The sequence below is a fragment of the Bradyrhizobium sp. 179 genome, assembly GCF_023073535.1.
In the GTDB taxonomy this organism is placed as follows: domain Bacteria; phylum Pseudomonadota; class Alphaproteobacteria; order Rhizobiales; family Xanthobacteraceae; genus Bradyrhizobium.
The window spans coordinates 1-97,932 of sequence record NZ_JADPJR010000073.1; the positions used below are offsets into that span (position 1 = coordinate 1).

Genomic DNA, 97,932 nt, shown 5'->3' on the forward strand with positions numbered 1-97,932 from the left:
TTCCGAGATCGCCTGGCCGCCGGTCAGGATCGCGATGTCCTGCAGCATGGCCTTGCGGCGATCGCCGAAGCCCGGAGCCTTGACGGCCGCGACCTTCAGACCACCGCGCAGGCGGTTCACGACCAGGGTCGCGAGGGCTTCACCTTCCACGTCCTCGGCGACGATGATCAGCGGCTTGCCGGTCTGCACCACGGCCTCGAGCAGCGGCAGCAGCTCGTTCAGCGAGGAGAGCTTCTTCTCGTTGATGAGGATATAGGCGTCGTCCATCTCAACGCGCATCTTGTCCGCGTTGGTGACGAAGTAGGGCGAGATGTAGCCGCGGTCGAACTGCATGCCCTCGACCACGTCGAGCTCGGTCTCGAGCGACTTGGCTTCCTCGACGGTGATCACGCCCTCGTTGCCGACCTTCTTCATGGCGTCGGAGAGGAACTTGCCGATCTCGGCGTCGCCGTTGGCGGAAATGGTGCCGACCTGGGCGATTTCGTCGTTCGAGGTAACCTTCTTGGAGTTCTTGACGAGGTCGGCGACCACGGCTTCCACGGCCAGGTCGATACCACGTTTCAGGTCCATCGGGTTCATGCCGGCGGCAACCGACTTGGCGCCTTCACGAACGATCGCAGCGGCAAGCACCGTTGCGGTGGTGGTGCCGTCGCCGGCCGCATCGGCGGACTTGGAGGCGACTTCGCGCACCATCTGCGCACCCATGTTCTCGAACTTGTCGTCGAGCTCGATCTCCTTGGCGACGGTGACGCCGTCCTTGGTGATGCGGGGAGCGCCGAACGACTTGTCGAGCACGACGTTGCGGCCCTTGGGGCCGAGCGTGACCTTTACCGCGTTGTTGAGAATTTCGACGCCGCGCAACATGCGGTCGCGGGCGTCTACGCCGAACTTGACTTCTTTGGCTGACATGTGGGTTTTCCTGAATGTTTTACTTGGTCTCACCCTTGGCGACGCCCAGCAGGCGCTCCTCAGGATGAGCGGTGCGAGCGATGGTTTAGGCGGCCTTCTTCTTGGCGGACGCGTCCGTGAGAACGCCCAGGATGTCGCTCTCCTTCATGATCAACAGCTCTTGGCCGTCGATCTTGACCTCGGTGCCTGACCACTTGCCGAACAGGACGCGGTCGCCGACCAGGACGTCGATCGGGATCAGCTTGCCACTCTCGTCGCGGCCTCCGGGGCCGACGGCGATGACTTCACCTTGCGAAGGCTTTTCCTTGGCAGTGTCCGGAATGATGATGCCGCCAGCGGTCTTTTCTTCTGCGTCGATGCGCTTGACCACGACCCGGTCGTGAAGCGGACGGAATTCCATACAGATCTCCTAAGCATTTACACCCGTTGAAAATTTCACGATTGCTAGCAATCGCTGCCTGCGAGTGCCAATGCAGGCCCAGCTGAAATAGGACCGATTTTTTGGGGAACAAGTGTTTGTAGCAGGAAAATCGGCTGGGCCCGCGGGATCTCTGTGGGGCTGCCCCAAATCACCTCTTCGAGTTTGCCGCCGAGCGTCGTTCTTCTTCTGAGTGAGTCGTATGGCTCTGTCTCTCGACCTAATGTCATCTACAGTTCAATTCCTCTGCCCTAAATTCGAGATGGTAAAGGCCCACCGATCTGGTGCCGGTTCAAATGAGAATCGTCGGCTGATTTCGTTCTAAGATTGCGATGCGTTTAGAACCTAACGCGGAGGTCGGGAATTGGAGGTATCGCTCCGCTTGATCGATGATCCGATACTCAGCAACTCGAGGCCAGGCAACGCTGGCTGCGAGAGCTAGCGCAGATCGTTCGGCACCTCGTCCAGTATCAGATCACCTTTGCGCGCCGAAGTCGCTGCTGGGCGGATCGCCCGTGCTCCAGACAGCGTGCGCGCCGATGCCCCGGTTTGCGCGAAAGGGCATGCCGGCATCGCGATAGGTCTATATGCGCAAACAGCTCGCCAAACTGTCCGGCGGCCATGACCTGGCCAAGGCGTTCAACTAAATCCTGAAGCGATGGGCGAGCTGTGAAGACGCCGGTGGCGGCGTGCTGATCAATACCGGAGTCAGCGTAGTTGTGATCTCGACAGGAACAAGAGCTGCACGGAATCTCCGCCCGGTCGCCCCTGGTGCACTTGTCGAAGCCTGGTGAACAGCAGGCTGTGAGCCACCCCGTACCGGCGCGCGACGCCGCAGACCGTCTCGCCAGCCTGCAAGGTCCATCCGACATGACGAACCTTCTCGTCGCAACTCCATCGCCGCCGACCTTCGGCGCCGAACACATCGACTTGCATTCGCCACGTGACCTTAAAGCTAGACTTAAGATGCTGCCTTGTGCTTTGGGCGCGTCTTTAGCTTTGGAGCTTGATAGGATTCATGTTGGACATCGTACACATACTGTGCGCCTCGGATTTACCTGCGACACAACCGAGTCGTCCGAAAAGTCTCACACGACAAGCTATCTAAGGCGCTTGAATCGCACCTTACGTCAAAATGTGACGTATCGAAATAGGCGGCGACAGGCTTCGGTACCCGAAGCCCGTCCGAACGAGTGACATAGAGTGCAAATGTCCCAAATCCTAGGCTCATGCAAGATGAGCCCGGTCATCAGCGACTGTCGTGAAGCTCGCTGTGGCTGGTTCATAGAAACGCGCGTCCGACAGATGCGCTTGGCTCACCGCCGGATGGTAAGACGCCGCTCACATTGGGCACAGGCGCGGATATGACGCGGGTTGTCCCCCGGAAGAGCGGGGCTGCGGGAAAGCCGGCTGCCCGGATCTGTCAGCGGAAAGTCAAATGGTCGCGCTACTCGAGCACGATCATAAGACTAGGGCACGTTGACTGGCGGCATGGACGCGGTCAGCCGCGGCACAAAGCCATCTTGGTGTCGGCCGCGTGCCGCCAACACTATTGTAAGCGCCACAAAAACGATCAGAAGTCCACGCATTCCAAAGAATCACCCACCAATTCCATCGCAATTATGAAACGGCTGACAGCTGATGCGCTTGCTCTAAGCTCGCCGCGAAAATGCCGCCGCGTTCAATGCAGGCTGTTAGGCTTGCAAAGTCGAAAAGATAGGCCCACTCAGTCGCCAAAATCAATATTCCTTGTATTTCCGAGTAAGTCTGCGAACCGGGTGGTCACGCTTGAAAAATGCGCCGCGTGCGTATGATGTCCTTGTGGCGGTAAGACGTGGTCCGCTACGATGCCGATCTCGCGATGCCAGCCCATGCACCGGTAAATTCCGGCATAGGGAGCCGTGGCTCCTCGCTCATGATTCTGGTCAAATGGCTCGCTGTTAGACTCGCGCAGATAACGCCCGTTCTTATAGACCGCGATTCGTCATCTCTCGATCGGCTAGCTTAACTTTGCCTAGATCGTTGCCTTCGTCCACCGATAGAGCGGATAACTTTGACGCCGTTTTCCTCTGCCGCGGCGACATACTCCGCAAAGGCGTCGAACTGACATTTCGGTGCCGCACCATGCGCCGTGAGTATATCGAATAGAGGCCTCAGTGCCGGATCGCGAAAATTTCGACGTATTGATTCCGCTACCGCAGTATCGCGGACATCAAACCTAACTTGATATTGCCACTGCGAGGTCACGAGGCCCTACCGCTTCGCCATGCACTGGCTCATTCTATGCCAGTTCGCTCTGGTTACAAAACGAGACATCGCCAACTTCTGCCACCACAAAGCCCACCAGACTTTATGTGGCAAACTTTAGAATTCACCTGATTAGTATGTTCATGAGCAACTACGCGGCGGGCAACACGGTAAGTTCATCCTGCCCTACAGCCACGATCTTATCGACCGAGAACCCGTTGAATCTCGCCATTTGCGTATAGGCGCCCACATTCTGGAATTCAATCCAATCGCCTTCGTGCAAATCGCGTGGCAGTGAATACGAGAATCCAAGCCTGTCCGTGCCGTCGCAAGTTGGGCCGAAGATGATGAAGTCCTGCCACTCCTCAGTCTGGATCGGCCGTCCCCCACGCCAAGCACGGGCGGGCAGCAGAAAATATTGCCGGGCAGGTGAGAGCCCGCTGAAGATGCCCGCGCCGCAGTAGAGCGCCCCGTCTTTTCTTAAGATCACCCGGCAAAACAAAGAGATGCTATCATGAACCAGTGCTCGTCCGGGCTCACACAAGAGTTCAACACGCTTCAGTGCATCCGTTTCGCGCACAAGTTTCGTGATGTCGGAGAGCATGCTCAAGGGAGAGTTATAGGGGACGTTCAGATAATGGCCGGGAAAGCCGCCACCAATATCGAGCGCTGTGGGAGCCGGAGAAACAGCTTCTATAATGTCGACGGCCGCCCGAATGCCATGCAGATACGGATCGACAACGATCGTTTGGGAACCTGGGTGAAAGGCCAAGCCCGTGGTCCAGCGCGATTGCGCGTTGACGAGACCCAGCAGACGGCTCGCTTCGGCGGGCGAGACACCAAACTTGCCGTTTAAGTCTAAGATGGCGCACGTCCCGCTACACTTGAACCGGACGTAGATTCGTATTTCCGGATCATGCGACGGCAGCACCTCAAGGAGCTTCCGCAGCTCGGCTTCGCAATCGATCACATAGTCGCGAACCCCCAGATCTCGGAACGTCCGTTCGATATCGCGACGAGATTTCACGGGATTCATGAACCATGAACAGGCCCGGGGAACAGTCGAATGGACAAGGCGAGCTTCGGCCAGCGACGCCACGTCGAATCCGGCCACTCCGGCGCGAGAGACCGCGTGAAGAATTTTGGGCAACGGATTCGCCTTCACCGCATACAGCACGCGTCCTGAGAAATGCTCGGTGAATTCGCGCGTGACGGATGCAAGACGCCCCTCATCGAACGTATAGAAGGCATCAACTTCCGCACTTTCCAATGATCTTACCAAGCTCATATTGCACCATTCCTCGCGCGCCAGAAGGGGAGTGGCCAGCGCCGTTGTTGCCGGCTGCGAGAGCAACGACCATGCCAGCGCTCCCCACGCGTTGAACCGCCTGATTACGCTTTGAAACAGCTCGCCATGCGCCACGGTGATGTCTTCTTTCGTACACGGCTGTGAAAAGCCAGACAAAGATCGAGGGGCCGCGCTGGGTCCCCGCAAACTTCAACGGGTTACCTCGCTCAGCGTCGATCCTCCGCAGCTTCTCGTCAACATCAACAGGCAAGCCTCCTCGTTTTCTCTAATTGCGCGCCACAGGACCTTTGGAGCGAATATCCTTGGCGCGGATCAACGCGACATTGCCGCACGCTTCAGTAATGGCCGATTCAAAGGCAAAGAGCGTTTCGACGGTTTCTCCTGGACGAGAGGTGCCAGTGGCGTGCCCTTGCTTGGCGAGGCATTGGCTGCACTCGAATGCGAAGTCGACGAGATCATCGAACGGTATTCGCACGGGATCGTCGTCGGACGCCTCGTCGACGTCGGACTGTCCCAGCGGCTGTCTGGCCTCGCATATTAAAACTCCGAGTATGTCGAGATCGGCTCTCGCCCGATTTCAACCTGATCGCTGCCGCAGGCTCTCCTGTTTGCTCCATGGCGGACCAGCAGGATTTAGATGGTGAAGCGCGCTAAAGCCATCCATTCAGGCGCAGAGTTGATCTGAGAAGCTGAGCCCGCCTTCTGCGAGCGTGCTTGTTTATCTTTCGATAGAGCGCCCGCAGATTGCGGCCTGTGCGGAGGAGCCCGCGCCACCGCGAGTGTACTTAGAGCTATGGCCGCGATCGTATCGTGCGTTTTTTCATTGCCTGTGCAGCGTTAATGCGCCGAGTGCCTGTTGGCGCGGTTAAACATCGATTTGTTGAACGAGATGGACGCTGAAGCGGCATGATCTTTCCCGATATCTTTGTGCGCATGCCAATTACTTTCACATGGACGCTCTTGACCGTCATCTATTATCTCGGCAACGAGAGCTATTATAGATCGAGAGAAAGAATGATGAATGTGATTGATCAAGCGAACGGTTCGGAGTTGCCGCCCGTCTTGCAGAAGTCATCAAGACGCCTTCCGTGGGTTTTTGGATTTATCGCCGTCTTCATCGGGCTATGCGTTGGGGGTGCATTTTACTGGCCCCATATCGACCGAATGATCAAGGCGTTAACGGCACGTGAAGTCGTCCCAATGCCGGCGTTGTCACCTGAAGACAAGGCAGCGCTTTCGGAGATCCGGTCGGGGCAACAGGAGGTGAGCGAGGAGATTTCAGCGCTTAACCGCAACATCGATGCGCAGCAAGCCGATTTGAAACGGATGTTAGATCAAATCGCAGCCCTGACCTCAAGAATTGAGTCTCTGCAGAACATTGCTGCGCCTCTTCCTGCAGATATTCGTCCGCCGGCAGCCCAGGCCGCATCAAAGCCGACTACAAGAGCCACTCGCCCGCCTAAACCAGAAGGGCCGGTTTCCGTCGGGGGCGCGCCGCTGGTTCCGGAGCCGGAGACGGACCGCCGATGATCTAATCATGAAGCCTCGAGCCTGCCAGACATGGCCTCACTGAGAGGATGCAAGTCGAACTAGGAGCGAAGATCGCGGTGCTCACGTTCGGTCCTCCCAGGCGCATTCGGTGAGGAGGACGAGAATGCGGCTCGACCGGTCGAGTCCGAGATCGCTTGTATGGCTCGGGTCTGCGAGCGCAGCCATAGCACCCGCCAGGCCCGCTGCACCGGACGGCGTGGTGGCGAGGCCATCATGGGCGGAGAGTACGCGAACAGCATCCACCAATTCCGCCTCGGGCACGGTGATGGCCCGAGCGCCGTGACGCCTGAGCACCGCAACGGCGGGCGCACTCGCCTGGCCGCAGGAGAGCATCTCCGCGGATGTTCGGAGATCGCCCATCACCCGAATCGGGTGACCGGCCGCGAGCGCGGGCGCAAGACACGCGGCGGTTTCCGGCTCGACCGTCACGATGCATCCCGGAGGTGCCAGCCAGCCCGAGAGGCCCTCGGCGATGGCAGCGGCGAGTCCGCCGACACCAGCTTGTATAAAGACGTGTGTCGGACGCCCATGGCCGGCGAAGTCTACTTGATCGCGGATTTCCGCCGCCGTAACGCCGTATCCCGCCATGACGTCGCAAACGATGGGATCGTTCGGATCGTCGGTCGTGTCGGCGACAAGAATGCCGGCGCCCTGGCAGGCCGCGGCTGCGGCCGCATCAACTGCATTGTCGTAGGTGCCCGGCACCCAGACGATCTCGGCACCCTGATTCTCGATGCGGCGCGCGCGCGCGTTCGGCACGCCCTCGTGCAGGAACACGCGGGCGGGCGCCCCGGCAAAGCGCGCGGCGGCAGCTACCGCGAGCCCGTGATTACCGTCACTGGCGCAGACCAGGGTCGGCTGCCCCTTAGGTCGGGCCGCGAGAAGGTCGGCCAACTGCATGCGCGAGGCCCGGGCGAGCGCGCGCAACCCGGCATAGGTGCCACCAAGCGACTTGAAGCTGCCGAGCATGCGGCGGCCCTCGTCTTTCGCTAGCACCTGCGCCACTCCGAGCCGCTCCGCAAGCGTCGGAAGGTTCAGGAGTGGCGTCGGCGCGTATGCGGGATCGAGGCGGCCAAGCTCGGCTGCGATCGCATTGACTGGTGAAGAGGTGCTGTTCATGCGTTGATCTTGCCCGCTACAGGTGACGGCTGCTGCCGGAGCGTTGCACAGCAACTCTTTCCGCCGATCATAACCAGCTGTACCTGCGAGCACCATCCTCGAGGACTTCGATCGCGCGCTTCTCCCAGGGGCCTTTTCGCGCTCGCGTCCGCCTACGCAAGTTTAAATTGCGGTTGGAGCGATCCCAGCGAAGCTCGACTAAAGGATTGCGGCGATGGCCCTCGCGGGTCCATCTCTGCGACGGAGCCCATCTACACCGACGCGAGCGCCATTGTGTGGGATGCTGCGGATCTTCGCGGATATCACGTCGCAAAACCAGCCGACGTTTCGAGCGAACAGTACTTAGGCTCTTGGGTAGTATTCGCCTGCGTGATCAAGGCGACCGTTTCCGTCACCAAAGTCTGGCCCTCCCTGCATGTGCACTCCGGTATTCGGCAAATGTGTGTTGTGTTCGATTCCGCGGTCGTGTTTCAATGCACGCTCATGTGTCGCGAAAACGACATTCCCGAAGCGAGGCAGTGGCGCTTTACAGATCGAAGGAAGTTCTGTCATATTTTATATGCGTTAAGTTTGGCCTCGGCGTGGGTGGCCGCTACTGGGTCACGCGGACGCTATGACATAGTGAACGAGTCTCCCATCACGTCAGCGAAAAGCGTATCGCCAACCGCGCTACTGTGACGCCAGAAAGCCCGGCCTTCCAGTTCAAATTAATCAATTCGCGCCTCGCGGGCTCCCCCGTGCGACTACCACCTTTCACATCCGTAACAGCCATGGCAGGATTTCTGCACTGTCAGCACGGCGAGACGAGTTAGGATCGTTGGATTGCTCTCGCCCCGCGCGGCCAGAGTTAGAACCTTCTCGGCGAGGCAAACCTTCAATGAAGACGTCCGCTTTGCTTCAGGCACCATCCGGACAGCATCCTCCAGAGCACCTTTCAGCACAGCATGCAGCTTGGTTTGAGGGGGTGGATATGACATGGCGCAAAATCCTGAAAACTTAGAATCAAACGATGAGGGCCCAGCATGTCCCAGCCTCCTGATGGTCCATCAAGACGGTAACGATGTTTAGTTTTGAGGTGGCGGTCAGTGGCTCAGCTGTGCCAAAACGAATACAATGACTAGGACCCGTTGAATGTGACAGTGGAGCTTCACCGACAGCTAAATTTTTGTTCTGGTCATTGCTGCGATCTCGACACTAACGCGACCGGAAAGTCGTGCGGCTTCGGCATTGCCGAAGGCATTCTGACGTGGTGACGTCCAGATCAAGCTGAAATGACGCTTGTGCTACGCGGCTTCGTCTTCGAGCCGGACGTGCAGTTGGTGTGTCCCGCGATTGAAGAGGAGTTCGGATCAGCCGAGGCCCGAACGGTCTCTACAGGCAAGCATTGATGGGGCAAGCCACGTCTCTGCATACTATACTCTGGGCTAAGCCGCGGCGATATGTGCCGGCGAGGGGGCGTTGAGGGTGCGCTAGACACTGCCCCGCGGCGACATAGTGCGTCGGTTCGCGAGGACGTTGCCGATAAAGCGGCTGCCGCAGATCACAAGATCTAGGCATTGACCCCGCTGAGGCCCAGGGCCGCGTTCCAACTTCTTAAGAGCATAAGGTGTCGCCCCTTTGGCCTAGTTATTCGTTAGCGCCCGCTCGAAAGCGGATCACCGCCTCTCGTATGTTGAGTATAGCCGCTGCGCTCTGTTCGCTCACTGAGGCGTCAGGACAGGGCTTGCGGACGGCAGCACGGGCGTGGAGTGCGAACCGGAGTCGCGCCGGCCCTCGCCCTGCTTGAAATTCATCCAAGTGGGCGATGAGCCATTCCAACGTTTGTCCACGTGTCTGTTCGGAGGCGCCTTCGCTTTGCGCAGTTGGAATTCAGGCGTGCTCGCCAGCGAAGCGAAAACTGCACATATCGGGCCGAAAAGCCAGCTCGGGCACGTGGCTCCGTTGAAGAAGATCTGTCGCGTCAAAAAGCAAGTCGAAGATTGATTGTCTTTCCAACATCGCGCGTAGGCACCAGATGTACCGAGGGAGGTCGCGCCGGAGCAAGTCGCTTCGCGTTTCACTGTGGAGAGAGACATCCGCAAAGCTTGCCGGCATTCCGGTCGGACTTCCGACCGACATGCCCAAGACCTCGTTCGTGGCGCTCGCGGCCCTGTCGAAGTCGGCGACGGCGCGGCGGGTGCGGCTGAATGCGACCGCTGTCGTGCTGCCCGGCCGCCCGACGGCCAAGCGCACGCCATGACGCGCTTCACGATGGTCCGCTCAACGCGTCGAGGGCGATCTCGAAGTTGGCCTCGATGTCGAGAGTGGGCGGGTCATGCGCGCGGAGGTGACGGCGCCGCTGTGTCGCGGCTTCGAGCAGATCCTGGAGGCGCGTCCGCCCATCGAAGCGCGGGCGCTGGCGCCGCGGATCTGCGGCATCTGCTCGGTCTCGCAGTCGGTCGCCGCGGCTGTCGCTCTTCGCGATGCGATGGCGGCCGAGGTCGCGCCGAACGGGATTCTCGCCACCAATCTCGCGCAGCGACGCGCGGCCTGCGGCACGTGATGTCTTGCCGGCGCGGGCGCGGCTGCTCGAACCTATGGGTATCTTCGCCGGGAAATGGCCGCATAGTCTGGCCTTCCAGCCGGCCGATGTCGGCGGCCCGCTGGAGCAGGCGCTGATCGGCACTGATGTCGGCGGCGCCGGCGCACGCTCGGTCGCCATCCAGCACGTCGTGCGCTCGTTCGATCCCTGGATGGCGTACACCGCGCATTGAGTGGTCTCTCGCGCGGGGACGGAAACTTCGTTGTCGCCTGAAATCGAATTGTTTCCGTTTTCTCGGTCGGGGCATGCGCGCGCACCGCAATTCGAGCAATTCAAATCTGCAACAATTTGGTATCACTCTACTTTCCTTACGCTCCCGGTGCTTGGCCTGCTTCTTGCTGTCCTTGGCGTCATAGAAAGTCAAAGCCGAGGCGGGACGATTCATGGGCGCGGCGACGGAAACGTTTTACAGCGTGATCAGGCGACAAGGTATCACGCGTCGGAGCTTTCACAAATTTTGCAGCCTGACTGCGACGAGTCTCGGCCTCGGGCCCCTGGGGGCGAGCCGCATCGCGAACGCGCTCGAGACCAAGCCGCGCGTGCCGGTGATCTGGATGCACGGGCTCGAATGCACCTGCTGTTCCGAGAGCTTCATTCGTTCCGCGCACCCGCTGGTGAAGGATGCCGTGCTCTCGATGATCTCGCTCGACTATGACGGCACCATCATGGCGGCCGCAGGCCACCAGGCGGAGGCGATCCTCGAAGAGACCCGCGCCAAGCACAAAGGGCAATACATTCTCGCGGTGGAAGGCAATCCGCCGCTGAACGAAGGCGGCATGTTCTGCATCGACGGCGGCAAGCCGTTCGTCGAGAAGCTGAAGATGGTGGCGGAGGATGCGATGGCGATCATCGCCTGGGGCGCTTGCGCCTCGTGGGGCTGCGTGCAGGCGGCCAAGCCCAATCCGACGCAGGCGACGCCCATCGACAAGGTCATCGCCAACAAGCCGATCATCAAGGTGCCGGGATGCCCCCCGATCGCTGAAGTGATGACCGGCGCCATCACCTTCATCACCACTTTCGGCAAATTGCCCGAGCTCGATCGTCAGGGCCGGCCGAAGATGTTTTACTCGCAGCGTATCCACGACAAGTGCTACCGGCGGTCGCATTTCGACGCCGGCCAATTCGTCGAGGAGTGGGACGACGAGGCGGCGCGCAAGGGCTATTGTCTCTACAAGATGGGCTGCAAGGGCCCGACCACCTACAACGCCTGCTCGACCGTGCGCTGGAATGGCGGCGTCTCCTTCCCGATCCAGTCGGGCCATGGCTGCATCGGCTGCTCGGAAGACGGATTCTGGGACAAGGGTTCGTTCTACGACCGTCTCACCAACATCAAGCAGTTCGGCATCGAGAAGAACGCCGACCAGATCGGCATGGTGGCGGCCGGAGCCGTCGGTGCGGCAGTCGCCGCGCATGCAGCGGTGACCGCGGTGAAGCGGCTCGCCGGCAAGCGCGAAGACGCGCACCACACCAGCTAAGCGCCAAAGAGATCCAACAGTAGCAAAATCATGGGTATCCAGACTCCCAACGGCTTCAATCGCGACAATTCCGGCAAGCGCATCGTCGTCGATCCGGTGACCCGTATCGAAGGTCACATGCGCGTCGAGGTCAATGTCGACGCCGATAACGTCATCCGAAACGCAGTCTCCAGCGGCACGATGTGGCGTGGGATCGAGGTGATCCTGAAGGATCGCGATCCCCGCGACGCCTGGGCGTTCACGGAACGGATCTGCGGCGTCTGCACCGGCACGCACGCGCTGACGTCGGTGCGCGCGGTCGAGAACGCGCTCGGGATCACCATTCCGGAGAACGCCAATTCGATCCGCAATCTGATGCAGCTTGCCTTGCAGGTGCACGACCACGTCGTTCACTTCTATCACCTGCACGCGCTGGATTGGGTCGATTTGGTCTGCGCGCTTTCGGCCGACCCGCGGGCAACCTCGACGCTCGCGCAGTCGATCTCGAGCTGGCCGTTGTCGTCGCCAGGTTACTTCAAGGACCTGCAAACCCGTCTCAAGAAGTTCTTCGAGTCGGGGCAGTTGGGGCCCTTCAAGAACGGCTATTGGGGCAGCAAGGCCTACAAGCTGCCGCCTGAGGCCAATCTGATGGCGGTCGCGCACTATCTGGAGGCGCTCGATTTCCAGAAGGAGATCGTCAAGATCCAAACCATCTTCGGCGGCAAGAATCCGCATCCGAACTGGCTCGTGGGCGGCGTGCCCTCTCCGATCAACGTCGACGGCACGGGCGCGGTCGGTGCCATCAACATCGAGCGCCTGAACCTGATCTCGTCGATCATCGATCGCCTGATCGAGTTCAACGAGCAGGTCTACCTGCCCGACGTGGCGGCGATCGGTTCGTTCTACAAGGACTGGCTCTACGGCGGCGGTCTTTCCGGCAAGAGCGTACTCTCTTATGGCGACGTGCCGGAACACGCCAACGACTACTCCTCCAAGAGCCTGAAGCTGCCGCGGGGCGCCATCATAAACGGCAATCTCTCGGAGGTGCTTCCCGTCGATCATGCCAACCCCGATGAGATCCAGGAGTTCGTGGTTCACTCCTGGTACAAATATCCCGACGAAACCAAGGGACTGCATCCCTGGGACGGCGTAACCGAGCCGAACTACGTGCTGGGGCCCAATGCGAAAGGCACCAAGACCGCGATCGAGCAGCTCGATGAGGGCGGAAAATATTCATGGATCAAGGCGCCGCGCTGGCGGGGTCACGCCATGGAGGTCGGCCCGCTGGCGCGTTGGGTGGTGGGCTATGCGCAGAACAAGGCCGAGTTCAAGGATCCTGTCGACAAGTTCCTGAAGGATATGGACCTTCCGCTATCGGCGCTGTTCTCGACGCTCGGTCGGACGGCGGCGCGCGCGCTGGAGTCGGTCTGGGCCGGACGACAAATGCGTTACTTCCAGGACAAGCTCGTCGCCAACATCAAGGCCGGCGACAGCTCGACCGCGAACGTCGACAAGTGGAAGCCAGAGAGCTGGCCGAAGGAGGCCAAGGGTTTTGGCTTCACCGAGGCGCCGCGCGGCGCACTCGCGCACTGGATCAAGATCAAGGAAACCAAGATCGACAATTACCAGTGCGTGGTGCCGACCACCTGGAACGGCTCACCGCGCGATCCGCAAGGGAACATCGGTGCATTCGAGGCCTCGCTGATGAACACCCCGATGGTCAATCCCGAGCAGCCTTTGGAGATTCTGCGCACGATCCATTCCTTCGATCCGTGCCTGGCCTGCTCCACGCATGTCATGAGTCCGGACGGCCAGGAAATGGCCAGCGTCAAGGTCAGGTGAAGCAGGGGAAACGCCATGATGGATGTAGCTGCACGTCCGGCGGAAGCCGAGCCGGACCTCTCCGCGATAGCGGCCGATGCGGCCGGCGAACATGGGGTCTGCCGTCCCGCCGTCTATGTCTACGAAGCGCCGGTGCGGATCTGCCATTGGGTGAACGCGTTCTCGATCATCGTGCTGATGGCGACCGGTTATCTGATCGGAACGCCATTGCCGTCGGTCGAGGGGGAGGCCTCGGCGAACTTCGTGATGGGCTATATCCGCTTTGCCCATTTCGCGGCGGGGCAGGTGCTGGCGGTGTTCTTCCTTGCCCGCATTCTGTGGGCCTTCGTCGGAAATCACTATTCCCGGCAGATTTTCTATCTGCCGGTGCATCGCAAGCACTTCTGGAAGGAAGTGCTGCATGAAATCCGCTGGTATGCGTTCCTGGAGCGCGAGCCGAAGATGTATGTCGGCCACAACCCGCTGGCGCGGACCGCGATGTTCACGGGCTTCACGCTGTTCGTGGCGTTCATGATCGTTACCGGCTTTGCGCTCTATTCGGAAGGTGCGGGTATCGACAGTTGGCAGCACAAGCTGTTCGGCTGGGTGTTCGCGATTTGGCCGAACAGCCAGGACGTTCACACCTGGCATCATCTCGGCATGTGGGCGCTGGTCGTGTTCGTGATGGTGCACATCTACGCCGCGGTCCGTGAGGACATCATGTCGCGCCAGAGCATCGTCTCCTCGATGATCTCCGGCGAGCGGCAATTCCGCGACTGAGAAACTGGAATGATACCGATGCCGACATCTTCGCAAGCAAACCGCATCCTGGTGCTCGGCATCGGCAACATCCTGTGGGCCGACGAAGGCTTTGGCGTGCGCGCGGTGGAGAAATTCCACCGCCGCTACGCCGTGCCCGACAACGTCACCATTCTCGACGGCGGCACGCAGGGGCTCTACCTCGTGAACTACCTGGAGGATGCGGATCGTTTGATCGTGTTCGACGCGATCGACTATGGGCTCGAGCCCGGGCAGTTGAAGCTCGTTCGCGACGACGAGGTGCCGCGTTTCACCGGCGCCAAGAAGATGAGCTTGCACCAGACCGGCTTCCAGGAGGTCATCAGCGCGGCCGACCTGCTTGGCCGTTGTCCGCGACATCTCGTATTGATCGGCTGCCAGCCCCGCGACCTCGAGGATTGGGGTGGCCCGCTGACACAGCCGGTGCGCGATCAGATCGCGCCGGCGCTCGAGCTTGGTTGCGAGATCCTGGCCGAATGGGGCGTCGAGGTGATGCCGCGCACCGCGCCGTTGGCAGAATCGGAGCGGCTGCTCGCCAACGACATCGATCATCAGCATTACGAGATGACGGGGCGGCCGGCCTGACCGGCTGCACCATCGGAGATCCGCCATGTGCCTCGGCTTGCCGATGACGATCGTTGAGACTGACGGGATATCGGCGCTGTGCGAGTTCCGAGGCGAGCAGCGGCGCGTTTCGATGCTGCTGCTCTCGGACCCGCCGGCCGGTGCCAGGGTGCTGGTCTTTATCGACACCGCGGTTCGGCTTCTGCATGAGGCCGAGGCGCGCCTGATCGGCGCCGCGATCGACGGTCTGTGCGCGGCGATCAATGGCGAGGATTGCGATCGCTTCTTCGCCGACCTCATTGACCGCGAGCCGCAACTGCCCGAGCATCTCCGGCTTGATTAGGGCGGCAGCCCGCTCCGCGAGAGCCCGCGTCCTCGCTGGAAGATAAATTTCTATCTGCTAGGTTCATTCATCCGATATGGAAATTAGCTTTCCGTCCTGGGATTGATGCATCTTCTGTCGTGGAAATATATGATTCAAATCAACTAGATAAATCAGGAAAGGTGATAACCGTCCTTGGCACGTACCTTGCTGATCCCTATTCCCAGCAGAATCATAAGCTTGTCAGGGGAGGTCTGATGAAATTGCAGCAGGGAAGGCAGGAACTGGCGCGGCGTGGCTTGCCGGAGGTGGATGCTGCGACGGTCGATCGTTTTCTGAATACGACCGACGAGGCCCGCGCCATCGCCGTGTTGCTGTCGGCAGGAGACCCCGCGCGTTTTCCGGAGGCGACCGACGTCGCGGTCGTGCTGCCGGAGCTGATCGAGGCATTCAAGGGGCGGTTGCGTGCCGCGATGATCGCCCGCGGTGCCGAGAGCGAACTCGGCCAGCGTTTTGGCGTACGCGTGCAGCCGACGCTGATCTTCGTCGCCAAGGGCGAGACACTCGGGCTGATCGCGAAGATCCAGGACTGGTCGATCTATGTCGACCGCATCACCAAGCTGATCGACCGTCCGCGCGGCACGCGCGCCGTTGTCATGACAACCGTCGTTCCCCAACACCGCCAAGGTGTCGAACTGTGAAAGCGGGTTTCTGGACTGCGCCCGAGGGCGCGGAGCAGCCGATCAACGTGTTTCCGATCGGCGATGAGAACCTGAACGCGGCCAGCGGCAGTCTGACCGCGGCCGGTGCCTTGGTCAAGCTTGCCAAGCTCGACAGCGCGGAACTCGCCAGGATCTGCTCGAACGCCATCGAGCTGTTGTCGAAGGTGGCCGCAGCGATCGCGAGCCAGAAGGCCGACATGCCGACGCAACTGTTCCGGCTTGGCAATCTCAACGATCTCGAGCGCAAGCTGATTGCCGACGTGATGGGCGAGGGCGAAGTGGCCGCCGTCGTTGCGCTGCCCGATGGATCATTGGCGCAGATCCAGGAATCTGTGCTGGCCGGGATCTGGCGCGTGCGGCTCGACGCCAATCACGAATATCTCGAGGTCGGGCCGATCCCGGAGATCGTGAAGCGCGCGGCTGCCGATCTCACGGCTGCGGATTTCGAGATCGGGCAGGCCCCCGAAGGTGCCATGAACGTGCTGCCGGTGCTTGCGGAAATCCGCGAGCGGGCGCTCGCATGGCGGCCGGGCATCCGCTCGCAGATCATCAATTTCACGCTGCTGCCGATGAGCCTGGTCGACATGAGTTTTCTCCAGGACACGATCAAGAACGGGCCGATCCAACTGGCTTCTCGCGGCTATGGTAGCTGCCGGGTGCTCTCCACGGGCATCCGCAATGTCTGGTCGGTGCAGTTCTTCAACGCCATGGACGCCATCATCCTCGATACGCTGGAGGTCGGCGGCGTGCCGACGGTGGCGATTGCGGCTGACGAGGATTTCGAGGACTCGGCTGAGCGGCTTCAGGAGATCATCGAGGCCTATTTCAAATGAGCGGGTTCGAGAAGCGCCAGGACGTCGCCGATGTCACGCGGCTGGAATGCGGCATCTGCTGGACGATCTATGACCCCACTGATGGCGACGGGGTGGCACAGATCGAACCCCGCACTCCGTTCGCGGCGTTGCCGGAAGACTGGCGCTGCCCGAACTGCGACTCTCCAAAATCCAAGTTCATGGCGATCGAGTCATGACGGCTGATGCGCAAATTCCTGCCAGCGCCGCCGACGCCGACGCGTGGGGCGAGCTCTTGGCAGGAAGCTATCGGGAGATCGGCGAGCGCGCGATGCGCGATCTGCCGATCTACAACGACGCGCTCGGCGTCGAAGCGGTCGGTTTCCGCTGGTTCAACGGCACGACCACCGGCATCATGGTCACGCCCTGGTTCATGAACGTGGTGATGCCGGCGAGCGCGATCGCGCGGGATACGTCGGGCCCGAGCCTGCGAATCCGCTTCCCTGCGGGCGATATCGAATTCACTCTCAGCGAGGTCGGACAAATGGGCCTGATCGCGAGCTGCTCGCTGTTCTCGCCGATGTTCCAGTTCGCGGACATGGTCGCCGCGCGGGCGACGGCCGAAGCGACCCTCGCCGAGCTGATGCTGCCGGCCGACAGCGAGGAGGCGGTCCGTCGTCGCGAGCCCGCAACAAGCCCGATCGATCGGCGTAACTTCCTGCGCGGTGTTCTGACGGAGCGGTGCGGATGAGTCTGGCCTTCCGCAACGAGATCGACATCACGGTGTGGCTCGCCGGCGGCACGATTGCCGACGTCGCGATCCGGCCGCGCAGCCGGCCGCCGTTGACGCGCTTGTTCGCGGGAAAGCCGGCCTCGTCACTGCCGTCGGTGCTGTCGCGTCTGTTCTCCCTGTGCTCAATGGCGCATCAGGTAGCTTTCCTGTCCGCGGTCGAGGCGGCGCGGGGCGAGCATGCCAGTCTCGAGATCGAGCACGGTCGCGTCGTCGCTGTCGTCGCCGAACGCCTGACCGAATTGTTGCGCGGCCTGTTCGTTGGCCGTCTCACGCTTGACGGCGCCGGCGCCGCAGCCGTTCGTGCCATGATGGAGGCCACGGCCGTTCTGGGTGGCAGCATCGCCGAGCGCGGGGAGGCGGTCTCGCGCCGTGAGGCGGTGGCGAAGATCAGGGCATCGCTCGCCGCGCTCGGGATCGCGAGCGAGGAGCAAACCCCCGGGGCCGGCAGCGCGCTGGCGGTACATCTTGCGAATTTCGATGGGCATGCCTTGCTGCCGCCGGTGGTCGAAGAGTCATCCCTGTCGGCAGCCGACGATCTCGAAATCGTTATGCGGCTGCTTGCCGATGGCGCGATATTCTCCGATGCGCCTGATCTCCATGGCCGGATTCCGGAGACCGGCGTCTGGGCACGGCGGGTTGGGCGTGAGCCGATCCTGCCGCCGGGCGCGGGGCCCGCCGAGCGTCTGAAGGCGCGGATCGCGGAAGTGGCGCGGCTCTGCGCCTTCCTAGAGGCGGACGATGGGACAGTCGAGGACGCCGTCCTCCAGAGCTACCGGCTGGGGACCGGCAGAGGCGCGGGTGCCGTCGAATGCGCGCGGGGCCGGCTGTATCATGCCGTCGAGCTCGACGATGAAGACCGCATCGTCCGCTTCGAATTCTTGGCCCCGACGGAGTGGAATTTCCATGCCCGCGGGCCGTTGGTTCGCAGCCTCCAGGGATCCGTTCTCGCCGGGGGCCGGCAGGGGCTGCATGCGGTCCGCACGCTCGTCAGCTCGTTCGATCCGTGCGTCGGCTTCAGCCTCAGCTTCCGCGAGATCGGCCATGCATGAGATAGCGCTGTGCGAAGGAATCATCGAGATTATCCAGGAGGAGTCGCGCAAGCGCGCCTTCGCTAGGGTGAACGTCGTGTGCCTGGAGATCGGTGCGCTCAGCCATGTTGCGCCTGAGGCGATGAAGTTCTGCTTCGAGGCCGTCGCCGCGCCCACCATTGCGCAAGGGGCAAGGCTCGAGATCGTCGAGACGCCGGGGGCGGCCTGGTGCATGGCCTGCTCCAAAGGCGTCGAGATCAAGCAGCGCTATGAGCCATGTCCGTCCTGCGGCAGCTATCAATTGCAGGCGACCGGCGGCGAAGAGATGCGCGTGAGGGAGCTGGAGGTCGATTGATGTGCACGGTATGCGGTTGCAGTGATGCCAAAGCATCCATCGAACACACCCATGATCATTCCCATGATCATTCCCATGATCATTCCCATGAGCACGATCATTCGCATCATCATGGGCACAGCCACGACCATCACCATCATCATGATCACGCGCCCGGTGATAGCGGGCTGGTCGATTGCAGCGCCAATCCGGCAGGCCAGCAGATCGCCGGCATGAGCAGCGACCGCATCATCCAGGTCGATCGCGACATTCTCTGCAAGAACAATCGGCTCGCCGCCGACAACCGCGCGCGCTTCCGAACCGACGACGTGCTCGTCTTCAACCTGGTCTCGAGCCCCGGCGCCGGAAAAACCTCGCTTCTGGTTCGTGCCGTGTCCGAGCTGAAGGACAGCTTTCCGATTGGCGTGATCGAAGGCGATCAACAGACCTCCAACGATGCCGAACGGATCCGCTCGACCGGCGTGCCGGCGATCCAAATCAATACCGGCAAGGGCTGCCATCTCGATGCCGCCATGGTCGGCGAAGCCTATGAGCGCTTGCCCTGGCTTAACGGCGGCATCCTCTTCATCGAGAACGTCGGTAATCTCGTCTGTCCCGCGGCGTTCGATCTCGGCGAGGCCTGCAAGATCGTGGTGTTCTCGACCACGGAAGGCGAGGACAAGCCGCTGAAATATCCGGACATGTTCGCAGCCTCCTCTCTGATGCTGATCAACAAGATCGATCTTGCGCCCGTACTCGACTTCGATCTTGCAAGGACGATCGAATATGCGCGCCGGGTCAGTCCGAAGATTGAGGTTTTGACGGTGTCGGCGTGCTCCGGTGAGGGTTTTGCGGCATTCTATGCCTGGATTCGCAAGCGGATTGCACAGATGAAGCCGACCGAGATGGCCGTGTCGGGATCAGCATGAGCGGCGAGGCCATGGCGCGAGACCGAACACGGCTGCGCCTGCAGGTGCGCGGCGCCGTGCAGGGCGTGGGCTTTCGTCCCTACATCTACGGCCTCGCCGCGCGCTATCGGCTCGGCGGCTTCGTTGCCAATGATCCCGGTGGCGTGGTGATCGAGGTCGAGGGCGACCGCGCCGCCGATTTTGTCGATGCGCTGCCGCTGGAAAAACCGCCACTGGCTCGGATAGACGAGATTTCCGTGCAACCGGTCGGCATCACCGAAAGCGACGAGTTCCACATCCGCGTCAGTGAGCAGGGCAAGGTCTCGACCCGGATCGCCGCCGATGCCGCGACCTGTCCGCAGTGTCTGAGCGAGCTGTTTGATCCGGCGAGCCGCTTCCATCTCTATCCTTTCGTCAATTGCACCCATTGCGGCCCGCGCTACACCATCGCCGAGCGGCTGCCCTATGACCGCCGTACCACCGCGATGAGACGCTTCGCGATGTGCACGGCCTGCGCAGCAGACTATGCCGATCCGGCGAGCCGTCGCTTCCACGCCGAAGCAATTGCCTGCCCGCGCTGTGGGCCAAGGATCAGTCATGATACCAAGCAGATCGCCACTGCGATCGCTGATGGAAGGATCGTCGCGATCAAGGGGCTCGGCGGATATCAATTGCTGTGCAATGCCCGTGAAGATGCGGCTGTGTGGCGTCTGCGGCGCCGGAAGCATCGCAATCAGAAGCCGTTCGCCGTGATGGTCGGTTCGACGGATGTGGTCGGCGAGATCGCTGAAATCGATGGGGTCGGGCTCGCGCTGCTGGAATCCTCGCCGCGGCCCATCGTGCTGATGAGATCCCGCGATATGCTCCCGCCCGCGATTGCGCCGGAGCTGTCGCGGATCGGCGTCATGCTGCCCGTCGCGCCGCTGCATCATCTTGTGCTGAAGGCGCTCAATTCGGCGCATCCGCGAGCGGACGGCGCAAGTTGGGCGATCGTGGCAACCAGCGCCAATCCTGGCGGCGAGCCGCTGGTGGTCGTCAATGACGAGGCCAAACGGCGGCTTGCCGGCATCGCCGACCTGATCGTCACGCATGACCGCGACATCGTCACCCGCGCGGACGACTCTGTCGTGTCGGTGGTCGCGGGCCGAGCGCAGTTCATCCGCCGCGCCCGCGGCTATATTCCCGAGCCGATTAGACTCGCGAAGTCCGTCCCGTCGGTGCTTGCGGTCGGCGGCGCGCTGAAGTCGACGGTCACCGTCATCCGCGGCAACGAAGCCTTCGTCTCCCAGCACATCGGCGATCTCGACACCGCGGAAGGCATTCGCTTTTTCGAGGAGACGGTGGATCACCTGCTCTCGACGCTGGACATCGAGCCGGTCGTCATCGCCCATGACCTGCATCCGAACATGGCCTCGACCCGTTTCGCCGAAGCCAGCGGGAGGCGGCTGATCGCGGTCCAGCATCACCATGCCCATGCGGCATCCGTGATGGCGGAACATGGCGTCGCAGGGCCAGCGTTGGCGCTGGTGCTCGACGGCTTCGGCTATGGCAGCGACGGTGGCAATTGGGGCGGCGAGTTGCTCTCGTGCGATGGTGCACGCTTCCGGCGGCTCGGACATCTGGCGCCGATGAAGATGCCCGGTGGCGATCGCGCGACGCGCGAGCCGTGGCGCATGGCCGCGAGCGTGCTGCACGCCTTGCGGCGCGGCGACGCGATTGCGAAGCGCTTTGCGATGCAGCCGCAGGCTGCGCGTCTCTGCGCTATGCTCGACCAGCCCGGCGTGGCGACGACGACCAGCGCCGGCCGGCTGTTTGACGCGGCGGCGGCGCTGCTTGGTCTGTGTCCGGTGCAGAGTTACGAGGGCGAAGCCGCAATGAAGCTGGAAGCGCGTGTCCGCACACCGCGCCTCGCGGAGGACGGCTGGACGATCGAGAATGGCGTGCTGTCTCTTTTCCCCTTGCTCGAGCGCCTTGCGGTCGATCCGGTCGATGGGGCCGACCTCTTCCATGGCACCTTCGCCGCCGCCTGCATCGACTGGATCGCGCGCGCGGCACTGGAGACCAGCGTAACGACCGTCATCCTGAGCGGTGGCTGCTTCCTCAACGCGATCCTCGCAAGCGAGATCGGGCGCGGCTGCGTCGCCGCCGGGCTCTCGCCGTTGCTGCCTCGCCAGGTGCCGTCCAATGACGGCGGCCTTAGCCTCGGGCAGGCCTGGGTCGCCGCGCTCCAACTCCTCGAACAGCAAGGCCCGGAAGGAAACGCCTGATGTGTCTCGCGATACCTGCTGAGGTCACAAAGCTCCTGCCCGACGACATGGCCGTCGTCTCGATCGATGGCGTCAGCAAGGAGATCTCGGTGGCGCTGATCGAAAACCTCGCCGTCGGCGACTACGTGATCATCCATGTGGGCTACGCCCTGACCAAGATCGATCCGGAGGAGGCGCAGCGGACGCTGGGGCTGTTGCGTGAAATCGGCGCCGAAAGCCGGGAGGCCGCGCAATGAAATATGCCGACGAGTTTCGCGACAAGGAGATCGCGCTGGGATTGGCGAAGGCGATTCGCTCGGAGGCCGATCCGGAAAAATCCTATCGTTTCATGGAATTTTGCGGCGGCCACACGCATGCAATCTCCCGCTACGGGCTGGAGGACATGCTGCCGAAGAACGTGCGGATGATCCACGGCCCCGGCTGCCCTGTCTGCGTCTTGCCAGCGGGACGCATCGACATGGCGATCCGGCTCGCCGAGCGGCCGGACGTGATCCTTTGCGTCTACGGCGACCTGATGCGGGTGCCGGGCTCGCAGGGTGGCTCGCTGCTGAAGGCGAAGGCGCGCGGCGGCGACGTCCGTATGGTTTATTCCACGATTGATGCAATCCGTGTTGCGGAAGAAATTCCCGGCCGCGCGGTCATGTTCTTCGCCATCGGCTTCGAGACCACGACGCCGCCGACCGCCGTGATGATCCGGCTCGCTGAGAAGAAGCAGCTCAAGAACTTCAGCGTGTTCTGCAATCATGTGCTGACGCCGCCGGCGATGCAGAACATCCTGGAAAGCCCCGATATCCGCAATATCGGCCGCGTCGAGATCGACGGCTTCGTCGGGCCGGGCCATGTCTCGACCATCATCGGCACCGAGCCTTACGAGTTCTTTGCCGAAGAATTCGGCAAGCCGGTGGTGATCGCGGGCTTCGAGCCGCTCGACATGATGCAGGCAATCCTGATGCTGGTGCGGCAGGTGAACGAGCACCGGCATGAGGTGGAGAACCAGTATAGCCGCGCAGTGACCCGTGACGGCAATCTGCGCGCCAAGGAGGAGGTCTGCGACATCTTCGAGCTGCGCGATCAGTTCGAGTGGCGCGGTCTCGGCCTAGTGCCTTATAGCGGGCTCAAGCTGAAGCGGGCGTACGCCAAATACGACGCCGAGGTCCGCTTCGACATGAACGAGCTTCGCGTTGCCGACAATCCGGCCTGTGAATGCGGCGCCATCCTGCGCGGCGTGAAGAAGCCGGTCGACTGCAAGCTGTTCGGCACGGTGTGCACGCCGGAGACGCCGATGGGGTCCTGCATGGTCTCGTCCGAGGGTGCATGTGCGGCACACTGGACTTACGGCCGCTTCCGCGATCATCAGCAACGGCGCGCGTCATGAAAGCCCATCAGCGCAAGCTCGACATAAGGAACGGCTGCGTCGACCTGTCCCACGGATCCGGTGGCCGCGCGATGTCGCAACTGATCTCGGGCCTGTTCCACGAGGCCTTCGGCAATGAATGGCTGGCGTGCGGCAACGACCAGTCTGCGTTCGATGTCGGCGCCGGGCGCATGGTGATGACGACCGACGGCTATGTGGTCTCGCCGCTGTTCTTTCCGGGCGGCAATATCGGCTCGCTCGCCGTGCATGGTACGGTCAACGACATCGCCATGGCCGGCGCGCGGCCCCTCTATCTCTCAGCGAGCTTTATCATCGAGGAAGGTTTTCGTTTCTCCGACCTGAAGATGATTGCGGATTCCATGGGCGAGGCTGCGCGAGCCGCGGGCGTCTACATCATCACCGGTGACACGAAGGTCGTCGAGCGCGGCAAGGCCGACGGCCTGTTCATCTCGACAGCCGGGGTCGGTGTCGTGCCTGCCGGGCTCGACCTCTCTGCTGGGAATGCCCGCGTCGGCGATCGTGTCCTGATCTCTGGAACGCTCGGGGACCATGGCGTCGCCATCATGTCCAAACGCCAGAACCTCGCTTTTGAGACCGAGATCGTCTCTGATTCCGCGTCGTTGCATGATTTCGTGGCGAGCATGCTGGCGGCCGGCGGCAAGGGCATCCGTTTGATGCGCGATCCCACCCGCGGTGGGCTCGCCGCGACGCTGAACGAGATCGCCCAGCAGTCCGGCCTCGGCTTCCGACTTCAGGAGGCGGCGATCCCGGTGAAGCCAGGTGTTGCTGCGGCCTGCGAACTGCTCGGGCTCGATCCGCTCTACGTCGCCAACGAAGGCAAGCTCGCAGCGATCGTGGCGCCCGAGGTTGCAGCAGCCGTGCTTGCGGCGATGCGGGTGCATCCGTTCGGCCGTGATGCCGCCGAGATCGGCGAGGCCGTGGCAGACGACCACCATTTCGTGCAGATGGCGACGAGCTTTGGCGGCGGAAGAATCGTCGACTGGCTGTCGGGCGAACAATTACCTCGGATCTGTTGAGGCTCAGGATGCGCATTCTGCTTTTGTCGCATTCCTTGAACAACCTGACGCAGCGGCTGCATGTCGAACTCTGCGAGCGTAACCATGAGATCTCGGTCGAGCTCGATATCCATCCCGACGTGACCCGCGAAGTGTTGCGCTGTATCCGCCGACCTCGTTATCGCGCCGTTCTTGAAAAGGCCGATCCCGGACGATGTCTGGCTGGCGTGCGTTGCCTCATCGTGCACCCCGGCCCGCCAGGTGACCGCGGTCCTGCGGCTCTCGACCGGGCCATTCTCGAGGGCGTCGCGGAGTGGGGTGTCACGGTGCTGCAGGCGGATGGCGAGTTCGACGCCGGTCCGATCTGGGTCTTGTCGGCTCGAGCGATTGCGCTGGCTTTCTTCCCTAACCACGGACACGCTGCAGACCGCGTTCAAAGCGTCATTCCGCTGCGATGATTTCAAACAATAATCGCCGTTGGCAATCTCGCCCATCTTGCCTCTGTCTCATCGAATGCAGGCGGGGGCTCCCAAGGCGGGATTCGATCTGCTCCGCATGCTTTTCTGACGAAGGCAGGCGCTTCGGCTTCGCCAAAGCAGCCTTCAAGTTTACATCTCACCGACCTCATAGCCAGGGGATATCGGATCTCGCCAGTTAAAAAGACTGGCGCACCCTGCGCCAGGCGATGCAGCTATACGCGCCCTACTGGCTCGATCTGTTGATTTGCGCCGAGAATGCGGGTCAGAGCGCAGGATTTCACAGTTAAGACCCTGTTTGTTGCATCAATTAAGATTCAGGTATCGTTAGGTTCAGCAGTCACGGCGAAGCACTCAAATTGAATGTTCCGGTCGCCAAGGAGGGCGCACTCAGACTCTTGCGCCAATCGTGCGCCGAGAGGCTTGGCATTGTCGTCCCGTAGGTCAGTGCTGCGGTGAAGAAGATGCAGGAGGCACCCACGTAACGCCGACAGGAGGCGAGAATGCACGATAGCTCTTATCGTTCCCAGCACGGTTCAGTAAAGTTCTGCGCAATGTGCGGTCGAAGGTTTGGGCTCGTACGCTACTACAGCTGGCGAACGGCACTTTGCTCCAAGAAATGCGTCGACCGGTTCAGGGAGCGGCGGGAAGCCGACCATAAATGGCTTCGTCGGTTGCGGACGGCTTGAGACTGGCGAGATCAGTCCACAAATCGATGATATGCAGTCGGCCGTAGGTTCCCTCGCAATCCAGAAGATCGGCGGGATCATAAGCCGGGTCTCGGAAATCTCATGGCGATCCCGTCTGCAGTTGAGAGCAGGGGGTAGCCAGCCACGCAAAGGCATTTCCCGAAACGTGCAGCAGGGAGCGTAAGGCGGCAATGGCATGCATTGCCGACGTCAAACGCGGCGCAACGGACGCCTGTTCGGCTTTAATCCAGCTGCTTGTCTTGGCACAGAGGCGGTCCAACGACAGCGGCGACTGAAGACCCGAGTCGAGAAGTTCCTGATGATGGTTCGCGTACCCTAAAGCTGCCTAGTAGGCGCTTCCACCGTCCTGAAGGAAGATCAACGGGCAGCACAATCCGAAATGAAGGAATCAAATGGATACAGCTGAGACTTCGTCCGAAGTTGCGAGCGCAAACATCATCACTGTTCCGTTCGAGGAGAGAAACCAGATCTCAGAGACCAGGAGACATTGTCAAACATTGCGACGGAGCATCGAGAGTTTGCGCGAATGTCTCAGGACCATTGAGAGCATGACTGGGAGCGTTGATGACCGGCGCGTGCGCGAGAACCTTCAATGCCAAATAAACTCGTTGAATGAACTGCTGCTGCTGAGGCTTAGTCAATTATCGACGATTGATCACGCGTTGCGGCAAACGCTTCGCTCTATCGGGTTGCGGAGCCCGTAGATCGAAACGGGTCCTCGCGTTCAATGCGAGGGCCTGTTTAGGGCCAGGACCTCCGCGAAGGCTGCTTGAGCGCAACTCGAGGAATTGATTTGCACGATCAACCCAACCCCTGACGAGCCTTGCGCTCAGTGCTCTTGAGCAGTTCAGTGGAAGTCATCATAGACGCTCGATCCGAACCGGCATACGCTGCGCGGCAAGCTGATCATCAGCCTGCCGTTTTGCATGCGCTGAATAAATGTGCAGCATCACTGCTTCCATGCCTCTAACTTCAATACCCGTCTGGCCCGGCGGAGCTTTCTCCCAATCCGCGATTCTGTGCTGAATCATCCACTTTTTGACCTTACCCAATTTTACCCAACCTGAGTTCGAAAAGCCGGTTACGACGGAAGAATGACCGCTAGCGTTCCCGCCACTGCGGCCTTTCGGATGAGGAGGGCGCGTGGTTTACGGGCCAAAGAGCCCATCGGAGGGGATCATGCCAAGGAAGCTCGCCGCTGGTTGCGGCCATTCTGCCGATTTTGTCAGAAAAGCTCTTATATGCTGCACGCTTTTGGCCGGGTCGGCCATGACGTCTACCCACGCCAAGGCGGACGACATCAACTGGCGGCAGTTCGAAGGTGCATCGATCGTCTGGGCCTACGACATTCATCCGTACGCCGACGCGGTCGCAGCCCAGCTGCCTGAGTTCGAGAAGCTCACCGGCATCAAGGTGACGCCGGAGCTTTATCCGGACGACGCATATTGGAATAAGCTGACGATCCAACTCAGCACGAAGTCACCAAGCTGGGACGTCGTGGGCACGGGGATTCAGCCCGCTTGGGATCTCGCGCCGGGCCAGTTGCTTGAGCCGCTCGATCGATATCTGAACGATCCAAAACTCACCGCTGCAGGCTATGATTACAAGGACTTCTTCCCTGCGCTGCGGGATGCCCTGACCTGGAAAGTCAAGGAGGGCCAGATCGAGCCCGGAAGCGGGCAGGTTTGGGCGATCCCGCATGGTTTTGAGAACATCCAGCTGTTCTACCGTAAGGACATCCTCGACAAGTACGGCCTCAAGGTTCCGACGACCCCGCCAGAGATGTCCGCGGCGTGCGAAAAGCTGAAGGCTGCGGACGGCGCGATTACGCCGTTGGGCGTGCGCGGCGTCCGCTTTTGGAGCAGCATCCACACCGCCGCCATCTCGATTGCCAAATCCTACGGCGTACATGATTTCCTCATCAAGGATGGCAAGCTCGAGACAGGTCTGGAGTCGCCAGAGTCGATCGCGTTCCACAAGGACTATGTCGACATGATCAGGAAATGTGCGGCTCCGTCCTTTGCCAACGACAACTGGTACCAAGTGGTCGATGGTATCAACTCAGGACGAACCGCGATGGCGATCGATTCCAACATGTTCGGGTTCTGGAACGACGTGGCCGGCAAGCCAGCCTCGGGGAAGATCGCCTTCGCACCCTCCTTGCGTGCTCCGAACAGCAAGAACTTCGAATCCAACATCTGGATCTGGTCGCTTGCGATGAACGCTTCTTCCCAGAAGAAGGGTGCGGCCTGGCTGTTCATCCAATGGGCAACGTCAAAGCAGGTCGAGCTGAATGGTGCCGTTGCCGGCAAGCTCGTCAACCCTCCGCGCGCCTCCACCTGGGCCGACAAGGCTTGGCTCGAATATGCGGCCAAGCCTGAATTCAACAACTTCGTCGTCACGTTCAAAAGCGTGCAGGAGAGGGCAGCATTGGCCTTTACGCCCCGGGTAGGCTTTGCCGAAGCAATGAATGCTTGGGCGGTTGCCATGCAGAAGATGGTCAATGGAGCCGATGTAAAGACAACCTTGGCTGACCTCGCATCAGAGATCCGTTCTTCTATGTGAAGCATAAGCAAGGGGCGGCAGTCGTAATTGCCGCCTCTTCACATGTTAAAGGTCAATGAGATGGACCTTCGAGGATCCGACGGGATCGCGACACTGCAGTCTTCGACCAGCCAACTTGCCCCATCAAAACATGAGGCGGCAAGGGGCATAGAGGAGGCGCGTCTCGACTGGCGGAGCATTGCTGCGATCGCTCCTGCTATCATCATATTGCTCGGATTTCTTTTCCTGTTCTTCTATGGCGTGTTTCAATCGTTGACTGACCTCAAGTTTGGGCGGCCGCTGGTCCGCTTCATCGGCCTCGACAATTACGCAGCCCTGATCAAGACAGCCGATTTGTGGAACAGCGTCCGCGCGACCGTTGTTTACGCCGGATCGGCGGTATTTGTGCAAGCCGCGCTCGGTCTCGCACTTGCCAAGCTGTTCGCCACGGAAGTCTTCCTTGCGCGCCTGATGAGGCCCGTCATTCTCCTGCCTCTCGTCCTACCCCCAATGAGCGTCGCGCTCATGTGGACGACGATGATGGACCCGCAAAGCGGGATCATGAACTATCTGCTGTCCCTTGCCGGCATCAGCCGTTTTGCTTGGATTTCAGACCCTGCGACCGCAATGTTCTCGCTCGTCCTGATCGACGTTTGGACCTATACGCCGTTCTTCGCGTTGATCATTTTTGCCGGCCTGCAGGGTATAAATGATGAGATCAGGGAGGCGGCGCGCGTCAATGGCGCGAAGGGATGGGCAATCTTCCTGCACATCGAGCTGCCGCTTATCGCTCCCTACATTCTGATCGCCGCGGTGTTTCGGTTGATCGAATCCCTCAATCAATTCGACATCATCTTCGGCACAACGCAAGGAGGGCCCGGCAACAGTACCGCCGTGCTTTCAGTGCGCGCCTACATTACAGCGTTCCAGAATCTCGCCTTCGGGCGTGGGGCCGCAGTTATGGTGGTCAATTGGATGATCGTGCTGGTCGGGACGTTCGCCATGGTTAAGCTGTGGCGCTTCGTTCGGCAGCGCGTCAGCTGAAAAGGCAACACATGCGCTTCAGACGTTCGACTGCCACCAATCTGGTCCTGAACCTGCTCGTCGGACTGTGCGCATTGATCCTGGCCTTTCCACTTGTCTGGATCGTGATGATGTCGTTGAAGCAGCAGGCCGAGGTCATGGCCTGGCCGCCGAGTTTCGTGTTCTCGCCGACATTGGACAACTTTCGTGTCTTGTTCGATGTGGCGAAGGCGGGGGCGACCAGCTACGGAACCATCAAAGTCGATTTCCTGACACCGATCACGAACAGTGTCGTGATAGCGCTCGGCTCCGTTCTCGTCTCCTTAGCTGTGGGAGTTCCTGCGGCGTACGTTCTGGCGAGGCGGGATATACCTTTCAAGGAAGATATCGCCTTCTTCATTCTTGGATTTCGCTTTGCCCCGGTGTTTCTGGTCGTCATCCCGCTCTTCAGCGTTTTCCAGACGGTCGGACTGTATGACACCTATCTCGGCATGATCTGGGTCTATCAGGTCGTCACACTGCCGATGATGGTTTGGCTGAGCCGCTCCTACATTGAAGACATCCCAAAGGATATCGAGGAGGCAGCCGCGATGGATGGCGCGAGACCTTTCCGGGTCATGTTGCATATCGTGCTGCCGCTCTTGAAGCCCGGCCTGATCGGTGCCTCGTTGCTCATCTTTCTGCTTGCCTGGCACAACTTCGCGCTCGGTCTCATCCTCAGCTCGACCAAGGCGCCGGTGACGGTGGCTCTTCTCAAGCTGCTCAACCCCGGCGTGCAGTTCTACCCTGTCATGGCCGCAGGGTTGGTCCTGACAATGATCATTCCCGTCATTTTGATCGTTATCGGCCAGCGTCACCTCGAACGTGGCCTCACCTTCGGTGCCGTAAAATGAGTGTCAGGCCATTGATGTTCTTTGGAACGACAAATATCGATCTCTGCTTCAGTGTCGAGCGACTGCCAACGCCGGGTGAAAGCCTAATGGGCACATTGACCCGCAACCCTGGAGGGAAGGCCGCCAATCAGGCCGTTGCCGCTGCCCGGCTCGGGCTCAAGCCACACTTCTACACGCGTCTTGGCGATGACGAAGCCGGGCACTCCCTGTTGCAGTCGCTGCGCGAGGCCGGTGTTCGCGCGGATGCCATCAAGATCTGTGCGGGCGAGATCTCTGGTTCGGCCATGGTTATGGTCGGTGACGACGGCTCCAATATGATTGTCATCGACCCTGGCGCCAATCTGAACGTGACGCCAGATATGATCGAGGGCGCGGCGCAATTCATAGAGCCCGATGCGATCGTGGTCGCCGAAATGGGCATGCCGATCGGAGCGCTCAATCGGCTCTTCGAAATGAAATGCGAGAAGGGATTTAAGCTCATCTTCAACCCGGCGCCGGTGCGGCCGGGGCTTTCATCGGCGGCCTGGCGAAGTGTTGATTTCGTGACGCCGAACCAGGCCGAAGCTTTTGAGCTGACGGGGATCGAGGTGTACGACTTCAACAGCGCCGCGCACGCAGCCATGAGGCTTGTTGATCTCGGGCCGAGTGCCGCGCTGATCACCCTGGGTGCACAAGGCGTATACTATGCCGATGCGGAAACGTCTTTTGCGCTTCGGGCCTTTCCCGTCAAGGTGATTGATACCACGGCCGCGGGAGATGCTTTCAACGGAGCGTTCGCCGCATCACTCGCCCAGCGGCTGCCGTTAAGGGAAGCAGTGAGGAAGGCGCTGGCCGTGGCCTCGCTTTGTGTGACACGGCGCGGCGCTCAAAGCTCCATGCCGAGCGCGGAGGCGGTTGACGAGTTTCTGAAGTCACAAACGATCTTGGAGTTGGAATGACTGAACAGTTCTCAGTTTTAGGTAGAACGGTGCTCGTGACCGGAGCCGGCGGCGGCATCGGGTCTGCCATTGTGAATGCATTTAGGGCAGGAGGGGCGAACGTCCTTGCCACTGACACCAACCTTGCAAACCTCAGAGACACTTTGGCAAGCTTGCGCTATGGCAACGGCGTCCTGCCCATGGCAATGGATGTCACTCGCGAGGAGGACGTCGCCCGGGTCCTCGATGAGATTGCCAAGAACTTTGGCCGGCTCGATGTGCTGGTCAACAACGCCGGCATCAAGTCTGCCCAGCCGCTCCTAAAAGGCAGTGCCGCGACGATCGAGCGCACCATCCAGATCAATTCGGTTGCTGTTCTGCGATGCTCGAAATTAGCGATCGAGCGCTTCATGCAAGCCAGGGGAGGCCGCATCGTCAACGTCGGTTCCTCACTGTCCTCACAGGGGGCAGTCTTCAACTACCAGGCCGGTGGCGCCGACTATTGCTTGTCGAAGGCAATCGTTCACGACGTTACCAAACTGCTTGCCTATGAATGCGCGCCCCTCAACATCAATGTGAACGCAATCGCGCCCGGAATCATCGATACGCCGATGCATGGACGTCCGCGTGAGGAGACCGAAGCTCGCCACAGCGGCCGGATTCCCTTGGGGCGGGTCGGGGTGCCGGAGGATATCGCAGGTCTTGCCGTCTTTCTGGCAAGTCCTGCAGCTTCCTATATGACCGGGCAGATCGTTCACGTGAATGGCGGGATGCTGATGAATGGCTAACACGGGCTTTCGCATCAACTGGCCGCCAATAGAAGGCATCATTTCGGATCTGGATGGCGTGGTCTATCGCGGGAGTGCTGCGATTGCCGATGCTATCCAGGTATTTGGACGATGGCAGGCGGCGGGACTGCCGTTCTGCTTCGTGACAAACAATTCAACGCACACGCCAGAGGACGTCGTCCGCAAACTGGAGGCGTTTGGCCTTGCCATCGCGCCGACAAACGTTGTTACGAGTGCTGTCACCGCCGCCGAACTCCTCCGCGCGAAATACCAGGACCTTGCGCGTGTATTTGTCATCGGCGCGCCATCCCTCGTGAAGGCTATCGCCGACATCGGGCTCGAGGTCACCGATCGGAAACCTGATGCCGTCGTCATGGGGCTGGACCGTCAGATCACGCATGAAAAGATGCGGATTGCGGTGGAAGCGATTTTGGACGGAGCGGTGTTCATCGGTACCAACCCCGATCTCCTCTTGCCGACCGCAGGAGGTTTCGAGCCCGGAGCTGGCGCGACGATCATGGCCGTGGCTGCTGCCACGAAAGTTGAGCCCCTGATCGTTGGTAAGCCCGAGCCGCACATGATTGAGACGGCACTTGCGCGCCTGGGCACCGCTCGCAGTGCCACATTGCTGATTGGCGACCAGATTCCGACGGATATTCAGGCCGGGAGCCGTGCAGGGTTGCTGACCGTGCTGGTGACCACCGGCGTTCCGCCCCGAGAGGATTCATCACTGATGCCGCCCGATTTCGTCGTATCCAGTCTGGCGGAGATCGAGGTGGCGCCGGCGCTGGTTGGAAGCTCGCGACAGAGGAGAGCGTGATGGCCGATGTTCGTTTGGAAGGCGTGAGTAAAGCGTTCGGGACCATCCAGATCCTGCGGAACATCGACCTGACCATCGATCATGGCGAATTCGCCGTCTTCGTTGGACCATCGGGCTCGGGCAAGTCGACGCTGCTACGAATGATCGGAGGGTTGGAGCGCATCAGCGGTGGTCGGCTCTTGATCGACAATGGGGTCGTCAACAATGTTGACGCGGCCGACCGTAACCTCGGCATGGTATTTCAGAGCTACGCTCTCTATCCGCACATGACGGTGCGAGAGAACCTCGCCTTTCCCCTAAGGATGGCCAAGGCTGCGAGGGCCGAGATTGATACCAAAGTCGTTGAGACGGCATCGCTGTTGCAGATCAATCATCTGTTAGATCGTAAACCTCGACAACTTTCAGGGGGACAGCGCCAGCGGGTGGCCATTGGGCGCGCGATTGTACGCGAACCCAAGGTGTTCCTGTTCGATGAGCCGCTGTCGAACCTTGACACGGAATTGCGGGTGCAGATGCGGGTCCAGATTGCCAAGCTGCACAGGCAGCTTGGAAACACCATGATCTATGTGACGCACGACCAGGTCGAGGCCATGACGATGGCCGACAAGATTGTCGTGCTCAAGGACGGCAATATTGAGCAAGTCGGAAGCCCGCATGATCTTTATCACAATCCTGCGTCCCGATTTGTGGCGGGATTCATTGGCTCGCCCAAGATGAATTTTCTCAACGGCCACATCGAGGCTGCACACGAGGCGGGCCTGGACGTCAAACTGGACGCGGGGACGACGGTCTCCGTGCCCGTCCAGCCGGATCAATTGCTCGTCGGCAAGCCGATCACGCTCGGAATTCGGCCTGATGATTTCTCTCCGTCTTCGGCGGTGAGGAAGGAGATCGCAATCGAACTCGACGTCGATTTTGTCGAGCATCTTGGCAGCGTCACATACATCTACGGCAACGCTGGAAATGAAACAGTGGTTGCAAAGGCGTCAAAGGCCGAGCCCCCCAGGGGGCTTGGCAAGGTTCGTCTTGCAGCCTCGCCTGTGGACTGCCATCTCTTCATGGCGAACGGAAAGGCGCTGCGACGGTTGCACGCGCCCGCAAATTGGGGCTAGTTATTGGACCTGCCGTGCAAAAAGCGGGGCCGGTATGCACACGCGGGCGGACCAGGTAAGGGGCGGCGGGATCAGGCAGTTCTTCCGGAACTCCCGTTCGTTTGTGCTGGGAGCGGGAATCGGATCGGGCATGACCGCAAGAGCGGCCGAACGCGCGGGCGCAGATTTCGTGCTCGCGCTTAATGCTGGTCGTTTTCGGGCGATGGGCGGATCGTCACCAGCCTCGATTCTTCCAATACGCAATTGCAATGAATTCGTGGCCGGCTTCGGCAGAACCGAGATCCTGCCTAGCACGAAATTGCCGGTGTTTTTTGGAGCCTGCACCTTCGATCCGCAGCTTGATATCGACCGGTGGCTTGAGCGCATCATCAGATGGGGCTTTTCGGGGGTCACCAACTTCCCATCTGTCATCCATATCGATGACTACAGGAGGTCACTGCTTGAGAAATGCGGCCTTGGCTACGAGCGGGAAATCGAGCTCTTGGTGAAGGCGGCAAAACGCGGCCTGATGACGATCGCCTATACGCGCACCCAATCCGAGGCAAGGCGCATGGTTGAAGCGGGCACTGAGGCCATCTGCATCAACTTCAATCTCAACCGGAGCATCGAAACCGGATCTGCCCCATCGATCAGCCTCGCGGAGCTTGCCGCGCGTGCCAGCGCCGTTGCGCGTGTGGCTCAATCGATTGACAGAAACGCTATCTGCCTGCTTGGCGGCGGGCCAATAACCAAGTCTGACGAACTCTTGGAGATCTGTCGCGAAACGGGTGTCCAGGGCTTTATCGGCGGCTCTTCGCTCGACCGTGTCCCACTGGAAATGTCAGTCCTCGAGGTGACGTCGGGGTTCAAGACCATTCACTTGTTGCGGGAGAAGGTCGATCTCCTGGAGCGTCAGCTTCAGTTAAGTGGGTTCAGACATGGGGTGATCGCACAGTCCTCAGTCATGAAGCGCACCCTGGAGACCGCAAGACGCCTTGGTGCTAGTCCCAACCCTGTGCTCGTTTGGGGCGAGACGGGATCAGGGAAGCGGAGAATAGCAAGCCTCGTTCATTCCTTTAGCGACCGGAAGCACGTGAACGCGGCGCTGTTTCATTGTCGTCGGGGCCTCGCAATCGATATGATCGGCGCGCTGTTCGGCGCCGAGGCCGATGAGAACAGGAGACGCCAATTGTCGCTCCTGGAAGGCGCAAGCGATTCTGCGCTCTTGCTGACGCATGTCGATCAGCTGTCGCGAGATGGGCAAGAACGTCTTGCCGACTATCTCGAGACAGGTACTTTCACGCCGCTGAACGGCGCATCTCTTGTAAGGTCAAACGCCCGGATCATCGCAACCGTAACGGTGGCTCGCGGAGCAAGCTTGGAAAGTGTTCTATGTCCCCGCCTTCTTGCCTTCTTTGCTGGGCTCGACATAGAACTACCCGCTTTGCCAAACCGGCTGGAGGACCTTCCGCAGCTCATCCAACATTTCACGGTGGAGGCGAAGGGAGTTTCGAACGCGCAAACGCTCGGGATAGAAAATTCTGCATTCCTGGCGCTCGCCGGCCATTATTGGCCGGGTAACTTGAGAGAATTACGCCAGATCGTCAACCAGCTGGTAATGCTGCCAGGTACCCATATTACAGCTGATGTCCTAAAGCCCCTTTTGAACGCGTCGTCACCCGCTAAGCCCATAAGTGCACTTTCCGAACGCGAGTGGATCATCGACGGTTTGAAACGCAACAGGCTTCACCGCGGAAAGACCGCCCGCTCGCTGGGGCTTTCAAGAAAAACCCTCTACAACAAGATCAAGAAGCTGCGGATATTGGAATAGGCTACTGCTCCTCACGTCCTTTCGGTCCTCACGTCTTTCGTCCCTGAGGCTTCGAACCGGTGCCCTCCAGGAGCGTGTACTTCGGCAACGACGATGCCTGGTCCTTAAAGCTTACCAGCTCCATCTCATCGCCAATTGCGTGGTTGAGAGCTTCTTCCGGCAAATGGATGATACCGAAAAGATGCGAGCCAAGTCGCCGCTCTGCCGCTGTGATCTGGGAATCATCACTGGCGGTGAACAAGGTCTTAAATCCGAGGCTCGCAAACCATTCCATCCGTCGAAGTTCGAGCTCCTGTCCGGTATCAACCGGCCTGCCTGCCGTCGACCGGTCAATGAGGGACGCAGGTGGGAAGTTTATGACCCCCGTGATCCCGGCAGCTTTCAACAAATCGGCAAGATCCTCCCAGCACGAGAAGGGATCGATCATGACGAGCCCCGCATAGACATCAGCGGATGCTTCTTTGTGGAGACTGCGCAGGTCTCGCGAAAGGCAGTCGTTCCAGTCAATGACAGGCAAGGTTGCCATGACGAGTTTGGAGCCTTCTGGAAGGCTGCGCAAAGAGGGCGCATAGATTTCCATGCAGGCGCCCTTGGCTGTACCCGAAAGGTGCGAAACAAGCTTGCCGATCGCTGTCGCCTTCACCGTTTCTACTCAATCTTACCCGTTTGAACGTTTCACTGATCTTATAGGTGATTTCAGCCCCTCTACACTACTGTTGTTGGCCATTCGGGAAGGGTGAAGTCCTTTTCAACGAACACGTGTCAATGCCGAAATATTTGGCAGGCTAGTTCCGAAGAGAACCGAAGCCCGACGGGACAACGTGGCGCCGAACGTTTAGCCGACTTCTTACCGAATGCGACGGGATCCGCTGGCAGACCGGTCGTCTGCTTTCTCCCTAGAACTTGAGCCGCTGTTGGAGAGATCCAGCAGCGGCATTTTTTAGCCGTTCGGCAGTGTCATCGGATCGGCGCGGTCACAATGTACCAGGATCTTTTCGCCTTCAAGGCCGTCAAGGACGTCGAAGCCATCGCAAGCCGCGCGGCGAATCATCCCGCCGGATCGCGACGTGATGCGGCAACTGATCGAACTTGCGGACGAGTGGTTTCGTGTGATCCTCATGTTTGCGGCGTCATCCGCGTGTAGGCAGGTGAGCGTTACGTCGCGGTTCCCTTGCGTTGGCGGCATATCATGTCGAGCGCCGGGAAGTCCTCGCGCCGAAACTCGCGTTGCTACGTTCTGCATAAAGAAGACATCCCCAAGTCCCCGCCGGGGCTCGCGGACCATCTCGCGGCGATGCGTGCTGCGGGGCCTTGCAAGGCTGGCGGCAGAGCGCGCGCTTTCCTCAGGAGTCATGCCACGGTCGACAACGCGCGCGTTCGCGCCATGATCGACATCGCGAGTGGCGACGCGGTCGAGCCCGGCGTGAAGGAGCCGATCTGCCGTTGCTCCTAGATTTTCCCGCACCCAAGCTGCGCTCCTACCTGAGAGACTGTTATAGCGAAAAAAAGCCCTCAACGCGCTAGGCTTCGCCAACAGCGCCTTGAAATACGTCTATGTCGTCCGGATCTTGATCCGCTTACATAAATTCGAGGAGGACTGCTGGCGCGCCAATCAAGGCGACTTTCGAACGGCGCAAGTCCGAGTGCCTCGATGCGCCCCGATGTGCCGGACCCCGGCTTCCACCGAGGACGCCGGCAAAGGATCAATGGGCAGCATTCACCACGGTCGCGGTCGATCCCGGACCGCTGGAGGATGTGGCCAATACCTTCGCCGAATTCTTGACGCCGCAGACAAAAGCCCATGCGCTGAAGGATGGGGCAGCGGTGTAGTCGGATCGATCATGGTTCTTCTCGATCATCACCATCGGCGGCAGTACATCGTCATCAACATGTCGGTCATGGTCATCACCGACGGGACTGGCTGCCCCGCGCGATCTTGAGCAGAAGCGCAGGCTGACAAGTGGGTGGCAAGCGCTTTCACCGCCTCTACCCAATCTTACCCAATTGCCCCTTTTACTCATCTTATGAGCGGTTTCAGCCCGGTCTAGACCACCTGTTGTTAAGAATGGTCCGGGAGGAAGATCGTGTCTCACCATTGCACGGACGACCAGGGGTCGATCCGGGACGGTAACCCGTCCGAGCTGGCGGGCGCGGTCGCGATCGTGGCGACCCTGGATACTAAGGGCGCCGAAGCGTCTTACCTTGCAGGTACCATCAAAGCGTGCGGCCGCAAGATCCTCCTGATCGACATCGGTACATCCAACTTGATTGCCGGGGACAAACAGGATGCTGACAGTGCTCGCGTCTCTTCGCCTGCCGAACTCTTGAAAGAGATAGCCGCAAGCACGCGCAAGAAGGTTGCTGGCCTCCTGCAATCAGGCGCGATCAGTGCGATCGTTGGCGTTGCAGGTGGAAAAGGTAGCGCGGCTTTCGGGGAGATCGTATCCGATTTGCCTTATGGCTTTCCCAAGTTGCTGGTCAGCAGCGCAAGGCCAGCCCTGCTCGCAGAATTGGCGATCCACAACGACATCATCCTCTATCCGACGCTCGTCGATCTTTTCGGAATCAATGCCTTTACCGATCGGGTGCTGCAGAATGCAGGGCGAGCCATTGCAGCCATGCACTATGCGCCCGCTCAAGGTGCGCACAAAAGAAAGATTGTCGCGATCACAGCCTTCGGCGTAACGACGCCCGCGGCAAATCAGTGCATGGCGCGCCTTGCCGAGGCCGGGGTAGACGCGATTGTCTTTCCTGCCAACGGGGCCGGCGGGCGCAAAATGGAGCAGCTGATCGCGGCCGGTGAATTCGACGCAGTCATTGATCTGACCACAACAGAGCTCGCTGACGAACTCTTTGGGGGGGCCGCCAGCGCTGGACCCGATCGGCTCAAAGCAGCGTCGCAGCAATTGATCCCGCAAGTGATCGCACCTGGCGCGGTCGATATGGTCAATTTTGGTCCGCGCTCGAGCATTCCTGATCAATTTCGCGGCCGCCAGTTCTACTCCCATACGGCCTACACAACGCTCATGCGCACAACGCCTTCCGAGAACGCGAGCATCGGCCGGCTCACGGCCGAGCGGCTGTCGCGGGCAGAGGGGCCTACCATCGTCCTTTGGCCCGCGAACGGCGTTTCCGATTACGACCGCGAAGGCGGCATTTTTTGCAATCCCGAGGCCGACAGGGCTTGGCTCGACGCGCTGAAGGACAATCTTGCGCCGAAGATCGCGGTCCGCGAACTGAACTGCCACATCAACGATCCCGAATTTGCCGAGGTCGCCGCGAGCTGGATCCTCAAACAATTGGGCACGGAGGCTGATTGTAATGCGAATGTTTGAGCGCAATGAAATCCTGTCCAGGATCGCAAGCCAGATCGAAGAACGAAAAGCGGTCCTTGCGGCCGGAAGCAGCTGCGGCCTGGTCGCGAAATGTGCCGTCCTCGGAGGGGCCGACATGCTGGTGGTCTACAGCACCGGGCTGTCGCGCCTTATGGGGCTTCCCACGAGCCGAATCGGCGATTCCAACGCGCGCACGCTCGAGCTTGCGGCCGAAATCCGCAATGTCGTCTCTTCCGTGCCTGTCGTGGGCGGCGTCGAGGCGTGGGATCCTCTCCGGCTCGACCTTGACGCGCTTCTCGACAAGTTCTGGGCGGCCGGCTTCTCCGGCGTCATCAACTATCCGACCATCTCCACCATGGGTGAAAAATGGCGTGAGCGCCGAGGCCGCGTTGGGCTCGGCTTCGAGCGAGAGGTCGAGATGATTGCGACTGCCCGCAAGAAGAACATCTTCTCGCTGGCCTATGTCGCACGCGCCGAAGACGCCAAAGCCATGACGAGTGCAGGTGCCGACTGCATCGTCCCCCATGTCGGGGCAACCCGTGGCGGGCTCATGGGCCATGAGGATGGGCAGTCAATTCAAGAGGCGATCAGGCGCATTAACGACATCAACACGGCGGCACGAACCGTTCGCTCCGATGTCATCCTGCTTTGTCATGGCGGGGCGATCGCCGAGCCGCAGGACACGATCGAGGTCTACCGGTCTACTCAGTGTATCGGCTTCGTTGGCGCCTCCTCCATCGAAAGAATTCCCATCGAACGGGCGGTGAAGGCCGCGGCAGGGGAATTCAAAGCTGTCCCGCTCCCGCGACATCACTGACGTTCATCGGAAATCTTGCAGCGAGGCTGGAATGGATAAGCCGATCGGCCGATCAGGCAACGATAAGACAATCACATTCCCCCGAGGGAACAGGCTGGATCATGATTGGGAGACCGATGTACTCGTGGTCGGTAGCGGTGCGGCCGGACTATCAGCGGCGCTCTATGCGGCAAAGGCCGGATTGCGAGTTACGGTATGTGAAAAATCTCCGCGAATCGGCGGCACCACGGCGCTGTCGAACGGCATGATCTGGGTTCCTTGTTCGCCCCACGCGCGGTCTGCTAAAATCGATGACTCGCTTGCGAAAGCAAGGACCTACCTGCAGCATGAACTTGGTATCCATTATCGGGCAGGCTTTGTTGATGCCTATCTTGAGGACGGTCCAAGTGCGCTCACAGCACTTGAGAACGGGACAGAGGTCAAGTTCACGCTGGCGTCTGCGCCCGATTATCACTCGAGCCAGGTCGGCGGGGTTGACAAGGGCCGGGCGCTCAGCCCTGCACCCTATGATGGACGGCTTCTAGGCAGCGATTTTGATCTGATAGGCGACCCTATTCGTGTTGTGCTCGGCGGGATGATGATCTCGTCCGGCGAGGTGAGAAGCTTTCTGAACCCGTTCCAATCGTTTGCTTCGCTCAAGCATGTCTTGCGTCGCCTCAGCCGCTACGTAAGGGACCGCCTAAGTTACAGGCGTGGCACCGAGCTCAGCGGAGGCAATGCCTTGATCGCGCGGTTGCTCGCGAGCCTGCGCAAATACGACGTAGAGATTTGGCCGGCGTCGCCTGTTATAGACCTCATCTTGGAAGAGGGGCGCGTCACGGGGGCAGTCGTCAAGCTGATCGATTCTGAGGTTCGCGTGTGCGCCTCGCATGCGGTGATCCTGGCAACGGGCGGTTTTGCTCATAACGCGCAATTGAGAGCCGAGCTAAGCGGCCCTCACCAGCATGACGACACGCTGGCCCATCCCGATGCCACGGGAGATGGCATTAGGCTTGCGACCAGGCGCGGAGCTGCAATTGACAATGATGTGGCCTCTGCCGGCTTCTGGACGCCCGTGTCGATCCTGAAGAGCGGCAGCTGCTCGCAAATTGTCCCGTACGGCTGGCTCGACCGTGGCCGCCCAGGCGTCATTGCAGTGGGGCCAAATGGCAAGCGCTTCGTCAATGAATCCAATTCGTACCACGACATCTGCCTGGCAATCTTCAAAGGTGGATATCCGGCAGACAAGCGATTCTACTTCATCTGCGATCACGACTTCGTCCGCTTAAGAGGCATGGGACATTTGCTCCCCTGGCCCTGGACCTTGAGCATCGACAAATATGCACGCCTCGGATACATCAAGGTGGGGAAAACGATTGAAGAGCTTGCGAACCGGTTGGGGCTAGACCCTGCTGAGCTTCAAAAGACGATCGAGGAACATAACGCCCACGCCGCCGAGGGGCGCGATCCGCTTTTCAAACGTGGAGAATCGGTTTTCAACCGCACGCAGGGCGATCCTGCCGTGGGAATGAAAAATCCAAATCTTGGAGCAATCAGAAACGCCCCATTTGTCGCGCTGCCGATCGTGCCGGCAACGCTCGGAACAGCGACTGGATTGGCAACTGATACTCACGGCAAGGTCCTGGACGAAAATGGCAGGCCGATCATGGGTCTCTATGCTTGCGGCAATGACATGACCTCGCCAATGCGTGGCATCTATCCGGGAGCAGGCATCACGATCGGTCCGGCCATCGTCTTCGCATACCGCGCCGTGAACAGCATCCTGCTGTCGGCTCATCAGGGGCAAAAGGCTGCGGCTTCTAGAGCTTGACGGTGAAGTTCAGGTGCGTGGCGGCATGTATTCGCTGGGGTCGCGAAAGACATGATCCAGACATCAGTGGCAAGCAGAGATCGCTCTGAACGACGCCTTCGGACGCCCCGTCATACAGAACTCATCTCTGAGCGAGGTGGCACTCTCGGCGTTAGAACAGACGCAACTCTTTGGGATATCCAAAGCTCGTCTGGGCTGCATATCATCTCGCGCTTTGTTATTCCGCAGTGAGCCACGATCTCTAACAACACCAAACTAAAACGCTTCAGCCGCCGCAGCAGTTGAGTAAGAACGTGGACGCGGCTACGAAAGCGGTGACGGCTGCCTAGGCTTCTGGTTCTTGCCGACGTTCACATCCTGGCCAGGGAGTCCGATCAGGATGTCGCTGTCTTGGGCGATGATCTTGTGACCCTTGGAAAGCGAGTCCCGCCTTTGAGCTGAAATGTGAAGCCAAGTTCGTCAAGCCCGTAAAGGCAGTGCATGATCCAGTAGTCCTTTTCAACCAGGGCCGGAGCAATGCCCTCCGTCCGCCACAATCCGAATTAGATCCGCCAACTGCGGATGTTTGTGGAGGAAATCACGCGGCATGTAGTTCGTTGCCCCTCAGCGAACCTTCAAAGAACTTCTTGGCGCGTTCACTTCCGTATGCGCTCACCGCACGACGCAAACGCTTCTGGTCGGACTCGGCGGCTCGCTCCGCCGCTGCGCTTGAGCACTTCATCCTAGGCCTCGGCAAGCTGATCGACGTTGTTGACGAGATCTACGAGCAGGAACTCCTTCGTCAGTGACTTCGGGAAGCGTTGCCTCATGCGAAAAGCAAACTCGCGCTTGCTGAGCTCAAACTCCCTGTGGCGCTTATGATTGTAGCTCTCGGTTTTGTCGTAGAGCTGCGTCGTGCCCACACCGAGACTGTTGTAGGCGGTTCGGCGAGGCCAGCACAAACGTGTTGTCTTCAGAAACGTCCTTGCGACTTTCTTGTCGTAGGCTGAGCCTGGGAGGCCATTTTCCGCTGTCTTTCAATCATTTTGGGGCAAGGACGGGCGCGCCTGCAACCCGAAGGTCACATGCTTGCGCTTGAGCTCGGCACCAAACAATGCAGCAGTCAGGCTCGGCGACCTTGCGGCGACCAGGCGTCGCACCCCGCGCAAAATTGCTCCAGCATCGGCACGTTGTCGACCACCTCAATGACTGAGCCATCTTGCAGCACGCACACTACGTAGGTGATATGGCGACAGTTGCTTGCTCGTCGAGAGCTCCGCTACCGCAAGCACAATGCCGCTTACCAATGCCGCATTACCCCACATTACTCAGATTGCGTTGCGTTCCTGCTAGGCGAACTCGCCCTGAATATCGTGAATAAAACGTCGATCGGCGAGCCATCTTAAGAAACGCACCATCGGCCGCACCTCCAGGTGCCGGGATGAAACCTTTCAGGAGCGCCTCGTGTCACCAGCCCTTTGCATGCCAACCGCAGCTCACGCCGTCGATCAATCTGGACCGGAGGATGCGCTCGCAAGTCCGAGGAATGTGACGTAGCGACATGGATACGCTGTTTATCGCCGCGTTCGAAGTCTTGAGCTTCGGCGCCATCGTGGTGCTGGTCGTGCTCGGTCTCGGAATCATTGCCAGCATGATGGGCATCTTCAACTTCGCACAGGGCGAGTTCGTCCTGCTCGGTGCCTACATCACCTATCTCGTGCACAGCATCGGTTTGCCGGTCGTGCTAGGCATGCTCGCCGCGCCTATTGCGGTCGGCGCGCTCGGGCTCGCATTGGAAAGACTCGTGGTGCGACGGTTCTACGCGGCGCCGATCGTCGCCATGCTCGGCACCTACGCGCTCGGGTTAATTATTCGCGAGATCGTGCGCGGCCTGACTGGCGGCCTATATCTCTCGGTGCCGGAGCCGGTCGGTGGGTCCATCACCATCGGCACGCTGCATTTCGCCATTTGGCGCTGCGTGATCGTTGTCATGACCGTGCTCGTGATGGCCGCCAGCTATGCGCTGATCGCCTACACCTCCTTAGGCCTGCGGGTCCGCGCCTCGCTGGAGAACCCGTCGCTGGCGCGGGCCTCAGGCATCTCCACCGGCATGATTTACAGCGTGACCTTTGCGTTTGGTGCGGCACTCGCGGGTCTGGCCGGCGCGCTGATCGTACCGGTCTTTTCGCTGTTCGCCGATCTAGGCATCCGCTTCCTTATTCAAGGGTTCGTCGCCGTGATGGTAGGCGGGGTCGGGTCCTTTGCCGGCCCTGTCGCCGGCGCCAGCGCAATCGGCACGTTCAGTGCCGCGCTGCCCTGGCTGATGTCGCCGGTGATCGCCGACGTTCTGGTTTTCGTGCTCGCCATCATTTTCATTAAGGTCCGGCCGCAAGGCCTGGTCTCGGGAAGAGGGGTTTAACTGATGATCAACGCCAGCCAACAACTCAGCCGCCGCCGGTTTCTTCGCAATTTCGCCTTCGCCTCTGCCGCTATTACAATCGGCCCGGGCAGCTGGGTGATCCGCCCGGCCTGGGCCAACGCCGCGGAAGGCCCGATCAGAGTCGGTATCGCCACTGATCTTACGGGTTCACTCGGCTTTGCCGGCAATACCGACGCTAATGTCGCTCGCATGATCGTCAAGGAGATCAATGACAAAGGCGGTCTACTGGGGCGTCCGATCGAGCTCCTTATCGAGGACACGGCCTCCAACGAGTCGGTCGCAGTCGGCAACGTCCGCAAGTTGATCCAGCGAGACAAGGTCGACCTGGTGCTGGGAGGCATTTCAAGCTCGATGCGCAATGCCATCAAGGACGTCATCATCTCTCGTGGCAAGACGCTCTACATCTATCCGGAGGGCTACGAGGGCAAAGAGTGCATGCCCAATCTGTTCTGCACCGGGCCGGTACCGGCTCAGAATTGCGACCAGTTCATTCCCTGGTTGATCAAGAATGGCGGCAAACGTTTCGCGATGCCGAGCTCCAACTATATCTGGCCGCAAACGATCAATGCCTATGCGCGCAAGGTGATCGAGAGCAATGGCGGCGAGGTGATCTTCGAGGAGTACTATCCGCTCGACCAGATCGATTTTTCCTCCACGGTGAGCCGCATCATCTCCAACAAGGTGGACGTGGTGTTCAACACCATCGTCCCTCCCGGCGTCAGCCCTTTCTTCAAGCAGCTCTATGGAGCGGGCTTCTCCAAGAACGGCGGGCGGCTGGGCTGCGTCTACTATGACGAGAACACACTTGTAATGAACCAGGCCAATGAGATTGAAGGTCTCGCAAGCAGCCTTGACTACTACAAGGCTTTGACATCCGAGGACCCGGTGAGCGCCAAGATTCAGGCGGCGTACGACGAACAGTTTCCTGCCAAGTTCCGGTTCTCGGCAGGCAGCGCCGCCACTGGCACTTATCGAGGACTGAAGCTGTGGGAAGCTGCGGTAAAGGAAGCTGGCACGATTGACCGTGTCGCGGTAGCTGCTGCCCTGGATCACGCCAAGATCGAGGAAGGTCCGGGCGGGCCGGCGGAGATGGTGCCCGGCAAGCGCCACTGCAAGATGAACATGTACATCGGTGTGGCGAAGGGCGGCCAATACGAGATCGTAGCCCGTAGCGCCGGCCTGGTCGACCCGAAGGAGTGCTGAATGTCTCAGGTATCGTCGACCAGCACCGGAACCCGTGCAGCGTCCTGCGTGATCGAAGCGTCGCAGACCCTCACTATCAGTGCGTCTGCAAGCGCCGGCCGCCAAGAGGTGCTTCCAGTTATCGAAGTGGCGGTGCTGATCATCGCAGCGGTCGCGCCGTTGCTGCTGCAGGACTACATCACGGTGTATGCGACGCGGGTGCTTATTCTGTGCCTCTTCGCATTGTCGTTCGACTTGGTGTGGGGCTATGCCGGGATCTTGAGCTTAGGGCAATCGTTGTTCTTCGGCATGGCCGGCTATGGCGTGGCACTGCTTTCACGGGATTTCAACGTGGCGTCGATCTTTGCCGTAATTCCGCTCGGTACTCTGATCGGCTTCGTTGCTGCGTTGCTGCTGGCCGGTTTCCTGCTGCTCGGCCGCCACGCCTCCAGCATCGTCTTCGTCTCGCTCGGCACCATGACCGGAGCTTACGCGGCCGACCGGCTGGCGCGCGGTTCATATTACCTTGGTGGTCAGAACGGAATCCCTTCGATCCAATCGATGAGCATCGGATCGTATGCACTGAGCGAGGGACCGGCTTTCTATTACTTGGCGCTGGTCATTCTGATACTGGTTTACCTATCGTCGCGCTTTCTGTTGCGCTCGCAGTTCGGGCTTGCGCTGGCGGGATTGCGGGAGAACGAACAGCGCATCGCATTCTTCGGCTACAAAGTTCAACACCTGAAGGCAATCATTTTCGCAATAGGTGGCGCGATCGCAGGCATTGCCGGAAGCCTTTATGCGTTCCATGAGGGCTTCGTCTGGACCACCATGCTGGGGGTCGTGATGTCGACCCAGGTCGTGCTCTACGTCCTGTTCGGCGGCTCTGGGACATTGATTGGTGCCGTGATCGGCACCGCAATCGTCGAGGGCCTCAGTTTCTGGCTCTCCGACAACTATCGCGACATCTGGCCGATCATTCTCGGCGTCTTGCTACTGCTCGTCATCCTGTTCCGGCCGCTCGGCCTGATCAGCCTGGTGCTCGGTGAGCGGGAGCGTGTCGGTAGCTTCGGCCCGAGCCCGAAAGAGATACGTAAAGAGATACGTAATGCCGCTTCTTGAAGCCGCCGGAATATCCAAGGTCTTCGGCAAGCTCATCGCGCTGGACGGTGCCGCGCTCACAGTTGACGAAAATGAGTTTCATGGCCTCATCGGACCGAACGGCTCCGGCAAAAGCACCTTGATGAAGTGCCTGGCCGGGGCGGAAGTACCGACACAAGGAAAGGTCAGTTTCGCCAACACCGACATCACCGCGTTCACACCGACAGAGCGTGCAAGGGCGGGTATGAGTCTGAAATTTCAGATCACCTCCGTACTACCGGCGCTGACGCTGTACGACAACATCCTGCTCGCGCTGCAGGCCCAATCCTCGCTGCTCGATCTGGTGTTCTCGCGTACTCGAGGACGACTGCACGATAAGGTCATGATGATGCTTGACCAATTCCGCCTTGCCGATCGAGCCTTTGATGCTGCGGCTGCGTTATCGCACGGCCAGCAGCAATGGCTGGAGATCGCGATGGCGCTCGCAGGCCATCCGCGCCTTCTGCTCTTGGACGAGCCGACCGGCGGCATGAGTCTCGAGGAGCGTCGCGTCACCGGCGAATTGCTGCAGCCGATTAAACAGCATTGCTCGCTTATCATCGTCGAACACGACCTGGATTTCATCCGCGACATTTGCGACCGCCTGACGGTGCTCGATCAGGGCAAGGTCCTGGCGTCAGGTACGGTTGCGCAAATCCAGGCCAACAAAAACGTCCAGGAGATTTATCTGCGCCGTGCCTGAATTCCTCGATATCAAGTATCTCGACGCTGGCTATAGACGCAGCCAGGTTCTGTTCGGCGTCAATATCGCCATTCCCTTGCGCGGTGGTGTGGCTATCCTCGGTCGCAACGGCGCCGGAAAAAGCACGCTCATGAAGGCCATCGTCGGCGAGCTGCCGATCTGGAAGGGCGAGGTGCAATTCGATGGCCGCGACATCAAGCGTTGCCGGACCGACGAGCGGGTGCGCGCCGGCATTGGCTACGTGCCGCAGGAGCATTCGGTGTTTGCGCGCCTCTCGGTCCGCGACAATCTCGCGGTCGGATCGGTTTTCCACCGCGATGCATCGGCCGTAGATCGGGTAATGGGAATGTTTCCGAAACTCGGCCAGCGCCTGGATCAGCCGGCCGGAACGCTGTCCGGCGGCGAGCGCAAGATGCTGGCGATCGCGCGCGCGATGCTGGGAAAGCCAAAGCTGCTGTTGCTGGATGAGCCGACCGAGGGCGTCTGGATCGGCGTTATCGAGGAGATCACCGAGCGCTTGAGCGAGCTTGCCAGGGACATCGCCGTCATCATCGTCGAGCAACACCTCGATCTCGCAATGCGCATAGCGGATCATGCGTATGTGCTCGATCGCGGCCGCGTCGCGCTTTCGGGGCCTTCGCAGCAGTTGCGCGGCGACCCCCGTCTTTTGTCGTATCTGGCGCCATAGGAGCATCGCCCCGGCTCTCATCGCGTGGGCGGAGAAGCGGCTTCATCGACTTCCATACAACGACTGTGCGGGACGGACAATGTCTGATGGAATTAACCAATTTGTTAATGCGTGCGAAGTCGTCGACGTGCATGAACATCACATGCCCGAGGTCGCCCTCAGCCGCGACGTAAACCTGCTGAAACTGTTTCAACAGAGCTATGCGGCTTGGACAAACTATGTCCTGCCATCCGAACCTAAGGCGACTAGCAGTATGATATCTGCTGCAACTGAGCCGACCACTTGGGAGGCCCTTGCGCCATTCTTGGAGAAGAGCGGCTCAAACGCATTCGTCCGTAACCTCGTGGGTGGAATTGCTGACCTTTATGGCGTTGGTGACAACGGAATTACGCGTGAAAACTGGGAGGCGGTAGACGCTTCAGTACGCTTACGCCACAAGGATCCGAAATGGCCAATCGAAGTCATTGGGCGCGCCGCCATCAAGAGGATCGTAACGGACCCCTTTCTCGACCCATTGCTCGACCCGCGCCCGGTCCTTGGCGAAAGATACGACGCCGTCCTGCGCATCAACGCATTTGCCTTAGGCTGGCATGCTGAATCTCGCGATCACAATGGAAATTCCGGACATACGTTGCTTGGACGTCTCGGCATGGAGGTGAAAACCTTCGACGATTATTGCGCCGCGATCCGCGAACTCGTAGCCGGATGCGCCGGGCGCAATCAGATTGCGCTCAAGAACGCGCTCGCCTATGACCGGGATCTAAGCTTTGACGAACCGAACGAAGAGCTGGCTCGGCAGGCGTGGGGGCAAATGTCGCCTTCCCCTGGAGCGCGCAAGGCTTTCAGCGACTTTGTTGTCGACTTGTTCTGTCAACTCGCGGCCGAGGCGGATCTACCCGTTCAAACTCACCTCGGGACCGCGATCATAAGCGGTTCACATCCCTTGCGGATTGCGCCCTTGATTGAGCGTCATCCTCGGACCCGCTTTCTGCTGATGCATTTGGCCTATCCCTGGAGCCGGGATTTATTGGGAATGGCGTTTGTGTACCGAAATGTTTGGTTAGATTTGTGTTGGTCTTTTCTGTTGAGCCCATCTCATTTCAAGCTCGCGCTGCACGAGGCCATTGAAGTCTTGCCGGATGAATCGCGATTGATGCTCGGAGGAGATTGCCTCCACGTTGAGGAGACGTTCGCGGCGATTCAAAGCGCGCGCCAATTGGTTGGCGAAGTTCTGGACGAGAAAATTGCGAGCGGTTACTTTCGATCCCGCAACGCCGAACGATTGGCGGTCAGGATCCTTTGCGAGAACGCGACCGAGTTTTTTGCCATGTCTTGATTATGGGGACGAGTAACAGGTTTTGACGCTGTTTGTCTTGGTTCGAATCTAGGTTCCCCAGCCAGTCTTCGTGCTTGCAGAAAATCCCTGTGATATCCGAGGCTTAATCGTGTCGCAGGACGGGCGTGCGTACCCAAACACGTACCCACGTCGCCTCACCGTAGTCCACTTCAATATTGTGCCTAGGGAAATAAAGAACGCAGCCGTAAGCAGTCGAAGCGACGCCGCGCGCCCAATTAGCGAATCCGCCGGAGCGGTTGTATCTTTACGCGAGAGAAGCTCACGCTCTCTTTGCATTTGAAGGACTAGACAAATCGTTCCCTTTCTGTTCTATTGCCTTTGAAGGCAAGGCTTTTCATGAGCGCGGATCAACGTGAGAGGTGCTCAATCGAGCACATTGGAAAGCAAAGGAATGGCAAGCCGCGGTACTGGTGTCGGACGCACCGGTCCAGCGCGACGGGCCATAACGGTGCGCGCCTGGCCGAGTGTCACGACGCGGCGAAACCTCATAAGCCCATAAAAGGGTTGGAGCTGGACGTTTCGGCCCATCCCGGCGGTGTCGCTTTGTGGGGAGCCGTCGAGGCCGTCTACGACACTTCTTCAATGCCCCCAGAAATCGGCATCCACGTCCACGCACGAGCTGCCGCGGAGGGACACAAAGAGGTGGATGATACTTTTGACCGCGTGGTGGTTATTCTGTCTTCAACTGAACGGGCGACCATCACCGGTGACACGGCTATTAGTTTCTATCTGAGCCAATTTCTGAAACGCGACGTCAAACTTCTCCACTGCCCGCACTGTCAGGAAGCGCATTTGGATGCTGGCTACTTTGCTGTCAATCCTCACCGCAGGCACATGTGCCAAGCTTGCGGACGACAGTTCAACGACTCGGAAAAATCTATATCAAACCCCGTGTCTCGCCTTCAGATCGCGCAGCAGAAAATTGAGCCGATCAGAGCCCCCCGAGTCTTAGACGTGAAGCAAGCCTCTTACCCGGGAGGAGTTCAAATCTGGGCATCTAATCCGGCACTCCTGTGGACTTCGCAGCGTCCCGAAGAAGCCGGCCTGCACGTTCACCTTTATGACGCTCATGGAGACATCGTCGTTGACGACACTTTCGACAGTGTCACGCTTGATGGTGTCGAGTTAAATGAAGATCACATCCAATATTTTATGGCTCAACAGGCTTTGCCTTATCTCTCGGATAAAGTGACCAGCCTAACTTGCCCGCGCTGTGAGATTGCGCACTTTGACACCGGTGATCTTGCGTTTTCTCCGCATCGTGAGCACACATGCGACCATTGCAACGAAAAGTTTGTTTCGAAGGAGCGGCGCAAGCTTGTTGTGAGCAATCCCTTCGAAGCTGTTCGAAAACGCCTAAGGGCGAATTGGCAATCCAATCGAATTTGACGCGCGGAGACGATTCGTGAAGGGTTACGTTTACATATCAGGCAGTGGCACTGATCCTAATGCACGCGGCAACATGAACGATCCAATCCTGTTCAGTAAAACTCCCACGTTGGGAGCGTGCATGCCTAACATACGACGGGTGGTGATGCCCGGTGACTTCATATTCGTAGTCAGCGGAAAGGTGCCCGCAATTCAGCAATATGTTGTCGGCGGAATGGAGGTCGCCGAAAGAATTGATGCGTTAGCTGCCTATCGGAGGTTTCCAGAAAATAGACTTCATACCGGCGCGAACGGTTTCGTAGAAGGTAACGTCATCATCGATGCAGAAGGCAATCAGCATCCGCTGGATACGCATAAGCCCGATACTTTTGAAGAGCGAGTCAAAAACTTCATTGTGGGCACCAATCCTGTTGCTCTTGAAAGCGATCGGGAAGTTGCAATGGGTCGCGACCAAACCCTTCCTAAGCTATCAGAGTTGATCGGCAAGAAAGGAAACCGAGTTTTCGACGTGATGGGTCGCTGTGCAAAGCTCAACCAAACGCAGGTTCAAGACATGCTTTCTTGGTTGCAGGGAATTAAGGCGTCTGCCGCCTTAACGCGATCATGAGCAGGGTCGCCACCTTTCTCAGGCAGTTGCCCCTGTCGCCCGACGAGATAGCGAGTAAATCGCGACTCTCAACTGACCGAATTCGCGCGTTTTTGGACGGTGATGAAGACCCGACTTTGGCTGATCTCCGCGCGTTGTCACGCGGGTTAAGAGTCCCTCTTCGTTCGTTCGCTTCGGACAGCGCGGCGAAGAGCGACCTTGGGATGTTGTTTCGTCAGACCGTCGCTTCAAGGCCTGATCGCGGAGTGGAAGCGGCAGCGGGATTTGTCGAGGCCGCGCTGAAGCTACTTCCACCGCGGGATACGCCACCGCAGTGGCTCTCACAATTTCGTTTTGAGCAAGAGACGTACGAAGAGGCAGAGCGCCTCGCGAATGAATTTCGTCAGATGTTGTTGCCGGGGCAGCTCGACGAACCACTTACCGAATTGCCTCGACTGATCGTTGGCATGGGCGCGATACTCGGCAGGCTCGAGACTTCTCGTTTCGAGGGCGCGTCTGTCGTGGCTGACGGCTATCCCTTCGTATTCGTGTCGCCGCGGTTCGCGGGACGAATGCTGTTCACGCTCGCGCACGAAATCGGCCATCTAATAACGCATCACAAGAACTCCAATCGATCGGTGACTTTCGATCTTGCTGGACAGATTGGGGGGCTTAATAGACATCGGACGCAAGCGGAGCATTTCGTAAACGCGTTTGCGTCCGTGCTTCTACTCCCCGCACACGGCGTAGGAATGTTCCTACAGCAAGTTCGCGGCACTCTCGGTATTACCAATCCGGCAATCGGCGACATCGAGATATTGTATCTGTCGCGCTTCTATGGGGTAAGCTTCGATGTAGCAGCGCGTCGCTGCGAAGACTTGCAGCTTCTTCCATCGGGCGGGGCAAAGTCACTCGCCGACCATCTTCGGGTCTACTTTGGCGGTCCCGAGAAGCGAGCGGAGGCACTTCGTTTGCCTCAGCGCGCGCCAGTGCACATCCCGCGTGTATCGAAGAACCTCCTGAGTGTTGCTGCGGAAAAAGTTGAGCAAGGAGAAGTTTCAATCGGTTGGGTAACGGACCGCTTGAACTGTTCCATCAACGACATCTACGGAGCGCGCATCAGCGGTGAGGGACGTCGTGGACCTCATCATTGATGCGAGTTCAGTAATCAACCTTTCGAACGCCGGTGCGCTAGAGGTCGTCGCAGTCCTGCCTGACGTAAATGTTTGCGTCTCTCCCTTAGTGGTGGGTGAATGCGAGCCGACCTGTGCGGCGGAGCTCCTCGCACTTCAGGAGCGAGGCACGATCAGGTTCGTGGACCCAAACGAAGTTTCCTCTGAGCGCTTTCTGGCCTTGCTTGACGAACATGAGCTTGGCGAGGGCGAAACTGAATGTTTGGCGCTGCTTTTAGACGGAGACTACGTGTTCTGCTGCGACGACGGAAAAGCCAGGCGCGTTGCAATCGGCTCGGCTGACGAGGGCCGGGTGGTCGGTAGCCTTCGCCTCCTAAAATGGGCTGTTGAGGCTGGGCTTTGCACAGCCAAGCAGGCCTTTGAATATTATCAGCGGATGAAGGCGGCCGGCGGCTTCCTGCCTGATATACCGTGTGAATGGTTTCAAGCCTAAACCTGCTGGCTTCGCGCTTAGTCTGGGCCCGCCCGCAAGGGGACTTAACGTGCACCTGACGCGACCCCTTGGGCGCGGACAAAAACACTTAGACACCCGCACTCTCACGAGCTGGCATTTATGCGCGGGGCCTCAACGCTCTTTCCAAAGCAGAACCACGTTGGGTGCATCTTCCGCCGCACGAGAAGTGGCATCCTGAAGACCCTTGCGGCAGAGTTGTTCAATCCCCCTGAGCAACACGACACACGACCTGTAGCCGCTCGGATGCGATGCGGTCTGAGCCCTCGGTTAACGCTTGGATATGCTTCAGTGCGATATCAGGGGACATCGGCGCGCCTTTCACTTCGCAATTCAATGCCCTATCCACCAAAAGAGTGCGACTAAGATCACCGCAAAAACCAACAATCGGGCACGCCAATTCTTCGGGGCGCCCCACGAGTTGGTTTCGGTTGGCTTGCTTTCTCCGTTCGCGAACGTCATCAGAAAGAAAGCCGTCCACGGAGACACGGAGCTCCCGACCCGATAATTCCCAACTCGACGGGAAATCCAGACGCGCCTCTGCTTGAATTGGTTTCGTTTGTAGTCCTTGTACGACTGTCCCACGCCGCGTCTCCCCGCAGTCAGGGCTGGAGAGTAGCAGCCTGTTGAGCATTGAACAGGGGCGACGCTACTCTCTGTGGGCGAGCGGCTTGAACGAAAGTCGAGACTTCTGCACATTTCGGTTGACGCTGAAAGCACTCGCGTTATTCTGTGCGAAAGTCATGAACGAAAGTCGGGAGCTGGGGAATGGCGATTTATGGCTATGCGAGGGTGAGCACGGACGGGCAGACCTTGGAGGCGCAGGAGGCCGCGTTACGAGGCGCTGGAGGCTGCACCAAGGTGTTCTCGGAGAAGCGCTCCGGTGCCAGCACAGATGGACGCAAGGCCCTTCAGAGGGCGCTGGCGGCTCTTCAGCCCGGTGACGTGCTGGTGGTTACCCGGCTAGACAGGCTGGCGCGCTCGACGAGGGACTTGCTCAACACGCTCGACGTCATCACCAAGGCCGGTGCCGGCTTCCGGTCGATTGCAGATGCATGGGCTGACACGACAACCCCACACGGCAAGCTGATGATTACAGTGCTCGGTGGGCTGGCTGAGTTCGAGCGCTCGCTCATCCTCGCCCGTACATCTGAGGGCCGGGAGAGAGCCAAGAAGCGCGGTGTCCATATGGGCAGGCCGAAGGCGCTCAACCGCGATCAGCAGCGAGAAGCCATTGCCCGGAGAGCGGCCGGTGAGGCACTCACGGACATCGCTAGGACGTTCGGCGTGAGCCACACGACGATTGGCAGGCTGGCCGCGAGTAGCTGAGGAGACAGCGCGGGACGCAGTCGAAGCTCTCTGAAGGCGGAAACGGAGGGCCTGGCCGGTCGGCGGGTGGTCAGAGGGAAGCCGCTACGGAGGTGTGAGGGCCAAGGCGGCACAGAAGGCCGGAGACCTCGTGCCGACATTACTGAGATCAGGAATGGGGGCGCAGGCTCTCTGAGGGAGGTTGCGAAGGCCCTCACGGAGCGCGGCATACCGCAGCCGAGCGGGAGCATGGGCGCGTGGTCGGCCGTGCAGGTGAGCAGGGTGCTGGAGCGGATTGCGTAGCGGCGAAGAGAAGGCCGGTGCCGCCGGGGGCACGGGGGGAAATTCAAGCCGCCAGTCTATCGATGACCTCTCAGATGCGGTGTGAATTTATCCGGGGAACCACGGCGATCTCTGGTCGAGCAACTGGGCGCACGCGTGTTGATTTAGCGACGAAACACGCCACTTTTCGCCGTGGCGTTCGAGGTATCTTCGATCAGCTTTGGATGCCATAGCAGCGAGCTAACTCAGCAGCCGAGGATGCAATGGGTGCGCACAGTTTCTCATTTCCAGAAGCTGTGCGGACGGGGCGCGTCCCAGCTGCGTACCCAGAAATGCGTACCCAAGCGAGCCAAAAAAGGCAAGACTTACAGTATTTTCCGGCGCTTCTGAGTGTCTTGGTTATAGTCCAGGTCCCGCAGCCAACCTAAGAGTCCACAGCGGGATCAAGCGACTTTCTGTCGATCGCAGAATCTAGCCTAGTCAATCCACACCTTTGGTCCACTTCGACCGAGAGGGGCTTTGACCTTTGCGCAGGAAGGCCCGGGCGCACCGGCCGAGATGGTCCCTGACAGGCGCCACTGCAAGTTCAATGTACATTGGTGCTCGAAGGGTAGGCACGACAGAATTCTAGATCGCAGCGTTGGCCTGGTCGATCCGAAGGAGTACTTAATCGGGTGCATCGTGGGCCAGTACCGGCACATGTGGAGCGCCGGCAGCAGCGAAGGCTGGGGATCGCGACGGCTAATTTCCACGATAGTTTGGCGATCGCTTCTCGAAGAACGCGTTCATTCCTTCCTGCTGGTCAGCAGTGTTGAATGCGCATCGAATTGCCTGGCGCTCGAATTCGAGGCCGGCGTCCAGGGTGGTCTGAAAGGCGGCGAGAACGGCCACCTTGGCGAGCTCAGTCGAACGCGGCGGCTTTTGGGCGATCAGTTCGGCGATCTCGAGCGCTCGCGCCTGTGCCTGGCCGCTTTCGACGACTTCAGCGACAAGGCCGGCCTGCATCGCCGCACGGGCAGAAATGGATTGGCCAGTCAGTATCATCAGCATGGCCAGAGATTTGCCTGCCACGCGCGTCAGACGCTGGGTTGCGCCGTCGCCTGGCAAAATCCCGATGTTGATTTCAGGCTGTGCAAACCGCGCTCCTTCGCCTGCTATGGCGATGTCGGCGAGCAAGGCCAATTCGTGACCACCACCGAAGCAAATTCCCTCAACCGCGGCGATAAGAGGCTTTGGAAAATTGGCGATGTCCCGCCACGCAGAACGTCTCGCGGGATTGTCGATTGCCTCAAACCCGCGCTGCTGCATCTCCTTAATATCGGCTCCGGCAGAGAAGAAGGCTTCGTGCCCGCAAAGGACGACGCAACGAACATCCTCATTGAGCGCAGCGTCCCGCAAGTTCGCGCCAAGCTGTGCGATCAGGTCGTTGCTTAAGGCGTTTCGTTTCGACGTCCTGTTCAGCGTCACAACGCGCACATGGGCCCTGGGAGAGGTCGAGAGGATGAGATCGGGCTTGCCGGTCATAGAGGATGTCTCCTGAAAGAAGTCAGAAAGGCAGCCAATATACTGAAATCGTTTTCCACGCAAAACATGCTTGTTTATAGTCAATCCGACTGACCAGACTTCGAGCAGTTTCTGGCTGCTCAAGAAAAAAATTGCTGGTCAGACTGAGAGAAGGTTTAGTGGCAGCGTTTTCCGCGCTTGACTCCGGAATCTAGAGCGCCTACGCTTATGAAATCGATTTCAGGATTGCGTTGTTTTCTTAGCGAGATGACGGCGCAGTAACGCGGCGGCCGTCCAACAAGAACAACAGCTTCTTCACGAGTGCGCTTTGGCAACAGGAGGGATGGAAACCATGGGAATGGGACACGGGCTCGCGCGCGTTTTGTACGCAGCGCGTTCGGTGGCGTCTGCTCTTGGGGGGCTGCGCAGATCGGAATCGCCGCTCGCGATCTCTTTGACTAAGGTCATGCAAGAGCCGGTCGTGCGGCCGCACGACTTGCGAAATCGAACGAAGACGGCCTTATCGGCGGCATGCCGCGTACCCCTTGGCGCCTGCGCCTTCACCCGCTACGAGCCGGCCCGCTCAAGTCGCGTTTATCTTAGATAGCGCCGCACTCCGCGCGAAGGGCCAGCGAGCGCTAGCTCGTCCTTGCTTGACCGCAGCATCATTTACGCAATTGACTGAGCCCGAGGACACATGAACATTATTGCTCAACCCAGTGCCGTATCTGTTCAGCTTGATAATCAGATTGCGAACAGACGGATGACCGTCGGCCTCGGAGGGGGCGTAGCGCTGGAGTGGTACGACTGGAACGTCTACGGCGTGATGGCGGCGTTTCTCTCGCCGCACTTCTTTCCTTCCGATGATCCCACGACCTCGCTGCTTGCGGGGCTAGCCGTGTACGGGGCGGGCTTCTGCGCGCGGCCACTGGGAGCGGCTTTGCTTGGCCCAGTCGCAGATCGCATTAGCCACAAGCGAGTAATGATGATCTCGGTGACGGCGATGGCGGTTTGCTCGCTGCTGATCTCTCTATTGCCGACGTACCGGGACATCGGCGTCACGGCGGCTGTGGCGCTGCTTATCATGCGCCTTGTTCAGGGGCTTGCTACCGGAGCCGAGGCGGGTGTCGCCAATGCAATCGCAATTGAACTGGCGCCGCCCGGAAAGGAGGGGCGTTATCTGGGGCTGATCGGTGGCACTTTCATCCAGCTAGGCAACCTTGGATCTAGCCTTGTTGCGTTTCTGGTGAGCGCATCGGTTGCCCCCGAAGCGATGCGCGAGTGGGCCTGGCGCGTACCCTTTGCGGTCGGCGGGGTGCTGGGCCTACTGGTCATTTATCTGCGCACGTCGGTACCGGAGACCTTGATCCATCGGGTTATGCATCGCCAAGATGAGTCGTCGCGAATTCAGGAAACCACCGGCGGTGTGTGGAAGACGCTCTGGAGCGTGCGGCTATCCCTGCTTGCGGTCATCCTGGTGATCGGATCGGTGCAGATCGCCAACTATGCCTGGAACACCGGTCTGCCCAATATGGCGAACACGGTATTCAAGGAGAATAGCACCTCTGTATACGGAATTATGACGCTGATGGTCTTGATCTGGATGTTGGCCGCCCCCCTTGTTGGCGCCTTCGCTGACAAGGTGCGGCCCTCGCGTGCGTTCACGCTGCTGCGCCTACTGCTCATCCCATGCTTTTTCCTGACGCTGCTTTATTCGGAGAAGGGCATCTCCACGTTCTTCCTTGTCACGGTATTCGGCGGAGCCATCGTGGGGTTCAACATGGCGCTCTATAACTTCATCGCTACCACGCTGATGCCGCGTGCCGTGCGCACCACGGGCGTAGCGCTCGGTTACGCGCTCGGCGTCTCATTGTTTGGCGGGACCTCACCGTATCTTCTTGTGTGGTTGCAACGCGAGCACATGGCCTGGATGTTTCCTGTCTACGGATCGTTGATAGCGCTCTTAAGCGTGGTGGTCTACCACTTCGCCAAAAGGCGTGGCCGCGTCTACATCGGTGACTGAACGCCTTCTGCCTGCCGCTTGCGCCTCCCAGCAGAGGCAAAGCCTTCCTTATCAGACGCAAAGCATGCCGACCGGCGAGTATCTCTTGATGCTGGGCAAGAGCATGGGATTGGGACGAGCGCCTTCGCCAGCAGCGGGACACGTGAGCAGTCCTCATCGCATCTAGGGCCGCTTATGGGCGACGACGTCCATGAACTGGAGTCCATCGAATGAAAACGCCATCGTCACCGCACTTCGCGCCCGTCGACTTGCAGCGATATTTCAACGCCGGTCGCCTGGAACTCGATGAGGGGTTCGGCAGCCGCCCAGGCGACACCGGCTGGATCGATTCGCTTCGAGGACCGCAGACGTATCGAGGCATCCCGTTTCTATTCGGCGCCAACGCCGGAGCGGATGTGCTGGCCTTGCGTCCCGGGGGGCTTCCTGCGGTGATCGCGCTGCCGCCCACATTGGCCAGCTACGTGCTCTTTGTGCAAGTGGTCGCGGACCGCCCACCCGTAAGCCCTCAAGGCTTCGGGGAGATTGGGCCGGCAACGCTGCCTGTGGAAGGCAATTCGCTCGGCGATCGGGTGTCGACATACGTGCTTCGATACGTCGACAGCACCGAGGTCGACGTGCCGGTGCTACGGCGGTTCGCGGTCCAGCAGAACCATATCTCCTGGAGCGCCAGCCCGTTCGCGGCGCTGCCATTACGGGGGCCCATCGTGCACGCAAGCACCGGCGAAAACTGCGCACTCGGCAGAAGGGCGGGCGCGAGCTTCTTCCATGGCGAGACACGCACCGAATCGGGGCGCATGGATCGACAAGGGGAGAACTTGTGGCTTTATGCGCTCCAAAATCCATATCCGGAGAAGGAGCTCACCGCGCTAAGCCTGCGAGCGGAGCAAGAACTTTCTCTTGTCTTTGCGGTGACCACGACAAGGCTCACCCAGCATCCCCTGCGCCTCCAGCCTCGTCGCAAGCTGAAGATGCGGCTACCGCCCGGAGTGCATCTGAATAAACTTGGCGAGCTCGACGTCGATCATCGGGGCGAACAGATCGGCATGGATCTCGGCACGGTGATCTCCGCCCGCGCGGTGCTTGACTACGCGAGATCGGACTGGCTCGGTGACAAGCACGACGTGCAGCCGGTGCGTTCCGAGGACGAGGTCATCGTCGAGTACTCCGCCCATCCCGACGCAAGGCTGTACCTACGCTCCGACGACGGCCGCTTGCACCTTGCCGATCTTCGGTCGCTGGAAGCTGCCGGGAACGCAGGAGACACCTCGCTGGAGGCGGTGCCCATCGCGCCGGCAACAAGGCCCGTCAAAATCCGCATCGTAGAGAAGGGCAACGGCGTGCGTGTCGCCGCGCGCCTGCATGTGCATGGCGCGGATGGGGAGTATCTGCCGCCCAAGGGGCACCACCGCAAGGTCAATGCCGGAAGATTCGAAGACTTCGCCGGGGAGTTTACGAACGGGCTGAACCAGTACGTCTATGTGGATGGCAGCTGCGAGGCGGACTTGCCGATCGGGCCCGTGTTTGTGGAGATCAGCAGGGGCTTCGAGGTGCGGCCCCTGCGCCGTATCGTCCAAGTCACCGCGACCACGGAGGAACTCACCTTCGAGCTGGACAGGGTGCTGCGCTGGCGCGAACAGGGGTGGGTCAGCTCCGATACTCACGTCCATTTCCTGAGCCCGCACACAGCCCTGCTAGAGGGCAAGGCGGAGGGGGTCAACGTCGTCAACCTGCTCGCGGCACAATGGGGCGAGTTATTCACCAACGTGGCCGATTTCGACGGGCGCACGACGCTCGGGGCAAAGCACTTCGGCGGGGACGGAGAGTTCCTTGTTCGCGTCGGCACAGAGAACCGTATGCAAGTCCTAGGACACATATCGCTTCTCGGCTACGAAGGCGAAATTATCAACCCCCTGTCTTGCGGCGGACCCAACGAGGCTGCGATCGGCGATCCTCTGGAAGCGACCATGGCCGATTGGGCGGAGCGCTGCCGCCAGCAAGGGGGCCTTGTCGTGATGCCGCATGCTCCCAACCCGCAAGCCGAGCGGGCGGCGGACATCGTGCTCGGCCTGGTCGATGCCATTGAAATGATGTCGTTCAACCCGCGGACTGCGCAGATCAGCGCATTTGGTCTGGCTGACTGGTACCGTTACCTCAACATCGGCTACCATCTGCCACTGGTCGCCGGCTCCGACAAGATGGACGCTGCCGCGCTCCTCGGAGGCTCGCGGACCTATGTGCAACTAGGTGGATGCGATTTCACGTATCGCAACTGGATGGATGCCGTACGCAGCGGAGACACGTTCATCACAGTCGGGCCGCTCGTTGAGGTGAGAGTGGAAGGACGTCGCCCCGGGAGCGCGATCGCGCTTCCCCCTTCGGGTGGCACCATCACAATCGACTGGCGGATCGAATCGGTCAGCGTCGCGCCAACACGGGTGGAGGTGATCCGCAATGGCATCGTCATCGATGAAGTTCGATGTAGCGAATTGTCGTGCAACGGCCAGCTCGCGTTGCGCATCACCGAGTCCTGTTGGATCGCAATACGCGTTCGAGGCAGTGTGGCGGGGCGCGAGGCCGACATCGCGGCCCACACCAGTGCGGTGTATGTCAAAGTCGGCGACAAACCGGTCTTTGCCACTGCGGACGCGGTGTCGATTCTTGCACAAATCGAGGGATCGATCGCCTATATGGATACGCTCGCTCCCAGGACTGACGAAGCGCGGCACTCCCGGCTGCGAGCTGCCTTGGAGCTTGCACATCATCGTCTGCATCATAAGCTGCACGAACTTGGCGCCATTCACCACCATGCGCCTGTCCATTCCGTTCACACCGAGCGCGAGCACTGAGAAGGGGAAAACGTCGTGTGAGTTGCTCTCCTTTCTCTCGCTCCAGCGCTTTGCGGGCAGCACGGCCGCGGCATGTTCAGCCACGTCCACTTGTGCCACCACCGGTGATATGTTCGCGCAGCGTGGCAGCCGCCCGAACCTTGGAGGAGCGCAGGAGAATCGATTTCAGTGACAGCGCGTCGGCCGCGGCAGCTTCAGCCCGGGCTGCGCCTGCGACGCGGTGGGCGTTCGCTAGATCTCGGCGGCCCGGTCGATGACCGCATGACCAGTCGATAGGGCAACAGGACACTCCTGGGAAGTGGGCTTCCAGCGATCGCATTGATGAGATAATCGGCGGCTCCTCGGCCAATTTCAGCTGCCGGAACACTGACTGTTGTGAGCGGCGGGTCCATCTGCGCCGCCAGCTCCACATCGTCAAATCCTGTGATGGAAAGGGTAGCCGGCACGGCGACCCCAATTTTGCGGGCCTCTGCCATTGCACCGATGGCAAGGGTGTCGGTGGTGCAGATCACCGCCGTCGTGTCGGGGTGGTCGGTGAGGAGCTGACGAAGAGCGCTGCGACCCTGGGCAAGCGAATAGTCGGCCTTAATGATCTGGGTGGGCCTGAGCGGGAGGCCGGCGTCCGAAAGAGCGCGCTGAATGCCCTCGAGCCTCGCGCGGGACCGGTCGTTGGACGCAGCAACAACATTGGCGATCGCGCCGAAACGGATGTGTCCAAGCCGCAACAGATACTCGGTCATCTCGCGCGTGGCTCTTTCGTTATCGATTCCGATCGCGGGAATGCCGCCAACTGCCTTCGAAACATAGGTCGTGATCACAGGCACACCGGCTTGTTCAATCAGAGCCCTCAGTTCACGTCCATGGGAGCCTCCGACCAGTACAATTCCATCGATGCCGCGCTCGATGAGGCTCTGCAGTTCCTGAAGTTCGCGGCGCTGATCATATTGGGAATTCGCGATGAAGAGCGTATAGCCGCTTTCGCTGAGGCGGTTCTGCAGCGCCTCAACTCCTTCGGCAAAGATCCCGAGCGCCAGCGTCGGAACGATGACTCCGATGGTGCGCATGCGTCCCGACTTCAGGGCTCTCGCCGCGCTGTCTCGCGTGTAGGACAGGTCTGTGATGTGCCGCATCACCTTGTCCCGGAGCTCCGGTCTCACGATTTCGGGATGATTGAGGACGCGCGACACGGTCGCAGGGGACACATTGGCCTTTCGCGCGACATCTTCGATCTTCACGCGCGGTTGCTGGCGTCCTTTGGGCTCGATTGTTGGTTTTTTATCCATCCGGTCTGGTCGCTCAGTCAATGGCATGGGTCCGATCCACGTTAGAACATTGGACAGCCAGCATTCTCAAGCTCTGTATACGCCCGATCCGTCTTATCCAGTGGAACTCTGGTACATGGGCAGGCGCTGAGTTGGCAGGCCGCCCATTTTGCTTGACTCTGCACATCATGATGTCTATTTCTGAAATCGATTTCAGAGGCCGAGCCAAATAGAACACCTCTGATCCAAGAAAACTGAAAGCGAGACCATGGTCGATCTTTTGAAGGGCGTTCGCGTCCTGAGCTTCAATCACTTCCTGATGGGCCCCGTGGCTGCGCAGTTTCTCGCCGATCTCGGGGCGGACGTCATTGCCGTCGAGCCACCCGATGGCGCCTTTCAGAGGAAATGGGGCGGAGCAGACAAGCGGGTCGATGGGCAGTCCATGTTGCTGCTCACCGGGAACCGCAACAAGCGAAGTCTCACGCTCGACCTGAAGAAACCTGAAGCCATTGAGATTGCCAGGAAGTTGATCGCGACCTCGGATGTCATGACTGAAAACTTCCGCCCCGGCGTTCTCGACAAGCTTGGCCTCGGCTACGAGGACGCCAAGAAGATCAATCCGCAAATTATCTATGCTGCGGCCTCAGGCTACGGTCCTGATGGGCCCTACGTCCACCGTCCCGGTCAGGATCTACTGGTGCAGGCAATATCGGGGCTGGCCACGATTACTGGAAGCCGCGAGCAGGGTCCAAGGGCCGTAGGTGTTTCAGCGGTCGATCACCATGGTGCTGCGTTGTTTGCGGCTGGCATTCTGGCCGCGCTTGTGAGGAAAACGCGCACCGGACAGGGGTGCCGGGTTGATGTCAGCCTGTTGTCTGCTGCACTCGATCTGCAGATGGAATCCTTTACTTGTTACCTCAACGGCGAGCGGCCTGACGATGTCCGTCAGCCGGGACCGATCTCCGGTTGGTACTACGGTGCGCCTTACGGCATTTATCCGACGCGTGACGGTCATTTGGCGATTTCTCTTGGATCTCTCAGCACAGTGTCGGAGGCGCTCGATGTTCCGGCCGATCAGCGCGTTCCAGACAAGGAGGCGTATCGCCGACGCGACGAGGCATCCGCTGCGATCGCCGCAAATGTCGCAAAGCGCACGACGGCCGAATGCATCGCATTGTTCGAGGCCCACGGAATTTGGCACGCCGCGGTCAATGACTATGCAGATGTCGTGACCGATCCGCAGGTCGTGCACAACAAGAACTTCCAGGTCGTCCGCGGGGCGACGGGCGCGCCGATCACGCTCGTCAGCCATCCCGTGCGCTATGATGGCAAGCTGCCCGAAGTCCGACTGCCGCCTCAGAAACTTGGGGCTCAGACCGAGGAAATCCTCAAAGAGCTCGGCTACGACGACCACCAACTTGAAGACCTTTCCAGGAAGGGGGCGGTCGGCGCCTTTACGTCCTCGCGCGCCGCTTGATGACGCTCCCAACGCGCATCACGGCAGGCATGCTAGAGCGCATGTACACACTGGTCATGCGCGTGACGATCGGGCTGAGGCGGATAGCCCTTGAGCGTTTGCTCGTGATCAGGAGCGATAGCTGGAGAACGCAGCTGCGTGCTCCTGACCCGCTTAAGCCATCGGCTCGGCCGAAGCGAAATCCGTCGGACATTGGACGGTTAGCACCGGGAACGATGCCCTGGGATTTCGGCAAGTGGCAAAGGAGTATCGGATATGAGCAAGTCGCGCTGGGCACGCGCAATAGACCTGATGCAAGCACGAGTCGATCAGACGCTTGTCGCGATGAAAATAGAGTTTCCGCATTGGGCAGACAGCTCGACCGGCAAATGGACGACCACGCCGGACGGCGATTGGACCGGTGGCGCATGGCCGGGTATGTTGTGGCTGCTCGCGCGGCGATCTGGCGAGCCGAAATACCTCGATGCAGCTCGGTTCTGGAGCAGCCGCTTGAAGCCGCGCGCGCAGCTGCAAACCGCGTTCAAGGGCTTTGGGTTCTACTATGGGGTCGCTCTTGGCGACGTACTGTGTAAAGACAAGGACGCAGCTCTCCTGGCACTGGATGCCGCCACCTCGCTCAAGACGCAATTCGATTGCCGGCTTGGCCTCATTCCGCTAGGCCGCGATGCGGAGGAATCAGAAGATGTTGGCAATTCGTTCAGCAGCATCGACTCTCTGCAGGCGGTCCCGCTTCTGTATTGGGCCGCCGCAAGGACAGGCGATTCCTCATACGCTGGCATTGCGGCGCGCCATACCACGCGCGTGCTCGACATTCATATGCGCTCCGATGGCTCAATCGTTCAGTCGAGTGAGCTAAATCCGTCCACCGGCAAGATAGTCCGCCATTTCACCCACAAGGGATTCAGCGACACGAGTGTCTGGGGCAGGGCGCAAGCTTGGGGGCTCGTCTATGCGGCGATCGCGCTTGCTCACCATCCTCATGAGACGCGCTGGATGGAGCAGTTGATGGCGGGAGCGGACTGGTGGCTTTCGCACGTGCCAGCGAGCATGGTCGCGTTCTGGGACTTTGATGATCCTGGCATTCCCAACACGGAGACGGACACGGCGGCAACTGCAATCACGTGCTCGGCGCTGCTAAAGCTGGCGCGGCTCGCGCCGACGGCGGCACTGCGCGTCAGATATCGTGAGGCAGGCGAACGGACGGCAAAGGCCCTGATCGAGACCTATCTGACGCCAACAAATCCGGACGATCCCCGCCCGCCCGGAATGTTGGTCGGCGCCTGTTTCAATAAACGTCGCGATGCACGCGCTCAGGACGCGGCCAACAATGCAGAGACGATCTTCGGATCCTACTATCTGTTCGAATCATTGAACGTTCTTGATGGACTCATCGAGGCTGAGAAGATTTGATTAGAAGCAGCCCCTATTGCGATCATGGTCCAGGACGCACCGCTCAGCGGCGTGATGCTGACGGTGCCGATTCTTGTTCGTCTTGCACGAGAGGTGCCGCTCGTCAGCTATTTCAAAATCGAGGTACCGCTGCGCGGCGAAGCTGCGTGCGTTGATCGAGGAGGGTGGTGAGGCCCTCGCAGGCCCGCACTCCGGCAACACGGGGCGGTTGGGCCTGACAGGTCAAGGCACCGCGAGAGCGCAGACGTAGATGTGGCGCGACGATCAAGGACGCGATGACGGCGCTATGGGAGGCGTTGGACCGGGTATGCGGCAAGCGGCTCAACGTGATGATTCCGATCTTGCTGCCGGCCCTTGAGCAACATGGGCGATTGAAGCCTGGCCTGGCAGATCGTGATCCTGTTTTCGCGATCACCCCTGCAACCATCGACCGCTTGCTCGTCGACGTAGGGGTCGCGGCGAGCGGCGGTAGGCGGCGGCGCCGTGCCGGATTCTATTCGACCATCCGACGGAAAGTTCCGATCCGGACGATCAATGACCGCCCACAGCCGAATTATGCGAAAGCGAAGGTCCGGCGAGTGCGGTTTAGCGATGGGGCTGGCCTCCATCACCAGCCCTCAGAGTGAATCACGATTTGCCGCAAGCGAGTCACTTCCGATTCCGTCAGGTAGGAAAATGCTCTAAAGTAATCAAGCGCTATCATGCTCCGTTGACGCCCTATCAGCGCGCGCTGGCGCATGCCAAGGTGACCGCGGCTGTAAAGCGGCGCCTACGTGGATCAGTATCGCTCGCTCCATCCGGTCGGGCTCATGGCCGAGTTTCGCACAAACCACGAGGAACTTGGCAGTTGCGTCGATCGTCGTGCCGGACAGGTGCGCGGCCTGCAACCCGCTTGCACGAGCTCCGCGCCGGCAACCGCAGCGACGTTCGCCAAGAAACCCTCCGCAACACGGTGACGGCCGTCGAGGCGCGTGCCAGGCACCGAGGCTGCCGTCGGCCTTATAAGACCAGGGTTCGCATGGCCGTCCAAGCTCGACCCGCACATTACTAGGATTGAGGGCTGGCTCGTCGAGGAGCCGCAATTGACTGCGCTCGCAATAACTCACGTTCGACCGCCCGTTCCGGAGTTGACAGCGCGCGCGTTGCCCAGCTCCTTCTTCAAGGCTTTCTCCCGACAGGAGAGTGGGGTGATATTTCCGAGCCATGGGGTTGGGAGCGCAAGGCCAGGGGCATTCCCAGGGCCGAGACAAGAACCGCGACGGCCCCCAGCCACTGTGTTGCGGTCAGAGTTTCCCGAAGGAAGATAGATGCGAAAATGGATGTAAGCACGGGAACGAGCGGTAGCAACAGAGCGGCGGCTGTCGCGCTCATTCGCTGCAGCGCGATCCCGTAGAGGAGGAAGGGAATCGAAAAGAGCAGCAATCCGGATCCGGCCACCGGAACAATATCGCCGATGACCACAGAGAGCGTCGGCAATGGGCGAACGCAAATCCACGCAAATACGACCACTGCAAACGCGACGATCTGGCTCGTTGTCGTAAGGCGCAACGCATCCACGTTTTGCGACATCACACGGACCGCTATGCTGTAGAGTGAGGCGAATAGTACGCCGGCGAGTACGAGAGCGACCCCCAGTCCCGGCGTTGCGGAAGGAGCAGATTCAGAGGTCCATTGCAAAAAGCCGACCCCGGCAAAAGCCAACAAAGAGAGAAAGACGATAGCACGGTTAGGGATCTCGCCAAGGATCAACCATGCAAGAAGTATGACCATCGGCAGTTCAACTGCGAACAGCATCGCCTCTATCGAAGCCGGCAGCATCGATAGTCCGAAGATCGACAGACCAGACGCAAGCGCCGGCTGCAGGATGCCGGCAAGGCCAGCACGCCAATCGCTCAAGCGAGGCGGCGCACCTGAGAAGATCGATAGTACGGTCAGGCTTGCGGCACTCACAGCCAACTGCGCTGTCAGAAGCGAGAGCGGTTCGATGCAGCAGAGCGCGGCCTTGGACAGAACGTTGCCGATACTCCAGCTGACCGTTGCGAGTGTTCCGCAAAGAAGCGGTAGGAAAAGAGGTGGGCTCTCACTCAAGCTTATGACTCCCTTCGTCGCCGCGATCGGAGTGGATTCACGGCAATGCACGTTTGAATTCTCGGTTCATGATCTGCCGCCGCCGGATCGCGTGTCGAATCCTGGGCTCTAGTTGTCCTACCCAAGGGCGAAGCCAAGAGTATCGCATGTGTTGTTTCTCTTAGCCTCGAAGCTTCGTCGTTCCGCACCACTGGCGAATGGCATGGTCGGAGGTAACTGGCGACGCCCTTACGATGATCGTACATGCGTTGTCGGTCGCATGAAAACAAGTGAAAGAGCGATAAATCCATACCACGATTTACGTCACCTCCACCCGGGGCAGGCTGCTGCAACCTATGGGGTTGAAGACGGATTGGATCGAGCTGCCGTTCCGCCTTCGAAGGACCTGGATCCGGAGGTGCGTAAGGCGCTCAGGGAGTTTTTAGTCGCATCGCTTGACGGGTACGGCCATTCCCCTCACGTGGTTGATTTCGCAATCCGAGGACGCGCGCCAATGATGATTGGGGAGGACATTATGCCACAACGCAGGGGGCGGCGCTGAGGGCGGGCCTTGCCAAGGCCGCTCAAGGCCTCGGGGCCGCACGCTTCCGCATTTTTCGGAAGCTCGAAAAGTGAATCGGTAATCCTAGTCCCTGCTTCTGTCCGAAACCACACGTGCCGAATGTAAGTAAATTGCCAGGGTGTCTGCACACGAGACATTCGGCCGAGAAATTGCGACCAGATTCCTCCGGTTTGCACTGGCCCAAATCATGCTGTGGCTACGGGCGAGAACGCAGAATGGGAGGCGCCTTAGTTGCAACCAGCCATCGAGATGACGTCGGCCACTGAGAATGAGGGCAAAATATAAGTCGTGATCCGAAATCCGATCTCGATCGGGACGGGGCGACCTGATGGTCTTGGAAGTCCCGTCTTAGGTCATGACCTGGCTGAATGCGCATCCGCAACCTAGATGCGCACGCTCACGCCAGGCGGGCATCTGGTACTCGGATCTGCGTGTGATACCGCTCGAACGCTTGGCGTCATGCCGCTGATGCAGAGATGGTCCGGGAAGCGCTGACGAAGCGTTGATCGTTCGAGTGCGTCTGCTTGCTCGCTGCTTTCGGCAGCGAAGACGGTCTTCAAATTAATCGAATTGTCTGGGGCTAACATGGAGGCACTATGCGCATCTGCGGTATCAAGCTGACGCATGACGGATCAATCGCTCTTATCGAGGACGGACGACTTGCTTTTTGTGTCGAGCAGGAGAAGCGGGACAACAATCCGCGATATCAAAGCATTGACAATCTCGATGCAGTTGTCGTCGCCTTAGCGGAGCAGGGGCTGGATGCGTCGGATGTTGATCAGTTCGTCCTCGACGGCTGGTGGGGAGAGGGGGAGTCGGAATTCCAGGTCCTCAGTGGGGCTACGCCAATTACTCTCAAAGGTGCGCCGTATATTGAAAGTCATGCCGATGGCCTGCTAACGTCGCGCGACGGCACTGGCCTGCTACTGGGCGGCAAATCCTTTCCTTACAGGAGCTATCCGCACGTCACGGGCCATGTGGCCGCCGCATACTGCACGAGTCCCTTTGCGAAAGCAGGACAACCCGCGTTCTGTCTGGTGTGGGACGGCGGCACCTTTCCACGTCTTTATTATGTAGAACTCCGCGGCGCCCAGTTCATAGAATGCCTGTTCCCAATGATTGGGCACGCCTATGCGGCCGCAGGTTATCACTTCGGGCCGTATAAGCAGGCGACGCGCACCAATTGGGACCTCGGTGTTGCCGGCAAGTTGATGGCCTATATCGCACTAGGCTCTGTTGATGAAAACATCGTCACGGTCTTTCAGGAGCTTTACGAGGAGCACTTTGGGACCAATGCAGAGCTCGCCCGTCCTGACAGTCCGGAGTCTGCGCTTGAAGCTGTGCATGATTACGTCGATGCCAGCGCGCAGCGGTTGAAGTCCAAGGCTCCCGAAGATGTGCTTGCATCGTTTCATTGTTTCCATGAGCGTCTGCTCGTTCGCGAAATGGCGCGTGCTTTGCAGCGCCACTCACGTTTTCCGTCGCGCAACTTGTGTATAACAGGCGGCTGCGCTCTCAACATAAAATGGAACAGCGCACTGCGCGCCAGCGGCCTGTTCGATGCTGTCTGGGTGCCGCCCTTTCCGAATGACAGCGGATCGGCAATCGGTGCCGCTTGCTCGGCGGTGGCGGCCGACAAAGGCTTCGTGCCGCTACAATGGTCAGTCTATAGCGGTCCAGCCCTGCAGCCGAGCGATGTGCCGACCGAATGGGACGCCGCGCCGTGTAGCATGAGTGAACTCGCGACCATTCTCGCCAGTAACAAGCCGGTGATTTTCTTTGCCGACCGCGCCGAGCTTGGACCTCGGGCACTGGGTAGTAGAAGCATTCTCGCAGCCGCGACGACGGCGCGAATGAAGGATCATCTCAACGATATCAAACTACGCGAACACTTCCGGCCGGTCGCTCCGATATGCTTGGAGGATCGTGCCCCGGACATTTTCAGCCCTGGAACGCCGGACCCTTACATGCTCTTTGATCATCAGACACGAGCAGAATGGCGGGACAAAGTCCCCGCCGTTGTACATCTGGACGGAACTGCGCGATTGCAAACCATTCCCAGATCGTCCCAGCACAAAGTCGCCAAGCTTCTCGTCGAATATGAGAAACTTACGGGTATTCCACTGCTTTGCAACACGAGTGCGAACAACCATGGACGCGGTTTCTTCCCGAATGTCGCAACGGCCTGCCAGTGGGGAGGCGTTGAGCATGTATGGTGCCATGGCATGCTGTGGACGAAAACACAGAAGTGAGCGATTCCCGGTCCAACGGCACCTTTCCCGCTAAGAATGAGCGAGATATCACAGCGGGTCGCTGTCTGCCGGATGTCGCCTACGTTGCGCCGGGAGGGTGCTTCGGGCTGCGATTGGTGCGGCAGGAGGACGATTTTATGTATGGTCCTCGGCACGGCTACCGCCTGATACAGGCATATCACGGTGCTCGGCGAGCCAGTGCCGGCATGCCGCAGAGCCTAACGATAGGCTTGCTGCGCTTAGTGTTCCTGGCACGGCGTTGCTATTGAGAGGCAGCAACACCGACTGAGGCTGTGCATTCAGACGTCAGACAGACGCTCTCTAACGCCGTGTGTCCATTTGCGAGAGAATAGGCGCGGGAGCAGCCGCGGTATCGTTGAGACTTGCCAGTGGGCTCATCAGGATCGCCGGTTGCGATCGGCCAGCCATGATAAGGGCGGTAAGAACGGTCGAAGGTCCGGGAAAAGCATCTTCCCGCTCAAGAGCGGTCTGGGATCGCCAGAGCGGCAGCAGCGGCCTGGGAAAAGGGCTGATCCCTCAATTTCAAACTGAGACACGGCATTATCGCTCAACACCGCCCAGCGTCCCTGGTGATGGGCGCCGCGAAATGGCGCTGGCGCGACACGGGTTAGTCATCGCACAAGGATGCCGCGATTGGCGGCGACTACCGCATCAGCACCGGACATTTTGCCACAACGTAGCAGTCGGCGCTGAGGACAGGCATAAAGCGAGAATCGGGTCAATGCCCAGAGCCGCAGGCGCTGGGCAGCTTTGGGTAACGCGAAAACTGATCAGGTGAGCGCAGTTCGTGCTTCTGTCGGAAACCAAACGTGACAAATGTCAGTAGATCGCCAGCGTGTCTGCAAACGCGGACGTTCGGCCGAAAAGTCGCGAGGGATTCCTCTAGCTCGCACTGGCGCATGGTGCGGCAAGAGGACGATTTCATGTATGGTCCTCGGCACGGCTACCGCCCGATACAGGCAGATCACGGTGCTCGGCGAGCGAATGCCAGCATGCCGCAGAGCCTAATCATAGGCCCTTGCTGCGCTTAGCGTTCCTGGCACGGCCGTTGCTATTGAGGGGCAGCAACACCGAGTGAAGCTGTGCATTCAGACGTGTAGACAGATGTTCTCTAAAGTCGTGTGCCCATTTCCGAGAGAGCAGGCGCGGGAACAGCCGCGCTATCGTTGGCACTCGGTTGATGGAGAGCGATATGAGGCCGGCTATCCGGCTTCTCAGCTCACCGCTTGCCGGACGCTGAAGCAGTTCGTCCAGACCGGCCTGCTGGCCGCCGGCGTCTCGCGATGTTGTTTTCACCACAAGATGGAGAGTTAGATGAATGCCCCGCTAGGCGCATCTGTAAGGCGCCAAACGACTGACGTAGATGCAATGCTAGCCGAACTGCGATTATGCGAGCGCCCCCATGACGTGGAAGTAAGCGGCCTGCCCCTGCACGTCCTGCCTGGTGTTTTGTCACCACGCCTAAGTCACGGTCCCGACGCATTGATGTCGAAGTGGCACATCGAACCTGGCGCGACAGTACTCGATCTGGGATGCGGATCAGGCGTACTAGGGCTTGCAGCGCTCCGTGCCGGCGCAGGCTGTCTAGTGGCACTCGACATAAATCCGCAAGCCGTCCTCACGACGAAGATAAACATCGAGAGGTTAGGTTACTCGGGCAAAGCCGAGGCGCGCTATAGCGATACCTATTCTGGGCTGCATTCCGGAGAAAAATTTGACATCATTCTCTTTGCCGCCCCCTATTGGAATCGTAAAGCGAAAGACGACCTGGAGCGCTCTTGCTTCGATGAACATCACAATGTCATGGCCTCGGCTCTCAAAGGTGCGCGGCGCCGCCTAAATGACAAGGGCGTGATGTATGTGCTCTTCTCTGATCAGGGAGATGTCGGGCGCGTCTTGAATTTGATTAATAGGAGTAAGCTGCGCGTCAGGAATATGCATATTTTCCGCCCCTCGATTCCAGAGGGCCACGTCCGGATTATTTGGGAACTCACGGTGCGATGAAAGCTCTTGGCTCTCGAGCGGCGTTCTGGCCGAGCATGGGCCCCTAAAGAAGGCCGAGGCACTGCACCGCCCGCTTTGCAAAAATTATAATGCTCGCGGCAGTTTCCCGGCCGACGAGGCGCGCTCAACGTTTCTCTCGCCCTGACCCACCGCGATGATCACCGAACCTGTGAAAAGTCCGTTCTGGCGCACCTTCACGTAGGAGGCTATCGATCCACGGTTATCACCGGCGCAGCATCGCGGAGCTCGCACTCGCCCGCACCGACGTTTCGATAAAGACGCGCCAAGTAATCCGGGAAGGCTGGGCTCGTCCGTTGCCGCGTACTCAGCATTCAGGAGGACTGGGTCTCTGGTCCTTACGGATCGCAGCCTACGTAATGATACGGAGGTCAGCCGTCGCACTTGCTTGATCTTGGAAATGCATCCTCATCTACATGACACCATGCAGACCAATCTACGATCCACAACTCTGGCGAGCTCGTGCGCAAGCAAGCGCGAATCAAAGCGGATTCGCTCGGCTCCGGCCAACCCAGGGACAGGCTCCTGAAAGTCGCCGATGAATACGACAAGCTAGCCAACACTGGTGGCGCGCCCAGAATCGAAAGAGCCAGGTTCGTGTCACGATTTCTGATCGTTATCCGTTTTCTTGACTAAATGCTCGAGCGGCTCGCTCCGAGCCACCGGCGCCAATTCCACGGAACGCATACACTTTCGCCGATAACTAATTTCAAAAGGTCAGCCAACATCAGAAGAGGCAATCAATATTGATTCAAGCGGAAGAAAGGCGCGAACAGATTCACACAGTGGGATTGCGTCGCACTCCAACCCGCTGAAGTATTGTTGCCGAAAGCGTATGCGAATATCTCCTGCGTGAAGCCTTGCGCTTCCGCAGCTTTCGAAAGTCCTGTCCAGCAAATTACAATGTTTTAGCGAACTCACGCGAGCAGAGCGCTATTTCTTCTTGTGAAGTGGACGAGCCGGCTTGCGACCTTTGCGCAATGTCTTATGGGACGTTGCTCCTTTAGGCGGTTGGATAAAGAACTCAGATAAATGGACGCCAAGCGATTTAGCGATCCGATCGAGCAGATCGATTGTTGGATTCGCTTCTTGCCTCTCAACAGCGCCCATGTATGAGCGGTCAATGTCCGCATCGAAAGCCAATTGCTCCTGCGGAATACCGAGATCAACGCGGATCCGCCGCACATTCCAGGCCAAAAGCGCACGAGCTTTCATGCGCTAAAGCAGCCATTCGGTGGGCCATCAAACCACTGGCTATAACCGGTCTATTGTTTCAGGTTTCGCAAAAGATCGCGAACTCGCCGCGTGAGCTTACATGAAAGAGCCGGCGTTAGACCCAGATGCCGGGCACGCCGCGCCGAATGGGTTGGTGCTGACTTTCTATCACGACCAGCATCTGGACGTATTTGGCGACTCCTCGATGCGCAGGTCGATGGCACCAACTGAGAAGAAGTTGCGCGGAGGATATTGCTTCTCGCCGGCCTTGCAGCCCCGGTTCACCTTCCGCGGCAGCAACGTCGTGGCGATCCGGAAACCGCCTGGAAAGAAGTGGGATTCTTCGCGACGATCCGCGTCCGGGGCAGCGAGGTCGTGTCGCGCGATTTTGACTTGACCTATGGGCCTAACAGCGCGGCGTCACGCTGGGTTTTCATGGGTGATCAGCGCACTGGGCTGTGGGCGTCACGCGCTCTCTGGCCTGCGCGGAGCATGTCGCCACCTCTGGCGGGCAAAAACGTGGCCACGTCAGACACCGCGGTGCGCAGGACCGAATAAAGATACGGAACGCATTGCGAGCCACGAGGATAGTGCTGCCAGTTCTCACGCAATACATCGCAAAAAGAAGCGCATTCAATCGCATTATTTGATGTTGCCGTCGGGTCCATACTGCCCACGCTTGCAACTATTCGCCAGCGTCAACGTTCTGCTCCACACTGTCGACTCAAATGCACGTCTCACCATCAGAAGTTTGTGCATCGATCCTGCCGTTACGCTTCGAAGCCAGGTCCGCAAAAAACGAAGGTCACAGCATCAGCGGAGTTCGCGCAACTTGACCATGTGGCCAATGCATTCAAATGAATCGAACAAAAGCTCGTCTTAAGAAAAGGATACCAAGTGGCGGCAGTAGATTGAAATACTCAACTATTGCGTTCAGATGCTCGTCACAGCTACACGTGTCCTATAACAAGCTACGGTTTCGTTAGCTGCGGCATCCAAGGACACTGTTTGATGCAATTTGCGATGCAATTGGGAAGCACGGCCTTGCGCACGCAATTGGTCATCGTCTCTCGCGCATGTGCGTCCCGCAGACTGTTGCTGCGAGCCCTTGAGTGGAAACCCGAACGGAGCGCGCCCCTGCGGAGCCAGATCAGCACCACAGTCAGGATCATTCTGGCTTCACCTGATGCCGTCCGCCGTGCCAAGCGGCCGAGTATTGGCCAGCGCAGTGCCCAAAGTCTTGCCTATGAGTTGCTGTCTCGAAGCGTGGTCGCTCGCGGCCCTTTCGGGCGCACTCTGGCCAAGCCTCCGCCAGGGGCGAGGTCAGTAGCCGAACAGCGTGACCAACATGAATTTGTCATTGAAGGCGTTGCCGGCAGCTTCGAGGTCGCCGCATTTGGGAGTGCCTATGTCTTCCGTCATCCGCACGCTTCATCTTGGCCTCAATCTTCACGGCGCGGGCGGTCACTCCGCAGCGTGGCGTTGGCCGGGCACCAACCCAAGCGCCTTCTTCGACATCGAGCATTACGTTCGTGCTGCGAAGATTGCCGAGCGTGGCCTGTTGGATGCGGTGTTTCTGGCGGATACCCCCGCGGTGCCCTTCGACATCACTCGGCAGCCGCCACTCAATGGGCTTGAGCCGACGCTTGTGCTTTCCGTAATCGCGCGCGAGACAACGCGCATCGGGCTGATCGCAACGGCGTCGACGACCTACAATGAACCATACAATCTGGCGCGCCGTTTCCAGTCGCTCGATGTCATTAGTGGCGGCCGAGCGGCCTGGAATGCGGTTACGACATCCAGCCCAGCGACGGTAGCAAACTTTGGTGGTCGCCAGATCGGACGCGAAGAGCGCTACAAGCGCGCCGAGGAGTTCGTCGAAACCGTCCGTGCTCTTTGGCTGAGCTGGGGGGATGAGACCATTATCGCTGATCAGGCATCTGGAGTTTACGCCAATACCGATCATTTCCGGCTGCTTGATCCCAGCAAGAATGCGTTCGCAATCCGAGGCCCGCTCACCCATCCCGGCTCGCGCCAGGGCTATCCCATCATCGTCCAGGCTGGAGGCTCGGATCCTGGCGTGCGCCTTGCGGCGCGCAGCGCCGATGTCGTTTTCACCGCAGCCGGGGACTTGAAAACGGCAATCGGGGAGTCCGAGCGCCTGCGCGCGCTCTCGCGTCAATTTGGCCGCCGTGCAACTCCACTCATCCTCCCCGGCCTCGTCACCTTCATCGGCGGCACGGAAGAGGAGGCACAACGCCGAAAGAAGGAAATCGACGCGCTGCTTGATCTGACGCGCGCGATGGACGCCCTCGCACGGAGCATGGACGTGCCGGTCAAAAAACTCAGCCTCGACCGGCCCATTCCCGAGGAGCTCTTGCCCGATCCTCACAATGTTGCGTTCTCGGTCGGTCATCACCGCACGTTCGAAGCATTGGCGAGGGAAGGCCGCACGGTTCGCGAGATCATCGGCAGCGTTCAAGCGTTCGGTCATCGCTTGCTCGTCGGTGCACCCGAGCAGATCGCCGATTCGATCGAATCATGGTTTCGCACAGGCGCGGTCGACGGCTTCAACATCATTCCTGACGTGCTGGAAGACGGCGCAACGGCGTTTGTCGATCTTGTCGTGCCGATCCTACAGAGCCGCGGTCTGTTTCGCACGGAATACCAGGGGGAGACACTGCGCGAGCACCTGGGAATCCCTCACCACGACGTTGCTGCCAAGACGTTGGCGAGGCCGTCGTCTCTGTGACGCAATGTTTGTCCACATTCACCGGAGTTTGGAGATGTCTGTTATGGAACGCACGAGCCTTTGGCGTCTCGGCATCCAGCCGAGCACTCGAAGAAAGCAAAAGGCGACGGCTGTCTTGTTGGCGGTCTCAACGCTCCTGCAGATCTCGATCATGGCGTGCTGCTCTGCCCAAGAGGCGTCAGCCGGCGGACCGAAACGAGGAGGCATCATTCGCTACGGGCATTTTCAAGAGCCGCCCTGCCTGTTCGGGGGATGGGTGCAGCAGTGGTATCTTCAGCGGCAGTATAGCGACAATCTGGTTGCTCGGAGGGAAGATGGAAAGATTGTGCCTTGGCTCGCAACGTCTTGGACAATCTCCGACGACAGGAAGGTATACATCTTTGAGATCAAGCCAAACGTCAAGTTTACCGACGGGACGCCTCTCGATGCACAAGCTGTTGCCGAGAACATCAACGGATGGCTCGGCAATGATCCGGATCGTCGCAATCCGACTGCCGCTCCTTACCTCGAAGACAGCTTCGAATCGGCGACAGCAATTGCCCCTCTCACGCTGCAGATAACGCTGAAGACGCCATTTCAGCCGTTGCTCAACGTTTTCGCCCAGTCCGCCCAAGGCATTTTGTCACCAACTGCGCTCAAGCGCGGACTTGCCGTGAACTGCAACAGCCCGGTCGGGTCAGGCCCGTTCATCGTGGAGAAATGGAATCACGGGCAGAACGTCGTGTTTCGCCGCAACCCGGATTACAATTCGGCACCAAGTCACGCTAAGCACCAGGGGCCGGCTTACGTTGATGGCATCAACTGGAGGTTCCTTGCGGATCAAACCGTCCGCTATGGCTCACTGCTGACGGGCAAATCTGATGTCGTCTATGATATTCCGGCAGTTGCCTGGAAGGACGCCAATTCCCGCTTCGCCGTCTTGCGGCATATAACAGGCGGCACCCCTTTACGCCTGGCGTTGTATACGGCACGGCCCCCCTTTGACGATGTGCGCGTCCGCCAGGCTTTTGCATACGCTGCTGACCGAAGAGCCGCCGTCGAATTGTCCTTCCTCGGCGCTTTGCCATTCGAGGCTAATGGAGCGCTCAGCCAGAGTTCGCCGGAATATATCAGCGGGCTCGGGCGGTCCTATGGGTATGACGTTGGAAAGGCCAATCAGCTCCTCGATCAAGCGGGTTGGACTGAACACAACAAGGACGGCATTCGCCTCAAGAATGGCAAGCCCCTCGTCGTTCGAATCTCCTATTCGAGCGCTTTTCTAAAGCCAGACGGCGAGCAGGCATTGCAGGTCATCCAGCAGCAGGCGAAAGCTGCCGGATTCGAGGTGCGCCTTCAGCCGACCAACCAGGCGGATTTCTTTGCCGGGAAGAATCTCGGTCCGGACGACTACGAGCTCGTGCTCCTCTATTGGGTTGCACCCGGCGCAGAGGTCTTCCGCATTTCATGGAAGCCTGATCGGAACGGCGAGCGGAACCGCTTTAATCCGTCGCGCTACCAGGATGAGGCACTGTGGGATGTCGTTCAGACAGCGGAACAGGAGTTCAACGATGGCGGGCGGACTGCGCTTTATCAGCAGGCTGAACGCAATATCGTGGAGAAAGCGGCCGTCCTAGGCTTCACGGTGCTCGATGTCACATTGGCAACCAGCCCAAAGTTGAAGGATGTCTGGCTGGACCGCGGGTCGGTCGGTGAACCCGTCTTTTTTGACGCTCATTTCGTCGACGTGAAGTGATGCGTGTGAATAGCGCAGCTCATGTTCGGATAGGCTGGCTTGCGGGCAGGTTCGTGTCCGCTGCGACTGTGGTGTGGCTAGCTGCGACCTTCACGTTCCTTGTTCAATGCCTGATGCCCGGCGACCGCGCCCAGATCATCATCAACATGGCGAGTGGCAACGTTGGAGAGGCCTCTCCAGCAGAGCTCGCGGCGGTCAACGCAAAGTACGGCTTTGATCAGCCACTCGTTCTGCAATACGGCAAATACATATGGGGCATCCTGCATGGGGACCTTGGCTTGTCATACCAGCAGCATCGAGCGGTCCTTGACATCATCGCAGAACAGATTGGGCCAACCATCATTCTGGCGGTTGCGGCGCTCATTGCGGCATGGGTCATCGCGGTTCTGACGACCGTCCTCGTCGCCGGCCAAGACAACATGTGGTCAACCTTGCTCAGCGGAATACAGGTGTTCCTGGCGACCGTGCCGCCCTACTGGCTGGCTACAATCCTCCTCGTTGTGTTTGCGGTGCAGCTTCGGATTGTCCCAGTCATCGGGGGCAATTCCCCGATCGGCCTCGTTCTTCCAACGATTGCGTTGGCTTTGGAGTTGTCAGGATTCCTCGGGCAAATCGTTCGCAGCGAATTCACGCGTGTCCTCGAGCAGCCATTTGTCGTCTCCGCGCGGGCACGAGGTATGGGTGAGCTCGGCGTCAGGTTTCGCCATGTCCTGCGTCATGCAGCGTTGCCCGGCATCACTTTATCAGGCTGGGCGATCGGAAAGCTTCTTTCCGGTGCGATTCTGATTGAGGCGGTATTTGCGCGTCAAGGCCTTGGTGGAGTCCTTGTCGCTGCGACGTCCTCTCGAGACGTTCCAGTCGTCTCGGGGGCTATTCTGATCTCCGCCGGCCTGTTCGCCGTCACCAATATGCTCGTCGATCTCACCTACCGAATCGTCGATCCCAGGATCAAGATGACATGAGCAGGGTAGGTGACTGGAGCGCGTGTTCGCAGCTGATAGAGGCGTCGGCGATCCTCCGTCGTATTCCTCTTCGGGTTCACGTAGCTCTGATCGTTATTGGTTTCTTTATTGTCGCGGCAATCGCGCCGAGTCTGCTGCAGACGCACGATCCGCTCGCGATCGATTTGACGGCACCATTGCAAGCTCCCTCATTCGCGCACTGGTTCGGAACGGACCAATCAGGCCGGGATATTTACTCCCGAATTGTCGAAGGAGCAGGCCAGTCACTCACCATTGGGCTTGGCGCAACTGCGCTGAGCATCGGCATTGGGCTGGTTTTTGGCATCATTGCCGGCCTTGTGGGTGGCGCGCTCGACAATGTTCTCAGCCGGCTTTTGGACGTGCTGTTCGCACTTCCCACGCTGTTCCTCGCGCTTCTGTTCGTGAGCTTGTTCGGTCCATCGGTGCTGACCCTCGTTATAGCGGTCGGAGTTGGCACAGCTCCGGGCTATGCTCGGATGATCAGAGGACAGGTTCTGTCTGTAAAAGGGGCGCCTTATGTGGAGGCTGCCAAGGCCCTCGGCCATCCTTATCCACGTATCCTATGGCGGCATATCATTCCGAACGCGATGAGCCCGCTCACGGCGATGATGACGCTTGGCGTTGGGCAAGCGATCGTCTGGGCGGCGGGTGTTGCGTTTCTCGGTCTCGGCGTCGCTCCCCCGGCGCCTGAATGGGGCGCGCTGCTAAATGCTGGGCGAAACTATGTGATCTTCGCATGGTGGCTTGAGATCATGCCGGGCATTGCCGTGGTGTCGTTTGCTCTCGGCCTGACTGTCGTCGGACGCTATTTGCAGGATCTCCTGGAAGGAAAGATCTAAGTAATGCTCCACGTTCCTAATCGACAAGTTCCCCCGCAGGCGAACCTTCTGACAGTCGATTCACTCTGTGTCTCATTCGGGCGGGATCTTCCTGAGGGAACAGCCGTGCGCGGCGTCTCATTCTCTCTCCAGGCTGGGCGCTGCCTGGCCATTGTCGGAGGGTCCGGCTCCGGCAAGAGCGTGACTTCGCGCGCCATTGTCGGTCTTGCCGGCCGCCGGGCTCATGTCCATGCGCGTCAACTGACCTTCGCCGGCACCGATCTCACAGCTCTCGATGATCGCAGCTGGCGGCGCGTCCGCGGCAAGGAGATCGGCTTCGTTCTGCAGGATGCACTCGTCGCGCTCGACCCGCTACGCCCGGTGGGCAAGGAGATTGGCGAAGCATTGCGTCTCCACCGTGCGGTTGCATCAAGCGAGGAGCTCGAACGGCGCGTCGTCGCGCTCCTTGAGCTCGTCGGGGTGCCTGAAGCAGCGGTCAAAGCCCGGCAGCTGCCGCATCAACTATCCGGTGGCCAGCGCCAACGCGCGCTGATCGCTGCCGCTCTGGCCCTCGATCCACGCATCCTGATCGCGGACGAGCCGACCACGGCTCTCGACGTCACCGTGCAGGCGCAGGTGCTGGGATTGCTGGAAGAGGCCAAGTTGCGGGGCAAGGCGCTTCTCCTGATCAGCCATGATCTGGCGGTTGTCTCCCGGATAGCTGACGAGGTCTTGGTCATGCATGAAGGCAAGGTCGTCGAGCGCGGATCGGCAGACCAGGTCTTCGAAGACCCTCAGCACACCTATACCCGCCAGCTTCTGGATGCGGTGCCCTCTGCGCGCCTGCGCGGCTCTCGCCCCTCGCGATTGCCCGCTGCTCGGGCGTGGAAGCCGCCGTTACGGTCTCAGGAGCAATCACCATCGACATTCCCTTCGGTCGTGCTCAGCGCGGCAAATCTTGTGAAGCGATTCAAAGGACCAGATGGCGTGCTGCGCACGGCCGTCGATGGTATCTCCTTTGAGCTGCGATCCGGCGAGACTCTGGGCGTCGTCGGGGAGTCCGGATCTGGCAAGTCAACGATGGCACGATTGGCGCTGGCGCTTGACCCGCCCGATGAAGGCGCCGTTCTGTTTCAAGGTCGGGCCTGGACCACGCTCACCGAACGCGACCGCAGGGCGCGGCGCCGGGCCATCTCGGTCATTTACCAGGATCCTCTCAGCTCCTTTGATCCGCGCTGGTCTGTGGGACACATCATTTCCGATAGCCTCGCAAGTGACGTGGAGAGCAGAGACGAGCGCTATGAGCGCGTTGTCGAGCTTCTTGATCTGGTCGGACTATCCCCAGCCCTGCTGGATCGCCGGCCGCTCGAACTCTCGGGCGGTCAGCGCCAGCGCGTTGCGATCGCCCGTGCGATCGCTCCAAGGCCCGCTGTGATCGTCTGTGATGAACCGGTCTCGGCTCTCGATGTCTTGATTCAGGCGCAAGTGGTGGACCTGCTGACCGATCTCAAGGCGCATCTCAACATGAGCTACATCTTCATTTCGCATGATCTCGGTGTAATCCGCCAGCTCAGTGACCGCGTCATGGTCATGCGCCAAGGGCGCGTCGTCGAGACCGGCACCAGGGACGAGATATTCCTCAATCCGCGCACCGACTATACGCAACGCTTGCTCGCAGCAGTCCCAAGCCTTGCGCGCGGCGGGGTGGCCAATCGTTCATTCAGCCGCGTCTAAGAAGACGCCGGCATAGATGGGCTCGTTTCAATGCTCTGTGATGAACGCCTTTTCGACGAAAGGGCCAAGGCCTTTGGCGATTGAACGATCGAAGGCGCGTCCTTTAGGCGGCACAGGCGATGCCGGCAAGCTTGTTGGCGAGTGCGATCGCCAGCGCCGCCAAAGGTCACGAGCGCCGGGCGCGGAAGTACCTCATCCCCTTCTTCGGCAATAAGGGCCTCTCAGAAATTGCTGGCGTGAACGAGTACCGCATGCATCGGATTGCAGATGTCAAAGAGAGGTGGGGAAAAGCGCGACTTCCTAGCTCGTCCTCAATGTCTTCCCATATGCTGTTGTAGTCAGTCTATTCGTGCGTTGGTGAGCGAGAGGTTGTCACATCCGCATCCGCCTGTTGGGATTCCTGCGGTGCAAGTTGCCGAGCATCTAAGCGCTTTGGGCTCGTCCATGATGCGACTGTGGGATTTGCGACTATGCTGTCGGGCCCAGGACAGGTGCGCTTGAGCGAATAGCCTTTACAAGTCAAGCTCCCGTAGTTGGCACGAGCCTTGAAAAGGAGCTGTCATTCAGCATCGCATGCTCGAGGAATTGCAGTGATGGCTCACAAGATGAAGGCCTCTCAGTTCACCTATGCCGCGCACGGTTCCGTGACCGTGATCGACCAAACCAATATCGCGGTTCGCGCCGGCACCGATCGCCCGATGCCGATGACCGACCGTTCGGCGTGCCAGCCACCTGCTGCGTCTTCTTTGCGCTTAACACGCGCCAAAAAGTCGATGCGATTGCGGAGGCACTGATCAAGTTGCTCATCAGCGGGCGAGCAGCCGTCAGACCCTAAGCCCAACGGCAGGTCTAAGCCGACGCGCGCCTCCTCTGTGAGGCGCAGCTGCCCAGGCGGACCGCCTGTTTCCGCATCGGTAGGCCATCACGAATTCAGGGCGGGAAAGATCCCTCTCGGCGGAACAACTCGTTTGCGGACGAGGCAGATCGAGCAGCAATCCATGAACAAAATAGTCGAAAGAAAACCAGGATCAGCTTTGCGATACGCAATGTCGAGACGAGCGGCTGGCCAACACCTCACTGTCGAGCTCAGCGAAATTGTGAAGCTCGCGTGGCCGATGGTGTTGACCCAGCTTGCGCAGGTCGCGATGATGACGACAGATCTTGCCTTTATCGGGCACATCGGGCCTGAGGCACTCGCCGCGGCCGCCCTGGCCGTCACGCTCTATCTCGTCAGCTTCACCTTTGGCGCGGGCCTGCTCGCGCCGATCGCACCTCTGGCGGCGCAGGCCTATGGCGCCGGGAATCCTGCTATGGTACAGCGCGCACTGCGCACGGGGCTGTGGGCGGCGCTGATGCTATCGTTTCCGATCATCGCGTTTGCGTTTGGCGGAGAGCAAATATTGCTCGCGTTCGGTCAGGCGCCAGATGCGGCGCGGCTCGCCCAGCAATATCTGTTCGGACTGGCCTTGGGCGTGGTGCCGGCGCTATGGCTTCAGGTCATCCGTAATTTCATGAGTGCGGTCAATCGGCCGGAGCCGATCTTGTGGATCACACTGGCGGCTATCCCCCTCAACGCCCTGCTCGTGTATCTGCTGGTCTATGGGAAGCTCGGGCTGCCGCGGCTTGAGCTGTTCGGGGCCGCGCTTGCGAGCACGTTGGCGAACTGCGATGTTCCTGGCCGGTTTCTGGTTTGCCACGATGCGTCGTCCTTTCCGTGACTACCACGTGCTTGCAGATCTCTGGCAACTCGATTGGCCCTTCTTGCGGCAGCTGATCGTGATCGGAACTCCGATTTCAATCGGCTCCCTGATGCAGTACGGAGTTTTGTCGGCTGCCGCGCTCCTGGCCGGCCTAATCAGCACCAGTGCACTCGCTGCTCATCAGATCGCGCTTCAGATGACCGTGATTACATCCATGATCGCTTTCGGCATCAGCATGGCGGTGGCCGTGCGCGTTGGACATGCGGTCGGCCGCAGCGACGGTTCCGGCATCCAGCGGGCAGGCCTGGCCGCGATACTGCTCGGTACCCTCATCGCTGCCCTGCTGACGGTTGCGGTGATCGTCGCGCGTTTTGAGATCGCCGAGCTGTTTGTGGACAAATCGGCCGGAGATGCCGACGCAACGATCGGACTGACTGCAGAGCTCCTTATCGTCGCAGCGAGCCTTTTTGTCACTGATGCAGCGCAGAGCATTGCGGCGGGCGGTCTGCGCGGACTGAAGGACACCCGGGTGCCGCTTCTGTTCGTCGGCATTGCCTATTGGCTGATCGGCTTCTCACTTGGCTACGTGCTTGGTTTGAAGATCGGGCTTGGTGCAATCGGTATCTGGATTGGCTTGTCAATCGGGACAACCATCTACGCGGGGCTCCTCGTCCTGCGGTTCCATCTGCTGGCGAGCAGGCGTGCTCTCAGAGCCGTCACTTGATGGCGTGAATCACGGTTATTGGCGTGATAATCTTAGGAATGCGAGGCTACTTACTTAGTGTGCGCTCCGCCTTCATACCGAGGCAAGCCGTTTGGTTCGGAAGAAGATGCTGGACCGCGTAGTCACCAGGAGTTGCGGGCCTTTCTAAGGCACATCGAAACGAATGTGCCGGCCAACTTGGCCCCATCTGGGCAGCACTCCACTGAAGCATCCAAGGTCAGGACCTGGCTCGCCCGATGTCCGCGCTGGCACGTTCACTTCACACCACCCATGCCTCCTGCCTCGATCAGGTCGAAGGCTTCTTCACGCTCATCAACTAACGCGCCCATCCGGCACGGCCGACGTCGTAAAAAAAGCGGCAGCTTTCTCCGCGCTTGCGATTTCACGCCCCATCATGTGGACCGCTAGTCCCAACTCCACCCTCCAATACCTCGCGCGACTTTGTCGGCGAACTTCCGGGACGGAGCTGCGTCGCCGGGATGAAAACTGAGGAACGGAAGGCGGGCGGCGATTTGTGGCTCAATGGTCCGACATCTGGAGAATGCGCGTACGTGCATCGAATGCAACTATTACTCGATCGTCATAGAGAGCGACATTGGCTTTGCGGTCGAAGGCATAGAGAAAAAGCGGGACTTGCCGTCTCTCGCGCGTTGCGAACCATTGTCCGGTTTGCGACAGAGACGCGAGTGCTGTCAGTTAAGAAATTCTGACGGCGTCCGCCGCGCCGTTTCTGGACACGCATTCAACATCAATTCAGGATAGGTGGGGCCTGGCACAGACATTGCTATTGAAGTGCGTCGTAAAGGCCGAATGCAAGAATAACGACCGCATGAAATCGTGGAGGTACCCCAAGTTGCGGCTTCTTCGGTCTGCTGTCGACGCACTGATAAGTATCTGAATGGGGAAGTCGTGGGGAGATCAACTCCGTCTGCCACAACTTGCTTAGGCTTATGTGCGTGTCGGCTCGTGATGGCACAATTCCAAAGGGCCGGCCAGGAAATTTACACCCTGATGAGTGATGATGCCTGTGTCGCAGAAAGAAATCCAACGAGCGCTATGGGGCGCACATCGAGGCTACCTGAAACACGCAGGCGATGCAAAATAACGCCCGCACGGGAGGCTGAGAAAGTGCGCTCGTCATCGAGAATGGAAGATGTCGACAGTGACGCAAGCCACCGATACCAATAGCCAGTTCAGCGTGCACGAGGAGCTGGCAATCCGTCCAACGACGATAAACCAATCCTCGGCAGATGGTGACTTTGTCCGCTACTGGAGCCGAAACAGTGATCGCGCGTCCGCGTTGGCCGCGGTGGGAAACCGAACCGAGGAAGCTATCAAGAAGACCGGCATCGGCCTGCAGCTATCCTGCGAGAACTTTAACGGTCACGATCTATCCGGATTTCCATTGCGGCGATGCATTCTCAATCGTGCGCAACTTCACGGAGCGAAGCTGGATGGAGCCGATCTGTCCGAGGCCAACCTTATCTGCCCAGGATTAGAGCGAGCAAGTTTCCGCGGAGCCAAGCTCGATTTTGCGTATATGCATGCAATTGCCGCTCAGGTCTGCAGTTTCGATGATGCAAGTTTGCGCAATCTCGTCGATGCAACAGGTAGCCTGTTCCACGGATGCAGCATGAGGAGAACGCGTTTCGACAATGCAGTCCTAAGTGGCGTCCTCTTTTATCAGTGTGACGCAAGCCAGGCTGTCTTTGATGGCGCCGAACTGCAAGGATCGACCATCAATGAATGCTACCTGCCTCGCTCGTCCTTCCATTTTGCCAATTTGAGCCAGGTTACAATGACCAAGGCGCATCTCACCGGCAGCTCCCTTCTGCAGTCAAGGGGAGAGTGTCTATCTATCCTGCGCCCCACTTCGGTCGATGGTCTTGTTCTAGAGAACGCTCATCTTCCCTATTTCAGGCTTTCAAAGGCGAGCGGTCGCATCCTGGCCAAAGCGCTGGCCGCCCCCTTTTCGGATTTCAGCCTCTCAAATCTTGCAAGGGCAGAGCTTGAGGAGGCAGACCTATCTGAGGCGCGACTTCTGTCTGTGAATCTAGCCAGCGCCAACCTCGTCGGCGCGGTGCTTAACGGAGTATCTGTACGCTCTTGCCAGCTCGATGGGGCTGATCTATCTCGCGCATCAGGAGAAACCATTTCGATCACCGAGAGCACGATGCGCTACGCCCGATTGGGCGGCTTTCGTGCGCGCTGTGCGTTTATACGCGACTGCGATCTCGATGATGCAGATTTTTCACAAGCGTATCTCTATCGATCAATGATTACAGGTGATCCTCCGCAATCTATGGCCTTGAATCGCGCCAATTTCGAAGGAGCAAACCTTGTTCAGTCATATATTGCAGCAGGAATGACCGGCAGCAACCTGGAGGCCGCCCGTACCGCATATGTTCGAATGAATCAATCGTCCCTCCGCAAGGCCAACTTGAGTGGAGTTACGCCCTTCCAAGCAAGCTTTGTAAAGACTGATTTTTCGGATGCAGAGATAACGACTTTTGAACCGCCGTTCTTTGCCGACAGGTGTCCTGGGCTCCAGGCCGCTCTGGAGGGGGTGGAAGATCAGAAGTACAAACCTTCAGAGTATCTGGCTGACTTCTCATCGCTAATGAGACGCGGTCGAGAGGGATCGAGCTGATTTTAGCCGAAATGCGCATGGCGATCTAAACCAGCTCTCATCCCAGAAGAAGATGGAAGAGCACGATGCGCCCGCTGTGCGGCGCTCCCAGGCGCTCTTGCGCGGCCAGTGTGAGGGTCGCTCTCACCACGCTTCCTGTCTGATCGAGCAGCCCAGCTGCGTGTAATCAACAAGAGCGGAGCAGGAAATATGCATTTAGCGTCTCTTTCAGCTGGCAAGGCCTTCATTGCGGATATGGCAAGACGAGGTCGAACGATCGGCACAGTACATACTCTGGGTGCATTGCATCAGGGGCACGCGGAATTGATCAGAAGGGCCGCAGTCGAGAACGATGTGGCCATTGTCACGGTCTATCCGAACAAGATCCAGCTCAGCCCGGGTCCTGAATACGAGTTCAATTTGGATGATGACATTGCGCTTGCGCTAGGAGCGGGCGCTTCTGCTGTGATTTCGACGACGGACGCGGAGATGTTCCCGCCAGGATATCGAACGTTTGTGTCTCAAGGGGATTATCCGCTGCGTGCGAACGGGCCTCATGGGCTCCTCATGGAAGGTATCACCGGATGCATCCGATGGATCTGTTTCGCTCGACCGTCTCGCAGTTATTTCGGCTTGAAGGATATTGGACAGGCTCTTCTCGTAAAGCGAGCGGTGGCAGATCTGCTTCTTGATTGCGAGATACGATTTGTGCCGACAGTACGATACAAGAATGGAGTGCCTATTTCGTCACGTTTGCGACACTTCAATCGTTCCGAGCTGGACGAGCTTTCGTCCCTCTTCCTGGCGCTGGACCACTTGAGAAAAGAGGCCGCGCGGGGAGTATCTTGCGCCCAAGACCTGATAGACTCGGCAAGACCGCTGATCACATTCCGACGGTTTGAATTGGAATCTCTTCGCATTGTTGGCGCGGACAGCTTTGAAGATCAGAAGCAGATCGAGCTTCCCTGTATAATCAGTGGAGTCGCCCTTGGTCGCGGCCTCAGAGTGCCTGACAATATCTTTGTACCGGATCAAGATTCACTTTTGCATGGTCCTGCTGATATATGGATCGACTTGCCCGAAAGGTGGGAATCTGGCGATCATGCACAGGCGCGGGCTTGAAGAGATCAGCGGCGATTCGCGCATTGGTCGCCCAATCGGGTAGGCGGCTTCGAAATGTCATTCCAACCTGCTGCCTGTCTCTGGCGAGTTGCTCTCGCTCCAGCCGAAGCGCTTCGGTTTTGCGCGACACCTGGAAATCCTTAATTGCCAACTGCTCCTCGAAAGGCTGACGGGTCTCCGGGAGGAGAGAACCGCAAGGGACTCTGTGAGGCGAACGATGGTCCTGCCGTGCATTGATTCCGTTGACCGCAGACCTGGTTGGCGGATCACGTGACGTTGATCGTGCTATTCGCGCACTTCCTCTTTCGCGGCGACTTTCATGACCGAGCAGGTTGCTGACCTATACAGATCGGGGAATTGCAGCATGGGCAGAGTGTCCCCGTTGGAATGTCCCTCCAGTGAAATAGAGCTGGTCCCGGTTGTTTCCGCGTCGACAGATGGGACTGCTGCCGGGGCGTTAGGCTGCCATACGGAATGGCAGCGGGTAAAGTAGGCTTGATCCGGCGTGCTGCCGCCATGACTGGAATGGGGACGCCTACTGTTATGGAAGTTGAGATATAGGTCGATCGGGCTGCGCGCCCGGCTGACGCTGTCAACGGCACATCTCCTCGTGCTTGACGTTGCTCCAGAGCCGTTCGACAAACACGTTGTCTCGCCATGCGCGTTCCGTCCATGCTGATCGCAATACCGTCGTCGGCGAGCACGCCGGTAAAAGCCTGTCCAGTGAACTGAGAGCCTGAGCCGTGTTGAAGATGTCCGGCTTGCCGGGACGAGCCAAGGAATACGCCAGCGTTCGACGCAGAAGTTCATGGTGATCGACAGTCGCCACGACAGACCGCGACGTGCTGCGCAGTCCAACACCACAGCGAGATCGGCGAAGCCAATCGCCGTCAGAATGTAGGTGATTTCCATCGCCAGACTTGGTTCGGTCGCGTAATCTCCATGACGCGCAGCAGATATGGATGGATCTTGTGGCCGGGCTCGGGTCTGGTGGCGCGCGGATGGCGATAGAGCGTCTATCCCAATCCGCCGCATCGCCGTCTTCACATGCTGGCGGCCGATCTTGCTCTCTGAGCCGTCGTTGATCCCTATGGTCGAATTGATCGAGGTACTCTCCAGCAGCATTCAGCTTCATTCCACCGAGCAGTCGCTTTCCTACCGGTCGCCTCGGATCAGAAACATGCCGAGGTCACTGTGAGGCGCACCCATCCGAGCAACAATCGAGGGGCTTGAATCGGCCGTAGGGTCAGGTTGTACAACACGACGGCGGAATATCCGCGGAGCATAGGCAATGAAACAGCTCTCTCTCTGTATGATACTTTATGTTGTTTGCGGACTGCTTGGGCTGAATGAGATTGCGCTCGCGGACTCAACGCGGCGCTACGGTTGCATCATAGAGGGCACCGATCGAGAGCCCACAGGCGATCGGAATGGGCGCACCATTATCAGCCTTCAATACACCTGCCGCCTTGCCGATGGTCTGTTGAAGGACGCGGGAATTACGGGACTGTCGGTCAGCGAGTGGGACAGTGAGAAAGGAGGGTACTTGGCTTCTATCGACATTTACCGTGCGCTCCACGGAATTGCGGTTGGTCAGGTGTTGGAGGGGACCGGTTCCTCTGTCACGGAGGACAACAGGGCTGTTGGCATCGCCGCTTCCGGCAAGATGGCGTTTAAGTTCGCATCCGGATCGTTGGCGGCTCTCTCAGGAAGAACCGTAAGATTCACGACCAAACCCGTCAGTTCTCGTCAATTCGAGATGGAATTCACAGATTGGCCTGAAGCCGCTCACCCGAAATGACTCGCGTCGCGATAACGGTCATCTCGTTTCTGAAGGTCGAGTCGAGCTGTGAAGTCGCGATGTTTCCATTCCTGGCTCCGCGACCAAATAGGGTGGTGAAGTGGAGCTGGCACGTCGTGGCGCGCATTGGCGAACGTAAAAAGCATTTTGTGAGATACAATCAATTCCGAAATAGAACGTCAATGGAAGCCGAGACGAATTAGCACGCCTTGGTGTGCGTTGCGTGCACGGGTCACTCCGCCGAGGTCGTCCGCGGCTGGCGGTGCGGGCCGTCTCGGCTTTTCCGAGAAGAGGCTTGTCACGGCGCTCAACGTGTCGGACATTTGTGCGAGCGATGCACGCCAAGTCGCGACTTAATTCAATCCTCTAGATTGGCAGCGATGTTGATATCCAAGCTATTGACACAAGTCCCAGTTCACGTTGAAGCATCCTCCTGAAACAGAATCCCGCAAAAGGAGTGATATAGCCCGTTGTTAAACCGCAGCGGGAATTGATATCGCGGATAAGATTGATCTCTCGCTTCGGGACTGCGCGCCTGCTCCGTATGTGACAGGCGGATGAAACCGTCGCGCAAACTTACTAAATTCAATACGACGAAACAAATGTATTTCCAACGTGCAAATTGCATGTGGAAAGATTATTAACTTGTGGTAGAATAGCGTAGTCGCGCTGATTGATGAGACCGCGAGTTATCCGCTTCGTCTCATAAGCTCGAATGTACCTGTTGCGGACGTGTGAAGAGTTGCCTTTCCAAAAATATCTTTAAGCTTAGCTCCCGGACAGAGCGAACATTTCTCATCGGCGAAAAGAATGCTGGTTTCGTTTCATGGACTGGACATCTGTTGACCGTATGATTGCGATGTAAGAGCGAGGTAATCGATCATGTTGCACGTCGATCCCGGCACCGCTGCCCGTCGACCCGTCCTCTGGTCAGAGGCGATGCAAGAGTCGGAGCTGTGCGCGACAGAGCGGGTCACACGATGGTCGTGGTCTGTAGCCCAAGATGCATTGCAGCCTTTTGTGGCGAGTGCTGCAACACATTGCGACCGAGTAGGGTGCATCACCAGGCCGACTTGGGTGGCTTCTGTTGTCGGTCCCTCGACCGAGTGGTCACGCAGCTTTGTTCACGCATCACGATAGCGAGAGAATGAGCATGAGCAACATGACAGATAACATTATCCCGCGAGCGGATATCGTCAAATCCACGGCCCGGCTCGGTGCCGAGATCAAGAACGTCAGACTATCAGATGAATTATCAGACGAGATGGTCCGGGCTATTAGCCAGTTACTCCTTGAGCACAAGGTCATCTTCTTCCGTGATCAGGGACATCTCGATGATTTCGAACAGCATCGCTTTGCCCTCAAGCTTGGTTCGCTGGTAACGCCTATAGATATGAAGCCGGATCGTCGCAGCGGTCATGCGCGCCAGGTGCACACGGACGTCAGTTTCGGTGACCAATGTCCGAAGATCTCGGTGCTGCGCGGCGTCGTGATCCCGCCTGATGACCGTGACACAGTTTGGTCAAGCACTGCGGCCGCGTATCTTGATCTTCCGGAGCCGCTGCGGATGCTGGCCGACAATCTCTGGGCAGTGCACTGCAGCACCTATGATTGCACCTTGACCAGGCACTCCGCCGAGATGGATGCAAAGCAATTTGGTGATGTCTTCACCGGAACCATCTGCGAGGACGCGCGTCCGGTTGTTCGCGTCCATCCCGAGACGGGCGAGCGCTTGCTCGTGCTCGGAGAGTCCGTGAGGAACTTCGTCGGCCTGGAAAGATATGCGAGCCAGAAGCTGTTTGACCGCCTTCAATCTTACCTCGCCTCGCCCGAGAATAGCGTAAGATGGAGCTGGAAACCAGGCGACGTTGTAATCTGGGATAACCGCGCGACCCAGCGCTGCGCCATCGGAAAATCCAGTGACCGAGATGAAGTCGAGAGGCGTTCTATCGATGGCGATGTACACCTCAGTATCGCTGGTCCTCGCAGCGTGGCGCGCTCCAAGCCAAAGCCGCAGACGGCCAAGGCTGCCTAGTGTGGCCACTGATCTCGTCTATCGTCAAAGAAAGAAGTGATCTGAATTGAGCGTCACCAAGGCTCTCCTGCGCGCAATGAGGCTGAGTAGCTGATGCGTACGCCGTGGTCTGTTGTTTCCGACGTTCACGACGATGCCCCACTGAAGCTCGAATGGATTCGCATAAGGCACACGCATCCAAATTGTTGGTACTCCTCATGTTCGCCTCCGAACGATCCGCTCTCTTGCGGGCAGTGCTGAATGAAGTTTGCAGAGAACTCCCGGCTGATGAGACTGGCACTCGAACGCACGTAGCTTCGAGAATCCTTGAAGCTGCGTCACGAAGAGAGACGTCCATTGAGGTCCTCAAGCAAATCGGCCAGACGGCGTTGACCAGCTCTCCGACGATGTGGCCTCAGAAGGGCTCCCACTGTGTTAATCCGGCAGCCGTGGTCGGGGTGGCGAGCTCACGTAGCCAACATGGATTGACGATATGTGCGCGAAAAGGCGAGCCACCGCGCGACTGATCCGCAGCGACGATTGGCTCGAGCTCAGGCAATTGGCTGCTTGCAAGGCAGTAGGGGCCGCGGCATCAGGTGCTGAATTGAACCTCTTCGTTAAGAAGCTATTTCAGCCTCGGCGAATGATTGGTGGCCGCTATGGCTGCGGTCAAGGCGACGCATCCAAAAAACCTCAGCCAGGCGAAGATGCTATGAAAAGTTCATCCGCGTCACTGCTCAGGATTGACGGCGCAGGTTCGCACATCTGGTCTTGCCGAGCAGGCTCCATCTACAAATCATGTGATCTCCGCTGCGCGTGCTGCGGTCTAGCCGTTCACGAGCAGTGCGCTGATGCCTTGTCACACCGCTCGTACCCGCATTGTATTTATCGCAAATCTCAAAGTCCGGCCCGACCGCGGACAGGTGCGGAGCCGCGGCGAGCCATTCCTCGATGATGGGTTGTAGGGGGCGAGCATCGAAGGCACATAGCTGCCCGATGAATGCCCCGCTGCTCACCCACTTTCCAACCATCGCCGAGCTCTCGAGCAAGGGCGCCACGACGCTTTGCGCACCGGCGCGATAGTCATCGCTGGCTTTCGAGCCCGCTGATCAACGCGCTTGCCCAGCTCATTTTGAGCGTCCCCCATCTGTGCCAGCAATGCCACCGGATCAACCGTGCGGTAAATCTCCTCGCTGGCGGTAGCCTTCGATCTGATCGGTACTTTAAGACTCAAAGGGCTCTCAGCCGATTTTTTCCAAATCGGCCAGGCACTTTTCCAGGTTGCCCTTGGCTTCGTTCAAGAGCCTTTGCGTTTCACCAAGTCGCTTGAAGTCAGGTTTCACTGGGCCGGCAGCCACGGCGCTGAAGTGTTGGCAAACAGTCGTGAGATCGTTCGATATGTCCTCGAGAACGAACGCTATATTTTCGAGGGGCACGAGCTCCGAGAAGAAGCTCTTCGAAACAGGGTCGTCCTGGCCGGTGGGGCCCTCGAACTTCACCTCGACGAATGGAACGAGGACATGGCGATTATCACGCGCAGCTCTGCCTACACTCATGACCAGCGAACTGAAGGTTGATGATATGTAGGTGAGCCGGTCGACGAGGGCGCTTCCGTATAGCATGACGGCATCGGGGTCGCTTTGCGGCTCATCTGGGCTCAAAGCACCAAGATCATCTTCAGTCGACATGTTCGCTCTCCTCGCCGTATGGATGCAGTATCCCCACGGGGAATGAGGCAGGTTTCGGATTGCTCACCGCCTCTATCGTGTTGAAGCCATGAGCCTCGGCTTTTTTTGCCTGCACAACTCTGACTGAAAACCCTCGATATGAGTTTTTTGTCGGGGCCTTCAAATATCCGGGAGCTGAAGGTGTTGGTCCGTGAAGATGGAGCAAATAATCTTCAATCGCGCGACGAATGCCTACAGCACTCGCGTTCCGTAGCCCCGCGGAATCATGAGTGTGCACCGAGCCGTGTATCGCCAAATTGAAGAAATCCCGAAGAACATCCGCGTCTGCTACAACGTGCTGAGGATGAGCGGCTCCGACTCGCGCGAATGTCTCTCTCACCTGCGCGGGTAACCGGTCGCGGTTCTTCGTTTCGCGCTTTTCGCGCCTTTCCAGCTCGAGCAGGCCGCCACGGGTCAGGGCGAAAAGGGCAAATTTGCCTTGGGTTGTTCGTTCGACGAACCGCGCATTAGTCATCAAACGAAGAATCCTGCTGAGATTGGCATCTCGCAGATGTAGTCTCTTGGCGATCGCCGCCTTCTCCATCTGTCGGGACGGCGTGTCGCGGAGCAATCGAAGTATTGGCACTACGTGCTGACGATGCAGGACCTTGCTTGGACGTGCGAGCTTGGACGTGTTTATCGACATGTGTAGAAGGTCGTAGAATGCTCTGAAGCGCTCCGCATAGGCAGTATTCCGCGCGCCAAGCGTTGCGCTTATCCGTCGCAGGATATCGAACCATTCTCGTAGCTCTTGGTCACGCCGCCGGCTCTCCAGGGTGTTCCAAACCCACGCTCCCAGAGTGGCGTAGAGGCGCTCCAGGCTTTTTTCAGATCCCTCTTTGAGGAGCTCGGAAATGACGTGCCTGGCTTCGCTCGCCGTCGCTTCGCCCGCCTCTACCTTTTCCAATGCCAGATCCGACATGGGCTAGCCCTACATCACAACGGTTAATATCGCTGTACAACGCTTTACTCTGATTTTAGTCCCGGAATCTAGTTGTCAAGAGCCCATTTGTAGGCGGCCCAAACGGTGTTCTGGCCGAGTTCCTTGGCCGAAACTGCGGCGGGCTCTTTAAGCAGTGGTAATATAGTACCTATTCGGTGATCTATGAAGGTCGTCTGGGTCGGCTGCTGCACCACGAAGCTGCGGGTACCGAACCTCACCTCAACTTGCGCCGCGGTGGTCTGGTGGCCCTGCATTGTGCGGTCGTTACCCATTGACGGGACGAGCATGACGTCGACGTCGAGTTCACTAAAAGGCGTCTGGCACACGTCACAAAAATCCAGGCAATGGCGACGCCGATCAATGCGCCTTCTGTAGCAAGGACACATACCCGGTCGCCAGCCGTGATATTTTCCATGCCCCAACCATCGTCGGCGTAAGGCGCGATCTTGTCGTAGCTCAAGCGCTCCTCTCCGTAGCCGTCGTAGATCCGGGCCCGGTTGACAATCCCGTGGTCGGTTTTCTCATGCCAAGTCCCTGGGATCAGAATTTCGGGCGCTTCGAGCTCGTCCGTAACATCCCGGTCTCGAATGAGCTCGACGATCTTCGCACGCAGTTCCGGCGAGACAGTTAGTTCGGGCCACACAACTGCGATGCAGTTCTCCTTCAGGGCCTGAGCAATCTGCTCAGAAATTGCGCCGTCTGCTGACGGCGCTTCAACGCTGGCGACCCTGAAACGCTTATCGCCTGCTATGGAGCAAAACTCTGGCTTGAGCTCTAGGGCCTTGAACAGGCAAGCACCCATCTTCCATTTGCGCGCGTCCGAAGCCGTCGTATGCAACGTGCGAGTATCCACGACCTGGACAGGGTAGCCCTGTATCACAGCAGGCAATATTCGATGGAAGAGTAAACCCCGCTTCGAGTAGGGCTGAAGCCTTCGAGCTGGGCGCAGTGCGCTCACGCCTTGCCGCGGAATGAACCAGCATCCAAGCTGCTCGAGGTGCCACTCACTCGGCGCAATCGGCCACTGCGAACGCCGCTCAGCAAGCACCCTGTCGATTTCCCGTATGAGGCCGCCCATCCTTGACGCCGCCAGCTCAGGCGTCTCATCGGACAACGACCACGAGAGATGGCCGTCTCCTATTGAGGAGGCGAAGCTCTCTCGTGCCTCCTCGATTCGCTTTTCCGTGAGATTCCGATAGGCCTTGTGCACGCTTCCCGGAGCATTCCTAAACAACATGTCGAGCTCGATCAGCGCTTTCCTGAGCTCATCCCGACTGGCATTCGTGATCAGCTCCTGCCGCTCGGCAAGCTCTCGCGCTCCATTCTTCCAGGCGTCAAAGGCTGACGTTTCGGCTTGGCTATCCACGGGCCCAGGCAAAGTTTTCGTCCAAATCAGACCAGCAATATTTTTCCATCGATAGGCGTGCGCAGACGATTTTGCAATCCACTCGACTGGTTGCTCACAATTCTCGGTCCTGTGCCGAGCGGCCAGGCCTTTCCGTTTCCGGAGATGTGCAGAGCCGCAGCGAAAATCTGCGCGAAACACGGCGGGGGGCAACGAAAAGCTGCATCCTTCCTCTGCGATAGCCGTGGCACCTCGGGGCATGGCGTTTCTATCAGCGCCGCAGCTACTTCGCGGTCCAGATTACTGAGACCTGTTAGCTGTAGGCGACTGCGGTTGATCCATAATTGGCGAGTTGGATTCAGGCGGACTACTTTCCAGCACATCGCAGCCAGTATGCCGGAGAATGCAGTGGCGCAGTTGCGTGCTCATCGAGGCGGGTGCGCGGCTGCTGATCGAGGGATCGCCAGATGTGCTCGATCGCGGCACTCTCTTGTTGCTCTCGAAAACAGGGCTGGCATTTCGGCGATGCGAATTGGTCCGACTCGATGGCTGCGAAGCCGCTGTGAGTAGGCGAGCGCACAAACTGCTCGTTCGCGGAGCAAGGCAAGGCGCGCGCCGCGCGCGACGTGACCGGTCTTCAATGGATGACGCGATCGCTTGAAGGGAGCGCGAGAATACGTTCACGGGGCGAGTCGAACCATAGTGATCACGAAGAGCGCTACCCGCGTAGTCCTGACGGAACGAGCCACGTTTGGACAGGGTCGGTTCGGTCATACGCGGGCTCACCGTATTCGGGCATCCCTCCATCCTGTTCCTCGTGCCGTTGTCGGTGAGGGAGGCGGCTCCGAACTTCGGCTTGACCGATCCGGTGTTCCTGCCGCCGTTCTCGTAGGTGACCGGCGGGCGGATGGCAGGCCCGCAAACAGAAGAATTGTACGACGACGTCTCGGCGAGCGTGCTGCGTGCCTTGAGCGGATTTCTGATGTCGGTCGCCTTGATCGTCCCGCTTGGCCTCGGCGTCGGATGGTGCGCCCGGCTCCGAAATCTCCTGAAGCAGTTCACCGAGATCTGCCAGAACACCGCATCGCTCGCGGTACTGCCTGATCTTCATCCTGTTTCTGGACATTCGCGAGCTCCCAAGATCACGATGTGATATATATAGCTGCGCCTGGTCGCTCCTGCTCAACACGATCGCGGCGGTGAAGCAGGTCGAGCCGCTCCGGATCACGTCGGCGCGGACGATGCGCGCGCCACCGCAGCAACTGTCCGCGGTGATCCTTCCGGCGCCGCTTCCGACGATCGTCGTCGGCATTCGCCTCGCGAGCGCCTCGGTCATGCTCGTGCTCGTCACATCCGAGATGGTCGGTGCCAAAGGGCTATTTCATCATCAACAGCCAGCACAGTTTTTGATCCCGCGGATGTACCCTCGCGATTACACTCGCCGAGCTTACGTTCAGTGCCATCCTGCAGGGGATCGAGGGACATTTCACGCCATGGAAAGCGTGGCCTCTGCTTAATGGTCCGCAGAGCTCCTATACAGCGGGCGGACGAGCTCGTCGCGCCGTTGTCGAACCGGGTCTGGATGTACCAGCCATGTCACCCACGATCGTGGAGCGCGATCGTATCAGCTGGTTGCTTCCGACGACGGAAGCGATGGAAAAAAATAGAAAGTGGGCGATTGGCCTCACTGACTGCGGGATGCGTCCGCGCCCATTCTGGCCGCACCGGAACGGTGATCGTGGCCAGTGGCACCCACGCTCGTTCGAGCGTCACCGGATCGCGCAACTGGGCGACTGTGTCGGTGCGAATGTCCAGCCACTCGAACGATCGACCATGGACAGTGACAAGCTGAGCGGGCCGGAGTGTGGCGAAATGATCTTGACCAGAAACCCTTATCACTCGACAGACTCGAATTCCATGTTCTAGAGGAGTTCAAGATGATGTTGCCAAACTGTTCAACTACGGGAAGTAGTGGCTTGACGGTCCCCGGCCGGAAAACCGCTAGAGTGGCCGCCCATGGCACCCCGTTCCGTTCCTAGAACAGAAACGCTGTAGTGAGGGTTTCTTTGTCCAGCCTTTGAGACAACGATGCGTGCAGCTCCGATTGTCTTGCGGGTACGTCTGACGTTCGACGAGCTTGATGCATGCGATCTGATCTTCAGTCCGCCCGCTAGCGTGGGGCGAAGTGATTGCGGCACTTCGGCCCACAACGGACGTGCTCGCCCGGCTCACTCGAGAGTGCACCGGAGTTCGTGACGCGACATGCCGCCCTGGACGAGGCGACCACCCGCCTGGATCGAAAGTGATGAGAGCTATGCCTTCCGGTTTCTTTTGCCGGCAGAAAGCTTGGATCAGAACTGGCCCTAGTTTGGTATCCCAAACGTTTTCTGGGAAGCTCCCACTGAGCATCAGTCCGGTCGCTGTGGTGCCCGTTCGGCGGAGCAATGCCGCAGCAAGCAAGGCCGACAGAGCATAGCCGAGCCCCTGGCAAAATTGGCCTGACCTCGCAACCTGATTTCGCCGCGATCAACCCACTCGCCGCAATCAACGCGAACGCCCGCGAAAAAGTCGCTTGCGTGTGCAGTGCGGTCGTGTATTGTTGCAGTGCGGTAGCGCCTCGCGGACCGCCGTCCTCCTTGGGCGTTTCCTCCCTAGACTTGGGCCGCTTGTCATTCGAGCGGCCCTTTTTCTTGCCAATCAATCCCAGCATTTAGTTGGTTTTGTCGATCGCCCCTTCGCATTTGCGACATAAACCGGGACAAGGTCTGAAAACCAATTGCCGGAATCCACCATTCTTTGCGAGCGCCTCCTTACCTATGCTGGCGCAAATTATGCTGGCGCGGAGCTTTTTGATCGCTTATCCCGTTTCGTTCCAGTTGCGGATTGAAACGCCAATCCTCTGGAAGAAATTCGTGCCTTCAGCCGTACGCTAAAGCGCCACGGAACTCCGCGCGCAACTCACGTGGAAGATCATCCGGCAGGAGCGATCGGCTTCCTGAGCGCGCATCACGCTGGGGCAACACAATGCGCGCTCACGAGTGGTGTCGCTGTCAATCGGCGTTCGACTGGGACCCCCTATCGGCATCCAAAAGGGACCCCTTTGATCGGCGTGCTCTGCTGGGAGCGCTCGGGTCGTCGGAGCTGGTC

The 97,932-nt window shown here is 59.2% G+C and carries 76 protein-coding genes and 4 pseudogenes; 64 read left to right on the top strand and 16 right to left on the bottom strand.

Going from position 1 to position 97,932, the window contains the following annotated elements; translation table 11 throughout:
- The 3 genes from groEL to IVB12_RS18430 all read right to left on the bottom strand — a co-directional run.
- Positions 1-909, bottom strand: a 909-nt coding sequence (groEL, locus tag IVB12_RS18420) for a chaperonin GroEL (protein WP_247300981.1), incomplete at its 3' end; no start/stop codon positions are given.
- Between the two features lie 85 nt (positions 910-994).
- Positions 995-1,309 carry a co-chaperone GroES gene (gene groES, locus IVB12_RS18425; RefSeq protein ID WP_247277985.1) on the bottom strand — a complete coding sequence of 105 codons (315 nt, stop codon included), beginning with the start codon at positions 1,307-1,309 and terminating at the stop codon, positions 995-997.
- Positions 1,310-3,725: 2,416 nt separating this feature from the next.
- Positions 3,726-4,997, bottom strand: a complete 1,272-nt coding sequence (locus IVB12_RS18430; protein ID WP_247300983.1) for an alanine racemase — start codon at positions 4,995-4,997, stop codon at positions 3,726-3,728.
- 4 nt (positions 4,998-5,001) lie between these two features.
- On the opposite strand from IVB12_RS18430, the gene IVB12_RS18435 reads away from it, so the two are divergent.
- Positions 5,002-5,424, top strand: a complete 423-nt coding sequence (locus tag IVB12_RS18435) for a flavin reductase family protein (protein WP_247300984.1) — start codon at positions 5,002-5,004, stop codon at positions 5,422-5,424.
- 365 nt (positions 5,425-5,789) lie between these two features.
- Entirely contained in the window at positions 5,790-6,413 is a 624-nt protein-coding gene (locus IVB12_RS18440) for a hypothetical protein (RefSeq protein WP_247300986.1), read from the top strand.
- Positions 6,414-6,494: 81 nt separating this feature from the next.
- Here IVB12_RS18440 and IVB12_RS18445 read toward each other — a convergent pair whose 3' ends face one another.
- Positions 6,495-7,553, bottom strand: coding sequence for a pyridoxal-phosphate dependent enzyme (locus IVB12_RS18445; protein ID WP_247277981.1), 1,059 nt, complete (start codon positions 7,551-7,553; stop codon positions 6,495-6,497).
- Between the two features lie 2,074 nt (positions 7,554-9,627).
- Between IVB12_RS18445 and IVB12_RS18450 the strand changes: the two are divergent.
- The 19 genes and pseudogenes from IVB12_RS18450 to IVB12_RS18540 form a co-directional block, all read left to right on the top strand.
- Positions 9,628-9,792: pseudogene (locus tag IVB12_RS18450) on the top strand (HupU protein); the annotation flags it as partial.
- A gap of 24 nt (positions 9,793-9,816) precedes the next feature.
- Positions 9,817-10,177: pseudogene (locus IVB12_RS18455) on the top strand (nickel-dependent hydrogenase large subunit); the annotation flags it as partial.
- Positions 10,178-10,517: 340 nt separating this feature from the next.
- Positions 10,518-11,609 carry a hydrogenase small subunit gene (locus IVB12_RS18460; protein ID WP_247300988.1) on the top strand — a complete coding sequence of 364 codons (1,092 nt, stop codon included), beginning with the start codon at positions 10,518-10,520 and terminating at the stop codon, positions 11,607-11,609.
- Positions 11,610-11,639: 30 nt separating this feature from the next.
- The gene (locus IVB12_RS18465; protein ID WP_247300990.1) at positions 11,640-13,430 is read left to right on the top strand and encodes a nickel-dependent hydrogenase large subunit; all 1,791 of its coding nucleotides are present in this window, start codon (positions 11,640-11,642) and stop codon (positions 13,428-13,430) included.
- 15 nt (positions 13,431-13,445) lie between these two features.
- Entirely contained in the window at positions 13,446-14,189 is a 744-nt protein-coding gene (cybH, locus tag IVB12_RS18470; protein WP_247300992.1) for a Ni/Fe-hydrogenase, b-type cytochrome subunit, read from the top strand.
- Between the two features lie 18 nt (positions 14,190-14,207).
- Positions 14,208-14,792, top strand: coding sequence for a HyaD/HybD family hydrogenase maturation endopeptidase (locus tag IVB12_RS18475; RefSeq protein ID WP_247300993.1), 585 nt, complete (start codon positions 14,208-14,210; stop codon positions 14,790-14,792).
- A gap of 25 nt (positions 14,793-14,817) precedes the next feature.
- Positions 14,818-15,114, top strand: coding sequence for a HypC/HybG/HupF family hydrogenase formation chaperone (locus tag IVB12_RS18480; RefSeq protein ID WP_247300994.1), 297 nt, complete (start codon positions 14,818-14,820; stop codon positions 15,112-15,114).
- Between the two features lie 236 nt (positions 15,115-15,350).
- Complete coding sequence (locus IVB12_RS18485) at positions 15,351-15,794, top strand: hydrogenase accessory protein (RefSeq protein WP_247300996.1); 444 nt, start codon at positions 15,351-15,353, stop codon at positions 15,792-15,794.
- A complete protein-coding gene (locus IVB12_RS18490; RefSeq protein WP_247300997.1) occupies positions 15,791-16,648 on the top strand; it encodes a hydrogenase expression/formation protein in 858 nt (285 codons plus the stop codon). The genes IVB12_RS18485 and IVB12_RS18490 overlap by 4 nt, the downstream gene beginning before the upstream one ends.
- The gene (locus tag IVB12_RS18495; RefSeq protein ID WP_247277974.1) at positions 16,645-16,845 is read left to right on the top strand and encodes a rubredoxin; all 201 of its coding nucleotides are present in this window, start codon (positions 16,645-16,647) and stop codon (positions 16,843-16,845) included. Before IVB12_RS18490 ends, IVB12_RS18495 begins: the two co-directional genes overlap by 4 nt.
- Positions 16,842-17,357, top strand: coding sequence for a [NiFe]-hydrogenase assembly chaperone HybE (gene hybE / locus IVB12_RS18500; RefSeq protein WP_247277973.1), 516 nt, complete (start codon positions 16,842-16,844; stop codon positions 17,355-17,357). The genes IVB12_RS18495 and hybE overlap by 4 nt, the downstream gene beginning before the upstream one ends.
- On the top strand, positions 17,354-18,448 hold the full coding sequence (locus IVB12_RS18505) for a nickel-dependent hydrogenase large subunit (protein ID WP_247300998.1): 1,095 nt from the start codon (positions 17,354-17,356) through the stop codon (positions 18,446-18,448). Before hybE ends, IVB12_RS18505 begins: the two co-directional genes overlap by 4 nt.
- Positions 18,441-18,782 carry a hydrogenase maturation nickel metallochaperone HypA gene (gene hypA, locus IVB12_RS18510; RefSeq protein ID WP_247277971.1) on the top strand — a complete coding sequence of 114 codons (342 nt, stop codon included), beginning with the start codon at positions 18,441-18,443 and terminating at the stop codon, positions 18,780-18,782. Before IVB12_RS18505 ends, hypA begins: the two co-directional genes overlap by 8 nt.
- Positions 18,782-19,690 (top strand): hydrogenase nickel incorporation protein HypB, encoded by a 909-nt coding sequence (hypB, locus tag IVB12_RS18515; RefSeq protein ID WP_247300999.1) that lies wholly within the window; start codon positions 18,782-18,784, stop codon positions 19,688-19,690. The genes hypA and hypB overlap by 1 nt, the downstream gene beginning before the upstream one ends.
- Positions 19,687-21,936 (top strand): carbamoyltransferase HypF, encoded by a 2,250-nt coding sequence (hypF, locus tag IVB12_RS18520; RefSeq protein WP_247301000.1) that lies wholly within the window; start codon positions 19,687-19,689, stop codon positions 21,934-21,936. The genes hypB and hypF overlap by 4 nt, the downstream gene beginning before the upstream one ends.
- Entirely contained in the window at positions 21,936-22,172 is a 237-nt protein-coding gene (locus IVB12_RS18525; RefSeq protein WP_247301001.1) for a HypC/HybG/HupF family hydrogenase formation chaperone, read from the top strand. The genes hypF and IVB12_RS18525 overlap by 1 nt, the downstream gene beginning before the upstream one ends.
- Entirely contained in the window at positions 22,169-23,311 is a 1,143-nt protein-coding gene (gene hypD / locus IVB12_RS18530; protein WP_247301003.1) for a hydrogenase formation protein HypD, read from the top strand. Before IVB12_RS18525 ends, hypD begins: the two co-directional genes overlap by 4 nt.
- On the top strand, positions 23,308-24,348 hold the full coding sequence (gene hypE, locus IVB12_RS18535) for a hydrogenase expression/formation protein HypE (protein WP_247301004.1): 1,041 nt from the start codon (positions 23,308-23,310) through the stop codon (positions 24,346-24,348). Before hypD ends, hypE begins: the two co-directional genes overlap by 4 nt.
- Positions 24,349-24,356: 8 nt before the next feature.
- The gene (locus IVB12_RS18540) at positions 24,357-24,785 is read left to right on the top strand and encodes a formyltransferase family protein (protein WP_247301005.1); all 429 of its coding nucleotides are present in this window, start codon (positions 24,357-24,359) and stop codon (positions 24,783-24,785) included.
- Between the two features lie 1,588 nt (positions 24,786-26,373).
- Here the strand turns inward: IVB12_RS18540 and IVB12_RS18545 are convergent.
- On the bottom strand, positions 26,374-26,565 hold the full coding sequence (locus IVB12_RS18545; RefSeq protein ID WP_247301006.1) for a hypothetical protein: 192 nt from the start codon (positions 26,563-26,565) through the stop codon (positions 26,374-26,376).
- Positions 26,566-26,692: 127 nt separating this feature from the next.
- Between IVB12_RS18545 and IVB12_RS18550 the strand changes: the two genes are divergently transcribed.
- The 8 genes from IVB12_RS18550 to IVB12_RS18585 are packed head-to-tail and all read left to right on the top strand — an operon-like array spanning position 26,693 to position 35,420.
- Positions 26,693-28,078, top strand: a complete 1,386-nt coding sequence (locus IVB12_RS18550) for a sugar ABC transporter substrate-binding protein (RefSeq protein ID WP_247301007.1) — start codon at positions 26,693-26,695, stop codon at positions 28,076-28,078.
- 42 nt (positions 28,079-28,120) lie between these two features.
- Positions 28,121-29,101, top strand: coding sequence for a sugar ABC transporter permease (locus IVB12_RS18555; protein ID WP_247301008.1), 981 nt, complete (start codon positions 28,121-28,123; stop codon positions 29,099-29,101).
- A gap of 11 nt (positions 29,102-29,112) precedes the next feature.
- A complete protein-coding gene (locus IVB12_RS18560; RefSeq protein WP_247301009.1) occupies positions 29,113-29,973 on the top strand; it encodes a carbohydrate ABC transporter permease in 861 nt (286 codons plus the stop codon).
- Between the two features lie 14 nt (positions 29,974-29,987).
- A complete protein-coding gene (locus IVB12_RS18565) occupies positions 29,988-30,911 on the top strand; it encodes a ribokinase (protein ID WP_247301055.1) in 924 nt (307 codons plus the stop codon).
- The gene (locus IVB12_RS18570; protein ID WP_247301011.1) at positions 30,908-31,678 is read left to right on the top strand and encodes an SDR family oxidoreductase; all 771 of its coding nucleotides are present in this window, start codon (positions 30,908-30,910) and stop codon (positions 31,676-31,678) included. Before IVB12_RS18565 ends, IVB12_RS18570 begins: the two co-directional genes overlap by 4 nt.
- Positions 31,671-32,498: an HAD-IIA family hydrolase gene (locus tag IVB12_RS18575; protein WP_247277958.1), complete on the top strand. Its 828-nt coding sequence runs from the start codon at positions 31,671-31,673 to the stop codon at positions 32,496-32,498. The genes IVB12_RS18570 and IVB12_RS18575 overlap by 8 nt, the downstream gene beginning before the upstream one ends.
- The gene (gene ugpC / locus IVB12_RS18580) at positions 32,498-33,610 is read left to right on the top strand and encodes a sn-glycerol-3-phosphate ABC transporter ATP-binding protein UgpC (RefSeq protein WP_247301012.1); all 1,113 of its coding nucleotides are present in this window, start codon (positions 32,498-32,500) and stop codon (positions 33,608-33,610) included. The genes IVB12_RS18575 and ugpC overlap by 1 nt, the downstream gene beginning before the upstream one ends.
- A 34-nt stretch (positions 33,611-33,644) precedes the next feature.
- The gene (locus IVB12_RS18585) at positions 33,645-35,420 is read left to right on the top strand and encodes a phosphoenolpyruvate hydrolase family protein (RefSeq protein WP_256467119.1); all 1,776 of its coding nucleotides are present in this window, start codon (positions 33,645-33,647) and stop codon (positions 35,418-35,420) included.
- A 28-nt stretch (positions 35,421-35,448) separates the two neighbouring features.
- Here IVB12_RS18585 and IVB12_RS18590 read toward each other — a convergent pair whose 3' ends face one another.
- Both IVB12_RS18590 and IVB12_RS18595 read right to left on the bottom strand, forming a co-directional pair.
- Complete coding sequence (locus IVB12_RS18590) at positions 35,449-36,063, bottom strand: hypothetical protein (protein ID WP_247301014.1); 615 nt, start codon at positions 36,061-36,063, stop codon at positions 35,449-35,451.
- Positions 36,064-37,123: 1,060 nt separating this feature from the next.
- Positions 37,124-37,285, bottom strand: coding sequence for a hypothetical protein (locus IVB12_RS18595; protein ID WP_247301015.1), 162 nt, complete (start codon positions 37,283-37,285; stop codon positions 37,124-37,126).
- Positions 37,286-37,504: 219 nt separating this feature from the next.
- Between IVB12_RS18595 and IVB12_RS18600 the strand changes: the two genes are divergently transcribed.
- Genes IVB12_RS18600 through IVB12_RS18610 form a run of 3 tightly spaced genes read left to right on the top strand, consistent with a single transcriptional unit; the run spans position 37,505 to position 41,382 of the window.
- Positions 37,505-38,755 carry a Tm-1-like ATP-binding domain-containing protein gene (locus tag IVB12_RS18600; RefSeq protein ID WP_247301016.1) on the top strand — a complete coding sequence of 417 codons (1,251 nt, stop codon included), beginning with the start codon at positions 37,505-37,507 and terminating at the stop codon, positions 38,753-38,755.
- Positions 38,748-39,572 carry a phosphoenolpyruvate hydrolase family protein gene (locus IVB12_RS18605; protein WP_247301056.1) on the top strand — a complete coding sequence of 275 codons (825 nt, stop codon included), beginning with the start codon at positions 38,748-38,750 and terminating at the stop codon, positions 39,570-39,572. The genes IVB12_RS18600 and IVB12_RS18605 overlap by 8 nt, the downstream gene beginning before the upstream one ends.
- 31 nt (positions 39,573-39,603) lie before the next feature.
- The gene (locus tag IVB12_RS18610) at positions 39,604-41,382 is read left to right on the top strand and encodes an FAD-dependent oxidoreductase (RefSeq protein ID WP_247301017.1); all 1,779 of its coding nucleotides are present in this window, start codon (positions 39,604-39,606) and stop codon (positions 41,380-41,382) included.
- 722 nt (positions 41,383-42,104) lie between these two features.
- Here the strand turns inward: IVB12_RS18610 and IVB12_RS18615 are convergent.
- Positions 42,105-42,284 (bottom strand): hypothetical protein, encoded by a 180-nt coding sequence (locus IVB12_RS18615; RefSeq protein WP_247301018.1) that lies wholly within the window; start codon positions 42,282-42,284, stop codon positions 42,105-42,107.
- 638 nt (positions 42,285-42,922) lie between these two features.
- Between IVB12_RS18615 and IVB12_RS18620 the strand changes: the two genes are divergently transcribed.
- From IVB12_RS18620 to IVB12_RS18670, 11 genes are all read left to right on the top strand, one after another.
- The gene (locus tag IVB12_RS18620; protein ID WP_247301019.1) at positions 42,923-43,780 is read left to right on the top strand and encodes a branched-chain amino acid ABC transporter permease; all 858 of its coding nucleotides are present in this window, start codon (positions 42,923-42,925) and stop codon (positions 43,778-43,780) included.
- A 3-nt stretch (positions 43,781-43,783) separates the two neighbouring features.
- Positions 43,784-45,004 (top strand): substrate-binding protein, encoded by a 1,221-nt coding sequence (locus tag IVB12_RS18625; RefSeq protein WP_247301020.1) that lies wholly within the window; start codon positions 43,784-43,786, stop codon positions 45,002-45,004.
- Complete coding sequence (locus tag IVB12_RS18630; RefSeq protein ID WP_247301021.1) at positions 45,005-46,105, top strand: branched-chain amino acid ABC transporter permease; 1,101 nt, start codon at positions 45,005-45,007, stop codon at positions 46,103-46,105.
- Positions 46,092-46,826, top strand: coding sequence for an ABC transporter ATP-binding protein (locus IVB12_RS18635; protein WP_247301022.1), 735 nt, complete (start codon positions 46,092-46,094; stop codon positions 46,824-46,826). The genes IVB12_RS18630 and IVB12_RS18635 overlap by 14 nt, the downstream gene beginning before the upstream one ends.
- Complete coding sequence (locus IVB12_RS18640; protein WP_247301023.1) at positions 46,819-47,514, top strand: ABC transporter ATP-binding protein; 696 nt, start codon at positions 46,819-46,821, stop codon at positions 47,512-47,514. Before IVB12_RS18635 ends, IVB12_RS18640 begins: the two co-directional genes overlap by 8 nt.
- A gap of 79 nt (positions 47,515-47,593) precedes the next feature.
- Positions 47,594-48,850, top strand: a complete 1,257-nt coding sequence (locus IVB12_RS18645) for an amidohydrolase family protein (RefSeq protein ID WP_247301024.1) — start codon at positions 47,594-47,596, stop codon at positions 48,848-48,850.
- A gap of 525 nt (positions 48,851-49,375) precedes the next feature.
- Entirely contained in the window at positions 49,376-50,260 is an 885-nt protein-coding gene (locus IVB12_RS18650; protein WP_247301025.1) for a hypothetical protein, read from the top strand.
- 16 nt (positions 50,261-50,276) lie between these two features.
- On the top strand, positions 50,277-50,867 hold the full coding sequence (locus IVB12_RS18655; RefSeq protein ID WP_247301026.1) for a hypothetical protein: 591 nt from the start codon (positions 50,277-50,279) through the stop codon (positions 50,865-50,867).
- Positions 50,864-52,000 (top strand): ImmA/IrrE family metallo-endopeptidase, encoded by a 1,137-nt coding sequence (locus tag IVB12_RS18660; protein ID WP_247301027.1) that lies wholly within the window; start codon positions 50,864-50,866, stop codon positions 51,998-52,000. The genes IVB12_RS18655 and IVB12_RS18660 overlap by 4 nt, the downstream gene beginning before the upstream one ends.
- A complete protein-coding gene (locus IVB12_RS18665; protein WP_247301028.1) occupies positions 51,984-52,472 on the top strand; it encodes a hypothetical protein in 489 nt (162 codons plus the stop codon). Before IVB12_RS18660 ends, IVB12_RS18665 begins: the two co-directional genes overlap by 17 nt.
- A 786-nt stretch (positions 52,473-53,258) precedes the next feature.
- Positions 53,259-53,819, top strand: coding sequence for a recombinase family protein (locus IVB12_RS18670; protein WP_247301029.1), 561 nt, complete (start codon positions 53,259-53,261; stop codon positions 53,817-53,819).
- Positions 53,820-54,821: 1,002 nt separating this feature from the next.
- Here the strand turns inward: IVB12_RS18670 and IVB12_RS18675 are convergent.
- Complete coding sequence (locus IVB12_RS18675) at positions 54,822-55,604, bottom strand: enoyl-CoA hydratase-related protein (protein ID WP_247301030.1); 783 nt, start codon at positions 55,602-55,604, stop codon at positions 54,822-54,824.
- A 676-nt stretch (positions 55,605-56,280) separates the two neighbouring features.
- Here IVB12_RS18675 and IVB12_RS18680 point away from each other — a divergent pair.
- Together IVB12_RS18680 and IVB12_RS18685 are read left to right on the top strand one after the other, a co-directional pair.
- Complete coding sequence (locus tag IVB12_RS18680) at positions 56,281-57,606, top strand: MFS transporter (protein ID WP_247301031.1); 1,326 nt, start codon at positions 56,281-56,283, stop codon at positions 57,604-57,606.
- 209 nt (positions 57,607-57,815) lie between these two features.
- Entirely contained in the window at positions 57,816-60,452 is a 2,637-nt protein-coding gene (locus IVB12_RS18685; RefSeq protein ID WP_247301032.1) for a CehA/McbA family metallohydrolase, read from the top strand.
- A 194-nt stretch (positions 60,453-60,646) separates the two neighbouring features.
- Here IVB12_RS18685 and IVB12_RS18690 read toward each other — a convergent pair whose 3' ends face one another.
- The gene (locus tag IVB12_RS18690; protein ID WP_247301033.1) at positions 60,647-61,762 is read right to left on the bottom strand and encodes a LacI family DNA-binding transcriptional regulator; all 1,116 of its coding nucleotides are present in this window, start codon (positions 61,760-61,762) and stop codon (positions 60,647-60,649) included.
- Positions 61,763-61,982: 220 nt separating this feature from the next.
- Between IVB12_RS18690 and IVB12_RS18695 the strand changes: the two genes are divergently transcribed.
- The 3 genes and pseudogenes from IVB12_RS18695 to IVB12_RS18705 form a co-directional block, all read left to right on the top strand.
- Positions 61,983-63,191: a CoA transferase gene (locus IVB12_RS18695; protein WP_247301034.1), complete on the top strand. Its 1,209-nt coding sequence runs from the start codon at positions 61,983-61,985 to the stop codon at positions 63,189-63,191.
- A 255-nt stretch (positions 63,192-63,446) separates the two neighbouring features.
- On the top strand, positions 63,447-64,601 hold the full coding sequence (locus IVB12_RS18700) for a glycoside hydrolase family 88 protein (protein ID WP_247301035.1): 1,155 nt from the start codon (positions 63,447-63,449) through the stop codon (positions 64,599-64,601).
- A gap of 3 nt (positions 64,602-64,604) precedes the next feature.
- A pseudogene (locus IVB12_RS18705) lies at positions 64,605-64,788 on the top strand (dihydrodipicolinate synthase family protein); the annotation flags it as partial.
- A 971-nt stretch (positions 64,789-65,759) separates the two neighbouring features.
- Here the strand turns inward: IVB12_RS18705 and IVB12_RS18710 are convergent.
- Positions 65,760-66,689, bottom strand: coding sequence for a DMT family transporter (locus tag IVB12_RS18710; protein WP_247301036.1), 930 nt, complete (start codon positions 66,687-66,689; stop codon positions 65,760-65,762).
- A 1,158-nt stretch (positions 66,690-67,847) separates the two neighbouring features.
- On the opposite strand from IVB12_RS18710, the gene nodU reads away from it, so the two are divergent.
- Together nodU and IVB12_RS18720 are read left to right on the top strand one after the other, a co-directional pair.
- Complete coding sequence (nodU, locus tag IVB12_RS18715) at positions 67,848-69,503, top strand: nodulation protein NodU (protein WP_247301037.1); 1,656 nt, start codon at positions 67,848-67,850, stop codon at positions 69,501-69,503.
- Between the two features lie 1,335 nt (positions 69,504-70,838).
- Positions 70,839-71,528, top strand: a complete 690-nt coding sequence (locus IVB12_RS18720; protein WP_247301038.1) for a methyltransferase — start codon at positions 70,839-70,841, stop codon at positions 71,526-71,528.
- Positions 71,529-72,479: 951 nt separating this feature from the next.
- On the opposite strand, the gene IVB12_RS18725 is transcribed toward IVB12_RS18720, so the two are convergent.
- A complete protein-coding gene (locus IVB12_RS18725) occupies positions 72,480-72,761 on the bottom strand; it encodes a helix-turn-helix transcriptional regulator (protein WP_247301039.1) in 282 nt (93 codons plus the stop codon).
- A gap of 1,408 nt (positions 72,762-74,169) precedes the next feature.
- Between IVB12_RS18725 and IVB12_RS18730 the strand changes: the two genes are divergently transcribed.
- The 9 genes from IVB12_RS18730 to IVB12_RS18765 all read left to right on the top strand — a co-directional run bounded on the left by IVB12_RS18730 (position 74,170) and on the right by IVB12_RS18765 (position 86,955).
- The gene (locus tag IVB12_RS18730) at positions 74,170-75,513 is read left to right on the top strand and encodes an NtaA/DmoA family FMN-dependent monooxygenase (RefSeq protein WP_247301040.1); all 1,344 of its coding nucleotides are present in this window, start codon (positions 74,170-74,172) and stop codon (positions 75,511-75,513) included.
- 34 nt (positions 75,514-75,547) lie between these two features.
- The gene (locus IVB12_RS18735) at positions 75,548-77,245 is read left to right on the top strand and encodes an ABC transporter substrate-binding protein (RefSeq protein WP_247301041.1); all 1,698 of its coding nucleotides are present in this window, start codon (positions 75,548-75,550) and stop codon (positions 77,243-77,245) included.
- 53 nt (positions 77,246-77,298) lie between these two features.
- The gene (locus IVB12_RS18740) at positions 77,299-78,207 is read left to right on the top strand and encodes an ABC transporter permease (RefSeq protein WP_247301042.1); all 909 of its coding nucleotides are present in this window, start codon (positions 77,299-77,301) and stop codon (positions 78,205-78,207) included.
- Positions 78,204-79,067 (top strand): ABC transporter permease, encoded by an 864-nt coding sequence (locus tag IVB12_RS18745; protein WP_247301043.1) that lies wholly within the window; start codon positions 78,204-78,206, stop codon positions 79,065-79,067. The genes IVB12_RS18740 and IVB12_RS18745 overlap by 4 nt, the downstream gene beginning before the upstream one ends.
- 3 nt (positions 79,068-79,070) lie before the next feature.
- Positions 79,071-80,780 (top strand): ABC transporter ATP-binding protein, encoded by a 1,710-nt coding sequence (locus tag IVB12_RS18750; protein WP_247301044.1) that lies wholly within the window; start codon positions 79,071-79,073, stop codon positions 80,778-80,780.
- A gap of 998 nt (positions 80,781-81,778) precedes the next feature.
- Positions 81,779-82,498 (top strand): MATE family efflux transporter, encoded by a 720-nt coding sequence (locus tag IVB12_RS38405; protein ID WP_346658504.1) that lies wholly within the window; start codon positions 81,779-81,781, stop codon positions 82,496-82,498.
- Complete coding sequence (locus IVB12_RS38410; RefSeq protein ID WP_346658505.1) at positions 82,449-83,204, top strand: MATE family efflux transporter; 756 nt, start codon at positions 82,449-82,451, stop codon at positions 83,202-83,204. Before IVB12_RS38405 ends, IVB12_RS38410 begins: the two co-directional genes overlap by 50 nt.
- A gap of 1,153 nt (positions 83,205-84,357) precedes the next feature.
- On the top strand, positions 84,358-85,854 hold the full coding sequence (locus IVB12_RS18760) for a pentapeptide repeat-containing protein (RefSeq protein WP_247301045.1): 1,497 nt from the start codon (positions 84,358-84,360) through the stop codon (positions 85,852-85,854).
- A gap of 189 nt (positions 85,855-86,043) precedes the next feature.
- Positions 86,044-86,955, top strand: a complete 912-nt coding sequence (locus tag IVB12_RS18765; RefSeq protein ID WP_247301046.1) for a pantoate--beta-alanine ligase — start codon at positions 86,044-86,046, stop codon at positions 86,953-86,955.
- A 457-nt stretch (positions 86,956-87,412) separates the two neighbouring features.
- Here the strand turns inward: IVB12_RS18765 and IVB12_RS18770 are convergent.
- Positions 87,413-88,020 (bottom strand): annotated as a pseudogene (locus tag IVB12_RS18770) (DDE-type integrase/transposase/recombinase); the annotation flags it as partial.
- A gap of 226 nt (positions 88,021-88,246) precedes the next feature.
- Between IVB12_RS18770 and IVB12_RS18775 the strand changes: the two are divergent.
- Complete coding sequence (locus tag IVB12_RS18775; RefSeq protein ID WP_247301047.1) at positions 88,247-88,756, top strand: hypothetical protein; 510 nt, start codon at positions 88,247-88,249, stop codon at positions 88,754-88,756.
- Between the two features lie 1,147 nt (positions 88,757-89,903).
- On the top strand, positions 89,904-90,791 hold the full coding sequence (locus IVB12_RS18780; protein WP_247301048.1) for a TauD/TfdA family dioxygenase: 888 nt from the start codon (positions 89,904-89,906) through the stop codon (positions 90,789-90,791).
- Positions 90,792-92,011: 1,220 nt separating this feature from the next.
- On the opposite strand, the gene IVB12_RS18790 is transcribed toward IVB12_RS18780, so the two are convergent.
- From IVB12_RS18790 to IVB12_RS18800, 3 genes are all read right to left on the bottom strand, one after another.
- Positions 92,012-92,458: a hypothetical protein gene (locus tag IVB12_RS18790; RefSeq protein ID WP_247301049.1), complete on the bottom strand. Its 447-nt coding sequence runs from the start codon at positions 92,456-92,458 to the stop codon at positions 92,012-92,014.
- Positions 92,448-93,419 (bottom strand): winged helix DNA-binding protein, encoded by a 972-nt coding sequence (locus IVB12_RS18795; RefSeq protein ID WP_247301050.1) that lies wholly within the window; start codon positions 93,417-93,419, stop codon positions 92,448-92,450. The genes IVB12_RS18790 and IVB12_RS18795 overlap by 11 nt, the downstream gene beginning before the upstream one ends.
- A gap of 235 nt (positions 93,420-93,654) precedes the next feature.
- Entirely contained in the window at positions 93,655-94,806 is a 1,152-nt protein-coding gene (locus IVB12_RS18800) for a hypothetical protein (protein WP_247301051.1), read from the bottom strand.
- Positions 94,807-95,536: 730 nt separating this feature from the next.
- On the opposite strand from IVB12_RS18800, the gene IVB12_RS18805 reads away from it, so the two are divergent.
- The 3 genes from IVB12_RS18805 to IVB12_RS18815 are packed head-to-tail and all read left to right on the top strand — an operon-like array spanning position 95,537 to position 96,302.
- Entirely contained in the window at positions 95,537-95,677 is a 141-nt protein-coding gene (locus IVB12_RS18805) for a hypothetical protein (protein WP_247301052.1), read from the top strand.
- Between the two features lie 15 nt (positions 95,678-95,692).
- Complete coding sequence (locus tag IVB12_RS18810) at positions 95,693-95,938, top strand: hypothetical protein (RefSeq protein WP_247301053.1); 246 nt, start codon at positions 95,693-95,695, stop codon at positions 95,936-95,938.
- Between the two features lie 46 nt (positions 95,939-95,984).
- Positions 95,985-96,302 (top strand): hypothetical protein, encoded by a 318-nt coding sequence (locus IVB12_RS18815; protein ID WP_247301054.1) that lies wholly within the window; start codon positions 95,985-95,987, stop codon positions 96,300-96,302.
- Positions 96,303-97,932: the final 1,630 nt, after the last annotated feature.

Bases quoted from the DNA above. Each gene is read 5' to 3' on its own strand.
- IVB12_RS18660 (WP_247301027.1), top strand. From the start codon at position 50,864: ATGAGCAGGGTCGCCACCTTTCTCAGGCAGTTGCCCCTGTCGCCCGAC.
- IVB12_RS18670 (WP_247301029.1), top strand. From the start codon at position 53,259: ATGGCGATTTATGGCTATGCGAGGGTGAGCACGGACGGGCAGACCTTG.
- IVB12_RS18795 (WP_247301050.1), bottom strand. From the start codon at position 93,419: ATGTCGGATCTGGCATTGGAAAAGGTAGAGGCGGGCGAAGCGACGGCG.
- IVB12_RS18570 (WP_247301011.1), top strand. From the start codon at position 30,908: ATGACTGAACAGTTCTCAGTTTTAGGTAGAACGGTGCTCGTGACCGGA.
- IVB12_RS18550 (WP_247301007.1), top strand. From the start codon at position 26,693: ATGCCAAGGAAGCTCGCCGCTGGTTGCGGCCATTCTGCCGATTTTGTC.
- IVB12_RS18485 (WP_247300996.1), top strand. From the start codon at position 15,351: ATGAAATTGCAGCAGGGAAGGCAGGAACTGGCGCGGCGTGGCTTGCCG.
- IVB12_RS18495 (WP_247277974.1), top strand. From the start codon at position 16,645: ATGAGCGGGTTCGAGAAGCGCCAGGACGTCGCCGATGTCACGCGGCTG.
- IVB12_RS18745 (WP_247301043.1), top strand. From the start codon at position 78,204: ATGAGCAGGGTAGGTGACTGGAGCGCGTGTTCGCAGCTGATAGAGGCG.
- hypA (WP_247277971.1), top strand. From the start codon at position 18,441: ATGCATGAGATAGCGCTGTGCGAAGGAATCATCGAGATTATCCAGGAG.
- IVB12_RS18625 (WP_247301020.1), top strand. From the start codon at position 43,784: ATGATCAACGCCAGCCAACAACTCAGCCGCCGCCGGTTTCTTCGCAAT.
- IVB12_RS38410 (WP_346658505.1), top strand. From the start codon at position 82,449: ATGTTCCTGGCCGGTTTCTGGTTTGCCACGATGCGTCGTCCTTTCCGT.
- IVB12_RS18635 (WP_247301022.1), top strand. From the start codon at position 46,092: ATGCCGCTTCTTGAAGCCGCCGGAATATCCAAGGTCTTCGGCAAGCTC.
- IVB12_RS18565 (WP_247301055.1), top strand. From the start codon at position 29,988: ATGTTCTTTGGAACGACAAATATCGATCTCTGCTTCAGTGTCGAGCGA.
- IVB12_RS18720 (WP_247301038.1), top strand. From the start codon at position 70,839: ATGAATGCCCCGCTAGGCGCATCTGTAAGGCGCCAAACGACTGACGTA.
- IVB12_RS18790 (WP_247301049.1), bottom strand. From the start codon at position 92,458: ATGTCGACTGAAGATGATCTTGGTGCTTTGAGCCCAGATGAGCCGCAA.
- nodU (WP_247301037.1), top strand. From the start codon at position 67,848: ATGCGCATCTGCGGTATCAAGCTGACGCATGACGGATCAATCGCTCTT.
- IVB12_RS18700 (WP_247301035.1), top strand. From the start codon at position 63,447: ATGAGCAAGTCGCGCTGGGCACGCGCAATAGACCTGATGCAAGCACGA.
- IVB12_RS18595 (WP_247301015.1), bottom strand. From the start codon at position 37,285: ATGGTGATGATCGAGAAGAACCATGATCGATCCGACTACACCGCTGCC.
- IVB12_RS18445 (WP_247277981.1), bottom strand. From the start codon at position 7,553: ATGAACAGCACCTCTTCACCAGTCAATGCGATCGCAGCCGAGCTTGGC.
- IVB12_RS18475 (WP_247300993.1), top strand. From the start codon at position 14,208: ATGCCGACATCTTCGCAAGCAAACCGCATCCTGGTGCTCGGCATCGGC.
- IVB12_RS38405 (WP_346658504.1), top strand. From the start codon at position 81,779: ATGAACAAAATAGTCGAAAGAAAACCAGGATCAGCTTTGCGATACGCA.
- IVB12_RS18505 (WP_247300998.1), top strand. From the start codon at position 17,354: ATGAGTCTGGCCTTCCGCAACGAGATCGACATCACGGTGTGGCTCGCC.
- IVB12_RS18695 (WP_247301034.1), top strand. From the start codon at position 61,983: ATGGTCGATCTTTTGAAGGGCGTTCGCGTCCTGAGCTTCAATCACTTC.
- IVB12_RS18525 (WP_247301001.1), top strand. From the start codon at position 21,936: ATGTGTCTCGCGATACCTGCTGAGGTCACAAAGCTCCTGCCCGACGAC.
- IVB12_RS18465 (WP_247300990.1), top strand. From the start codon at position 11,640: ATGGGTATCCAGACTCCCAACGGCTTCAATCGCGACAATTCCGGCAAG.
- IVB12_RS18560 (WP_247301009.1), top strand. From the start codon at position 29,113: ATGCGCTTCAGACGTTCGACTGCCACCAATCTGGTCCTGAACCTGCTC.
- IVB12_RS18760 (WP_247301045.1), top strand. From the start codon at position 84,358: ATGTCGACAGTGACGCAAGCCACCGATACCAATAGCCAGTTCAGCGTG.
- IVB12_RS18555 (WP_247301008.1), top strand. From the start codon at position 28,121: ATGTTAAAGGTCAATGAGATGGACCTTCGAGGATCCGACGGGATCGCG.
- IVB12_RS18575 (WP_247277958.1), top strand. From the start codon at position 31,671: ATGGCTAACACGGGCTTTCGCATCAACTGGCCGCCAATAGAAGGCATC.
- IVB12_RS18435 (WP_247300984.1), top strand. From the start codon at position 5,002: ATGTCTTCTTTCGTACACGGCTGTGAAAAGCCAGACAAAGATCGAGGG.
- hypD (WP_247301003.1), top strand. From the start codon at position 22,169: ATGAAATATGCCGACGAGTTTCGCGACAAGGAGATCGCGCTGGGATTG.
- IVB12_RS18780 (WP_247301048.1), top strand. From the start codon at position 89,904: ATGAGCATGAGCAACATGACAGATAACATTATCCCGCGAGCGGATATC.
- IVB12_RS18585 (WP_256467119.1), top strand. From the start codon at position 33,645: ATGCACACGCGGGCGGACCAGGTAAGGGGCGGCGGGATCAGGCAGTTC.
- IVB12_RS18605 (WP_247301056.1), top strand. From the start codon at position 38,748: ATGTTTGAGCGCAATGAAATCCTGTCCAGGATCGCAAGCCAGATCGAA.
- IVB12_RS18480 (WP_247300994.1), top strand. From the start codon at position 14,818: ATGTGCCTCGGCTTGCCGATGACGATCGTTGAGACTGACGGGATATCG.
- IVB12_RS18675 (WP_247301030.1), bottom strand. From the start codon at position 55,604: ATGACCGGCAAGCCCGATCTCATCCTCTCGACCTCTCCCAGGGCCCAT.
- IVB12_RS18680 (WP_247301031.1), top strand. From the start codon at position 56,281: ATGAACATTATTGCTCAACCCAGTGCCGTATCTGTTCAGCTTGATAAT.
- IVB12_RS18620 (WP_247301019.1), top strand. From the start codon at position 42,923: ATGGATACGCTGTTTATCGCCGCGTTCGAAGTCTTGAGCTTCGGCGCC.
- IVB12_RS18630 (WP_247301021.1), top strand. From the start codon at position 45,005: ATGTCTCAGGTATCGTCGACCAGCACCGGAACCCGTGCAGCGTCCTGC.
- IVB12_RS18440 (WP_247300986.1), top strand. From the start codon at position 5,790: ATGATCTTTCCCGATATCTTTGTGCGCATGCCAATTACTTTCACATGG.
- IVB12_RS18645 (WP_247301024.1), top strand. From the start codon at position 47,594: ATGTCTGATGGAATTAACCAATTTGTTAATGCGTGCGAAGTCGTCGAC.
- IVB12_RS18540 (WP_247301005.1), top strand. From the start codon at position 24,357: ATGCGCATTCTGCTTTTGTCGCATTCCTTGAACAACCTGACGCAGCGG.
- IVB12_RS18775 (WP_247301047.1), top strand. From the start codon at position 88,247: ATGAAACAGCTCTCTCTCTGTATGATACTTTATGTTGTTTGCGGACTG.
- IVB12_RS18610 (WP_247301017.1), top strand. From the start codon at position 39,604: ATGGATAAGCCGATCGGCCGATCAGGCAACGATAAGACAATCACATTC.
- hypB (WP_247300999.1), top strand. From the start codon at position 18,782: ATGTGCACGGTATGCGGTTGCAGTGATGCCAAAGCATCCATCGAACAC.
- hypF (WP_247301000.1), top strand. From the start codon at position 19,687: ATGAGCGGCGAGGCCATGGCGCGAGACCGAACACGGCTGCGCCTGCAG.
- groES (WP_247277985.1), bottom strand. From the start codon at position 1,309: ATGGAATTCCGTCCGCTTCACGACCGGGTCGTGGTCAAGCGCATCGAC.
- IVB12_RS18730 (WP_247301040.1), top strand. From the start codon at position 74,170: ATGTCTTCCGTCATCCGCACGCTTCATCTTGGCCTCAATCTTCACGGC.
- IVB12_RS18725 (WP_247301039.1), bottom strand. From the start codon at position 72,761: ATGAAAGCTCGTGCGCTTTTGGCCTGGAATGTGCGGCGGATCCGCGTT.
- cybH (WP_247300992.1), top strand. From the start codon at position 13,446: ATGATGGATGTAGCTGCACGTCCGGCGGAAGCCGAGCCGGACCTCTCC.
- hypE (WP_247301004.1), top strand. From the start codon at position 23,308: ATGAAAGCCCATCAGCGCAAGCTCGACATAAGGAACGGCTGCGTCGAC.
- IVB12_RS18735 (WP_247301041.1), top strand. From the start codon at position 75,548: ATGTCTGTTATGGAACGCACGAGCCTTTGGCGTCTCGGCATCCAGCCG.
- IVB12_RS18460 (WP_247300988.1), top strand. From the start codon at position 10,518: ATGGGCGCGGCGACGGAAACGTTTTACAGCGTGATCAGGCGACAAGGT.
- hybE (WP_247277973.1), top strand. From the start codon at position 16,842: ATGACGGCTGATGCGCAAATTCCTGCCAGCGCCGCCGACGCCGACGCG.
- ugpC (WP_247301012.1), top strand. From the start codon at position 32,498: ATGGCCGATGTTCGTTTGGAAGGCGTGAGTAAAGCGTTCGGGACCATC.
- IVB12_RS18685 (WP_247301032.1), top strand. From the start codon at position 57,816: ATGAAAACGCCATCGTCACCGCACTTCGCGCCCGTCGACTTGCAGCGA.
- IVB12_RS18690 (WP_247301033.1), bottom strand. From the start codon at position 61,762: ATGCCATTGACTGAGCGACCAGACCGGATGGATAAAAAACCAACAATC.
- IVB12_RS18810 (WP_247301053.1), top strand. From the start codon at position 95,693: ATGGCAGGCCCGCAAACAGAAGAATTGTACGACGACGTCTCGGCGAGC.
- IVB12_RS18750 (WP_247301044.1), top strand. From the start codon at position 79,071: ATGCTCCACGTTCCTAATCGACAAGTTCCCCCGCAGGCGAACCTTCTG.
- IVB12_RS18765 (WP_247301046.1), top strand. From the start codon at position 86,044: ATGCATTTAGCGTCTCTTTCAGCTGGCAAGGCCTTCATTGCGGATATG.